The sequence below is a fragment of the Rhizobium sp. CF122 genome (assembly GCF_000282035.1).
GTDB lineage: Bacteria > Pseudomonadota > Alphaproteobacteria > Rhizobiales > Rhizobiaceae > Rhizobium.
Genome location: NZ_AKKA01000071.1, coordinates 168,624 through 269,070, shown reverse-complemented (window position 1 = coordinate 269,070; position 100,447 = coordinate 168,624). Strand labels below are relative to the sequence as shown.

At 60.1% G+C, this 100,447-nt stretch carries 96 protein-coding genes and 2 pseudogenes (1 of these 98 running past the window's edge); 33 read left to right on the top strand and 65 right to left on the bottom strand.

The features are described from left to right. Positions 1-562: DUF993 family protein (locus PMI09_RS15135; RefSeq protein WP_007795562.1), on the bottom strand; the 562-nt coding region annotated here is incomplete at its 3' end. A gap of 5 nt (positions 563-567) precedes the next feature. Continuing rightward, the gene (locus tag PMI09_RS15130; protein ID WP_007795560.1) at positions 568-1,743 is read right to left on the bottom strand and encodes a Gfo/Idh/MocA family protein; all 1,176 of its coding nucleotides are present in this window, start codon (positions 1,741-1,743) and stop codon (positions 568-570) included. Between the two features lie 257 nt (positions 1,744-2,000). Between PMI09_RS15130 and PMI09_RS15125 the strand changes: the two genes are divergently transcribed. Beyond that, positions 2,001-3,197, top strand: coding sequence for an ROK family transcriptional regulator (locus tag PMI09_RS15125; RefSeq protein ID WP_007795557.1), 1,197 nt, complete (start codon positions 2,001-2,003; stop codon positions 3,195-3,197). 5 nt (positions 3,198-3,202) lie between these two features. Here PMI09_RS15125 and PMI09_RS15120 read toward each other — a convergent pair whose 3' ends face one another. The 10 genes from PMI09_RS15120 to hmgA form a co-directional block, all read right to left on the bottom strand. Beyond that, complete coding sequence (locus PMI09_RS15120) at positions 3,203-5,224, bottom strand: beta-N-acetylhexosaminidase (RefSeq protein ID WP_193385400.1); 2,022 nt, start codon at positions 5,222-5,224, stop codon at positions 3,203-3,205. Between the two features lie 22 nt (positions 5,225-5,246). Continuing rightward, on the bottom strand, positions 5,247-5,717 hold the full coding sequence (locus PMI09_RS15115) for a GNAT family N-acetyltransferase (protein ID WP_007795549.1): 471 nt from the start codon (positions 5,715-5,717) through the stop codon (positions 5,247-5,249). Positions 5,718-5,728: 11 nt separating this feature from the next. Next, on the bottom strand, positions 5,729-6,661 hold the full coding sequence (locus tag PMI09_RS15110; protein ID WP_007795545.1) for an ABC transporter ATP-binding protein: 933 nt from the start codon (positions 6,659-6,661) through the stop codon (positions 5,729-5,731). Further along, the gene (locus PMI09_RS15105) at positions 6,658-7,470 is read right to left on the bottom strand and encodes an ABC transporter ATP-binding protein (protein WP_007795542.1); all 813 of its coding nucleotides are present in this window, start codon (positions 7,468-7,470) and stop codon (positions 6,658-6,660) included. The genes PMI09_RS15110 and PMI09_RS15105 overlap by 4 nt, the downstream gene beginning before the upstream one ends. Next, positions 7,467-8,369 carry an ABC transporter permease gene (locus PMI09_RS15100; protein ID WP_007795539.1) on the bottom strand — a complete coding sequence of 301 codons (903 nt, stop codon included), beginning with the start codon at positions 8,367-8,369 and terminating at the stop codon, positions 7,467-7,469. Before PMI09_RS15100 ends, PMI09_RS15105 begins: the two co-directional genes overlap by 4 nt. Then, positions 8,366-9,349: an ABC transporter permease gene (locus PMI09_RS15095; protein WP_007795535.1), complete on the bottom strand. Its 984-nt coding sequence runs from the start codon at positions 9,347-9,349 to the stop codon at positions 8,366-8,368. Before PMI09_RS15095 ends, PMI09_RS15100 begins: the two co-directional genes overlap by 4 nt. Positions 9,350-9,371: 22 nt before the next feature. Next, positions 9,372-11,069 (bottom strand): ABC transporter substrate-binding protein, encoded by a 1,698-nt coding sequence (locus tag PMI09_RS15090; protein WP_007795532.1) that lies wholly within the window; start codon positions 11,067-11,069, stop codon positions 9,372-9,374. Between the two features lie 210 nt (positions 11,070-11,279). Further along, positions 11,280-11,918, bottom strand: a complete 639-nt coding sequence (maiA, locus tag PMI09_RS15085) for a maleylacetoacetate isomerase (RefSeq protein ID WP_007795529.1) — start codon at positions 11,916-11,918, stop codon at positions 11,280-11,282. Beyond that, positions 11,915-12,940 carry a fumarylacetoacetate hydrolase family protein gene (locus PMI09_RS15080; RefSeq protein WP_007795526.1) on the bottom strand — a complete coding sequence of 342 codons (1,026 nt, stop codon included), beginning with the start codon at positions 12,938-12,940 and terminating at the stop codon, positions 11,915-11,917. Before PMI09_RS15080 ends, maiA begins: the two co-directional genes overlap by 4 nt. A 20-nt stretch (positions 12,941-12,960) precedes the next feature. Further along, positions 12,961-14,313: a homogentisate 1,2-dioxygenase gene (hmgA, locus tag PMI09_RS15075; RefSeq protein WP_007795523.1), complete on the bottom strand. Its 1,353-nt coding sequence runs from the start codon at positions 14,311-14,313 to the stop codon at positions 12,961-12,963. Between the two features lie 69 nt (positions 14,314-14,382). Between hmgA and PMI09_RS15070 the strand changes: the two genes are divergently transcribed. Further along, complete coding sequence (locus tag PMI09_RS15070; RefSeq protein ID WP_007795521.1) at positions 14,383-14,835, top strand: MarR family winged helix-turn-helix transcriptional regulator; 453 nt, start codon at positions 14,383-14,385, stop codon at positions 14,833-14,835. Position 14,836: 1 nt separating this feature from the next. Here the strand turns inward: PMI09_RS15070 and PMI09_RS15065 are convergent, their stop codons facing one another. After that, entirely contained in the window at positions 14,837-15,310 is a 474-nt protein-coding gene (locus PMI09_RS15065) for an Lrp/AsnC family transcriptional regulator (protein WP_007795518.1), read from the bottom strand. Between the two features lie 125 nt (positions 15,311-15,435). Between PMI09_RS15065 and hppD the strand changes: the two genes are divergently transcribed. Continuing rightward, the gene (gene hppD, locus PMI09_RS15060; protein ID WP_007795516.1) at positions 15,436-16,545 is read left to right on the top strand and encodes a 4-hydroxyphenylpyruvate dioxygenase; all 1,110 of its coding nucleotides are present in this window, start codon (positions 15,436-15,438) and stop codon (positions 16,543-16,545) included. A 20-nt stretch (positions 16,546-16,565) separates the two neighbouring features. Here hppD and PMI09_RS15055 read toward each other — a convergent pair whose 3' ends face one another. The 8 genes from PMI09_RS15055 to PMI09_RS15020 all read right to left on the bottom strand — a co-directional run bounded on the left by PMI09_RS15055 (position 16,566) and on the right by PMI09_RS15020 (position 24,656). After that, the gene (locus PMI09_RS15055; RefSeq protein ID WP_007795514.1) at positions 16,566-17,483 is read right to left on the bottom strand and encodes a DMT family transporter; all 918 of its coding nucleotides are present in this window, start codon (positions 17,481-17,483) and stop codon (positions 16,566-16,568) included. A gap of 86 nt (positions 17,484-17,569) precedes the next feature. After that, positions 17,570-18,454, bottom strand: a complete 885-nt coding sequence (gene mmsB / locus PMI09_RS15050) for a 3-hydroxyisobutyrate dehydrogenase (RefSeq protein WP_007795511.1) — start codon at positions 18,452-18,454, stop codon at positions 17,570-17,572. A gap of 9 nt (positions 18,455-18,463) precedes the next feature. Next, positions 18,464-20,059: a GMC family oxidoreductase gene (locus PMI09_RS15045; protein WP_007795507.1), complete on the bottom strand. Its 1,596-nt coding sequence runs from the start codon at positions 20,057-20,059 to the stop codon at positions 18,464-18,466. A gap of 19 nt (positions 20,060-20,078) precedes the next feature. Continuing rightward, positions 20,079-21,068: a branched-chain amino acid ABC transporter permease gene (locus PMI09_RS15040; protein ID WP_007795504.1), complete on the bottom strand. Its 990-nt coding sequence runs from the start codon at positions 21,066-21,068 to the stop codon at positions 20,079-20,081. A 2-nt stretch (positions 21,069-21,070) separates the two neighbouring features. Further along, positions 21,071-21,958 (bottom strand): branched-chain amino acid ABC transporter permease, encoded by an 888-nt coding sequence (locus PMI09_RS15035; RefSeq protein ID WP_007795501.1) that lies wholly within the window; start codon positions 21,956-21,958, stop codon positions 21,071-21,073. 4 nt (positions 21,959-21,962) lie between these two features. After that, complete coding sequence (locus tag PMI09_RS15030) at positions 21,963-22,664, bottom strand: ABC transporter ATP-binding protein (protein WP_007795498.1); 702 nt, start codon at positions 22,662-22,664, stop codon at positions 21,963-21,965. Further along, a complete protein-coding gene (locus PMI09_RS15025) occupies positions 22,664-23,446 on the bottom strand; it encodes an ABC transporter ATP-binding protein (protein WP_037083150.1) in 783 nt (260 codons plus the stop codon). The genes PMI09_RS15030 and PMI09_RS15025 overlap by 1 nt, the downstream gene beginning before the upstream one ends. Positions 23,447-23,450: 4 nt before the next feature. After that, positions 23,451-24,656: an ABC transporter substrate-binding protein gene (locus PMI09_RS15020; RefSeq protein WP_007795493.1), complete on the bottom strand. Its 1,206-nt coding sequence runs from the start codon at positions 24,654-24,656 to the stop codon at positions 23,451-23,453. Positions 24,657-24,978: 322 nt separating this feature from the next. On the opposite strand from PMI09_RS15020, the gene PMI09_RS15015 reads away from it, so the two are divergent. The 4 genes from PMI09_RS15015 to PMI09_RS15000 all read left to right on the top strand — a co-directional run bounded on the left by PMI09_RS15015 (position 24,979) and on the right by PMI09_RS15000 (position 29,102). Continuing rightward, positions 24,979-25,899, top strand: a complete 921-nt coding sequence (locus PMI09_RS15015) for a LysR family transcriptional regulator (protein WP_007795490.1) — start codon at positions 24,979-24,981, stop codon at positions 25,897-25,899. Positions 25,900-25,994: 95 nt separating this feature from the next. Further along, on the top strand, positions 25,995-27,182 hold the full coding sequence (locus tag PMI09_RS15010; RefSeq protein ID WP_007795487.1) for an acyl-CoA dehydrogenase: 1,188 nt from the start codon (positions 25,995-25,997) through the stop codon (positions 27,180-27,182). A 94-nt stretch (positions 27,183-27,276) separates the two neighbouring features. Beyond that, complete coding sequence (locus PMI09_RS15005; protein ID WP_007795484.1) at positions 27,277-27,735, top strand: hypothetical protein; 459 nt, start codon at positions 27,277-27,279, stop codon at positions 27,733-27,735. Next, positions 27,735-29,102, top strand: a complete 1,368-nt coding sequence (locus tag PMI09_RS15000) for an FAD-containing oxidoreductase (RefSeq protein WP_007795481.1) — start codon at positions 27,735-27,737, stop codon at positions 29,100-29,102. The genes PMI09_RS15005 and PMI09_RS15000 overlap by 1 nt, the downstream gene beginning before the upstream one ends. A 492-nt stretch (positions 29,103-29,594) precedes the next feature. On the opposite strand, the pseudogene ampC reads toward PMI09_RS15000, so the two are convergent. Further along, positions 29,595-30,778: pseudogene (gene ampC, locus PMI09_RS14995) on the bottom strand (class C beta-lactamase). A gap of 215 nt (positions 30,779-30,993) precedes the next feature. On the opposite strand from ampC, the gene PMI09_RS14990 reads away from it, so the two are divergent. Together PMI09_RS14990 and PMI09_RS14985 are read left to right on the top strand one after the other, a co-directional pair. Further along, complete coding sequence (locus PMI09_RS14990; RefSeq protein ID WP_007795467.1) at positions 30,994-31,878, top strand: LysR family transcriptional regulator; 885 nt, start codon at positions 30,994-30,996, stop codon at positions 31,876-31,878. 87 nt (positions 31,879-31,965) lie between these two features. After that, positions 31,966-32,802 carry a nickel-binding protein gene (locus tag PMI09_RS14985; RefSeq protein WP_007795465.1) on the top strand — a complete coding sequence of 279 codons (837 nt, stop codon included), beginning with the start codon at positions 31,966-31,968 and terminating at the stop codon, positions 32,800-32,802. 83 nt (positions 32,803-32,885) lie between these two features. On the opposite strand, the gene PMI09_RS14980 is transcribed toward PMI09_RS14985, so the two are convergent. The 3 genes from PMI09_RS14980 to PMI09_RS14970 all read right to left on the bottom strand — a co-directional run bounded on the left by PMI09_RS14980 (position 32,886) and on the right by PMI09_RS14970 (position 35,468). Then, on the bottom strand, positions 32,886-33,929 hold the full coding sequence (locus PMI09_RS14980; RefSeq protein WP_007795463.1) for an NAD(P)-dependent alcohol dehydrogenase: 1,044 nt from the start codon (positions 33,927-33,929) through the stop codon (positions 32,886-32,888). A gap of 161 nt (positions 33,930-34,090) precedes the next feature. Next, a complete protein-coding gene (locus tag PMI09_RS14975) occupies positions 34,091-34,738 on the bottom strand; it encodes an NADPH-dependent F420 reductase (protein WP_274533081.1) in 648 nt (215 codons plus the stop codon). Then, a complete protein-coding gene (locus PMI09_RS14970) occupies positions 34,719-35,468 on the bottom strand; it encodes an SDR family oxidoreductase (RefSeq protein WP_007795458.1) in 750 nt (249 codons plus the stop codon). The genes PMI09_RS14975 and PMI09_RS14970 overlap by 20 nt, the downstream gene beginning before the upstream one ends. A gap of 292 nt (positions 35,469-35,760) precedes the next feature. Between PMI09_RS14970 and PMI09_RS14965 the strand changes: the two genes are divergently transcribed. After that, entirely contained in the window at positions 35,761-36,216 is a 456-nt protein-coding gene (locus PMI09_RS14965; protein ID WP_007795455.1) for a PTS sugar transporter subunit IIA, read from the top strand. Between the two features lie 25 nt (positions 36,217-36,241). On the opposite strand, the gene PMI09_RS32810 is transcribed toward PMI09_RS14965, so the two are convergent. Beyond that, positions 36,242-36,541, bottom strand: coding sequence for a hypothetical protein (locus tag PMI09_RS32810; RefSeq protein WP_157213377.1), 300 nt, complete (start codon positions 36,539-36,541; stop codon positions 36,242-36,244). 125 nt (positions 36,542-36,666) lie between these two features. Between PMI09_RS32810 and PMI09_RS14955 the strand changes: the two genes are divergently transcribed. From PMI09_RS14955 to PMI09_RS14935, 5 genes are all read left to right on the top strand, one after another. Next, complete coding sequence (locus PMI09_RS14955; protein ID WP_007795447.1) at positions 36,667-37,692, top strand: sulfate ABC transporter substrate-binding protein; 1,026 nt, start codon at positions 36,667-36,669, stop codon at positions 37,690-37,692. An 8-nt stretch (positions 37,693-37,700) separates the two neighbouring features. After that, complete coding sequence (cysT, locus tag PMI09_RS14950; RefSeq protein WP_037083145.1) at positions 37,701-38,558, top strand: sulfate ABC transporter permease subunit CysT; 858 nt, start codon at positions 37,701-37,703, stop codon at positions 38,556-38,558. Further along, positions 38,548-39,420 carry a sulfate ABC transporter permease subunit CysW gene (gene cysW, locus PMI09_RS14945; protein ID WP_007795441.1) on the top strand — a complete coding sequence of 291 codons (873 nt, stop codon included), beginning with the start codon at positions 38,548-38,550 and terminating at the stop codon, positions 39,418-39,420. Before cysT ends, cysW begins: the two co-directional genes overlap by 11 nt. Before the next feature lie 11 nt (positions 39,421-39,431). After that, on the top strand, positions 39,432-40,484 hold the full coding sequence (locus PMI09_RS14940; protein WP_007795437.1) for a sulfate/molybdate ABC transporter ATP-binding protein: 1,053 nt from the start codon (positions 39,432-39,434) through the stop codon (positions 40,482-40,484). A gap of 260 nt (positions 40,485-40,744) precedes the next feature. Beyond that, positions 40,745-41,572: a cell wall hydrolase gene (locus PMI09_RS14935; RefSeq protein WP_007795433.1), complete on the top strand. Its 828-nt coding sequence runs from the start codon at positions 40,745-40,747 to the stop codon at positions 41,570-41,572. A gap of 10 nt (positions 41,573-41,582) precedes the next feature. On the opposite strand, the gene PMI09_RS14930 is transcribed toward PMI09_RS14935, so the two are convergent. The 7 genes from PMI09_RS14930 to PMI09_RS14900 form a co-directional block, all read right to left on the bottom strand. After that, complete coding sequence (locus PMI09_RS14930) at positions 41,583-42,638, bottom strand: ABC transporter ATP-binding protein (RefSeq protein ID WP_007795431.1); 1,056 nt, start codon at positions 42,636-42,638, stop codon at positions 41,583-41,585. Positions 42,639-42,643: 5 nt separating this feature from the next. Then, the gene (locus PMI09_RS14925; protein ID WP_007795427.1) at positions 42,644-43,474 is read right to left on the bottom strand and encodes a carbohydrate ABC transporter permease; all 831 of its coding nucleotides are present in this window, start codon (positions 43,472-43,474) and stop codon (positions 42,644-42,646) included. 4 nt (positions 43,475-43,478) lie between these two features. After that, complete coding sequence (locus tag PMI09_RS14920) at positions 43,479-44,414, bottom strand: carbohydrate ABC transporter permease (RefSeq protein WP_007795424.1); 936 nt, start codon at positions 44,412-44,414, stop codon at positions 43,479-43,481. Between the two features lie 81 nt (positions 44,415-44,495). Next, positions 44,496-45,755: an ABC transporter substrate-binding protein gene (locus PMI09_RS14915; protein ID WP_007795421.1), complete on the bottom strand. Its 1,260-nt coding sequence runs from the start codon at positions 45,753-45,755 to the stop codon at positions 44,496-44,498. 37 nt (positions 45,756-45,792) lie between these two features. Next, positions 45,793-46,959 carry a PLP-dependent transferase gene (locus PMI09_RS14910; RefSeq protein WP_007795419.1) on the bottom strand — a complete coding sequence of 389 codons (1,167 nt, stop codon included), beginning with the start codon at positions 46,957-46,959 and terminating at the stop codon, positions 45,793-45,795. Beyond that, positions 46,956-47,678 (bottom strand): FadR/GntR family transcriptional regulator, encoded by a 723-nt coding sequence (locus PMI09_RS14905; protein ID WP_007795415.1) that lies wholly within the window; start codon positions 47,676-47,678, stop codon positions 46,956-46,958. Before PMI09_RS14905 ends, PMI09_RS14910 begins: the two co-directional genes overlap by 4 nt. Positions 47,679-47,920: 242 nt before the next feature. Then, positions 47,921-48,841: a LysR family transcriptional regulator gene (locus PMI09_RS14900; RefSeq protein ID WP_007795411.1), complete on the bottom strand. Its 921-nt coding sequence runs from the start codon at positions 48,839-48,841 to the stop codon at positions 47,921-47,923. Positions 48,842-48,948: 107 nt separating this feature from the next. Here PMI09_RS14900 and PMI09_RS14895 point away from each other — a divergent pair, with 107 nt between their 5' ends. From PMI09_RS14895 to PMI09_RS14865, 7 genes are all read left to right on the top strand, one after another. Next, entirely contained in the window at positions 48,949-50,031 is a 1,083-nt protein-coding gene (locus tag PMI09_RS14895) for a 4-oxalomesaconate tautomerase (protein WP_007795408.1), read from the top strand. A 41-nt stretch (positions 50,032-50,072) separates the two neighbouring features. Next, positions 50,073-51,074, top strand: a complete 1,002-nt coding sequence (locus PMI09_RS14890; protein WP_007795404.1) for an ABC transporter substrate-binding protein — start codon at positions 50,073-50,075, stop codon at positions 51,072-51,074. Between the two features lie 64 nt (positions 51,075-51,138). Further along, the gene (locus tag PMI09_RS14885) at positions 51,139-51,906 is read left to right on the top strand and encodes an ABC transporter ATP-binding protein (protein ID WP_037083189.1); all 768 of its coding nucleotides are present in this window, start codon (positions 51,139-51,141) and stop codon (positions 51,904-51,906) included. Further along, complete coding sequence (locus PMI09_RS14880; RefSeq protein WP_007795397.1) at positions 51,893-52,669, top strand: ABC transporter permease; 777 nt, start codon at positions 51,893-51,895, stop codon at positions 52,667-52,669. The genes PMI09_RS14885 and PMI09_RS14880 overlap by 14 nt, the downstream gene beginning before the upstream one ends. Before the next feature lie 412 nt (positions 52,670-53,081). Beyond that, a complete protein-coding gene (nuoH, locus tag PMI09_RS14875) occupies positions 53,082-54,068 on the top strand; it encodes an NADH-quinone oxidoreductase subunit NuoH (protein WP_007795394.1) in 987 nt (328 codons plus the stop codon). Positions 54,069-54,098: 30 nt separating this feature from the next. Continuing rightward, entirely contained in the window at positions 54,099-54,665 is a 567-nt protein-coding gene (locus tag PMI09_RS14870; RefSeq protein WP_007795391.1) for an NADH-quinone oxidoreductase subunit I, read from the top strand. A 45-nt stretch (positions 54,666-54,710) separates the two neighbouring features. Continuing rightward, positions 54,711-55,154, top strand: coding sequence for a CBS domain-containing protein (locus PMI09_RS14865; protein WP_007795387.1), 444 nt, complete (start codon positions 54,711-54,713; stop codon positions 55,152-55,154). A 27-nt stretch (positions 55,155-55,181) separates the two neighbouring features. On the opposite strand, the gene nuoG is transcribed toward PMI09_RS14865, so the two are convergent. The 14 genes from nuoG to PMI09_RS14795 all read right to left on the bottom strand — a co-directional run bounded on the left by nuoG (position 55,182) and on the right by PMI09_RS14795 (position 69,587). Beyond that, the gene (gene nuoG / locus PMI09_RS14860) at positions 55,182-57,767 is read right to left on the bottom strand and encodes an NADH-quinone oxidoreductase subunit NuoG (protein ID WP_007795384.1); all 2,586 of its coding nucleotides are present in this window, start codon (positions 57,765-57,767) and stop codon (positions 55,182-55,184) included. A 30-nt stretch (positions 57,768-57,797) separates the two neighbouring features. Then, entirely contained in the window at positions 57,798-59,063 is a 1,266-nt protein-coding gene (nuoF, locus tag PMI09_RS14855; RefSeq protein ID WP_007795381.1) for an NADH-quinone oxidoreductase subunit NuoF, read from the bottom strand. 4 nt (positions 59,064-59,067) lie between these two features. Further along, positions 59,068-59,580: an NADH-quinone oxidoreductase subunit NuoE gene (nuoE, locus tag PMI09_RS14850; RefSeq protein WP_007795379.1), complete on the bottom strand. Its 513-nt coding sequence runs from the start codon at positions 59,578-59,580 to the stop codon at positions 59,068-59,070. Between the two features lie 17 nt (positions 59,581-59,597). After that, a complete protein-coding gene (gene nuoD / locus PMI09_RS14845; RefSeq protein ID WP_007795375.1) occupies positions 59,598-60,812 on the bottom strand; it encodes an NADH dehydrogenase (quinone) subunit D in 1,215 nt (404 codons plus the stop codon). A 1-nt stretch (position 60,813) separates the two neighbouring features. Then, positions 60,814-61,377: an NADH-quinone oxidoreductase subunit C gene (locus PMI09_RS14840; protein WP_007795371.1), complete on the bottom strand. Its 564-nt coding sequence runs from the start codon at positions 61,375-61,377 to the stop codon at positions 60,814-60,816. Continuing rightward, on the bottom strand, positions 61,374-61,877 hold the full coding sequence (locus PMI09_RS14835) for a NuoB/complex I 20 kDa subunit family protein (protein WP_007795368.1): 504 nt from the start codon (positions 61,875-61,877) through the stop codon (positions 61,374-61,376). Before PMI09_RS14835 ends, PMI09_RS14840 begins: the two co-directional genes overlap by 4 nt. Further along, positions 61,865-62,230 carry an NADH-quinone oxidoreductase subunit A gene (locus PMI09_RS14830; RefSeq protein WP_037083187.1) on the bottom strand — a complete coding sequence of 122 codons (366 nt, stop codon included), beginning with the start codon at positions 62,228-62,230 and terminating at the stop codon, positions 61,865-61,867. The genes PMI09_RS14835 and PMI09_RS14830 overlap by 13 nt, the downstream gene beginning before the upstream one ends. Before the next feature lie 161 nt (positions 62,231-62,391). Next, a complete protein-coding gene (locus PMI09_RS14825) occupies positions 62,392-63,831 on the bottom strand; it encodes an NADH-quinone oxidoreductase subunit N (RefSeq protein WP_007795364.1) in 1,440 nt (479 codons plus the stop codon). Then, positions 63,828-65,303 (bottom strand): NADH-quinone oxidoreductase subunit M, encoded by a 1,476-nt coding sequence (locus PMI09_RS14820; protein ID WP_007795361.1) that lies wholly within the window; start codon positions 65,301-65,303, stop codon positions 63,828-63,830. Before PMI09_RS14820 ends, PMI09_RS14825 begins: the two co-directional genes overlap by 4 nt. 9 nt (positions 65,304-65,312) lie before the next feature. Continuing rightward, a complete protein-coding gene (locus PMI09_RS14815; protein WP_007795357.1) occupies positions 65,313-67,073 on the bottom strand; it encodes a Na(+)/H(+) antiporter subunit D in 1,761 nt (586 codons plus the stop codon). Beyond that, the gene (locus PMI09_RS14810) at positions 67,066-67,320 is read right to left on the bottom strand and encodes a hypothetical protein (RefSeq protein ID WP_007795354.1); all 255 of its coding nucleotides are present in this window, start codon (positions 67,318-67,320) and stop codon (positions 67,066-67,068) included. The genes PMI09_RS14815 and PMI09_RS14810 overlap by 8 nt, the downstream gene beginning before the upstream one ends. After that, positions 67,317-68,780 carry a monovalent cation/H+ antiporter subunit D family protein gene (locus PMI09_RS14805; protein ID WP_007795352.1) on the bottom strand — a complete coding sequence of 488 codons (1,464 nt, stop codon included), beginning with the start codon at positions 68,778-68,780 and terminating at the stop codon, positions 67,317-67,319. The genes PMI09_RS14810 and PMI09_RS14805 overlap by 4 nt, the downstream gene beginning before the upstream one ends. Before the next feature lie 4 nt (positions 68,781-68,784). Continuing rightward, positions 68,785-69,087: an NADH-quinone oxidoreductase subunit NuoK gene (nuoK, locus tag PMI09_RS14800; protein ID WP_007795349.1), complete on the bottom strand. Its 303-nt coding sequence runs from the start codon at positions 69,085-69,087 to the stop codon at positions 68,785-68,787. Beyond that, positions 69,087-69,587, bottom strand: coding sequence for an NADH-quinone oxidoreductase subunit J (locus PMI09_RS14795; RefSeq protein WP_007795347.1), 501 nt, complete (start codon positions 69,585-69,587; stop codon positions 69,087-69,089). The genes nuoK and PMI09_RS14795 overlap by 1 nt, the downstream gene beginning before the upstream one ends. Positions 69,588-69,863: 276 nt before the next feature. On the opposite strand from PMI09_RS14795, the pseudogene PMI09_RS32225 reads away from it, so the two are divergent. Then, positions 69,864-70,143, top strand: a pseudogene (locus PMI09_RS32225) (integrase); the annotation flags it as partial. Between the two features lie 91 nt (positions 70,144-70,234). After that, the gene (locus PMI09_RS14790; protein ID WP_007795344.1) at positions 70,235-71,401 is read left to right on the top strand and encodes an ATP-binding protein; all 1,167 of its coding nucleotides are present in this window, start codon (positions 70,235-70,237) and stop codon (positions 71,399-71,401) included. 332 nt (positions 71,402-71,733) lie between these two features. On the opposite strand, the gene PMI09_RS14785 is transcribed toward PMI09_RS14790, so the two are convergent. The 4 genes from PMI09_RS14785 to PMI09_RS14770 form a co-directional block, all read right to left on the bottom strand. Further along, on the bottom strand, positions 71,734-73,665 hold the full coding sequence (locus PMI09_RS14785) for a methyl-accepting chemotaxis protein (RefSeq protein ID WP_007795341.1): 1,932 nt from the start codon (positions 73,663-73,665) through the stop codon (positions 71,734-71,736). A 758-nt stretch (positions 73,666-74,423) separates the two neighbouring features. After that, complete coding sequence (gene kdgD, locus PMI09_RS14780) at positions 74,424-75,353, bottom strand: 5-dehydro-4-deoxyglucarate dehydratase (RefSeq protein ID WP_007795339.1); 930 nt, start codon at positions 75,351-75,353, stop codon at positions 74,424-74,426. A gap of 47 nt (positions 75,354-75,400) precedes the next feature. After that, complete coding sequence (locus PMI09_RS14775; protein ID WP_007795334.1) at positions 75,401-76,381, bottom strand: mannonate dehydratase; 981 nt, start codon at positions 76,379-76,381, stop codon at positions 75,401-75,403. Positions 76,382-76,447: 66 nt separating this feature from the next. Then, positions 76,448-77,158, bottom strand: coding sequence for a FadR/GntR family transcriptional regulator (locus PMI09_RS14770; RefSeq protein WP_037083186.1), 711 nt, complete (start codon positions 77,156-77,158; stop codon positions 76,448-76,450). 132 nt (positions 77,159-77,290) lie between these two features. Here PMI09_RS14770 and PMI09_RS14765 point away from each other — a divergent pair, with 132 nt between their 5' ends. The 6 genes from PMI09_RS14765 (at position 77,291) to PMI09_RS14740 (ending at position 83,258) form a co-directional block, all read left to right on the top strand. Then, complete coding sequence (locus PMI09_RS14765) at positions 77,291-78,886, top strand: ABC transporter substrate-binding protein (protein ID WP_007795327.1); 1,596 nt, start codon at positions 77,291-77,293, stop codon at positions 78,884-78,886. Positions 78,887-78,901: 15 nt separating this feature from the next. Beyond that, positions 78,902-79,930, top strand: coding sequence for an ABC transporter permease (locus PMI09_RS14760; RefSeq protein ID WP_007795324.1), 1,029 nt, complete (start codon positions 78,902-78,904; stop codon positions 79,928-79,930). Next, complete coding sequence (locus PMI09_RS14755; RefSeq protein WP_007795321.1) at positions 79,927-80,829, top strand: ABC transporter permease; 903 nt, start codon at positions 79,927-79,929, stop codon at positions 80,827-80,829. The genes PMI09_RS14760 and PMI09_RS14755 overlap by 4 nt, the downstream gene beginning before the upstream one ends. Beyond that, entirely contained in the window at positions 80,816-81,658 is an 843-nt protein-coding gene (locus PMI09_RS14750; protein ID WP_007795319.1) for an ABC transporter ATP-binding protein, read from the top strand. Before PMI09_RS14755 ends, PMI09_RS14750 begins: the two co-directional genes overlap by 14 nt. Next, positions 81,658-82,395 carry an ABC transporter ATP-binding protein gene (locus PMI09_RS14745; RefSeq protein WP_037083184.1) on the top strand — a complete coding sequence of 246 codons (738 nt, stop codon included), beginning with the start codon at positions 81,658-81,660 and terminating at the stop codon, positions 82,393-82,395. Before PMI09_RS14750 ends, PMI09_RS14745 begins: the two co-directional genes overlap by 1 nt. Positions 82,396-82,874: 479 nt before the next feature. Then, positions 82,875-83,258, top strand: a complete 384-nt coding sequence (locus PMI09_RS14740; RefSeq protein WP_007795313.1) for a hypothetical protein — start codon at positions 82,875-82,877, stop codon at positions 83,256-83,258. 329 nt (positions 83,259-83,587) lie between these two features. Here the strand turns inward: PMI09_RS14740 and PMI09_RS14735 are convergent, their stop codons facing one another. The 3 genes from PMI09_RS14735 to hemA form a co-directional block, all read right to left on the bottom strand. Beyond that, complete coding sequence (locus PMI09_RS14735) at positions 83,588-84,322, bottom strand: helix-turn-helix transcriptional regulator (protein ID WP_007795310.1); 735 nt, start codon at positions 84,320-84,322, stop codon at positions 83,588-83,590. 183 nt (positions 84,323-84,505) lie between these two features. Then, a complete protein-coding gene (locus PMI09_RS14730) occupies positions 84,506-86,368 on the bottom strand; it encodes an ABC transporter transmembrane domain-containing protein (RefSeq protein ID WP_007795306.1) in 1,863 nt (620 codons plus the stop codon). 512 nt (positions 86,369-86,880) lie between these two features. After that, the gene (gene hemA / locus PMI09_RS14720) at positions 86,881-88,095 is read right to left on the bottom strand and encodes a 5-aminolevulinate synthase (RefSeq protein WP_007795300.1); all 1,215 of its coding nucleotides are present in this window, start codon (positions 88,093-88,095) and stop codon (positions 86,881-86,883) included. A 231-nt stretch (positions 88,096-88,326) separates the two neighbouring features. Between hemA and PMI09_RS14715 the strand changes: the two genes are divergently transcribed. Genes PMI09_RS14715 through PMI09_RS14705 form a run of 3 tightly spaced genes read left to right on the top strand, consistent with a single transcriptional unit; the run spans position 88,327 to position 89,810 of the window. Further along, a complete protein-coding gene (locus tag PMI09_RS14715; RefSeq protein WP_007795296.1) occupies positions 88,327-89,091 on the top strand; it encodes a heme ABC transporter permease in 765 nt (254 codons plus the stop codon). A 1-nt stretch (position 89,092) separates the two neighbouring features. After that, the gene (ccmD, locus tag PMI09_RS14710; protein WP_007795293.1) at positions 89,093-89,257 is read left to right on the top strand and encodes a heme exporter protein CcmD; all 165 of its coding nucleotides are present in this window, start codon (positions 89,093-89,095) and stop codon (positions 89,255-89,257) included. Continuing rightward, on the top strand, positions 89,250-89,810 hold the full coding sequence (locus PMI09_RS14705) for a DsbE family thiol:disulfide interchange protein (RefSeq protein ID WP_007795291.1): 561 nt from the start codon (positions 89,250-89,252) through the stop codon (positions 89,808-89,810). The genes ccmD and PMI09_RS14705 overlap by 8 nt, the downstream gene beginning before the upstream one ends. Positions 89,811-89,887: 77 nt before the next feature. Here PMI09_RS14705 and PMI09_RS14700 read toward each other — a convergent pair whose 3' ends face one another. The 11 genes from PMI09_RS14700 to ccoG all read right to left on the bottom strand — a co-directional run. Next, complete coding sequence (locus PMI09_RS14700) at positions 89,888-90,559, bottom strand: CBS domain-containing protein (protein WP_007795289.1); 672 nt, start codon at positions 90,557-90,559, stop codon at positions 89,888-89,890. Positions 90,560-90,604: 45 nt separating this feature from the next. Further along, positions 90,605-91,090, bottom strand: coding sequence for a cytochrome c-type biogenesis protein (locus tag PMI09_RS14695; protein ID WP_007795285.1), 486 nt, complete (start codon positions 91,088-91,090; stop codon positions 90,605-90,607). Beyond that, positions 91,087-93,084, bottom strand: a complete 1,998-nt coding sequence (locus PMI09_RS14690; RefSeq protein ID WP_007795281.1) for a heme lyase CcmF/NrfE family subunit — start codon at positions 93,082-93,084, stop codon at positions 91,087-91,089. Before PMI09_RS14690 ends, PMI09_RS14695 begins: the two co-directional genes overlap by 4 nt. Then, complete coding sequence (ccmE, locus tag PMI09_RS14685) at positions 93,081-93,533, bottom strand: cytochrome c maturation protein CcmE (RefSeq protein WP_007795278.1); 453 nt, start codon at positions 93,531-93,533, stop codon at positions 93,081-93,083. The genes PMI09_RS14690 and ccmE overlap by 4 nt, the downstream gene beginning before the upstream one ends. Next, entirely contained in the window at positions 93,530-94,645 is a 1,116-nt protein-coding gene (ccmI, locus tag PMI09_RS14680; protein WP_007795276.1) for a c-type cytochrome biogenesis protein CcmI, read from the bottom strand. The genes ccmE and ccmI overlap by 4 nt, the downstream gene beginning before the upstream one ends. A gap of 68 nt (positions 94,646-94,713) precedes the next feature. Next, positions 94,714-95,439, bottom strand: a complete 726-nt coding sequence (locus PMI09_RS14675; RefSeq protein WP_007795273.1) for a response regulator — start codon at positions 95,437-95,439, stop codon at positions 94,714-94,716. Positions 95,440-95,563: 124 nt separating this feature from the next. Beyond that, positions 95,564-96,229, bottom strand: a complete 666-nt coding sequence (locus PMI09_RS14670) for a Crp/Fnr family transcriptional regulator (RefSeq protein ID WP_007795270.1) — start codon at positions 96,227-96,229, stop codon at positions 95,564-95,566. Between the two features lie 29 nt (positions 96,230-96,258). Beyond that, complete coding sequence (gene ccoS, locus PMI09_RS14665; protein WP_007795267.1) at positions 96,259-96,414, bottom strand: cbb3-type cytochrome oxidase assembly protein CcoS; 156 nt, start codon at positions 96,412-96,414, stop codon at positions 96,259-96,261. Next, entirely contained in the window at positions 96,411-98,687 is a 2,277-nt protein-coding gene (locus PMI09_RS14660; RefSeq protein ID WP_007795263.1) for a cation-translocating P-type ATPase, read from the bottom strand. The genes ccoS and PMI09_RS14660 overlap by 4 nt, the downstream gene beginning before the upstream one ends. After that, positions 98,684-99,169 (bottom strand): FixH family protein, encoded by a 486-nt coding sequence (locus PMI09_RS14655; protein WP_007795261.1) that lies wholly within the window; start codon positions 99,167-99,169, stop codon positions 98,684-98,686. The genes PMI09_RS14660 and PMI09_RS14655 overlap by 4 nt, the downstream gene beginning before the upstream one ends. Beyond that, positions 99,166-100,447: the 3' portion of a cytochrome c oxidase accessory protein CcoG gene (gene ccoG, locus PMI09_RS14650; protein WP_007795258.1), read on the bottom strand. The gene runs 287 nt beyond the window's last position; only the last 1,282 of its 1,569 coding nucleotides appear in the window; its start codon lies off the right edge, out of view — the gene reads right to left on this strand; it ends in the stop codon at positions 99,166-99,168. The genes PMI09_RS14655 and ccoG overlap by 4 nt, the downstream gene beginning before the upstream one ends.

The window sequence follows — 100,447 nt, the reverse complement described above, 5'->3', positions numbered from 1 at the left end:
GCTGGCGAACCTGCCGCAGGATGCGGTCATAGACACGCACGTAATCCTCGGGGCTCTTGGCGGCCGCGGCAAGAGCGCGGCTTGCCATGAGGATGATCCTGCCGCCCTGCTCTTCGACGTAGGCGACCTGCTCTTCATAAGCGTGGGTCACATCGTCAATGCTCACATCCGGACCGGGGGGCAGATGGTCGGTGCCGGCCCCGTAGGCGATCAGCGCATCAGAGCGTTTGCGCGCTGCCGATTGGACATTGGCGATCAATTCCTTGGCGCCCGTCCAGTCAAGCCCCATGCCGCGTTGGGCCGTGTCCATCGCCTCGGCCACACCGAGGCCGAGATCCCACAGGTATTCGCGGAACGCAACGGTGCGCTCCCAGTCGATGTTGCGATCGAGCCAGGGATCGTTGTCGGCCAACGGATCGACCACCACGTGCGCGGCCGCAAAGGCGACGCGGTTGAAGGCGTGCCCGCCGGCCGGGCGTTCCGGTGCGGCAAGCGGTGTGTTGGCGACCGTGTAATCCTGCAGGGTACCGCCGGAAACGGGAAGACGAAGTGTCGCTGCCATGGTCGTCAGGCAACCTTGCGGACGGAGGAGTCGGCGAGCGAGGGAACATCAACCCAGCGGCGTTCCTTCCAGCTTTGGTTTGCCAGTTCGGCAAGTTGAACGCCCTTGGCGCCTTCGCGCAAGGTGAACTTCCACGGTGCATCCTCGACGACGTAGCGCAGGTAGTCTTCCCACTGCGCCTTGAAGCCGTTGTCGAACAGCTGGGTTTCCGGCACCTCGTCCCAAGTCTTGTAGAAGTCGATCGTCTGCGGCTGGTCAGGATTCCAGACCGGCTTCGGCGTATTGACGCGATGCTGGGTCCAGCACTTCGTCAGGCCGCACACGGCCGAGCCATGGGTGCCGTCGACCTGGAAGGTCACGAGGTCGTCACGACGCACGCGAACTGCCCAGGAGGAGTTAATATGGGCGACGATCCCCCCTTCGAGCTCGAAGGTCGAATAGGCCGCATCGTCGGCATCGGCCCGGTAAGTCTTTCCATTCTCGTCGACGCGACTTGGGATATGGGTGGATGCATAGCAGCTGACGGCCTTGACCTCGCCGAACAGGTTGTCGAGCACATAGCGCCAGTGCGGCAGCATATCGAGGATCATGCCGCCACCATCGGCCGCGCGATAGTTCCAGGAGGGGCGTTGCGCCTTCACGCCCCAATCACCCTCGAAGACCCAATAGCCAAATTCGCCGCGCACAGAGAGTATCTTGCCGAAGAAGCCGCTGTCCCTCAGCAATGCGATCTTGCGCAGACCCGGCAGGTAGAGCTTATCCTGCACGACGCCATTCTTGACGCCGCGCTGCTCGGCGAGCGTCGCAACGGAAAGCGCCTCCTCGAGCGTCTCGGAGATTGGCTTTTCGCAATAGACATGCTTGCCCGCCTCGATTGCCTTTTTCAGCAGCGCGACGCGCATTTGCGTCGAGCCCGCATCGAAGAAGATCTTGTTGTTCGGATCCGCAAGGGCGCGATCGAGATCAGTGGTCGTGCGCGTCAGGCCGTGCTTGCGGGCAATCGCTTCGATCTTGTCGGCGTTGCGTCCGACGAGGATCGGATCGGGCATCAGGTAGTCGCCGTTGGAAAGCTGGAGGCCCCCCTGCTCGCGGATTGCCAGAATGGACCGCACCAAATGCTGGTTATAGCCCATGCGGCCAGTGATCCCATGCATGACAATGCCAAGCGAAATCGTCGCCATCTGCGTCTTCCTCCCAAGTAAATAACTATTTAGTTACATAAGTGACATGCGCTCCCCATGCTGTCAACCCGGCCCAAGAAACACGGACTTGTCGTGGGACTGAATTCCCCGAAAGTCGCTTGCATGTCGTTGCAGCAATCCTGTAGCGCAATCCCTCGTTTCGCCCTGAACGTCGAACGCAAACCGCTGGATATCCGTGGCGGAACCCCTTATGCGGTAAGCTAGGTGATTGGTTTGAATTCCGGCAAGTCGAGTATATGAAGGCAATTTCTGGCACCAACCTAGAGCAGGCGAAATCGCACAACCGGCGTGTCGTGATCGAAGCGATCCGAACGAACGGGCCGTTGTCGCGGGCGGCACTGGCTCGGTTGACGGCACTCAGCACGCAGACGGTATCGAACATCGTCGAGGAGCTGGAAGGGTCTGAGTTACTGAAGGCGGAAGCGCCGCTAAAGGCAGCCCGTGGGCAGCCGATCACGCCCTACTCGATCAATCCGAACGGTGCCTATTCCATTGGTCTGGAGTTGGAGCGGGATCATGCAGTTGGCGTGCTGACCGATCTTTCGGGACGTGTCCGGGCCCGGATCGAGAAGGCCGTCGACAGACCAACGCCCGGCGAGGCGATGCCGATCCTTGCCGGTATCGCCGACGAGCTGCTACGGAGCTTCCGCTTCGATCGCGCCCGCTTGCTTGGTGCCGGCATTGCGATGCCGGGGCGTTACGCTGCCGAAGGCGTGACATCGCTCAGCCCCGTGACACTGCCTGGCTGGCAGGATTTTCCCGTGGCCCGGGAACTTGCCGGTCTTATCAGCGCGCCTGTCCTCATCGAAAACGACGCGACGGCCGCCGCGATTGGCGAGCGGCTCTATGGTGTTGCGCGCGGGCTAAGCAGCTTTGTCTACCTGTTTCTCGGCGGGGGCATTGGTGCTGGCATGTTTCTCGACGGCCATCTCTACAAGGGAAGCCGCAGCAATGCCGGCGAGATCGGCCATATGATCGTGGTCCCCAATGGTCTGGCCTGCGTGTGCGGCAAGCGTGGTTGTCTGGACCGCTACGTCTCGCTCGGCTCGGCCTACGAATATCTCGACATTCGTGATTTCGAACAGCACGATCCAGAAACTCTTGCCGCCCTTATCGAGAAAGGGAAGACTCGGATTGATGCCTGGGCAGAGGCTGCCGCCGAACCCATGCGTCAGACAATCGATTTTCTCGAACTGGCCTTCGACCCGCAGACGATCGTGCTTGGCGGTTCGATGCCTCCCTCGCTGCTGCAGCGCCTCGTTCGTCAACTCGAACCCTTGCATACGCCAGTGAATCCCGGGGCGGAGCGGAACCTGCCCCGCATTATGATCGGTGCGACTGGCAGAGACACGGCGATCTTGGGCGCTGCGGCACTGCCGATTTTTTCGGAAACGAACCCGCAGTTCGATGTCCTTCAAAAGCCTCTAGGCTGATAACCTCACGGATAGGCGTAGAGGACCGGCATCAGTCCCGAGACCGCCTTGAAGCGCTCCCAGGATTTGTCGACCGGTTTCGTCCAGGCGCTCTCGGCAAGAGCCGAGATCCGCGGAAACACCAGGCGGTCGAAGACGGCACGATCGGTCATCGGTTCCGACCAGATGCAGGCCTGGATGCCGCGCAGCTTCTTCTTCTGCTCGTCGCTCCAGCCTTCCACCGGATCGAAATTGTAAAGCTTCTCCGGCTCCGACCACCCGGCCCAGCTGGCGCCCGGCTCATCCCAATCGGGACTGTTGGCCATGTCGAGGTAGTAAACCTGCCCAGGGCAGACGACCATTTCGTAGCCTTGACCGGCGAGCGCTGCCGAGACTTCGACGCTTCGCCAGCCGCAGAGATAGCTTTTTGCCTTGTCGATGACGTTGCCATGCGCGGCCTCCTCCCATCCGCCGGTAATGCAGCCTTGCTCGGCAAGAAACGTCTGGATCCGCGCGAGGAACAAAGATTGCAAAACGGCGGCCCCAGAGCCGTCGATATCGTCGGCGCCGTGCGTATTGGTGATCACGTTGAGGCGCTTGGCATGCGCGTCGGCAATGGCGTCTCCGCCGATCTGGCGCAGTCGCGCCAAGGCTTCCGGCGAGCCCGACCAGGCGCCAAGGGGCACCTCGTCGGCGCCGATATGGATCGTCTTGAAGGGGAAGAGTTCGATCAGCTCGCGGAAGATGGTTTCCAGAACCTCATAGGTCTTCTCGCGGGCCGGGTTCACGCAGTTATCAGGGAAGCCCTGGACCGAATAGTAGCTTCCGGCTTCCTGCGGGTCGCGAAGTTCCGGGATCGCCTGCTGCATGGCATAGCAATGTCCAGGGACGTCGATCTCCGGCACGACCTCGATGCCGAGCGCCTTGGCGTGTGCTACGATCTCGCGAACCGCAGCCTTGGTGTAATAACCGCCGGTGCGGGCTGCGCCGGAACCGAGCAGCGGCGGAATGGCAAGGCCATGTCCGCGCCAGGCGCTGACCTCGGTCAGGGCTGGATAGGCGTCGATTTCGACGCGCCAGGCCTCGTCGTCCGAAAGGTGCCAATGAAAGCGGTTGACCTTGTTCCAGGCGAGGATACTGAGCAACTTCTTGATTTCGGCCGTGCCATAGAACTGTCGGGCGACGTCGAGATGCAAGCCCCGCCATCCCATGGATGGCTCGTCGCGGATCTCGCCTTCAGCTGGGAAGCGGAATGCCTGCGGATAAAGGTGCGCGCCGCGCCAAATCTGCCCCAGAGTGATCAGGCCGTAGAGCAAGCCCGTTTGCGTGCTGGCGGAAATGCGAACGATATCGCCGGCGAAGGAAACGCCATAGGCCTCCGTCGCGAAGCCGTCGATCACATCAAGCATGACAGGCATTCCGCCTTCGGAGGCAGGACGAACAATTCCCTCGACGGCAAAGAGCTGTTCGACAAGGTCGGTAAAGGCAGCCGCTGCGGCAATGGCCTGGGGATTGCTGGCGTTGAGCGCGAACCCCGAAGGGACCGAACGCTTGCCCGACACCGACACCTCGTGCGGCCACGGCACGATCGCAACAGGCACCGGTGGATTGGCCGGCACGGGATAGATTTCTGCGCCACGCTTCAATGGCGCATTGTTGGCGAGCGATCGGGTCGGCTCCACCGATAGCGCAAGCGTGCTGCCGTTGGCAAACGCCACATAGGCGCCGGTTGCCCCATCCGTCCAATGTTGAAATGGCCAGCTGAGGGAGGAGATGGTCAACGTCCATGTCTTGCCGGACTCAAGCTCGAAATTTTCGGGCGGCAGAAATTCAGTGAAGTTCGATAGCCGGCGACCGATCGTGCCACCCTCGATCTGAACCGCTGGATCGACCCGTCCCGGTCCGCTGATGCAGAGCGTGAAATCGGCAATCGACTTCGACGAAAGGTTCTTGAGTGTGAGCGTGTAGGCCTGGGCTCGTTCTTCCGAAGCGGGCAGCCATGAGCTTTCGAGCCGCAGGGCGGGTTGGCGCTGTATCGACATGATCATCTCTTGATAGCGTTGCGGGGGATTAGGTTCTGAGCATTCCGGCATAGACGCCGGGAGCGGAATTGGGGATCGGCATGGCGCCCACCGCCTTCTCGTAGAAGGCGGCAGGCCCGACATCGCCTATGATGGCGTATCCGTAGCCCATGGTTCTGAGATCGAAGAGGCTGGCAAGCAGCAAGGCATGTCCGATCCCCAGCCCGCGCGATCCTTGCTCGACGCCGGTCGGTCCAAAAAAGCTGCGCGCAATGGATTCATGGCAGGCAAAGCCGACCAGGTGCTGGTCACGGATTGCGATAAAGCAGGTTGGTGGCTGGCGGGTCAGTGCGACTGCCGTTTCGCTCGCCCAGCCGTCGCCAAATTCCTCAGCGACCCATTTGGTCACGAGTTTGGCTTCCGGTGCGAGGGGGCGCCGGATCGTCACGCCAAGATCCTTCATCCTGGCGGTGAGATCGGCATTCGGCTCGAGGACTGATAGATTGACGAGATAGTCCAAGGTTGCCTCCCTTAGTTCGATGCAGCAAGTGGGCGGATGAAATGGTTTGGTCCGACCTGTTCGACGGCCGTCGACGGCGGCCGGCTCAGGGCACGGACCTTTTCGGCCTGCTCGAGAAAGCGAGCACTTCCTCCGGTGACGAACGGCTTGCCGCCATCGGGTACGGCCGACAGCAGCAGTTGCGTGTATCGGTGCCGTGGATTGCTGATGACCGCGTTCGTATTCCCCCACTCGACCATTTGACCGGCAAACATGACGACAATTTCCTCAGCGACATGCGCGGCCGTCGCTATGTCGTGTGTGATGTAGAGAAGCGCGAGGTTCTTTTCACGCTTGATGCGCGCAAGAAGCTCGAGAATTCCCATGCGGATCGACACGTCGAGCATGGAGGTTGGTTCGTCCGCCACAAGCACGCCCGGCTGTACCGCGAGGGCACGCGCAATATTGACGCGTTGCCGCTGGCCGCCAGAGAGCTCGTGCGGAAATTTCCGTTTTGTGAGTGCAGGATCAAGTCCGACATCGGCAAGGAGCGTCGAGACAGCATCCGACAGGGCTGCCTTGCCCTCGGCGTGCTTGTGCAGGATGAGCGGTCGCGACAGGTGGTGCTCGATCGAAAAGACGGGATTGAGCGACGAGAATGGATCCTGAAACACCATCTGGACCTCCCGCCGGTAAGCGCGCTCATCCGCAACGGGGCCGACATCGGTGAAATCGCGTCCCCTGAACCAAAGCTTGCCTGTCGTCGGCTGATCCATGCGCGCGATGATGCGGGCGCACGTGGTCTTGCCGCAGCCAGACTCCCCGACAAGCGCAAGAGCCCTGCCGGGATTGAGCGATAGCGAGATCCCGCGCAAAGCGTGAACAGGGCCGAAGCGGCGTTCGATATCGGTCAGACGGATCACCGGCTCGGACAAAGCCGTAGACAGTTGAGGGCTCGTGCTCATGCGATCGCTCCCGCCAGGTGCCGGCCCGGGAGCTGCGGTATGGCGTTCCATAGTTTGCGGGTATAGTCGTGAACCGGCGCCTGGCTAACCTGCCTGACGTCACCGACCTCGACGAGTTCGCCTTTCAGCATGACCCCGATCCGGTGGCAAAGCTGTGCCATCAGGTGCAGGTCGTGGGTGATGAACAGTACCGAGAAGCCGTAGGTTCGCTGCAGGTCGATGACCTGCTCGAGGATTTCCCGCTGCACGACGACGTCGAGCGCGGTCGTCGGCTCGTCCATGATGATCAGTTCCGGCCTCAGCGCCAGGCAGATGGCAATGACGATTCGCTGCCGCATGCCGCCGCTGAACTGGTGCGGATAGTCGGAAAGGCGGCTGGTCGGAATACCAACCAGCCTGAACATCGCTTCGGCCTGTTGGCGCGACTGGTTTTTCGAGCAACCCGTGTGTCGATGCAGCACGTCATGAAACTGTGCATCGATGCGCATCAGCGGGTTCAGCGAGTTCATGGCGCTCTGGAAGACCATGCCGACGCGTTTCCAGCGGATCTTCTGCATCTCCACCTGGGGCAACTGCAAAAGGTTCTGCCCGTCCAGAAGGATTTCGCCGCTGGCGACCCAGGCCGGCGGTTTCGACAGGCGCGTGATGGCATAGGCGATTGTGCTTTTTCCGCAGCCGGACTCGCCGGCAAGGCCGAACAGCTCGCCTCGGCCGATGCTGAAGGACACATCCTTCACTGCTCGGAACTCGCCCTTGTCGAGCAGATAGTCGACGTTGAGGTTGCGGATCTCAAGGAGATCATTGCTCATCTGGCAGTCTCCAGATTGCGATTGCGTGCACGATTGAGCCTGAGCCAGCGGCTGAGTGCCGGGCCGGAGCGAAGCTGCGGATTGGCGATCTCGTCAAAGGTGAAGTTGACAAGCGCCAGGCCGAGGCCAATCAGCGCGATGCCGGCGGCCGGCGCTCCGATATCCCACCACGCGCCAAGGATGATCGCCGACGAGTTCTGCGCGTTGTAGAGCATGGTTCCCCAGCTCACCTGCAAGGGGTCGCCGAAGCCGAGATATTCCAGTGTCGTCTGTGCGACGATGGCGTAGATGATGCTGCCGACGAGGTTGATGCCGATAAGCGGCAGCAGGTTCGGCAGGAGCTCCACGAAGACGATACGCCAGCCCGGTTCGCCGATCATTCGCGCAGCCGTGACGAAATCACGGGTCCGCAGCGCAAGCGTTTGCGATCGGGTCATACGCGCTCCCCAGGGCCAGGAAGTCAGAGCGATGATTGCCATGATCGCGAGCGGCCCGACGGTGCCGGCAAACGATGCAAGCAGGATGAGAAGCGGTATGTTCGGTATGACAAGGACGGCATTCGTTGCGAGGTCGAGTGCGGCGTCCGTGCGGCCGCCGACATAGCCGGCAATCAGGCCGATCACCGTGCCAAGAAGCGTGATGGCGATGCCTGTCGCAAAACCGACTGCGATCGATGTGCGCGCGCCCCAGACGAACTGCGTGTAGACATCACGGCCCATCTTCGTCGTGCCCATGACATGCTCGATAGTGGGCGGCTGATGCGACCGGCCAACACGTGCGCTCGGGTTCGCCGGTGCAATGACCGGCGCCAGGATCGCCATCAGGCAAAGTGCCAAGATGATGACGAGACCGACGATCGCCTTGCGCTGCTGGCGGATCAGTTTCAGTGCAGCATTCATTCGGCGGCCTCCCGCAATCTGGGGTCAACGAGACCATAAATGATGTCGACGAGGAGGTTGGCTCCGAGCGTTGCCAGCGTCATTAACAGCAGCTGCCCCTGGATGACGGGATAGTCGCGGGCGACGCTTGCGGTAAACAAGGTCAGGCCTAGACCCGGATAGTTGAAGACGATCTCGGTAACGATCGATCCGCCGAAGACGGCGCCGAGCATCAGCGCGAGGTTCGTCAGCACCGGGAGCATGGCGTTTCTTGCACCGTAACCGAACATCACAGTCATCGAGGTCAATCCCTTGGCACGACCCATGGTGACGTAGTCTTCGCCAAGCACGGAGATCATCGACGATCGCATCGTCGTCTGGAATTCCCCGATGAGATAAGGCGACAGTGTCAGCACCGGCATGATCGCGTGAAAGAAGACGCTTCCGACGAACCCGAAATTCAATCCGGGGTCCAGGCCTGGATCGTAGGCATAGCCGACGGGAAACCAGCGGAGCGACACGCCGAACACGAAGAGCGTCGTCAGTGCGACGATCACCGGTGGAACGGCGATCATGACGACCGATAGGGGTGAAACGATCGTGTCGAAACGGCCGCCGCGCCGCCACGCGGCCACCGCGCCAAGCGTCACGCCGATTAGCAAGGAAAACAGGATCGCCGTGATGACGAGGAAGGCGGTCCACAGGGTCGAGCGAGCGAGCACCTCGACGACGGTCTGCGGATAATATTTCACCGAAACCCCGAGATCGAGTGTTGCCAACCCTTTCAGATAGTCAACGAATTGGGCGGTGATCGGCGCATTGATCGCCCCGAAGCGCGCCTTTATCGCTTCGATCGCGGCGGGTGTGGCGCGAGAGCCGAGCTGGGCGATCATCGCGTCGACGGGGGTCCCCGGCATCAGCCGGGGAACCGTGAAGTTCATGACAATCGCAAACACCAGCGCGATCGCGTAGACGCCAAGGCGTCGAGAGGAAATATGCATCCTGTCGCTTCCCTAGCCGAGCTTATTGCACGGGCTTCAGACGCAGCAGGTGCACGAGACGCATACGGTTGTTGTCATGGTTTTCCGGGTTCATGACGGGTTCCTTGTCCGTCACCCAGCCGGTGAAGCGCTTGGTCGAATACTGATACCATGTGGGGCCGTTGAACACCGGCACCATCGGCATGTCGTCCGCGACGATCACCTGGATCTCATCGAAGAGCTTCCGGCGTCCATCATCGCTCGTTGCCTTGCGGTAGGCGTTGAACGCCTCGTCCAGCTTCGGATTGGAGTAGCGCGTCGCCGCGCTCGTGATGCGACCGGCAAAGGCCGTCGACATCGACTGGTAGTAGCCGCGGAAGGGTGTCGAGCCGTCGGCGCGGGAATTCAAGGCGACATCGAAGCTGCCGTCGAGCAACTGCTTCTGCCACTGCTCGTACTCCGGCGTTGCCACCGATACGTTGAAGCCGGCCGCACGCAGCCCTTCCGCGGCAATCTGCGCATCGTCGATCCAATCGGTCCAGCCGTTGGGGATGATGATCGTGAAGGCGATCGGTTGCCCGCCCGGCGTCGTCCGGAAGTTGTCGGCGCCCTTCTTGTAGCCGGCGTCGTCGAGCACCTTGTTTGCCTTGTCGACATCATAGGCCATCCACTCGTCGGCGGCACCTTCAGCTGCCTTGTTGCGCCAGGCTTCGAAGCGCGGCGGCAGGCCGCTTGCATGCTGGCTGGCGACCGGATAGCCGAAGCCCGCGACATCGACCATCGAAGCGCGATCCATGGCGAGGCTGAAGGCGCGGCGGAAATTGAGATCATTGAAAGCCTGAGCGTTTGCGGCATTGCCGGTCTTCAGGTTCATCTGGAACGCAACGGTTTCGGCCGGCGGCTGCCAATAGCCGTTGTTCTTGGGATCCAGCGCCACGAATGTCTTGTCGATCTGTGGCAGGAACGAACCGATCCAGTCCATCGTGCCTTCCGGCAGTAGTGCCAGCATCTGATCATTGCCCGATATCTGCGGGAGTTTCAGGCAATCGACATGCAGCGAGGCTGCATCCCAATAGTTCGGATTGCGGCACTGTTCGTAGACTTGTGGCGTGAAACGGCGGATCTCGGTCATCGGGCCGGAGCCGACCGGGTTCTCGTTCTTGAAGGCGACCGGATCGGCGACGTCCTTCCAGACGTGTTCCGGCACGACAGGGAAATCGGCAAGCGATTCGGGGAACTCGGTATTGACGTCCTTGAGGTTGATCTTGACTTCGCGTGGCGACGGCGCCTCGACCGACGCGACTGTCTCACCGACGCCGACGGTATCGGTCGCCGGGTTCTTGAGCATCAGTTCCAGCGTGTACTTGACGTCCGCTGACGTTAACGGCTGGCCGTCCGACCATTTGACGCCATCGCGCAAGACATAGGTGATCGACTTGAGGTCGTCGGAAAACCTGTAGCTTCTAGCCAGCCGGAAAATGGGTTTGCCGCCGTCATCGGCATTGAAGATCACCAGCGGCTCGTAGATGAAATCCATCGTGCTCTGGCGTCGGCCTGCGAGGTCGAAGGGATTGAAATTCCTGACCCAGCTCGTCTGCTCCTCGATATGCATCGACAGCGTTGTCTCAGCGTTCGCCGGCGTTGCGAGGACGCCTCCGCTGGTCATGAAAGAGACTGCGAGGCCAGTCGCAGACAAAAGGATAGCGCGGCGCGAAAACGCGCAATAATGCCTTGTTTTCATGGTCTTAAGTTCCCTCGTTTGAGCTTGATTTGATTTAGTCAATCAATTTGATTTAATCAAACTACGATTTTTCGCATCGGTCAATCCGAGGCGCGGAAAATTATTCGCGGGAACCACGAGTGGCGGTGGAATGCGCTAAAGAATGGAGGAAGAAGGCGTGTGGAGGGTTGCCACAGGCAAGCGTGAACGATGCTTCACGACCGGTGGAGTTTACGCCGGCCTGACGGCGTCCGGATGGGCTGCCTTGAAGGCCGGCAGTGCATTGCACGCATCGGCAATGCGCGCGACGCGGGGAAACGCCGACATTTCGATCCCCCAGCGACGGGCGTTGTAGACCTGCGGCACGATGCAGAAATCGGCCATTGTCGGCGTGTTGCCAAAGCAGAAGCGGCCCGTCGTCGGATTGTCAAGCATCTGCTCGAGTGCGCGTAGTCCGCGGCCCATGAACTTGATCATCCATTCCGTTCGCGCGCCCTCATCGCCGGTAAGGCGGGCGACGTGGGAGACGACGTTGAGGTTGCAGATCGGATGGACGTCCATCGCAACGGCATAGGACAGCGCCCTCACCCGTTGCCGCCCCATGACGGTATCGGGCAGGAACCGGCCTTCTGGTCTTGTCTCGGCAAGGTATTCGATGATGGCCAGCGATTGGGTCAGCGTATGCCCATCGATGCGCAGGCTCGGAACCAAGCCTTGGGGATTGATGTTCAGATAATCAGGATCCCTGTGAGCCGAGGCGAGCAGGTCGATCGGTACGGTATCATAGGCAAGCCCCAGCGTTCGAAGGGCGATGCGGACCCGATAACTCGCCGAGGAACGCCAGTAGTCGTAGAGCACGATCTCTGTCATTGGCGCTCATCCCCACTGTAGCGCTGCACCATCTGCTCGATCGCGCCGAAAATCGATGCACCATGCTTGTCGTTCATCTCGATGCGTACGGTATCGCCGAAGTGCAGGTAGGGCGTCCTCGGCCCGCCGAGCTCGATCGTTTCGATCATCCGGATCTCGGCGATGCAGGAATATCCATTGCCGCCTTCGGCGATGGGCTTACCGGGGCCGCCATCACGCTTGTTGGAGACAGTCCCGGAACCGATGATCGAGCCTGCGGTCAAAGAGCGTGTCTTCGCCGCGTGCGAAACGAGCTGCCCGAAGTCGAATGTCATGTCGACGCCGGCATTGGCGCGGCCAAACGGAACGCCGTTCAGACTGACCAGCAGCGGAAGATGGAGCTTGCCGTCCTGCCAGGCGTCGCCGAGCTCGTTTGTCGTCACGGCCACGGGTGAAAAGGCCGATGAGGGTTTCGATTGGAAGAAGCCGAATCCCTTGGCGAGTTCATCGGGAATGAGGCCCCGCAACGAGACATCATTCACCAGCATCACTAGCCGGATTGCGTTGCGCGCATGTTCGGGCGTCGCGCCCATCGGCACGTCGTCGACAATAACGGCCACCTCGCCTTCCATGTCGATGCCAAAGCTCTCGTCGGCGGCAAGGATCGGATCGCGAGGTGAAAGGAAGCTATCGGAACCCCCCTGGTACATCAGCGGATCGGTCCAGAATGTGCGCGGCATTTCGGCGTTCCTGGCTCGACGCACCAGTTCGACATGGTTCACGTAGGCCGATCCATCGGCCCATTGGTAGGCGCGCGGCAGCGGCGAATGCACAAGCCGTGGGTCAAAGGGCCGGGATGGCTGCGAGCCGGCTTCCAGTCGCTCGGCAATGCGGGCAAGCCTGGGCGCGGTGGCCGGCCAGTCGTCCAGCGCTGCCTGCAGCGTGCGGGCGACCTCGCCGGCATCGGCAAAGCGTGTCAGGTCTCTGGAGACGACGATCAGCCGGCCGTCCCGTGAAGTGTCTTTGAGTGTGGCGAGTTTCATGGGATCTGTCCGAATTCGGCTCACTTAATGCCCGGTGTTCCATCGAAGCGCCTTTCCAGGCCATCCCAGCAATCGATGTAATCGTCCTGCAGCGTCTCCAGTTCAGCCGCATATTTCGTCAGCTGCTGCGGGAAACGGGTCTCGAACATGAACGCCATCGTGTGATCCAGCTTGACCGGTTTCAGTTCCGTGTTGGACGCCTTTTCGAAGCCTGATGCATCCGGCCCATGCGGCAGCATCATGTTGTGCAGGCTCATGCCGCCCGGAACAAAGCCTTTTTCCTTGGCGTCATATTGTCCATGGATCAGGCCCATGAACTCGCTCATGATGTTGCGATGGTACCAGGGCGGTCGGAAGGTGTGTTCGGCAACCAGCCAGCGCGGCGGAAAGATCACGAAGTCGACGTTCGCCGTGCCCTCTTCGCCGCTCGGTGCCGTCAGCACCGTGAAGATCGATGGATCCGGGTGATCGAAGAGAATGGCGCCGACCGGGGAGAAGGTGCGCAAGTCGTATTTGAATGGCGTATAGTTTCCATGCCACGCTACCACGTCGAGCGGCGAATGCCCGATCTCCGTCACATAGAACTTGCCGCACCACTTCACGTGCACCCGGCACGGTGTCTCCTTGTCCTCGAAGGCTGCAACCGGGGTCTTGAAGTCGCGCGCGTTTGCCAAACAGTTGGCGCCGATCGGCCCACGATCCGGCATGGTGAACTTCGCCCCGTAGTTTTCGCAGATGTAACCGCGCCATTCGGGTCCCTCGCCGAGACGCGCGACCTTGAACATCATGCCGCGGGGTACGAGGCAGATCTCCGCAGGCTCGACTTCCATCACGCCCATCTCGGTGAAGACGCTGATGGCGCCGAGTTGCGGAACAATGAGCAGTTCGCCATCGGCATTGAAGAAATAGTCATCGACCATGTCATCGTTGAAGGCATAGGCATGCGCAGCCATGCCGACCTGGGTCATGACATCGCCGGCCGCCGTCATCGTTCGGATTCCGGCAAGAAAGTCCGTGCGCACTGTCGGTGTCGGGACGGGATCCCACCGCAGCTGACCAAGTGGCAAGGAGTGATCGTCGAGACATGGCGCTGATTTCCAGAATGGATAGCGCGCATTGGCAAATCTGCGGGCGTGACGCACGCTTGGCCTGATGCGGTAGAGCCAAGAACGCTCGTTCGTCCCGCGCGGAGCGGTAAACGGTGAGCCCGAAAGCTGTTCGGCGTAGAGACCATAATTGCATTTCTGCGGACTATTCTGGCCCTGCGGCAGTGCCCCGGGAAGCGCCTCCGTCTCGAAGTCGTTACCGAACCCCGGCATGTAAGCGAGCGCGGCGGCTCCGGCCCATGCACGTGGTGCTTCGGTCGTGTCCATGCTTGCATCTCCTCCACTCATATAGTTACAAACGTAACCGTCGATTTTGTAACTATCAAGGAGCGGAACATGGCGGGCGGATTCGAGCTGGACGGCTTCATTCCCTACCGGCTCAACCGGGCATCGGAACTGATCAGCCTGTCATTCGCCCGGCGGTACAAGGAAGAGTTCGATCTGACCCGGCCGGAATGGCGGACATTGGCAGCGCTTGGCAGCGTCGGCGTGATGACGGCAAAGGACGTTGGTGCTCATTCGCACATGCACAAGACGAAGGTGAGCCGGGCCGTTCGCGCATTGGAACAGCGCCACTGGTTGAAGAGAGTTCCAAGCGACATCGACCGACGCTTCGAGCAGATCGAACTCACGGCGCTTGGCCGCCAATACTATCAGAAGATCACACTCCTAGCGGACAAATACCAAGAGACGGTGCGCCTCATGCTCGGCGAAGAGGCGATCCGGCATCTCGATCTTGCGCTCGCGGCGATCGAGGCCTCTGCAGGGCTGCGACGTAAATCGAAATGAACTATGAGCCAGTCAACGGATAGCCCTCGAAGTTCTTCAAGGTATTGAGGACAATCGAGGTCTTCACGTGCTGGACGGATTCGTGCGGTAGAAGCACGTCGTTGACGAAGCGTGAAAGGCCGGCGAGACCACGGGTTGCGACCTTGAGATGATAGTCCATTTCGCCCGTTAGCGCATAGGCCTCCAGGACCTCCGGAAGACCATTGACCAATTGCGCAAAGCGGCGGGCGTTGTCGCGATTGTGCGTCGCCAATGTAACCGAGATGACGACCAGCAGGTTGAGCCCCAACCTCTCCGGATCGAGATTTGCCTGATAGCCGCGAATGAAGCCCTCGGCTTCCAGCCGCGTTCGTCGTCGCGAACATTGCGAGGCTGAAAGGGCGATGCGTTCGGACAGTTCGATATTGGTCAAACGTCCATCGCTTTGAAGCTCGGCGAGGATCTTGAGATCAAATCCATCCAGTTGCTCAGGCATTGTATGAAATGTCCATTATGTGCGTGTTCCGTGCGTATAATTTGACTGACGCGCTCACAATGCAAGCACATTGCATCGAAGCAGGGCCATAATTGCATCAAATTGCTAAGCCGCAGGAGCAGCAAATGGGCCCGTATCCACACGACGCACCGCCGTCTCAGATTACCCCGGACAACCCCGCAGGAACGGATGGGTTCGAATTCGTCGAGTTTGCGCATCCTGAGCCGGAGAAGCTCGCGGAACTGTTCACGCGCATGGGATATCAGGCCGTCGCAAAGCACAAGGCCAAGAACATTACCGTATGGCGTCAAGGCGACATCAACTACATCGTCAATGCCGAACCGGGCAGCCATGCCATGCGCTTCGTCGACGATCATGGTCCTTGCGCTCCGTCGATGGCATGGCGTGTTGTCGATGCCAAGCATGCATTCGAGCACGCCGTTGCCAAGGGCGCGACCCCTTATGAAGGGGATGACAGGACCCTTGATGTGCCGGCGATCGTCGGTATTGGGGGATCGCTTCTCTACTTCGTGGAGCGCTACGGTGCGAAAGGCTCGGCTTACGACCTGGAGTTCGACTGGCTGGGCGAGCGTGATCCGCGGCCAAAGGGCGTTGGCTTCTTCTACCTCGACCACCTGACCCACAACGTCTATCGCGGCAACATGGACAAGTGGTGGGATTTTTATCGGGAACTCTTCAATTTCAAGCAGATACACTTCTTCAACATCGACGGCCGCATCACTGGCCTGATGAGCCGAGCAATCACCTCGCCCTGCGGCAAGATCCGTATTCCGCTCAATGAATCGAAGGACGAGACCAGCCAGATCGAGGAATATCTGAAGAAGTACAAGGGTGAAGGCATCCAGCACATTGCTGTCGGCACCGACGCCATCTACGAGGCGACGGACAGCCTCGCCGAGAATGGCCTTCGCTTCATGCCCGGCCCGCCCGGAACCTACTACGATATGTCCCGCGAACGCGTGCACGGACATGACGAACCGATCGACCGGATGCGCAGACATGGCATTCTCATCGACGGCGAAGGCGTGCTCGATGGCGGCACGACAAAGATATTGCTGCAGATCTTCTCGAAGACCGTGATCGGCCCGATTTTCTTCGAGTTCATCCAACGCAAGGGCGACGAAGGCTTTGGCGAAGGCAACTTCCGGGCGCTCTTTGAATCCATCGAAGCCGACCAGATACGCCGCGGCGTGATCAAACCGGCTGCCGCCTAGCGGTTGACGTAACTGCGAAATCAATGGCCGTCGGGGGCAACAGCCTCCGGCGGTACCGTTTCGAGCAGGTTCTTCCGATGAAAGATAAACAGGCCGGCGACGACGATGATCGTTGCGCCTGTGATCACGTAGAGATCCGGAACGTCGCCGAAGAACAGGTATCCCAGCGCAATTGCCCAGATCAGCAGGCTGTATTGCAGCGGTGCCAGCAGTGACGCTGGTGCGAGCTTGAGTGAACGTGTGATCAAAAGGTGGGCGCAGGAGGCAACGACGCCAAGCGCAAGCATCCCACCGAGTTCGACCGGCGTGGTTGGCTGCCAGGTGCCGATTGCTAGCACCGCACCGACGAGGAGGGCGGCGATCATTTGCCATGTCACGAGCGTCGTGTCGCTGGTGTTGCGCAGATATCGGTTCAGAACCAGGGCCACCGCAAAGGACAGGCTGCCGACAATGCCGAAAAGCGAGGGCAGCGACAACATCGCCGAGGATGGACGCAGCGCGATCACCACGCCGCAGAAGCCGACGAAGACTGCGAGCCAACGGCGCCAGCCGATCCGCTCGTTGAGGAAGAAATGCGAGAGCGCGGCGACATAGATCGGTCCGGCCATATAGAAGGTCATCACGTCAGCGAGCGGCAGGTAGGCGACGGCGGCGTAAAACAGGCCGACATCGAGTGTCGCCAAGAGCACGCGCAGGACCTGCAGCCCCTTCAGCTCCACCCTGACAAGTTGGGCAGGACCTTGCCGAGCGATAAGCGGCCCCAGAATGATGAAACTTCCGAGTGAGCGGATGAGCAGCACCTGCCCGACAGAGAAGTTTGTCACCAGCCACTTACCCATCGCGTCGTTGAGGGCGAAGAGAAAGTCCCCGAGCAGCATCAGAACAACGCCCATCAGTACGAAGTTCTTGAAGGCAGTCGCGGTAGGCTGCGGTTGCATGTCGGAATTCCTGTCGTCGGCCGCCGCCTCGTTGCGGCAGGCGGGGCGTCGCGCATATGGTCGGGGGTGTCAAGTCGTTGCGGAGGCTATTGCGACTTGCCGCGGAGCATTTCGATGATCGCCGAGAAATCGCGGCCGCCGTTCCCCTGTTTCTCGAAAAGGGCGTAAAGCTGCGAAGCTTCCGCCCCAAGCGGCGTCGATGCACCGGTGGAAAGTGCCGCCTCCTGCGACAGCCTCAGATCCTTCAGCATCAGTGCGGCCGCAAAGCCCGGCTTGTAGTCGTTGTTCGCGGGCGACGTCGGCACCGGCCCCGGTACTGGGCAATAGGTGCTGATAGACCAGCATTGTCCCGACGAGGTCGAGGCGACGTCGAACAGTGCTTGATGCGAAAGGCCGAGCTTCTCGCCGAGTGCGAAGGCCTCGCAGACACCGATCATCGATATGCCGAGGATCATGTTGTTGCAGATCTTGGCCGCCTGTCCGGCACCCGCCTCGCCACAGTGAACGATTTTCTTGCCCATGGCTTCCAGGATCGGCTTGGCCTTCGCAAAGGCGTCGTCGGAACCACCAGCCATGAAGGTCAGCGTACCAGCCGCCGCCCCGCCGGTGCCGCCGGAAACCGGGGCATCGAGGGAAAGGCAGCCGGCATTGCTTGCCATTTCGTGCGCCTTGCGGGCGCTATCGACGTCGATCGTGGAGCTGTCGATCACAAGCGTACCGGCGGGAATGGAGCGAAGGATATCAGTCCAGGCGCTGAGCACGTGCTTGCCCTGCGGCAACATCGTCACGACGATCTCCGCATCCGAGACAGCCTGGCTGATATGGCTCGCGGCCGTCACGCCATGTGCTTGCGCGGCCTGCAGGACAGGGGCTGCCAGATCGAAACCCGTGACCTGATGACCCGCCTTGACGAGGTTGGCGGCCATCGGCCCGCCCATGTTGCCAAGCCCGATGAAAGCGATCCTTGCCATGACATTCTCCTATCTGTTGTCTTCCAGGATCATGGCCGCCGCTTTTTCGGCGATCATGATCGTCGGCGAATTGGTGTTGCCCGACGTGATCGTCGGCATCACGGAGGCGTCAGCGATCCGAAGCTTCGCCAGAGCTCTGAACTTCAGACGAGGATCGACGACACTTTCGCGATCCGAGCCCATCCGACATGTTCCGACGGGATGGAAGATCGTGGTGCCAATGTCGCCGGCCGCCTGCGTCAGTTCAGCATCCGTGCGGTAGCTCGGGCCGGGCTTGAACTCCTCCGGATTAAACCGCGCGAATGACGGCTGTGCTACGATTTTCCGCGTCAGGCGTATCGAACGGATAGCTATGTCGCGATCGCGTTCGGTCGAGAGATAGTTCGGGCTGATCGTCGGTTGGGCGGCAAAATCCGGGCTCGCCAGATGCACCGAACCACGGCTCTCCGGCCTCAGATTGCAGACGCTCGCTGTGATGGCCGGGAACGGGTGGACTGGATCGCCGAACTTGTCGAGCGACACTGGCTGCACGTGATATTGAAGATCGGGCGTCTCCTTGTCGGGACCGGAGCGGGTAAAGACGCCGAGCTGGCTGGGTGCCATTGCCATCGGTCCTGAACGCCTGACGAGATATTCCAGGCCGATCGCCGCCTTACCGATGAGCCTTGTTGCCTTCTCGTTCAACGTCGGAACGCCGGTGACTTTGTAGGCCATCCGAAGCTGCAGGTGATCCTGCAGGTTCTCGCCGATGGCCTTCACCTCGATGGCGACCTCGAGGCCCGCATTCTTGAGCACCTCACCGCGGCCAAGGCCCGACAATTCCAGAATATGCGGTGAACCGATCGCGCCGGCTGCCAGGATCGTTTCCCGTGCCGCGTAAGCGCGCTTCGTGGTGCCGCCATGCTTGTAGTCGACACCGGTGACGGCGCCCTCCTCGATCACCAGCCGGGAGACCTGAGCCTTTGTCAAAACTGTCAGATTGCCTCGTCGCATGGCAGGACGCAGGAATGCCTTGGCGGTGTTCCAGCGAATGCCGGACCGTTGATTGACGTCGAAGTAGCCTGATCCCTCGTTGTTGCCGGTGTTGAAATCCGGGCTTTCGGGAATGCCCGCCTCCTTGGCGGCGGCCTGGAATGCATCGAGTACCGCCCAGCGCACGCGGGCTTTTTCCACGCGCCACTCGCCGCCTGTGCCATGCAGCTCGTTTTCGCCACGATAGAAGTCCTCCGATTTGCGGAAAAACGGAAGCACCTCGTCCCAGCTCCAGCCGGTGCATCCCATCTGTCGCCAGAGATCATAGTCGCGCGCCTGGCCGCGCATGTAGATCATGCCGTTGATCGAGGAGCAGCCGCCGAGCACCTTGCCGCGCGGATAGTTGAGCGCGCGTCCGTTCAATCCATCCTGTGGCGCGGTCGTGAAGCACCAGTCGGTGCGCGGGTTGTTGATGCAATAGAGATAGCCGACGGGGATATGGATCCAGTGGTAATTGTCGCTGCCGCCAGCCTCCAGCAAAAGCACACGCGTGTTCCGGTCTTCGGACAGCCGGTTGGCGAGGACGCAGCCGGCGCTGCCGGCGCCGATGATGATGTAGTCGAAGCGTTCCATGCGAATGCCACCCCGCGGGTTAGCGGCGGTAGACGAAGCCGAGTTTCCGACCGAGGCGCGATGCGTAGAACTCACCGATGATGCCGCGGCGGAATATCAGCACGCAAATCATGAATACGATGCCGGTGATGATCGTCACGGGAAATTCTGATGTCGCCAGATAGTTTTCGAGCGTTACGACGAGGCCAGCGCCAAACAGCGGGCCGATCAGCGTGCCGATGCCACCAAGCAGGGTCATCAGGATCACCTCGCCGGACATCTGCCAGGCAACATCGGTCAAGGTCGCGAACTGGAAGACCAGCGATTTCACCGCGCCGGCCAGGCCTGCAAGAGCGGCCGACATCACGAAGGCGCCAAGCTTATAGCGGGCGACGGAATAGCCGAGCGATATCGCCCGCTGCTCGTTCTCGCGGATCGATTTGAGGATCATTCCGAATGGCGAATTGATGAAGCGCCAGATGATTAGAATGCCGGCGACGAAGACGGCCAGCACGAAATAATACATGTTGGTCGAATTATTGAGATCGAGGAGGCCGAACAAATGGCCGCGCGGCACGGATTGGATTCCGTCCTCGCCATGCGTGAACTCCGATTGCAGGCAGAAGAAGAAGAACATCTGCGACAAGGCCAGCGTGATCATGGCAAAGTAGATGCCTTGGCGGCGGATCGCGAAAAAACCCATAATGAGACCGAGCACGGCGGCACCGGCTACACCGACCACGATGCCGAGCTCCGGCGAAAATCCCCATTCCTTGACGGCATGGGCCGTGAAATAAGCCGCTCCGCCGAAGAAGGTCGCATGGCCGAACGACAGAAGGCCAGTATAGCCGAGCAACAGATTGAAGGCGCAGGCAAACAGCGCAAAGCACAGAAGCTTCATCAGGAAGATCGGATAGAAGAAGAATGGCGCCAGCAGCAGGAGCAGCAGGCCGATGATGAGGAAGGCGGCCTGCACCGAAAGGGCGGTGCGGCTCTTTTCCGGTCTCATCGTTTCAGTGATCTCTGTCATCGTCATGCATCCCGGCCGAAGAGGCCCGCAGGCCTGATGAGAAGAACAATCGCCATGATGACGAAGATCACGATGTTGGAAGCTTCGGGATAGAAGACCTTGGTGAGACCTTCGGCAATACCGAGTACGTAGCCGGTGATGATCGCCCCCATGATCGAGCCCATGCCGCCGACCACGACGACGGCGAAGACGACGATGATCATGCTGGAGCCCATCAGCGGCGACACCTGATAGATCGGTGCGGCCAGCACGCCCGCAAAGGCCGCGAGACCGGCTCCAAGCGCATAGGTCAATGTCAAGAGGACCGGCACGTTGACGCCGAATGCCTGGACAAGGGTCGCATTCTCGGTGGCGGCCCTCAGATAGGCACCGAGCTTCGTCTTCTCGATCAGGAGCCAGGTGCCAAGGCAGACGACAAGCGACACGACCACGACCCAGCCGCGATAGATCGGCAGGAACATGAAGCCGAGATTGACCGCACCGGCAAGAGCGGCGGGTTGCGCATAGGGCTGCCCGGAAGAGCCATAAAGGTAGCGGAAGGTGCCCTCCACGGCGAGTGCGAGCCCGAAGGTGAAGAGCAGGCCGTACAGCGGATCGAGGTCGTAGAGCCGGCGAAGGAACAGTCGCTCGATCACCGCGCCGGCAAAGCCGACAATGACGGGCGCCAGGATCAGCGACGGCCAATAGCCGATGCCGGCGTAAGCAAGCAGAAGGTAGGCGGCGAAGGCACCGAGCATATACTGCGCGCCGTGCGCGAAATTGATGACCCGCAACAGACCGAAGATAATGGCGAGCCCGAGACTGAGGAGAGCGTAGAACGAACCGTTGATCAGGCCGATCAACAATTGGCCCATGAACGCCTGCAGGGGAATGCCGAAGATCATCGTCATCAGATCACACTCCCAGAACCTTGTGCAACGTATCCATCCGATCGGGTAATTCGCCCGCCGGGAACTCTGACACCATCTGTCCGTGGTCCATAAGATAGAAGCGATCGGCGATCCGGCTAGCGAAGCGGAAATTCTGCTCGACGAGCAGGATTGTCATGCCGCGTTCCTTCAGTTGCTTCAGGACTTCGCCGATGCGCTGGACGATGACGGGCGCAAGCCCCTCGGTGGGTTCGTCAAGCAGGAGCATGCGAACGCCGGTGCGCAAAATGCGGGCAATCGCCAGCATCTGCTGTTCACCGCCCGACAGCTTCGTGCCCGGACTGTTGCGGCGTTCGTAGAGATTTGGAAACAGCTCGTAGATTTCGTCGACGGTCATGCCGCCGGAGGCAACGACCGGCGGCAGCATCAGATTCTCGGACACCGTCAGCGTCGCGAATATGCCCCGCTCCTCCGGTACGAAGCCGATGCCCCGGTGTGCCGTCTTGTGCAACGGCACATGCATCATGTCCTCGCCGGCAAAAGTCAGCTTGCCCTTGCGGGCGCGCACGATGCCAGTGATGGTGCGCAGTGTCGTCGTCTTTCCGACGCCGTTGCGGCCAAGGATGGTAATCGTCTCGCCTTCGGCGATACGCATGTTGACGCCGTGCAGTATGTGGCTTTCGCCATACCAGGCGTTGAGCCCCTGGACTTCCAGAAGTGTCGTCATCAACCCTCCTCTGAGCCCATGTAGGCCTGGCGCACCCGCGCATCGGCGCTGACCGTCGCGTAATCGCCCTCGGCAAGGATTTCTCCACGCTGCAGCACGGTCACATGCTGGCAGATGTTTGCGACGACAGACAGATTGTGCTCGACCATCAGAACGGCGCGGTCGCGCGCCACTTCACGGATCAGCGCCGAGACAACGCCCACATCCTCGTGCCCCATGCCAGCCATCGGTTCGTCGAGCAGAAGCACCCGTGGATCAAGGGCAAGCGTCGTTGCGATCTCGAGCACACGCTTGCGGCCATAGGAAAGATCAGCCGCGATCGCGTCACGCTCCTTGGAAAGACCGACTTTCGCCAGCAGCTGTTCGGCGCGAGCGTTCAACTCGTCAAGGGCCGAAAGCGGGCGCCAGAACTGCGTCGACAGGTTGTTTGGCCGCTGCAGTGCCACGCGGACATTGTCGAGAACGCTCAGGTGCGGAAATACTGCCGAAATCTGGAACGACCGCACCAGCCCCATGCGCGCGACCTTGTCAGGCGCCGTTTTGGTGATGTCCGTGTCCATCAGCGTGATCGTACCGGCAGTGGGCTGCAGGAACTTCGTCAGCAGGTTGAAGACCGTGGTCTTGCCCGCGCCGTTGGGGCCGATCAAGGCGTGCACACTCGCATCGTGAACATCCAGATCGACATTCTTGACGGCGGTGAAGCCGCCGAAATCGCGGCGCAGGCCACGGGCGGAGAGCACCACCCGCGGCATCGCATTTGATTGTGTCGCGGAAACCGCCATCGGTTCAGTTCACCAGGGCGCAGCCGCTCTTGGCGGGATCGATATAGGCTTCCTTGCCGGGGATGGTCGCCAGCACGTTGAAGTAGTCCCACGGCTCCTTGCTGTCGGCCGGTTTCTTGACTTGAAGTAGGTACATGTCATGGATCATGCGGCCGTTCGGGCCGACCGTACCGCCGCGCCCGAAGACGTCATCGACCGGCATTTCATGCAGTTGCCTGGCAACGGCATCGGTGTCGTCGGTACCGGCCTTCTGGATCGCCTTCAGGTATTGAAGCACGGCCGAGTAGGTGCCCGTATGGACCATGTTCGGCATCCTGCCTGTTCGGGCGAAGAACTTCTTGCCGAACTCGCGGCTCTTGTCATCGAGGTTCCAGTAGTAGCCTTCGGTCAGCGTCAGCCCCTGTGCTGCATCGAGGCCGAGGCCATGGACTTCGGCCAGCGTGAAGAGCAGTGCCGCCAGATGCTGGCCGCCCTGGGTGATGCCGAATTCGGCTGCCTGCTTGATGGCGTTGGAGGTATCGAGGCCGGCATTGGCAAGGCCGATCACCTTGGCACCGGAGGACTGGGCCTGCAGCAGGAAGGATGAGAAATCCTGGTTCGACAGGGGATGGCGGACGGAACCAACGACCTTGCCGCCGGCGGACTTGACGAAATCGCTCGTCTGCTGTTCCAGCGAATAACCGAATGCGTAGTCGGCCGTAAGGAAGAACCAGCTGTCACCACCCTGCTTGACGAGTGCGCCGCCCGTGCCGACGGCGAGCGCATGCGTGTCATAGGCCCAGTGGAAGCCATAGGGCGAGCAAGCCTTGCCGGTCAGATCCGTGGTCGCCGCACCGGTGACGATGTCGATCTTCTTCTTTTCCTTCGCAATGGCCTGAACCGCGAGCGCTACGGATGAGGTGGTCAATTCCATGATCGCGTCGACCTGCTCGGTGTCGTACCATTGACGAGCGATGTTGGAGGCGATGTCGGCCTTGTTCTGGTGGTCGGCATCGACGATCTCCACCGGTACGCCGAGCACCTTTCCGCCGAAATCCTCGACAGCCATCTTGGCTGCTTCGACGGAGGATTTGCCGCCGAAATCGGCATAGACACCGGACTGATCGTTCAGGATGCCGATCTTCACCTTGCCGTCCGATGCACCATCGGCGAGTACGGCGGTACTGCTTGCAAGCAGAAATGCCAGCGACGCAATGAGATTCTTTCGCATATTCCTCTCCTCCCAGAGATTGGCCAGAATGCGGATCTGTTCAAATTTGGCCAGCCACCCTCCTCAAAGCCGCCAGCCCATCCCTTACGATCATGGAATTGCACTAATCAGGCAAGGCCGCTTTACAACTAATTCCAAACAGTATCTGTTCGTTTTTGAACAGAAGCGCTGTTCTGTCGCGGCTCCGGCCCAATGAATGCAAATCGTTAGGGTGCTTTCGTTGGAACCTAGGGCAGACCGCGGCGAGGTGCAGCCTGTGCCGTATTAGACGAAAGACCAATATGGCGCGGCCAAGCGATGCCAGGGCCGGCAGGGGGCTCGCATGAACAATCCGCCGCAATTCACGTGGGACGACCTGCAGTTCTTTCTGGCGGTTGCTCGCACCGGGCAGCTGTCGACCGCCGCGCGGCAATTGCGCACCAGCCATGCGACGGTCTCGCGTCGCATCGACCGGCTGGAGTTTGCTCTCAAGGTCAAGCTCTTCGAGCGCAACCCGCGCGGATACGTGATGACGGCGATGGGCGCGCGCTTCGTCGAGACTGCCGAGAAGATGGAGCAGGAAACAGAGCGGCTGCGTGCCGATCTGACCGACGGCGCAACGATGCAGCGTGGGGTGGTGCGGCTCAGCGCGCCGGAGGGCTTCTCCAATTTCTTTTTTGCGCGCGTGCTGCCGCAGTTCGTGGCAAGCCATCCCAATTTGTCGCTTGAGTTGGTGACGATCCAGCAGATCATGTCGCTGTCGCGCAAGGAGGCCGATATCACTGTCGTTCTCGATGAGCCGAAGGGCGGACCATACTTCTCAGACAAGCTCACCGACTATCATCTCCAGGTCTATGGCTCAAAGGAGTACCTGCGCCGGAGCGCGCCCATTGCCTGCCGCGACGACCTGTTGGATCATCCGTTCATCAGCTACATCGAAGAAATGATTTTCGCGCCCGGCCTCGACTATCTCGGCGACGTGCATCCGCGCATCAAGCCGCAGTTTCAAAGCTCGAGCATCTTTGCGCAGCTGACGGCAACCCGAAACGGCCTCGGGCTTTGTGTGCTTCCCTATTTCTTCGCCAGTCGCTACCCCGAACTCGAACGGGTCCTTCCCGACGACATCGATCTCAGGCGGCACTACTGGATCACCTGTCATCGTGACCTTCGCCAGTCGCCACGGGTGCGGGCGGTCATCGATTTCCTGCGCGAAGCGGTCGTCGGCGAGGATGTCAGGTTCATTCCGCCATGGGCGAAACGGTAGGTGACGTCGAAATCTCGTGGCGAGTTGACCCTTCCAACCTGCGGGTCTATGCCCGAAGGATGATGCACCCAGCAGGGGAATGAGGAGGAATGACCATGCAGCATACCCGCGAGATCTTCGACTGGGCCGATCCGTTCCGGCTGGTGGAGCAGCTTACGGACGAGGAGCGCATGGTGCAGGAGACGGCGCACGCTTATGCGCAGGACAAGCTGGTGCCGCGCGTGCTCGAAGCCTTCCGTCACGAGAAGACGGATCCGAACATCTTCCGCGAGATGGGTGAGCTTGGGCTGCTTGGACCGACGATCGCCCCGGAGTATGGCGGGGCGGGCCTTGGCTACGTTGCCTATGGCCTGATCGCCCGCGAGGTCGAGCGCGTCGACAGCGGCTACCGCTCGATGATGAGTGTGCAGTCGTCTCTCGTCATGGTGCCGATCGATGCCTTCGGTTCGGAGGCGCAGAAACAGAAATATCTGCCAAAGCTTGCGACCGGCGAATGGATCGGCTGCTTTGGCTTGACCGAACCCAACCACGGCTCGGATCCGGGCTCGATGGTGACGCGGGCAAGGAAGGTCGATGGCGGCTATAGCCTGTCGGGCGCCAAGACCTGGATCTCCAATGCCCCGATCGCTGACGTCTTCGTCGTCTGGGCCAAGACCGAGGACGGTGTCATCCGCGGCTTCATCCTGGAGAAGGGCTGGAGGGGCCTGTCGGCGCCGGCGATCCACGGCAAGGTCGGTCTGCGCGCCTCCATTACCGGCGAGGTGGTGATGGATGATGTCTTCGTGCCGGAAGAGAACCTGTTGCCGAACGTGTCCGGCCTCAAGGGTCCGTTCACCTGCCTGAACTCGGCCCGCTTCGGTATTGCATGGGGGGCGCTTGGCGCTGCCGAGGACTGCTATGCCAAGGCGCGCCAATATGTTCTGGACCGCAAGCAGTTCGGCCGGCCGCTCGCCGCCAACCAGCTGATCCAGAAGAAGCTTGCCGACATGATAACGGAAATCTCGCTCGGTCTGCAGGGCTGCATCAGGCTCGGCCGTATGAAGGAAGACGGGCACCCGCCGGTGGAGCTGACCTCGATCGTCAAGCGCAATTCGTGCGGCAAGGCGCTCGACATCGCGAGGCTTGCCCGCGACATGCTGGGCGGCAACGGCATATCCGACGAGTTCGGCATTGCCCGCCATCTCGTCAATCTCGAGGTCGTCAACACTTATGAGGGCACCCACGACGTCCACGCCCTTATCCTCGGCCGCGCCGTCACCGGCATTGCCGCCTTTGCGAATTGAGCCGTATCGACCATCGCGCAAATTGAAACCTGCGCGACAATGTGCCAGCCTCCCATGACCGCGATTAAATTGTGCGCGGCATGGGGGATTGCACATGTTTTTGTTTCTTGCATTTCTGATTGGAATGATTGCGGGGCTCAGAGCGATGACGGCGCCGGCTGCTGTTGCCTGGGCGGCTGCTCTCGGCGGGTTTGACGTTTCGCAGACACCCCTTGCCTTTATGGGATATCGCTGGACGCCGTGGGTGTTCACGCTGCTTGCTGTCGTCGAGTTGATTACCGACCAGCTGCCATCGACCCCGTCCCGCAAGGTTCCCATGCAGTTTGCGGCCCGCTTGATAATGGGCGCGCTGACGGGTGCCACGATCGGCGCTTCCGGCGGCTCGTTGGTCGGCGGGCTCATTGCGGGTGTCGTCGGCGCCGCGGTTGGCACGTTCGGCGGAGCGGCGGCTCGTGGTAAGCTTGCCGCCGCCTTCGGCAAAGATACACCGGCAGCGCTGATCGAGGATGCGGTTGCGATCATCGGCGCGCTCATCATCGTGGGAGCTGTGTGATGCCTGGTTTTGACGCCATCGTCATCGGGGCCGGCCAGTCCGGTCCCTTCCTCGCCGCCCGCATGGTCGCGACGGGCATGAAGGTGGCGTTGATCGAGCGCAAGTTCCTCGGCGGCACCTGTGTCAATGCCGGCTGCATGCCGACCAAGACGCTGGTGGCAAGTGCCCGCGCCGCCCATGTGGCGCGACGCGGTGCGGACTTTGGCGTGGTGATCCCGGGTGGCGTGGGCATCGACATGTCGGTGGTGCGCAAGCGTGCTGAAACCGTGACGATGGACGCCCGCAACGGCCTGATCAACTGGTTTGCCGGCATGGACGGCATGACCGTCATCTATGGGCATGCCCGTTTCGAGGACGCCCATACCGTGACCGTCAACGGCGAGACGCTGACGGCCCCGAAGATCTTCCTGAATGTCGGCGCGCGGCCGACCATTCCCGATATGCCCGGTATCGGCGATATCGATTATCTCACGAGCACCTCGATCATCCATCTCGATACGCTTCCCGCGCATCTGACGATTATCGGCGGCAGCTATATCGGGCTTGAGTTCGCGCAGATGTATCGCCGTTTCGGGGCCGAGGTGACGGTGATCGAGCGCGGCCCGAAACTTGCCTCGCGCGAGGATGCCGATGTCTCCGACGCGATCGCCGATATCCTGCGCTCGGAAGGCATTGGCGTGCACACGGATGCCGACGGGATCGGATTCTCAAAGACGGCCGATGGGATCGAGGTCAGCATCGGCAATGGTCAACCGGCAATCGAGGCGAGCCACGTGCTTGTTGCCACCGGACGCACGCCGAATACCGATGACCTTGGTCTCGACAAGGCTGGTGTCGTTACCGACAGCCGTGGCTACATCACCGTTGACGACAAGCTTGCCACCAATGTCGAGGGTATCTGGGCGCTCGGCGATTGCAACGGCCGCGGGGCCTTTACCCATACATCCTACAACGATTTCGAAATCGTCGCCGCCAACCTGCTCGACGGCGAGGACCGCAAGCTCAGTGACCGCATCCTCGCCTATGCGCTTTACATCGATCCGCCGCTCGGCCGTGTCGGCAAGACCGAGAAGGAAGCGCTCGCCTCCGGCCGCAAGATCATGATCTCGACCCGGCCGATGAGCCGGGTCGGCCGCGCCAATGAGCGTGCCGAGACCATGGGCTTCATGAAGGTGATCGCCGACGCTGAGACACAGCAGATCCTGGGCGCTGCGATCCTTGGGATCGAGGGCGACGAGGCGATCCACGGTTTCATTGATGCGATGAATGCCAAGGCCCCCTACCCGGTGCTGAAATGGGCGGTGCCGATCCATCCCACGGTGTCTGAGCTGATCCCGACACTGCTCGGAGATTTGAAGGCGGTTTAGCCTGCAATCGCCGCTGTCGCGCGGACACGTCTTCGCCTTCACGCGATCCTTTTGGCTCGTGACTTGATCCTGCATTTCGCTCGGACGGGGCGCTGGAAATTGCCTCGCTGGAGTAAAACAATATGGCGCTTCCCAACGCCCCGTTCGGCGGTTTGTGCCCGCAACTCCGACCTCTCTTTATCCGCCGGCCGACGCTTTCGCGTCTCCGGCAGCCTTGTGTGCCGCACAGGCACGTCCGGGGCGACACTCGACGCAACATTCGCGCCACGCCGCCGTCCCCGAGAGAGATCATTTTCTGCGAGCCCCGAATGCGGAAGCTTACGTCCTTCTTCCGCATTCGGCGCCGATCCCGTCTCGTCGCAACGCCTTGCGGTGTATCCGCGACGGGACGATCTCAGTATGGCAGCGATCTGCGCGGCGTGGACAAAAACAGTTCTAACCGGTTGATGACGTTGGAGGCGCCATGCGGGCTTATCCTCCACCTGCGGGCGTTCAGTCAGCGTTTGCGACTGCAAGATCGTCGTCGAACGCCGCCAATATGCTATAGGCTGCCTTTACTCGCTCGCTGTTTGGATAGTTCTTGTTTGCGAAGAGGGCGATCCCGATGCCCTTGGATGGGACGAAGGCGACATAGGCGCCGAAGCCGCTGGTCGACCCGGTCTTGTTGAAAAGCACATCCTTTACCGGCGGCCGTGGCGGCGACAGCTTCTCGATCTCGTTGGCTTTCAGGGCCATGTCGGCCGAGTTACCGGCCAAAAGCTGGTCGAGGGTTGTTGGATAGGCGTACATTCCCAGCCGAGGCCCTGGGTCATGCCGCCAACCTTGTAGTAGCCCGTATGGGTCGTGGCGATCGCCGATTGCAGGGTCTTGTCGAGATCGGAGCCATCCATGTTGGCTTCGATGAAGCGGAGCATGTCGCTTGCCGACATCTTCACGCCGTAGGCCTCCGAATCCAGGACTCCAGGCGAAACGCGAATGGCCTTGCCGGTTTTTGAATATCCATAGGCATAGTTCGCGTCGTCGGCTTTCGGAACCGCAATGAAGGTGTGGCTGAGGCCAAGTGCCGGAAACAGCTTCTGCTGCATCAGATCATCGAAGGGCCAACCCATGGCCTTTGCCGCGGCATAGCCGAACAAGCCGATGCTCGGATTGGAATAGACGCGATGGGTTCCCGGAGCATAGGCCGGCTTCCAGTTCTTGTAATAGCCGACCATCGCCTTGTGGTCGGTCACGTCGTTTGGAAACTGCAGCGGCAGGCCACCTGCCGTGTAGGTTCCAAGGTCGAGCAAGGTGGCTCCGGCAAGGTGGCTGCCGGCGAATTCCGGAAAATACTTGCTCGGGCTGTCGGTGAGCGAAAGGTCGCTGCTGGCCTGAGCGTAGCCTGCCAGGGTTGCGGTGAACGTCTTGCTGACCGAGCCGATTTCAAACAACGTCGCGTCGGTAACCTTCCGACCACTCGCCTTGGACGCGACGCCGTAATTGTAGACGTATCGCTTTCCCCCGACCGTGATGGCGATCGACATGCCAGGAATATTGTTCCTCGCCATCAGAGGGACGGCTACCGCATCGACAACGCGGGCAAGCTCATTCTGGCGTTCGGCCGCATGCGCACCGGCGCCGAGAAAGACTGAAGCGGCGGTGAGTATACCAAGTGTGGATTGCGGAATATTTCTCATAGCAGATACCGTGCCTCGGGTTCGTGGAATCGCCGTGGTCTCTTCGCCGCGGCTAGGACATTCAATGCAAAAAGCCTTGAGATATGAGGTAATCCGGCGTTTTCGGCAGTTCTCGCCGAAGCGGGTTGGGTCAGGCGGGATTTGTATACGAGGCCTGTACGGCCATCTCAAACGACGATATCTAGCGTGAGGCATTAGAATAATTTGGATATCCGATGGTTCGTCCGCATTTGCCGCTGAATGCGCTGCGTGCCTTTGAAGCGTCCGCTCGGCACCTCAGCTTCACCAAGGCTGCGATCGAGCTGTGCGTGACGCAGGCCGCCGTCAGCCATCAGGTCAAGGGTCTGGAAACGAGGCTGAACGTCACGCTGTTCGAGCGGCTGCCGCGCGGGCTGATGCTGACCACTGAGGGCGAGACGCTGTTGCCGGCGCTCCGCGACGCCTTCGACCGGATTGCCGGAACGCTCGAGCAGTTCGAGGGCGGACACTATCGCGAAGTGCTTCGGGTCGGTGCTGTCGGCACCTTTGCCGTTGGCTGGCTGCTTGCGAGGCTGCGAGCGTTTCAGGCTCAGCATCCCTTTATTGATCTGCGCCTCTCGACCAACAACAACCGTGTCGATATCGCCGCCGAGGGTCTGGATTATGCCGTCCGCTTCGGTTCGGGCGCTTGGCATGGGATCGAGGCGTTGCGCCTGCTGGAGGCGCCGCTGTCGGCGCTCTGCGTTCCCGAGATCGCGACGCAGCTTAACTCGCCGGCCGACCTTTTGAAGCAGACCTTGCTGCGGTCGTATCGCGCCGATGAGTGGTCGCGATGGTTTGCTGCTGCCGGGATGGAGGCGAACCTGCCGCCGCTGAAAAACATCGTCTTCGATTCATCGCTTGCGATGATGGAGGCCGCGCTGCAGGGCGCCGGCGTTGCCCTGGCGCCACCACTGATGTTTTCCCGGCTTCTGCTTGCCGAGGCCATCCGCCAGCCCTTCGACATCACGGTTACCATGGGCAGCTATTGGCTGACCCGTCTGCAGTCTCGCCCGGAGACGCCGGCGATGGCGGCCTTCCGCCTTTGGCTCTGCGAGGCATCGGGGGCGTCTGCGGTCTGAGGCCTGCTATGCCGTCCTGTGGACCTAGCGGTGGCAACGGCGTAAGATGCCGTCGACGTTGAGGGGCTCTCCGAAGGACGCACGCACGTGGCTATCTTCATGGACCGGCATGATCTTGCGGGGACATCCGCTGAAGACATTGCCGAGGCGCACCGCAGGGATCTGGCGGTTGAGGATCGGTATGGGGTGAAGTTCCTCACCTACTGGTACGATCAGCGGCGCGGGACGGCGTTCTGTCTGATCGATGCACCGAATGCCGAAACCGCGCAATGCGTTCATCGCGAGGCACATGGTTTTATCGCGGCCGAAGTGGTCGAGGTGGCGCTGTCGGCGGTCGAGGCGTTCCTCGGGCGCATTCACGAACCTGAACACAAAGCGGGCCAGACCGGCGTCGAAAGGGATGCAGGGCATAGGGCGATCCTGTTTACCGACATTGTCGGTTCGACGGAGATGACTTCGCGGCTCGGTGACCGCATGGCTGCCGAGCTGGTACGGGCGCATGACGCAATCGTACGACGCTGTCTGGCGCAGTGCGAAGGCAGAGAGGTCAAGCACACTGGTGACGGCATCATGGCCTCCTTCGTCTCCACGCACGCCGCGGTCGGCTGTGCGATGAGCATCCAGCGCGAATTCAGGACCTACAACGGCGGCACGCCGGAACCCATCCATGTCAGGATCGGGCTTGATTGTGGCGAGCCGATCGAGGACAGCCACGATCTCTTCGGCTCAACCGTGCAACTGGCTGCGCGGCTCTGTGCGGCAGCCGGCGGGGATCAGATCCTCGTATCGGAGAGCATCTTTAGAGAGCACGGTGCGGCCGATCTCTTCGCCAATGCGACGCGCAAGCGCCTCAAGGGGTTTTCGAAGCCGGTACTGGCGTTCGAGTGCGATTGGGCCGATGCGGAAGCGGCTCGACCGACGTAAGTCCCGATCCCACCATTCCAGATGATAGCAAGGCTGGCCGCCGTCCTCAAAACGGTGCCGGCCCTGCGCGTGTCGGCATCGCGCTATTCCATCACGATCTGCAGCTTCACGTCGCTCGGACGTGCCTCGACGGCGCGATCAAAGGCCGTGATGGAGTCCTCGAAGGTGAACGTCTCTGAAATCAGCGGCTTCAGATCGACACGGCCGGAGCCGAGCAGCGCAATCGAGCGCTCGTACTGATGGGCGTAGCGGAACACGGTCTCGATTCGGATTTCCTTTGTCGAGGCCGTCGAAACGTCGAAGCCGATCGGATTGACCGGCAGGCCGACGGCAACGATGACGCCGCCCGGTCTCGGCAGTTCCATGATGGTTTCCCAGGCCTTGGGCGAACCAGAGCATTCGAAGATCACATCGGCACCCCAGCCATCGGTCAGCCGCGCCACCTCTTCGGCGAGGTTCTTCTCGCGGATGTTGATCGGGATGACGCCCTGGTATTGGGCGGCAATGTCAAGTTTTGGCTGGGCAAGGTCGGCGACGATCGCGCGGGCACAGCCGCCGGCAAGAGCAGCGACGGCCACCATCGTGCCGATCGGGCCGGCACCAAGCACGATGGCCGTGTCGCCGGGGACGATCTTCGCCTTCGTCGCGGCTTGCATGCCGACCGCGAACGGTTCGACCATGGCGCCTTCGGCAAAGCTGACATTGTCGGGAAGCTTGTAGGTGTAGTTGGCAGGATGGACGACCTCGGGCGTCAGGACACCATGGATCGGCGGCGTCGCCCAGAAGATCACGGCCGGATCGACATTGTACATGCCGAGCCGGCTCGCCCTGGAATTGGGATCGGGAATGCCTGGCTCCATGCAGACGCGGTCGCCGACCTTCAGATGCGTGACGCCGGCACCGACCTCGACGACCGTGCCGGCGGCTTCATGGCCGAGCACCATCGGCTCGTTGACCACGAAGGGGCCGATCTTGCCGTGAGTGTAATAATGGACATCGGAACCGCACACGCCGACCGTATGGATCTTGATCTTCACTTGTCCCGGACCGGTGTCCATCGGCAGATCGATGTCGCGAAGCGCGAGTTCATGCTGGCGCTCGAGCACCAGCGCGCGGACTTTGGCCATTGTCTTTTCCTTCCCGGTTGCCTCCCCGCGCCGTCTCTCAGTCGGCGCGGCTTTGGAATGACTATAAGACCCGAAGCCGCAGCAATTCAATCGCATTGAAAAGGCTTTTGCTCATGAAATGATGAATTGCTCATCTCGCAAGAGGATATTCCCGCGAGGAATCAGCCGAACTTGACGAGGTTCAATGCGGGCAACGGCCCGCCCGGAAACTGCACCAGGCTGCCGCCGAGGGCGAGCGGGCCAAGATCGATGCCGAAGAAGCCTAGCCTTTCGATCAGGGCGCCGATCCGGGCCTTGGCGCTTGCGTCGTCGCCGGAATAGAACAGGACGCGCTTGCCGCCTTCGGCTGCAGGGTTGCCAGAGAGAAGATGCGGCTGCAGATGATTGAATGCCTTGACCACACGAGCGCCGGGTACGAATTCGGAAAATATCGCGCTGGACAGGCGGCCGCCCAAGGCAGCGGGCTTGAAGAGCGGCGCCTCGATCGGATTGTTGGCGTCGATTACAATACGGCTGTGCCAGTCCGGCAAGCCGGAAAGCGCCTGCGGCAGTTTCGACCAGGGAACGGCAACGAGCACGATGTCGGCCTTTGCTGCCGCTTCCACCGTAGTTGCGGTCACAAAAGGCTGAAGCTCTGCGGCTAGCGCTGCGAGCGTTTCGGGCCCGCGGCTGTTCGATATGGCGGCATGAATGCCAGCCCGGGCGAGCGCGCGGGCAAAGGCGGCGCCGATATTGCCGGCGCCGATGATACCGATGGACATTGGTTTTCTCCTTCGATGAAACTTATGATCAGGCGGTGAAGCCGCCATCGGCGACGATGTCGGCGCCCGTGACGAAGGCGGCATCGGGGCTTGCGAGATAGGCGACGACGCTGGCGATCTCATAGTCCTTGCCGTAGCGCCCGATCGCCAGGCCGGGGCCGACGATCTTCGAGACCGGACCGCCGTCCGGATTCATGTCGGTGTCGGTCGGGCCGGGATGGACGGTGTTGACGGTGATGCCCTTCGGACCGAGGTCGCGCACGAGACTGCGGTTGAAGCCGGCGACGGCGCCCTTGGTCAGTGTATAGAGCGAGGCGGTCGGGAAGGCCGCATAGCGGAACATCGACGAGCCGATGTGGATGATACGGCCGCCCGGCTTCATTCGGCGCGCGGCCTCCTGCGTGGCGACGAAGACGCCGGTGACGTTGACGGCGATCATCCGCTCGTAGTCTTCGAATTTGATGTCCTCGATCGGCCCGCCAAGCGCGATGCCGGCGTTGTTGACGAGGATATCAAGCGAGCCGAAGGTTTCTTCCGTCTTCAAGACGGCGGCACGTACGGCCGCTGGATCGCCGGCATCCGCCCGGATCGCGATAGCGCGTCCGCCGGCGTCCTCGATCTCCCGCACGACAGCCGCAGCCTTATCGGGCGATGCGCTGTAGGTGATAGCGACGGCAGCACCTGCTGCCGCCAGATGCCTTGCGATAGCAGCGCCGATGGAGCGCGAGCCGCCGGTGACGAGAGCGGTTTTGCCGCTAAGGTTTTCGATTCTGGTCATTTCGGTCACTCCCGGGTTTCGTTGTTCGACGGAGTGAATATCGGTCGCCGATTCATTCTCAATAAGCGGGTAATCACTTGAATGATCTTCAAGCATTCATTGAAAATTTGGATGATCTTTATGTGGTGTTTATATTTGTGGTCGCCTATCACGCTCGAACCTTTATCTCGTCCGGGCATATGAACGTGGGAGCAATGCGGCCCGGGAAATCAGTTTGCGGCAATGGCAACGATACTCGGGTGCGAGCTCGGCGCTCGCCGGCCGTCCTCGCACAAATGACAAGAGAGACTTCATGGACCTTTCGATGATCATCCGTCCCGAGCACAGCTTCATCGGCGTGTCGGTGGCGACGAAGTGGAGAGGGCTGCAGTCTATCGCGGAGAAGGCCGCCGCCGCCTTCGGCATCGAAGAAAAGAAGATATTGCAGGCCCTGGAAAGCCGGGAGGGCCTTGGCTCGACCGGCATCGGCAATGGCGTAGCCGTTCCGCATGCCGTCGTCGAAGGGATGACGCATCCGCGTGGCTTGCTCGTGCGCTTCGCGCGGCCGCTCGATTTCGAGGCTGTTGACGACGTGCCAACCGATATTGCCTTCGCGCTCTTGTTTGGCGAGGCGAACCGCGGCGAGTATCTGAACGTGCTGGCGGCGATCGCGCGTCAGTTGCAGACACCGGGGGTTCTGGCCGCCATGCGCCAGGCAAGAACCGCGGAAGAGCTCTATTCTGATTTCCTGGCCGACTCGCGCGTTTGACGATCAGATGGATGCGGTGGATCGGTCAGACGTCGCGCTGGAACCGGAGGAAGCCTTCCACAGGCGGTCCGGCAACGCCCAGCGTATTCGGCCCCTCGCCGGGCTTTGGGTCGTAGGGGTCCTCCAGTTCGTCCAGAGCGATACCAGCGGTGATGACGTCGCCTTCGTACCGATAGCGGATCGAAACATGGTTCGTCTCGTTGCTGGCGACCACATCGGACTCGCTCTTGGAATTGAAGGCCTCGCCAATATGAAGGGTAAGTACTGGCAGACGGAGACCTTCGCGTGCCTGTCTTTCGGATTTTGCCGTGGCCAAGGAGAGCACGTCCATTTCCAAAGCGCGCCTCAAATGGGATGCCATTCCAGACTCAGGCTTGGAACAGAAACATTCTTCGTTTCATTATACGACCAACTTGGTAGAGTTTCGGCCACAAACGAAGGAGGTTTTCCATGCAGTCGATAAGGATTACACGGTTTCTCGCGGCTGTGGCGCTGGCAGGCAGCGTCGCAATCGGGGCTGTCGCTCCCGCATTCGCGGACCAGACGCTTCTCAACGTATCTTACGATCCGACGAGAGAGCTGTACAAGGATTTCAACGCCGCCTTCGCTGCGAAGTGGCAGAAGGACACCGGTGAGGCGGTGACGATCAAGGCGTCGCACGGCGGGTCCGGCGCGCAGGCGCGCTCGGTCATCGACGGGCTTGATGCCGACGTGGTAACCCTTGCCCTCGAGGGTGATATCGACGCGATTGCCACCAAGACCGGCAAGATTCCAGCTGATTGGAAAACGAAATTCCCGAACAATTCGACGCCCTACACGTCCACGATCGTCTTCCTTGTTCGCAAGGGCAATCCTAAGGGCATCAAGGATTGGGCCGATCTGGTGAAGGACGACGTCCAGGTCATCACGCCTAACCCGAAGACCTCAGGCGGCGCCCGCTGGAACTTCCTCGCGGCCTGGGCTTGGGCCAAGCAGGCAAATGGCGGCGATGACGCCAAGGCGCAGGAATACGTGACGAAGCTCCTGCAGCATGTTCCGGTTCTCGATACCGGCGCGCGTGGCGCAACGACCACCTTCGTCCAGCGCGGCCTTGGCGACGTTCTTCTTGCCTGGGAAAACGAAGCCTATCTTTCCCTGGAAGAACTCGGTCCCGATCAGTTCGAGATCGTGACGCCGACTTTCTCGATCCGCGCTGACCCGCCGGTCGCCGTTGTTGACGGCAACGTCGACAAGAAGGGTACCCGCAAGGTCGCGGAGGCCTACCTGAACTATCTCTATTCGGACGAGGGCCAGAAGATTGCAGCCAAGCACTTCTACCGACCGACCAAGCCCGAAGCGGCCGATAAGGCAGACATTGCGCGCTTCGCGAACCTGAAGCTGGCGACGATCGATGATTTCGGCGGCTGGAAGGAAGCGCAGCCGAAATTCTTCGGCGATGGCGGCGTATTTGACCAAATCTACAAGCCGGCACAATAATACGTCGCATGAAAGTACATAGCCCCACGCGGTGGCGGTTCAGACGGCCGAGCGTCATTCCAGGCTTTGGAATGGCGCTCGGCCTTACCTTGACCTGGCTCACCCTTCTGATCCTGATACCGCTTTCAGGCCTTGCCTGGCGGTCAAGCGAGCTTGGCTTGGCAAAGTTCCTGGCCATTGCCTTCGATCCTCGCACCCTGAGCGCCTTGCGCATCAGCTTCGGCGCCGCTTTTGCGGCGGCCTGCATCAATGCTGCCTTCGGCGTCGTGCTGGCCTGGGTGCTGGTGCGCTACCGCTTTCCCGGCAAGCGCGTCATCGATGCCATGGTGGACCTGCCTTTTGCGCTGCCGACCGCCGTGGCCGGCATCGCGCTTGCGACCCTTTACGCACCGAACGGCTGGATCGGACAGTTCCTGACGCCGCTCGGCATCAAGATCGCCTTCACGCCACTCGGTATCGTCATTGCTCTCGTCTTCGTTGGCTTGCCTTTCGTGGTGCGCACGGTGCAGCCTGTCATGGAGGAGATCGACAAGGAGGTCGAGGAGGCCGCCGCTACGCTCGGCGCCACTCGTCTTCAGACCATCTTTCGTGTGCTTCTACCTGGATTGGCGCCACCTGTTTTGACAGGCTTCGCGCTCGCTTTTGCCCGTGGGGTCGGCGAATATGGCTCGGTGATCTTCATTGCCGGCAACCTTCCGTTCCGGTCGGAAATCGCGCCGTTGCTGATTGTCATCAAGCTTGAGGAATACAATTATGCGGCCGCGACAGCCATCGCCGCCGTGATGCTGGTGATCTCGTTTGTCATGTTGTTGATTATCAACCTTATCCAGAGTTGGCGCAGACGGAGGTATGGCTATGGCGCTTGATACAAGCCTTCAGCCAACAAAGGTGCGTTCCGCCGTTACCGAGCACCGGTTTGCACGTTGGACGCTGATCCTTGCCTCGCTCATCTTCCTGACGCTCATCCTGCTTCTACCCTTGGCGGCAGTCTTCGTCGAAGCGTTCCGTAAGGGTGCCGGGGCGTTCCTCGAGGCATTGCAGGACGAGGAGACCTTTTCGGCCATCCGTCTGACCCTCATCGTCGCCGGCGTCAGCGTGCCTCTCAACCTGGTCTTTGGCCTGGCGGCTGCCTGGGCGATTGCCAAGTTCGAGTTCAAGGGTAAGGCCTTCCTGACGACGTTGATCGACTTGCCCTTTTCAGTCTCGCCTGTCATTTCGGGTCTGGTGTTCGTCCTTTTGCTTGGTGCCAACACTCATCTTGGCCACTGGTTGAGCGCCCACGACATCAAGATCCTGTTTGCCGTTCCCGGGCTGATCCTCGCCACCATGTTCGTCACCTTCCCCTTCGTGGCACGCGAACTGATCCCGCTGATGCAGGAACAGGGAACGGGCGACGAAGAGGCGGCGCTTTCGCTCGGTGCCAGCGGCTGGCAGACTTTCTGGCATGTGACTTTGCCCAACATCAAATGGGGTCTGCTCTACGGCGTGCTGCTCTGCAATGCTCGCGCGATGGGTGAGTTTGGCGCCGTATCGGTGGTCTCCGGCCATATTCGGGGACAGACGAACACTATGCCGCTGCAGGTGGAAATTCTCTATAACGAGTACAATTTCACCGGCGCGTTCGCTGTTGCCACCCTGCTTGCGTTGCTTGCGCTCGTGACCCTTATTTTGAAGACGCTGCTCGAGATGCGATACAGCGAAGAAATAGCCGCCAGCCGGCGGCACTGAAGGAATAAGTAATGGAAGTTCGCGTACAAAACCTGCGCAAGGAATTCGACCGGTTTCCGGCGCTGCACGACGTCTCGCTCGACATCCGCTCCGGCGAACTGATCGCACTGCTGGGGCCGTCCGGCTCCGGCAAGACGACCTTGCTGCGCCTCATCGCCGGTCTCGAGAGCCCGACGGAAGGGCTGATCTACTTTGGCGACGAGGACGCGTCGAAGAAGACCGTGCAGCAGCGCAATATTGGCTTTGTGTTCCAGCACTATGCCCTGTTCCGGCATATGACCGTGCTCGACAATGTCTCCTTCGGCCTGAACGTGCGTGATGGCGCGCGACGGCCACCCAAGGCGGAAATCCGCAGGCGGGCGCTGGAGCTCCTCGACCTTGTCCAACTGTCCGGTCTTGAGAAGCGCTATCCGGCCCAGCTTTCCGGCGGCCAGCGCCAGCGCGTCGCGCTCGCGCGCGCCATGGCGGTCGAACCAAACGTGCTCCTGCTCGACGAGCCCTTCGGCGCGCTCGACGCCCAGGTGCGCAAGGACCTGCGCAAATGGCTGCGCGAGATCCATGATCGCACGGGTCACACGACCGTTTTCGTCACGCATGACCAGGACGAGGCGATGGAGCTCGCCGACCGCGTTGTCGTCATGAGCCAGGGCGCGATCGAGCAGATCGGAACACCCGACGAGGTATATGACAACCCGAACTCTCCCTTTGTCTTCGGCTTTGTCGGACAGTCCAACTGTCTCGACGTGCGGGTCAATGGTGGAGAAATCTGGTTCGAGGACCGGCCGCTAGGGCTCAAGGTCGAAAACGAAGCGGATGGGGATGCCCAGCTCTACTTTCGGCCACATGACATCGAACTGCGAGATGGTTGCGGTGGCTGCATCGCCGGCTTGCTGACGACCAGCCGGCGCGTCGCCGGCACGCGCCACATCGAGGTTGACATCGGCAAGGGGCATCCACCGATCGAACTGGAATTGTCGCCATCGCAGGCCGGAAGCCTCGATCGCAGCCGGATCGCCTTCCGACCGAAGCGGTGGAAATTGTTCCGCGCAGGGCGACAGGGATAGGAACGGGCTCATGCGGTTTGGTGCGCGCCGAATCAGCGTGTGACGACAGGCTGATTTCGACCATCGCGGACGTCACCTGCGGTGGCGACTGTCATCGCTTTCAGTGCGTTATGCGATCGCGAATCAGCCGACTCAGCAGGCAAAAGGCGGCCAAATCAAATTGTGATACTAATTGGGTTTGAAATTTACCCGAAACGCAGGTAGAAAAGCGACCACTTAATCGAGAAGGGCTTACTACTCCAAATAGGGGGCACCTGCCATTGAGGGCGCATCTAGCGTTGGGAAAATCTCTCGCCGGGATTTTGTTTGCGGGCATGGCGGCTGCGAGCTGCACGACCGCTCAGCAACCGGCTCCAAAGGTGGCTAGCCAGGCCGCCAAGCCAAGGAACGCGGCGCAGACGGCGCAGCTGACAAAAGTCACCTTCAATTATACTGCCAAGGATCGCGATTGCCTAAAGCGGGCGATGTACTTTGAATCCGAGCATTCGGATCGCGACGGCTATATGGCGGTCGGAACCGTGGTCATGAACCGGCTGACGTCGGGTGCCTATCCCGATTCGATCTGCGGCGTCGTTGCCCAGGAGAGGCAGTTCGCCCCTGGTGTAATGACGCGCGAAGTCGAGCCCATGGCCGAGATCGAACTGACAGACGCTGCCGACGCAATCTTGCGTGGCGAACGGCATCCGGGTGTCAAGGACGCGATGTTCTTTCACACAGACGGTCTGAAGTTCCCGTACCTGAACATGCATTACGTGGCGATTGCCGGCGGCAATGCGTTTTACGAGAAGCGCGGCCGGGACGGCGAGCTGCAAACGCCAGCGCCCCTGCCCTCATATGAAGTTGCCATGAACTATCTGCCCGGCCAGAGCCTGATGCCAGCACAGTTTGCGGCGCTCGTTCCAACCACCGTCCCGGTGCCGATCCCAATGCCGGGGTCAGGGGCCACATTGGGAACAGAACCGGCCGTGCCGACCCCGACGGAAACGGCCGTGCCCATCACCACTGAGGCGGTGATGCCGGTCGCCATTCCGACGCCAAGACCAGCCTTCAATGATGCCGTGCTGCGCGGCAGCCTTGCCCACGGCTGAGGTTCTTTTCCTATTTTGCTCTGTTTCCATCCGTGTCGAAGACGTGCAGATGCTGCGCGGGGAACGACACGTTGATCGTTGGACCGGCTGTCAGCGCAGCGCGGTCGAGCGTGAAGATCTTGAACGGCAGACCGTGCAGCGACAGATGCAGGATGATGCCGAATCCGGTCGGTTCGACCAATTCGACGTTTGCATTCAGACCGCCCTGATCGGCAATGACGACATGCTCCGGCCGGATCCCCAACGTGACCTTGGCGCCGTTTGCAAGTGACAGCGGCGCAGCCAAAGGAACGATCGTTCCATCCTTCAGACGGACACCACCGTCAGCATAGGTCGCGTCGAGGAAATTCATGCCCGGCGAGCCGATGAAGCCGGCGACGAAGAGGTTGGCAGGGCGATCGTAGAGTTCCAGCGGGCTGCCGACCTGCTGCACGACGCCGGCATGCATGGCAACGATCCTGTCCGCCAGCGTCATCGCCTCGATCTGGTCATGGGTGACATAGATCGAGGTCGCCTTCAGGTCGCCGTGCAGTTTTTTGATCTCCGCGCGCATCTGTTCGCGCAGTCGGGCATCGAGGTTCGACAGTGGCTCGTCGAAGAGGAAGGCCTTCGGCTGGCGCACGATGGCGCGACCCATGGCGACGCGCTGGCGCTGGCCACCCGAAAGCGCCTTCGGCCGGCGTTCCAGCAGTGGGTCGAGGCCAAGCTTGGAGGCGGCTGCACCGACTGCGCTGGCGATCTTTTCCTTGGCCGTTTTCCGAAGCTTCAGGCTGTAGCTCATGTTGCCGGCGACATTCATGTGCGGATAGAGCGCGTAGGACTGGAACACCATGGCGATATCGCGGTCCTTCGGATGCAGTTCGTTGACGCGATTGCCAGCGATGCGGATCTCGCCGCCGGTAACGTCCTCCAGACCTGCGATCATGCGCAGCAGGGTGGACTTGCCGCAGCCCGACGGGCCGACGAGCACGACGAACTCTCCGTCCCTGATCCTGAGGTCGACGTCGTGCAGCACCTTGACGGGACCGTAGGCCTTCTTGACGTTCTGGATATCGATCGATGCCATTTTGATTAACCCTTGACCGCGCCGGCCGTCAGGCCCTGGACGAGATAACGCTGGATGAGCAGGAAGAAGAGACCGGCCGGGATGAGCGCGAGCACGCCCGCCGCCATCATCTGCCCGAAATCCACGGAGAATTTGGAAACGAAGGTCAGAAGCCCGACCGGGAAAGTTGCCGCGTCGTTGCCGTTGATCAGCATGAGGGCAAAGAGCAGTTCGCTCCACGCAGCGGTGAAGACGAAGCCGAGCGTTGCCGCGATGCCAGGCAGCGTCAGCGGCAGGATGATCTGCCGGAAGGCAGTGAACTGCGTTGCGCCGTCGATCATCGCCGCCTCCTCGAGATCCTTCGGGATACCGTCGAAGAACGACTGCATCAGGAAGGTGGCGAAGGGCACGTTGAAGGCGGTGTAGACAACGACGAGACCGGTGAGGCTGTTCGTCAGATGCAACGGCGTCAGGATCTTGAAGATCGGCGCAACCAGCATGACAAGCGGGAACATCTGGGTCAGCAGCATCAGCGCGACGATCCAGTACTTGGCCCGAAAATTGAAGCGCGACAGGGCGTAGCCGGAAAGCGAGGCGCAGATCGTGACGACGACGGCGGTCGAGGCCGACACGATCAGGCTGTTCTTGAAGAAGGTCGGAAAAGCGCTGTGCTGAATGACGAAGGAATAGTGTTCCCATGTCGTCCTCGATGGCCACATCCTGACCCCCTCTGTGTAGAGCAGGTCATTCGGCGTCACCGACACCTTGAGCAGCCAGAACAGCGGAAACAGCGCAAACACGATGTAGCAGAGAATGGCCAGGCGATGCGCGAGGGTGGGGAGGATGGACCGCTTCATAACATCAATCCTTGTTCAGCAGGGTCTGCCGCAGCAGGATGATCAGCATCGAATAGGCAAGCAGCAGCACCAAGAGCACCAGCGCGATCGCCGAGGCGTAGCCGAAGTCGAGGCGCCTGAAGGCCTGCGTGAAGATGTAGCTGGCGACGATTTGCGTCCGGTCGGCCGGTCCGCCGCCCGTCATGACGACGATCAGGTCGGCAAAATTGGAGACCCAGACGGTGCGCAGCAGCACGGTGATGGCAATGGTCGGCGCGAGGAAGGGCAAGGTAATCGAGCGAAAACGCTGGAACCAGCTGGCGCCATCGATGGAGGCCGCTTCATAGAGGTCACGCGGGATTGCCTGCAGAGCCGCGAGCAGCGTGATCGCGAAGAAGGGTATGCCCCACCAGACGTTGGCGATGATCGGTCCCCACATGGCATGTTGCGGATCGGAGAGGATGTTTCCTGGCTCGCTCATCAGACCGAGCGCAAACAGCCAGTGCGGGATTGGCCCGATCACGGGATTGAACAGCCACGCCCAGTTCAGACCGGCGAGGAAGGAAGGAACCGCCCAGGGCAGGAAGACGAGCGCCTGCACGACGCCCCTGCCCCAGAACGGCTTGTCGAGCAGCAGCGCGAGAATGAGGCCGAAGACGAATTGCAGGAAGACGGAGGCGCCTGTCCACAAGAGCGTATTCTTCAGCGCACCGTAGAAGGCCGCGTCTTTCGAGAGTGCACGGAAGTGATCAAGCCCGATGAAGCCGCCCGAAAACGGATTCAGCAGCTGGATGTCGCGAAATGCGTAGGAAACCCCGATCGCCAGTGGCACCAGCATCACCGCAATGATCAGGATGAGCGACGGCGCACTATAAAGATAGGGTTCGGAGGCATCGGCGACGCGCTTCAGCCAGGGGCGTCTATCCTGGTGCCTGTCTAGCGTATCGGCAGTGATGGTCATCAGGCAAAGTCCGTTTCGCGGCGCTTTGCGCCGTCGCAAGAAACTGAAGGGGCGGCGGACAGGTCCGCCGCCGGTGGTCTGTTACTTCTTGGCGAGGAACTTCTGCTGTGCCTTGGTCAGATAGTCTGCCCACTGGTCAGCCAGTTCCTTCGGCGTGATGTCGCCGAGAAGCGCCTGCTGCGTCGTCTTGATGGCGAGCGAGTCCTTGAAGAAGGCGAATTCCTCGAGATAGGTCGGCATCACCGTCGGAACGACGTTCGGATCAGCCAGTTCCTCGAACCAGCCCTTGAACTGCTCGCCGGCATAGAAGGGATCCTTCTCTGCCGAGGTGTGGACCGGCAGGGCGCCGGTGCGCTTGTTCCACTCGATGTTGCCTTCCGGGCCCTCAAGCGCTTCGATGAGCTTCCAGGAAAGATCCTTGTTCTGGCTCGTCGTGAACATCGACCAGCCAGCGAAACCGATCGTCGTGAACGCCTTGCCGCCTGGACCAGCCGGCATCTTGGTGACGCCGAATTCATCCGGCTTCATGCGCTGGGCGATGGCGATCAGAGCGTCTGGGTCCTGGTCGAGCATGGCGCAGGTGCCGGAGTAGAAGCCGGCGACGGTTTCATTGAAGCCCCAGTTGACACTGTCCTTCGGCGTCAGGCCCTTCTTGTAGAGATCGACGACCCATTCGAGACCCTTTGCCCAGCCTTCGCTGTTCATGGTCGAGGTGCCGTCCTCGTTAAAGAACTTGTTGGAGCCCGCCATCGTCGCGCCGAACATCACCCAGCCATTGAGGCCGCCCGGACCACCGCGCAGGCAGTAGCCGGACTTGCCGGGGAGCTTGGAGACCTTCTCGGAGGCGGCGACGAAATCGTCGAGCGTCTTCGGTGGTTCGGCAACACCAGCTTCCTGGAAGAGCTTCTTGTTGTAGAACAGCGCACGCAGGTAGAAGCCATAGGGCAACATGTAGGCTGTGTTCTTGACGTCGCGGCCGAGTTCGAGCGCGCGCGGCGTCAGGCCCTTGGTGTGCTCCCACTTGGCAAGATAAGGCTCGAGGCTTTCGAGCATGCCGTTGTTGGCATAGAGCGAAAGCCAGGTGTCGGGCATTTCGATGACGTCAGGCGTGTCGCCGGCCGAAACCATTGTCGCGAACTTCTGGAAGGCTTCGTTCCAGGGCAGCGAGATGATGTCGACCTTGGTGCCGGGGTTTGCAGCCTCGAATTTGCCGACGATCGACTTCAGCGTCTCGGTGCGTTCGGGGCTGGTGATGACCTCGACCAGCTTGAGCGTGGTATCGGCGAGCGCCGTACCGGCCATCATCGTGGCGAGTAGAGTGGCGGTGATCAGTCTTTTCATGCTTGCTCCCCCTTTTCAGGTTTTTGAGGTTGTGAACTTAAGAGGCGACCGCCAATGCCGCCTCAATGTCCTTCCACAAGGCCTCGGTTCCTTCGAGGCCAATGTGAAGACGTACGGACCGCGCATGGATCCCGAAGGTATGCGCGGAATTCGGTTGCGCCTTCTGCTGAAGGACGACCTCGCCTGGTACGATCAGGCTTTCATGCCCACCCCAGCTCACTCCGAGTTTGAAGAGCTTGAGGTGATCGGCGAAGGCGCGGATATCGACGCCCTCACGGAATATGAAGGAGAACAGGCCCGACGTGCCGTTGAGGCCCGCAGGCAGGCGGTTGGCAAGGCCCGGATGGCAGACAGTCTCCACCACGTCGAGCTCCTGCAGGCGTTTGGCGATCGTCATTGCGGCCGCCTCATGCGCCCGCATACGGATCGGCAGGGTGCGCAGGCCGCGGATCAGAAGCCAGGCATCAAACGGCGAGAGCTTGCCACCGAGATAGGGATAGGCCTCCGCCTTGATGCGGGCGATCATCTCCTTCGAGCCGGCGACGACACCGGCGACGACGTCGCTGTGGCCGCCGAGATATTTCGAGGCCGAATGGATGACGATATCGACGCCGAGTGAGATCGGCTGCTGGAAGTAGGGGCTTGCCCAACTGTTGTCGATCATGGTGACGATGCCATGCTTCTTGGCGAGCGCCGCGAGCGCGCCGACATCGTGGGCTTCCATCACCCAGCTCGTCGGGCTTTCCATGTAGAAGACCTTGGCGCCGGGTAGCGCTTTCGCCACGGCTTCCTCGTCGCGACCATCGACATACGTCACCTCGACCTTCATGCGCTTCAGGATCGTACCGAACAGGCGGAAGGCATCGGGATAGACATGCTTGACGGCAACAATCCGGTCGCCCGGCTCGACGAAGGACAGCACCGCCGACGAGATCGCTGCCATGCCGCTTGCAAAGCCGAGCGCATCTTCGGCACCTTCGAGCTTTGCCAGCATTTCCTCGAACATGCGAACAGTCGGATTGAGGCCGCGCGTATAGATCGGCCGGACCTTCTCGCCCCGATAGGAGGAGATCATGTCGTCATAGTCGGAAAAGGTGAAAAGCGATGTCTGGAAAATCGGCGGCACGACGGCTTCGGCGAAGTTTCCTTCGTCGTGTGCGGTGATGAGCGAGGCAAGATCGAACGCGTCTGCGCCGTTATTCATTTGGACATTTCCTTGACATCTTCCTCGACAACTTCGAGGATTTTCAGTGTCTCTTCCCGCGCGGCCTCGGCGTCCCGGGCGGCGATCGCGTTGAAGAGCGTACGGTGAAAGGGGAAGGAGCGACGGGCAAAATCCTCGCGCTCGAAGGGATGCTCCCAGAACTGCCAGAAAGTCTCGCGCATCTGCTCGAGAAGCTGGCGGAAAAGCGGATTGTGGGTGGCATCGTAGATTGCCAGATGGAAGGCGAGGTCTTCCGGCCCCGATGTGCCCTTCTCGATGTGGACGCGTTCCATCTCGTTGAGGTTCTGCTCGATCAGGATCAGATCCTTGTCGGTCCGCTTTCGCGCGGCGACCATGCAGGCCTCGCATTCGATCCCGCGGCGTACCTCGAGCGTTTGCAGCAACGCATCGCGCAGATGACCCGTATCAAGCGACAGCGGCATGTGGATCGTCGCCTTCGAAACCGGTTTCAGCAGGTAAGTGCCGCTGCCCTTGCGGGTTTCGATGACGCCCAGCGCCTGAAAGTGACGGATCGCTTCGCGGATCGTCGAACGGCCCACCATCAGCGCTGACATCAGTTCACGCTCCGCCGGTAGCCGATCGCCGGCCTTCAGCTGCGCGCTCTGAACATAATCGGCCAAGGCGTCTGTCACCTGACGTGCCCGATCGATTGCCGGGAGCGGCCGGATAACCGGCCTGTTGCTGCTTGATGCCTTCATGGTTCCCCAAATTTTTATAGGCAGCCGACCTTCAAATTGGTCTGACATCTTAGCATTTCGCAAAGATTGGCTAGCGTCAAGTGCGAGCTTTGCAGGTTAGCGAGATCCTCGTGTTCGCTCTAGTCGTACGATCTTTGCCATCCGATAGGCTCCTTATCTCCAGTATCGGCTGACGTTAGGCGCGCCGAATGCGCGCCGCAATGAAGGCCTCTGCATGACATCCTGCAGGTGCACCAATGAGGTTAGGCAACATCAGGCGTGAGAGTGCCGCCCTTCCACGTCTTCAAAAGCACCTCAATGAACTTTCCGGCAGCGGGCGACAGTTGCGCACCGCGTCGGCGGACGATACCGATGGTTCGGGTCACCACCGGGTCGATGATTGGGCGCGAGACCAAGTACGGGTGCTCTTCTTGAGGCGTCGCTAGCCGAGGAAGAACTGAGATACCGAGCCCGGCTTCGACAAGTCCTAGCGACGTGTTGAGATGAGTGACCTCATAGAACCAGTTCAAGCGAAGATTATGCTTCGCAAGAGCGCCGTCTAAAAGGACCCGGTTACCGCTCGAGCGATCAACGACTACGAGAGGGTAGCCGTCGAGTTGCCCCCAATTCACCTGGTCATGAGCTGCGAGAGGGTGATCCTTGCGCATGGCAAGCACGAAGGGGTCATCGATCAAAGGTTCGAACGAAAGGTCTGGGTCCGAATTTCCCATCAGATTGATGCCAAACTCGACCTCCCCCCGAGCCACCGCCTGCAGCCCCTCGTTGGCTGTTAGATCGCGGATACGCAGCCTGATATGGGGATAGTCGGTGCCGAACTTCTTGATGACCGTTGGCAGAAAATAGAAGGCTGCGGTCGGAACGCACGCCATCGTGATCAGTCCGCGACGCTGCGAACCGCCATCCTTGAGGGCAAAAAGAGAACCATCGAACTCCTCGAGCATCCGCCTCACTAGCGGAAGTAGCTCCTGCCCGGTAGCCGTGGCAGCTACATGTCTGGTCGTCCGATCCAGCAATGGCGCGCCGATCGACTGTTCGAGCTTCTGGATGCGCCTGGTGAGAGCCGGCTGTGAAATATTGAGAGCCTCGGCAGCTCGGTGAAAGCTCTCAAGGTCTACCACCGCCTGAAAGGCACGGAGATCCAATACTTCGCAATTGATGCTCATATCGCAATAATCCCTTCAAAGATTGCATTTCACAATTACGTTGACGTTCCACATATTGCAATAAGCAACACCATTAATCCGACTTGCGCAATATTCGAGGACCTGTAATGAACGACCTAATACGCATACCATGCGTCCTTATGCGCGGCGGCACTTCGCGGGGCCCGTTTTTTCTGGCCTCCGATTTGCCTGGCGATCAAGCTGGTCGCGACGCAGCGCTGCTTTCCATCATGGGATCGGGGCACCCGCTGCAGATTGATGGGATCGGAGGAGGAAACCCGGTGACGTCGAAAGTTGCCATCATCGGTCCAGCTAGCGTTCCTGGAGCGGACGTCGACTACCTGTTTGCACAGGTGCGCACCGACCGACAGATCGTGGATTACTCGCCGAATTGCGGCAACATGCTCGCCGCTGTCGGTCCGTTCGCAATCGAGGCCGGTCTAGTAGCAGCCGCGAATTTTGACACTGTCGTACGCATTCACAACGTCAACACGGGAAAAATCATCGAGGCGAAGGTTCCGACCCGGAAAGGCGAGGTCATCTATCTGGGCGATGCTTCGATCGATGGAGTACCGGGCCTCGCCGCTCCAATCGCCCTCACCTTCCTGGACGCGGCCGGCGCTAAAACGGGAAAGCTCTTCCCCACTGGCAACCCTTCGGACGTCATCGCAGGTATCGAAGTTACCGCAATCGATTGCGCCATCCCGATGGTCCTTGTTCGCGCTGCAGACATGGGCGTGACCGGTTACGAAGACGCCGCCTCGCTATCGGCGAACCTTCAGCTTATCGACCGCCTCGCCTCCATCCGCACCGAGGCAGGTCGTTTGATGGGCATGGGAGACGTGTCCGACATGATCATTCCTAAGCCTGTCCTGATCTCGCCGGCGCGAAACGGCGGGACTTTGTCAGTGAGATACTTCATGCCCAACGACTGCCATCCGGCCCTCGCTACCACCGGTGCAGTCGGAATCGCTACCGCCGCCACTACCTCAGGAACGGTAGCGTCACAGATCGTCGGCGAGAACGTACTGCCGACGCTGGTTCGTATCGAACACCCCAGCGGACGTATCGACGTGCAGCTGGAGACGCGAAACGGATCGACAGTCGCGGGCCTGGTCAGGACCGCGAGGAGACTGTTCGAAGGCTATGCCTTCGCCAAGCCGAACGAGCGTGTCGAACACGCTGCATAACCTGCTCCGGCGAGGACCGGGGCAAATAGGGAGGAAATCTCATGCGTAAATACTTCTTGGCAGCAGCTACGGCGCTGTCTCTCGCTACCGCAGCTAATGCCGACTCCGTTCGCATGAGCGTGGGCTCCTATAATCTAAACAACCTACCTTTCCCTGTCGCCGAACGCCTGGGATTCTATAAGGAAGAGGGCCTGGACGTCACGACTGAGAACTTCGCGCAAGGCGGCTCGAAAGTACTCCAGGCCCTGGTGGCGGGATCGACGGATGTCGCTGTCGGTTTCTACGACCACACGATCCAGATGCAGTCCCAAGGCAAGCATGTTGTCGGCTTCGTCCAGCTCGCAAGGAATTCAGGCCTTGTTCTCGCGGGCAAGAACGATACCGATTTCGATCCGGCGAAACCGGAAACAATCAAGGGAAAGAACGTCGGCATCACCTCGCCCGGTTCCTCGTCCGACTTCTTCATCCGTTATTACCTCAAGCAGCATGGCCTGAGTGACAATGACATCTCGATCATCGGTGTCGGCTCGGGAGCCGCGGCTGTCGCCGCCTTGCAGCAGGGCAAAATCGACCTCCTGGTCAACTACGACCCCGCCGCCACGATCGTCTTAGAGCGTGGGCTTGGCAAAATACTTATCGATGCGAGGAGCGACGATGGTGCCAAAGCTGTTTACGGAGGCATCTATCCGACGTCAGTGCTCTATGCCAACCAAGATTACATCAACGAGCACCCTGAGGTCATTCAGAAGGTTACCAATGCGACGGTGAAGGCGCTTCATTGGATGAGGGAACACTCTGCCGAGGAGATCGTCGCCCAACTCCCCGACGACTTCGTCTCGGGCGATAAGCAGACCTACATCAAGGCAGTGGAGAACGCGAAGGCGATCTTCTCCCAAGACGGCCGGTTCACTCCCGCCGACCTCGAGGTTCCCCTCGCAGTTCTCAAGAGCTTTAACGAAAGCGTCGGCAAGGCCACGATCGACCTCAATACGACGTACACCAACAAGTTCGTCGAAGCCGCTGGCCACAGTGCTGAAAACTAAGGGGTTAAATATGTCAAACGCAGCAAGGAAGATCGAGGCGGCGTCTCAACCCAGCCTTCCCCCGATGGTCACCATTGACAAAGTCACCATGGCGTTCGGAGCCTTTGTCGCAGTCGAAAACGTGAATCTCACGGTTGGTAACGGTGAGTTCCTTTCCATTGTCGGTCCTACGGGGTGCGGCAAGTCGACCATTCTCAACGCAATCGCGGGCCTGTTGAAACCCGCAAAAGGCGAAGTTTGTATCGATGGGACGCCCGTAAAGGACGTCCAAAACAACATCGGATATCTATTCCAGCAGGACGCGTTGCTGCCGTGGAAGACGGCTTACCAGAATGTAGAGTTGGGACTGATGTTTCGCGGTGTGGCGGCAGAAGAACGTCACCCTAAGGTAATGGCCTGGCTGGAAAAGGTTGGGCTGAAGGGTTTCGAGAGCCGCTTCCCTCACCAACTGTCAGGAGGCCAGCGCAAGCGCGTACAGATGGCGCAGGCGCTGATCACCGAGCCCAAGGTAATCCTGATGGATGAGCCTTTCTCCGCGTTGGACATACACACGCGGCATTTGATGCAGAACGAACTGCTGAAACTTTGGCAGGAAGATAGACGTGCCGTGGTCATGATCACGCACGATCTCGAAGAGGCAATCGCGCTCGGTGATCGCGTGGTGGTTCTGGCTGCCGGCCCGCGCAGCCGCGTCATCGAGAGCTTCGGTGTCGATCTAGAGCGCCCGAGAGACGTGGCCGAAATCAAACTCGACCCCAAGTTCATGACCCTTTATCGCGATATCTGGGCGTCCCTGAGGGGCGAAGTGGAGAAGAGCTATGCAGGCCATTAACGTCCGTCTAATCCAAGTTACACTTTTGGCCGTGATCCTCGGCGCTTGGCAAGTTGGTGTGACATCCGGCGTCATCGATCGGTTCTTTTTCCCGGCACCATATGACATCGTCAACCAAGTAGTCAGCTGGGTTGTCGATCCGGGCTTTTACAAGCACGTCGGCATCACTCTCAGTGAGACTGTTCTGGGCTATCTGATCGGCACGGGTCTCGGCGTTGCGGCGGGCGTCTGGTTGGGACTAAGCCCGTATGTCGCTCGCATCCTTGACCCGTTCATCAAAGCGGTGAACGCTATTCCCCGCGTTGTGCTCGCCCCAATCTTCGTTCTCTGGCTTGGCCTTGGCCTGTGGTCAAAGGTTGCGCTCGCGGTCACGCTCGTGTTCTTCGTGACGTTCTTCAACGCCCTGCAGGGCGTTCGCGAAGTCAACCCGGTCGTCCTATCGAACTCGCGCATCCTCGGCGCGCGGCGGTCCGACCTTTTGCGCCACGTCTACTTTCCTGCAGCCGCCACCTGGATACTTTCCTCGCTTCGCACTTCTGTCGGCTTCGCGGTCGTCGGCGCGATCATTGGAGAGTACCTTGGCGCATCCGCCGGCCTCGGCTACCTGATCGCCCGTTCGGAAGGCAACTTCGACGCGGTAGGCGTCTTCGGTGGCATTATCATCCTTGCAGTGTTCGTTCTGATCATCGACCTGTTCCTCGATGTCGCCGAAAAGCGTCTAATCACATGGAAGCCGCGGGCTGGAGAAGAACGGCCGGCCTAACCGATCATTGCGATTGTCATGCAGAAGGGCGGCTCATCATCAGCCGCCCTTTTCTTTGCAACGCGATGTGGCGGAAGCAGCGTCACGCTCAAGCCTGCCAGTTTTCACCTTCACGAAGATAAACTTGACGTGTCCGAGTCTAGTCGATCGCTCATATTTACGACTGCACGGGATTTGCCGAAACACTCCGCCCCGGTGGTTCTTGCAGCTGATGACCGGGCTCTTCATCTTCAGCTGCAAGCGGTTAGTCGCGTACAATGCGACATCGCCCTGCGACGACATAAGTATGGTCGCATTGTATGGGGCGCGCCGCAGTTGTATCCTGTGGCCTGACAGGTGCAAACGACGCAGTGCATAGCCGGAGCAAAAGTCCGGTCGCGTGTTTCAACCCGTAAACAAGCAGCCGCGGATCATGGAACTCATATTCGCCATCGGATTGATCATCTTCAAGGTCGCGTTGCTGATCGCGATGCTGCTGCTGCTGCCCTTGCCCCTAACCTGGCTGGAACGCAAGATCGCCGGACACATGCAGCAACGGATGGGACCGATGCGCGTTGGGTGGCATGGGCTGCTGCAACCGATGGCGGACGGAATCAAGCTTCTAACCAAAGAGGACCACATCCCGGCCGAGGCCGACCGCTTCCTGTTCAAGGTGGCTCCTATCCTGGCGCTCGCTCCGCCCTTTGTCGTCTTTGTCGCGATCCCCTTCGGCGAAACCGTCTCGGTTCTCGGCGCCGAGGTCACGCTCTACGTTTCCAATATGAATGTCGCGCTCCTTTTCGTCTTCGCGGTGATCGGGATCGAGGTGTATGGCGTTATCTTCGGCGGCTGGGCCGCCAACAGCAAATACGCGGTCCTGGGCAGCCTCAGGACCTGCGCGCAGATGATAAGCTACGAGATCCCAATGGGGTTCGCCGTGATCGGCGTCGTCATGTTGGCGCAATCCATGAGCCTGCTCGAGATCGTGCGAGCGCAAGCCGATGTCTGGAACATCGTCTACCAACCGATCGGATTCTTCGTGTTCTTCGTCGCCGGACTGGCCGAAGCACAGCGCATTCCCTTCGACCTGGCAGAAGCCGAAGGCGATCTCGGCGCCGGGTTCCATACCGAATACAGCGGCATCCGTTTTGCGTTCTTCATGGTCAGCGAATATGCCATCGTACTGCTGGTGTCGGTCCTGGCAGTGATCCTGTTCTTCGGCGGTTGGAACGGCGTACTGATCCCCTTGCCACCGCTCCTCTGGTTTGCGCTCAAGGTCGCGTTCTTCGTCTATTTGTTCATGTGGTTCCGCTTCACGTTCCCTCGCTACCGCTACGACCAGCTGATGGCGATCGGATGGAAAGTCTTGCTTCCTTTGTCGATGGCGAACATAATCATAACTGGTCTTGTTTTCTTTTAGGGGCCGCAGCGGCTCCGTAGTGGGGCGCCGATGTCGCGCGCGCGGGACAGCATTGGAACATGGATCGGCTGGGCGTTCTTCGCCGATCTGGCGAGCGGCTTGGCTCTGACCTTTAGCTACATGTTCTCCAGATCCGTAACCATGCAATATCCTGACAAGGAAAAATGGTTGCCCTACTCGCGTTACCGAGGGCATCACTTCCTGAAGCGCGATGAAGAGGGCGAGATCAAATGCGTGGCTTGCGAACTCTGCGCGCGAATTTGTCCCTGCGATTGCATCGAAGTCGTCCCCTACGAGGACGAGAAGGGCAACCGTCACCCGGCAAAATTCGAGATCGATACGGCACGGTGTCTCTTCTGTGGCCTGTGCGAGGATGCCTGCCCGGCCGACGCGATCGCGCTTGGCCAGCAGTACGAATTTTCGAGTTTTTCCTCGCGTGACTTGGTGATTGGACGGGACGATCTGCTCGCCAAGCCGGGCAAGGCTGTGACCGGCGGCGGCGTGGTCTCGGCGCGCCTGAACACCGAACAGGACGTTCTGGTCGAGACGAGCGAGCCACAAGGGTACAACTGGTGGCAGAATATCCGACGAACGTGAGCGCGCGCCAGCCATCGAGCCGAAGCGCGCAGACAGGAGGTTAAAATGCTTGTCTGCCAAATCTTGAAGACCAAATCCCCCGGGATCGTCTCGGTCACACCGGACCACACAATGGTGGAGGTCCTGAGGTTGTTTCGCGAAAACAACATCGGCTTCGTTATTGTCGGCCGTTCCCCCGGGGAATGCCTGGGAACGGTGTCGGAGCGGGACTGCTGCAACGCAGTCGCTGAATACGGAATCGAAGCGCCCGTCATGCGCGTCGGCGATATCATGAACCGCCGTGTGGCGACCTGCTCGACAGACGATTTACTGCCTCTTGTCATGGCGATCATGACCGAGCGGCGCACGCGCCATGTGCTGGTCATGGATGACGACAAGATAGCCGGCGTTGTCAGCATCGGCGACGTGGTCAAGTACAGGCTCGAGGAAGCGATGCGCACGGAGGAGGATCTGTACAATTACATTTGCGGGACTGCTCATTACCACTGACGCTGCCGGCAAGCGCAAGGCTATGGCTCAGCTCGGCCTCTCGGGCTCTGCCCCGAACCCGGCGACGGTGGTGATCTCGAATGGTACGTGCACCTTTTTTACGTCCACCGGACAGGGATATTCGCCCCGCCGCATCAGGCTGTTGAGGCGAAGGGTTCTGTAATTTTCGGGAATGAACACAAGTCCCCGCGGGAAATGCCTGTCGATCTTGAGCTTTGCCGTCAGTTCGTGCTGGGCGGATCGTACAGCCACCTGATCGCCATCCGAAAGGCCAAGTTGCGCCGCGTCCCACGCACCCATTGCGACATAGGGGTCGTCGGCGACCGTGTTCAGGATTTCCGAGCGCTCGGAAAGATACCCATTGTGGAACAGGCAGTTGCCAGTGACCAGCATGAGCCTGTCGGTTGCAATGGGCACCGCCGGTGGGGCGAAGAACCTGCCAGCCGGGAGCACGAGAGCCGCCTTGGTGAATGCTCCGTCGGCGTCTAGCCCATCCTGCGTCAGGCCTTCATAGGCGGGAACCAGCCCGGCGATCTCGTCGAAAATCTCGGTTTGAACCGATGGCCGCAGTGCATGGCTTTGAAGTGCTGCGACAAAGTCGAAGATCGCCAGATTGCCTCGGGCCTCGCCGACCGGCTCACGGAACTTGCGGACCTTCTGGAGCCGGCCTTCGTTGTTGGTGAAAGTGCCGGATTCCTCGCCGTAGCTCGCGGCGGGCAGCACGACATCAGCGAGGCCCGCCGTATCCGTGAGAAATGCGTCCTGCACGATCAGCAGACCCGCGGCACGAAGCGCCCGCTGCACAAACTCCCGGTCGGGATAGGACATCAGGGGGTCGCTTCCAACGATATAGAGCGCGCCCATTCGCCCCCTGTCGCAGAGTTGCAGCATCCCGTCGAAATCCACGCCTGGTTCCGACGGAATCTCGGCGCCCCAGGCCCGTTCGAGAGTTGCGCGCGCGGCATTATCGGCGACCGCACGCAGTCCCGGCAGAGCGGCCGGGAGAACGCCCATATCCCAGGCGCCTAGCTGGTTGGCGCGATCGAAGAGAAACTGCATCGTCGGGTTCTTGCCGAGCAGGCGGAGAACCTGCAGCAGGTTGTTGAGCTGCTGCAGCGTCGCGCGCGCCGTTGGCGACCTCAGGAGGTCGGCGCTGACAAGCGCTGTGACGCTCCCGCCTTCCAGCAGCGCCGTGGCCAGACGGTTCGTTGCGTCGCTGCCGGTGGCCGCCGGCCCGCCAATTGTCGCTTCGATGTCAGCAAGAACGTCCTCCGGCAGGTCCTTTCCGGCCGCTACGACAGAGGCCACGACTGCGGCAAGGCTCGCTGCCTCGCAGCCCGGCGAAACGCGAACGACCGCCCGTGCGTCGGCGTCCAAGCGGGACGGCCGCACCGAGAGCATGAGCAATCTCGTCTGGCGGCGGCGTGCAGCGTCGCGCAGGAGATACTCGGTGACCGGATTCTCCTCGGTCACGTTGCCACCGACGACGAGCACGCAGACGTTTCCAATGACGTCCTGGAGCGGCGCGCGGCTGAAAAAGCTAGTAACCAACGGACCGAGCACATCGAAAGGCGTGGACCAGCGCGACGAGCAGTCAATATTGTTTGTTCGGAACATCGTCCGCATCATTTTCTGGAATTGATAAAGCGTCTCGTTGGGAAGGCGTGGTGAGGCAAGCCCGCCTGCAGCCCTTTCCTCAACCGCCGAAAGGCGCTGTCGTAGGTAGTTCTCCGCTTCTTCCCAGGAAACCGGAACGAGGGCGCCATCACGGCGGACCATCGGCCGCTTGATCCTGTCCAGGCTCGCGACGAAATCGAGGCCAAAACGTCCCCGCACGCAGAGGGTTTCGCGATTGAGACCCTCGTCCCACTTCGAGCGGACCCGCATGAACTCGCCCTTGCGTGTGCCGACCGTCAACTGGCAGCCGGTGCCGCAATGTGGGCATACCGTGTCGGTCTCGGCCAGATCCCAGGGGCGGGCCTTGTAGCGATAGGGGAAGCTCATCAGCGCGCCGACTGGACAGACCTCGACGCAGTTGCCGCATTGGTCGCAACTTGCAAGACTACCCTCGAAGCCGGTCACGGCGGTGTCCATACCTTTTTCGACCGTGCCCAGGGCGACCGCGCCGACCACCTCCTCGCACATCCGCACGCAGCGTTGGCACTGGATACAGCGGTTGACGTTCATGATGATGACCGGGCTGAGGCGGATGTCCTCGGAGTGGAACACCCGTTTGGCATCACGAAACCGGCTTTCGCGCGGCCCGTATGCCATCACCTGGTTCTGAAGCTCGCACTCGCCGCCTTTATCACATATCGGGCAGTCGAGCGGATGGTTGGCAAGCAGCATGTCGAGCATGGACGAGCGGGTTTCCTCGATCAGCGGCGTGTTGGTTCGCACCACCATGCCGTCGGTGACTGCGGTGGCGCAGGACGGCTGCAGCCTGCGCTGCCCCTCGATTTCGACCAGGCACATGCGGCACGAGGCGAGCGGCGGCAGCCGCTTCATGTAACAGAAGGTCGGGATGTCGATGCGCAAACGCTCGGCGGCCTGCAGCACCGTGGAGCCAGCTTCCACTTCCAGCATCTGTTCATTGATCGTAATGCGAACCATGGCTTCCTCGCGGTCTTCTTCCAGCGCACCTCAGTGAAACGGGCACCTCCGCTCCTCGATATGGGCGACGAACTCATCGCGGAAATGCTTGAGCGCGGCCCGCAGCCCCATAGCCGCGCCGTCGCCCAAAGCGCAGAACGTATTCCCGAAAATGCCCTTACAGAGCGCGTCCAGCTGTTCCAGATCGCCCGCCTCCCCCTGCCCCGCCTCGACCCGGCGCAACACTTTCACGACCCAGTTCAGCCCCTCGCGGCAAGGCGTGCACTTGCCGCAGGACTCGTGGTGGAAGAATTCGATGATCCGGGTGGCGACCTTGACCATACAGGTCGAGTCGTCGATCACGATCACGCCGGCCGAGCCGAGCATCGAACCGGCGGCAGCGAGCGAGTCGAAATCCATCCCCACCTCAAGCCCGCTTTCCGGGATGACCGGCGCCGAGACACCGCCCGGGATCACCGCCTTGATCCTGCGTCCGGGCAAGGGACCGCCGGCGTGGTTCTCGATCAGCTCCCGCAGCGGTATGCCCATCGGCAATTCATAGAGACCGGGTTTGCGCACTTGTCCGCTGAGGCAATAGAGCTTCGGGCCGGGGCTCTTGTCCGGGCCGATCTCCCGAAACCACCTCGAGCCCCGCATCACGATATGCGGCACGCAAGCGAGCGTCTCGACATTGTTGATGACCGTCGGGCTGGCGTAGAGCCCCTCGACCGCCGGAAACGGCGGTTTCAGGCGGGGCTGCGCCCGCTTGCCCTCGAGCGAGTCGAGCATCGCGGTCTCCTCGCCGCAGATATAGGCGCCAGCGCCGCAATGGATATGCACGGCGAAATCGAAAACGGAGCCCAGGATATTCCGCCCGAGGTAACCTCTTTCGTGAGCCTCGGCGATCGCCTGCTCCAGGCGACGGATCGCCGTCACATACTCTCCGCGGATGTAGACATAGGCGGTCTTGGCGCCGATCGCGTAGGCGCTTACCGCCAGCCCCTCGATGAGCTGGTGCGGGTCGCGCTCCATGATGATCCGGTCCTTGAAGGTGCCGGGCTCGCCTTCGTCGGCATTGCAGCACAGATATTTCGGCTTGTCGCCCCGCTTCGGCACGAAGCTCCATTTCATGCCCGTCGGAAAACCGGCGCCGCCGCGACCGCGCAGGTTTGATTCCTTGACGAGGTCGACGATCTCATCGGGCGTGTGCTCGCGCAGCACCTTCTGCAGCGCCTGATAGCCGCCGCCCGCCTCATAGGTCGGCAGCAAATGACCATCCGGCACGTTCATGTTCTTGAGGAGAACCGGCTCGAACATGGCGCTACTCTCCCGGCGGCTGCGCGCAAACATGCTCAATGCTCGCCGCCCGCGCTGCTGTAGCCCGAAGATTGTCCAACAACGCGTTTACCCGCGCGACATCCAGATTGCCGTGGTAATCGTCGCCGACTTGCATTACCGGAGCCATCTCGCAGGCGCCGAGGCATTCCACAGTCGAAAGCGTGAACATCCCATCCGGGGTGGTCTCACCCTTCTTGATCGCCAGGACCGCTTCCAGGTGCTTTAGCAGGTCCTCCGATCCGCACAGCATGCAGGAAACGTTATCACAGAGCTGCAGGTGGAACAGACCCACCGGTTCGGTATGGAAGAGCGTGTAGAAGGTCGCCAGTTCGTAAACCCACATCCGCTCGACGCCGAGGATGTCGGCGACCTCCTCCAACACCGGACCGGGCAGATAACCATGTTCCTTCTGCGCGATCAGAAGCGCGGGCATGATCGCCGAGCGCTGGTTCGGATACCGCGCCGCCGCCGCTTTTATCTTCTCGCGCATGCTCATCGCATCCAAATCTCCTGTTACTTATCCACCTCCGCCATCACCGGATCGAGGCTGCCCAGCACGGCAATCATGTCGGCCAGGTAGCGTGCGTTGGTGACCCCGAAGAGGCCCTGAAGGTTCACGAAAGACGGTGCTCGCACCTTCATGCGGAACGGTTTCGGCGATCCGTCGCTGATGATGTAGAACCCCAACTCACCCTTTGGCGCCTCGATCGCCGAATAGACCTCGCCTTTAGGTACCTTGAAGCCATAGGCCGACAGGTCGAAATGCTGGATCAAAGCCTCCATCGAGCAATGCACGCGTTCCTTGTCTACCGGGAACGCGATGGTCGGCATGTCGATCTGGAACGGTCCTTCGGGCATCTGGTCGATACATTGTTCGATGATCGCGATGCTTTCGCGCATCTCATCGACGCGGCACCGCCAGCGCGCGTAGCAATCGCCCTCGTTGCGGGTGATGACGTTGAACGCGAGCCGGTCATAAATCTCGTAGGGCTCGTCACGGCGGATATCCCAGTCGACGCCGGAGGCACGCAGGTTCGGGCCACTGAGACCCAGATCGATTGCGTCTTCGCCGGAGATCACGCCGATCCCCTTCGTGCGCTTGAGGAACACCCTGTTGTCTTCGAGCAATCGCTCATAGTCGCGGATCCGGTTCGGGAAGATGTCGCAGAACTCCCTGATCTTGGGAAGGAATCCGTCAGGCAGATCCTCGCGCACTCCGCCAACCCTGCAGAAGGATGTGTGCATGCGCGCACCGGTAATCATCTCCAGCAGGTCCATGATCATCTCGCGCTCGCGCATGACGTAGAGCAGCGCGGTCATTGCACCCAGATCCATTGGCAGCGCACCAGTGATCAGAAGATGACCGGAAATCCGCGCCAGCTCGGCCATCATCACGCGGATGTACTGCGCCCGGATCGGTGCTTCTATGCCAAGGAGCTTCTCCACCGCCAGCGCGAAGGCCAGATTATTGGACGGTGGGCAGAGATAGTCGAGCCGGTCCGTCAGCGGGAAAATCTGCGTATAGGTGAAGCTCTCGGCGAGTTTTTCCGTGCCGCGGTGGAGGTAGCCGATATGCGGATCCACACGCTCGACGTACTCGCCGTCCAGTTTGAGGACGAGCCGGAGTACCCCATGGGTGCTGGGGTGCTGCGGGCCGAGATTGAGGAGCACTTCCTTGGTATTAAGCGCTTCGCCTTCCGGTCTACTGAGCTCGGTGACTTCGGTCATCTCAACTCTCCGGCGTGGAACGGCCTCCTTCTGGAATGTCCCTGGTGGCAATGTCTGGCTGCGTTGGCGGCGGGCCCTCGGCACCGAAGGGATTCAGTTTGTCCTTGTAGCCCCTTAAGGGAAAATCCTTGCGCTGGGGAAAGCCCTCGAAGCCTTCCCACATATAGATCCGGCGCAGATCGGGATGGCCTTCGAACTTGATGCCATACATGTCCCAGGCCTCGCGCTCGTGCCAATTGGCAGTGCGCCAGACCCCCGTCACCGACGGGACGCGAGGCGGATCACCAAGCCGGCACTTGATGCGAACCCGCCATTTGTTCGGCAGCGAATAGAGGTGGTACACCGCCTCATAGCGTGGCAACTCCGGGTAATGATCGACCCCACAGATGTCAGACAGGAAATTGAACCGGAGCGCCGGATGGTCTTTCAGAAATCGGCAGAACTCAACGATCTTTTCGGGTGGGACGGCAAAGGCGTAGATGCCGTGCACGGCGCCGAGGTCCTCGATTGCTGCTTCGAAATGCTCCATGATCAGAGCGCGATTGAGAGACGGCTCCACGCTCATGAGGCTGCAATCCGATCCAGAGGCGTCCCGGCTAGCGCGCGGGATCTCTTGATCTTCTCCTGAAGCAGCAGGAAGCCGTGCATCAGCGCCTCGGGCCGCGGCGGACAGCCTGGCACATGCACGTCGACGGGCACGAAGGTTTCCGACCCCTGCACCACGGCATAGGTGTTGTAGACCCCGCCTGAGATGGCGCAGGTGCCCATTGCGATCACCCAGCGCGGCTCCGGCATCTGGTCATAGAGCCGGCGCACGACGGGGGCGAACTTCCGGGTCACGGTGCCGGCGATGATCATCACATCGGACTGGCGCGGCGAAGGCCGGAACACCACGCCGAACCGGTCGAGATCATAGCGCGCGCATCCTGCCGAGATCATCTCGATGGCGCAGCAGGCAATACCGAAGGTCTCGGGCCACAGCGCGGATTTTCGGCTCCAGTTGATGATGCTCTCGGCCGTGGTGAACAGCACGCTGTCGCGGATCGCATTGTTTACGCCTCCCATTCCAGCGCTCCCTTCAGCCAGGCGTAGGCGAAACCCACGATAAGCAGCAACATGAAGACGAACATCTCGACATAACCGACCAGACCTATGTCTTTCAGGACGACAGCCCAGGGAAAGAGGAACATCGTCTCGACGTCGAAGACCACCAGCAGGATCGCCAGCACAAAGAACTGCACCCTGAAACGGCCCCCGGCGGCTTCGCCCGCTGGGTCCACGCCGCACTCATAGGGCATGTTCTTCTCGGGATAGGGATTGGACGGCCGCAGCAACGAGGAGAAAAATAGCGTCGCCGCCGTCACCAGAACAATTCCGGCAACCATGAAAAGAACCGGCAGGAACTCCATTGCAGCCATAGTCATATCGCATTGCCCCGGTCACCCACCGAGAGCTTTCTTCAGGCCGCCGCCGGCCCCATCCGGAACCGGTAGTGCGGTCGCCCCGGGAAGCGACTTTGGCAATCCTTTCTTGGATTATCAGTGTATTCCGTCGGGTGGATCATTGCAAATTCAATAGATCAGCCGCCGAACACGGAATGCTGAGCAAGCCTCAGAAACCACGCTGGAAACAGGCCAATGCCGATGGTGCCGACGGCGGTGAAGGCCAGCGTGGCGCGCACCATAGGCGTCAGCGCCGGGTCGAACATCTTCTCCGGCTCGCGCATGTAGATCACCATGACGATCCGGATATAAAAGTAGGCGGCGACGACGCTCAGCAGCACCGCGATCACCGCCAGCATGACGAAACCTCGCTCGACCAGCGCGACCAGCACGTAGAACTTGGCGAAGAACCCGGCCGTCGGCGGAATGCCGGCCAGCGAGAACAGATAGAGCAGCATCACAAGCGCCAGCCCGGGATGCGATTTGGCGAGACCCGCATAGTCTTCGACAACCTCGCCCGAGAAATCGCCGTTCCGCATCATGATGATGGTACCGAAAATGCCGAGATTCATGAAAGCGTAGATCAGCAGGTAAAGCATCACGCTGGCGATCCCGTCCGCACCGCCGGCCGCCACGCCGAAAAGGGCGAACCCAGCATGGGCAATGCTGGAATAAGCCAGGAGGCGCTTGAAATTATCCTGCACCAGCGCCACGAAACTGCCGAGCGCCATTGTCACCACCGCAATGACCGCGACGATGATCCAGACATCCGAGGCTGCGACCAGAGGGTTGAGGAACACCCGCAGGATCACCGCGAACCCCGCCGCCTTGGGGCCCACCGACATGAAGGCGGTGATCGTGGTTGGCGCGCCTTCATAGACGTCCGGCACCCACATATGGAACGGCACCGCGCCGACTTTGAAGACCAGCCCCGCGACAATGAAGACCACCGCCAGCAGCAATCCGGGATCGAGCGGATCGCCGGTCACCGCCGCAGCCATCCCGTCGAGTTGTGTCGTGCCGGTGAGCCCGTAAACCAGCGAAACGCCGTAAAGGAAGATCCCGGTCGAGACCGCGCCGAGGATCACATATTTCAGCGCCGCTTCGTTCGATCGCCGCTCCTGCCGCAGGAAGCCGGTCAGCACATAGGTGCAGAGCACCATCAACTCGAGGCCCACATAGATCGACATGAGATCGGTCGCCGAGGCCATGATCATCATTCCCGAAAGCGCCAAAAGCAGCAGGACATAGTATTCGCTGCTGCCGATCCCTTCGATATCGGTATATTTTCGGGAAAGGAGGAATGTCAGGACGGTAGCGATGTAGAACACGAACTTGAAGAAGACCGCGAAGCGGTCGGCGATGAACATGCCGGTGTAGGCCGGCCGTACCTCGCTCGCCAGCATGAGTGTCGCCGAGGCGGCCATCAGCACGATGGCGACGGAGGCCCAGACAAGGAAGTGTTCCTGCCTCTTTTGCACGAATTGCCCCAGGATCAGCAGGATGCAAGCTCCGATGATCACGACGATTTCGGGCAGGCTCGCCACGATCGACTGGAAAAGCGCGGTGGCGGTCATTGGCCGCTCCCCTCGCCGTGCACGTGCGCCAGCAGATGGTGAACCGATGCGTCAATGATGTTGAGAAAAGGTTTTGGATAGAGCCCGACCCAGAGCACGAAGACGGCCAGCGGCAGCATCGCAGCTACCTCGCGGGCATTTACGTCACGTATCTTGAACCGCACGCCGACGCTGGGCGGACCAAGCGCGACTTTGCCATACATGCCAAGCAGATAGGCCGCGCCCAGTAAGGCACCCAAGATGGCTGCCGCGCCGACAGCCAGGTTGGCGGCAAACCCGCCCGCCAGGACGAGCAACTCGCCGACGAACGAATTCGTTCCCGGCAGCGCCATCGATGACAGAATGAACAAGGCAAGAAACGCGCTATAGACCGGCGCCACCTTCATCAACCCGCCATAATCGGCGATGCTGCGGGTGTGGGTCCGCTCGTAGATCAGGCCGACGAACAAAAAAAGGGCGCCCGTCGTTACGCCGTGATTGAACATTTGCAGGATGGCGCCCTCGAGCCCTCGCAGGTTCAGCGCGAAAATCCCCATCGTCACGAAGCCCATGTGGCTGATGCTGGAATAGGCCACCAGCTTCTTGAGGTCGTCCTGCGCCAGTGCAAGCAACCCGCCATAGACGATTGCAAGCGCTGAAAGCGCCAGCATCAGTGTCGAATAATATAGCGATGCCTCCGGTAGCATCGGCAGCGAGAACCGCAAGAATCCGTAGGCGCCCATTTTCAGGAGCACTCCGGCGAGAATAATGCTGCCTGCCGTTGGCGCCTGCACATGGGCGTCCGGCAGCCAGGTATGGACCGGGACCATCGGCACCTTGACCGCGAAGGCGACAAGGAAGGCGAAGAACAGCCACGACTGGACCCCGAACGGCAAGTCCTTGGCTGTCAGGGCGAGGATATCGAAGGTCTTGCCGCCGTTGATGTAGAGCACGATGACGCCGATCAGGAACAGGACGCTGCCCGCCAGCGTATAGAGGAAGAACTTGAAAGCCGCGTAGATCCGGCCGTCTCCGCCCCAGACGCCGATGATCAGGTACATCGGGATCAGCATCGCCTCCCAGAAGACATAGAACAAGAACAGGTCGAGCGCTGAGAACACCCCAAGCATCAGCGCCTGCATGACCAGCAGACTGACCATGAACTCCTTCACCTTGCGGTCGATCGCGACCCACGAGGCGAGCACGCAAACCGCCCCCAGCAGCGCCGTCAAGAACACGAAAAGCGCGCTGATCCCATCGACACCGAGCGCAAAGGTTATGCCGAGTGCCGGCACCCACGGCCGCACCTCGGTGAACTGCATTTCGTGGGTCGAGGTGTCGAAACCGGCCAGCATGGCGATGCAGAAAGCGAGGTCGAGGACGGTGACAGCCAGCGCCGTCCACCGCACCGCACCGTCGCTGCGTAGAAACATCAGGACCGCTGCCCCGACAGCGGGCGTGAATACGATGAGGCTCAGTAGCGGTAACCCCATGGATCCCCCCTACCGCCACGCTACGGCGAAGACGATGGTGGCTACGATTACACCGACAATCATCGCCAGCGCGTAATGGGTAACGACACCCGTCTGTAGCCGCCGCAGCGTCCCGCCGCCGCGCAGGATCGTTTGGGCGACGCCATTCACGATGGCGTCTACGCCGATGAGATCGATCCGCAGTCCCGCCCGCGCTGCGCCATATAGGAAGGGCAATGCCGCGGTCTCGGACACGTCGCTCACCGCCTTCTCGTAGCGTGCCAGCGGCTTTTCGGCGAACCACATGAAGAGCCGCGCCCCCTTGCGATAGAACCAGTCGGTGTCGAGGCTGATCGTCTTCTCGGGGTCGAGGGCCTTGAGGAACAGCACGAACCCGAAGGCGGTGAACATCAGCAGGCCGAGGCTCTCCGTGACATGACTGCCCGTATAGGGTTCGAAGTCCACCTGATAGGGAAGAAGCGCATAAAGCGGCTGCGGGAATACGCCGATCGCAACGCAGAGGACCGCCGCCATGCCCATCGCAACCAGCATGTTGCGCGGCGGCTCCCGCGCCTGAAGCTTCCGGTCTGTGCCAAAAAACATGTAATACGGGAGCTTGAGCCCGGTGTGCAGAAACGTCCCCGACGAGGCCATCGTCAACGCCAGTACCACCAGCGCGCGATGATCCTGTCCGGCAGCGGCTATCACCATCGACTTGGTGACGAAGCCCGAGAAAAATGGAAAGGCCGAGATCGCGAAGGCGCCGACCATGTAGAGCGCCACCGTCAGCGGCATGTTCTTGTAGAGCCCGCCAAGCTCGGTGAGCTTGCGCTGCCCGGTGACGTAGATGACCGCCCCGGCCCCCATGAAGAGGAGAGCCTTGTAGAGGATATGCGCGAAGGCATGGCTCGTGGCACCGTTCACCGCCATCTCGGTCCCGATTCCGATGCCGGCCACCATGTAGCCGACTTGGCTGACGATGTGATAGGCCAGGAGCCGCCGGCAGTCGTTCTCCAGCACCGCGTAGATGACACCGTAGAGCGCCATCGCGGTACCGAGCCAGACCAGAAGCTCGGTCCCGGGAAACGCGCGCGCCAACACATAGACGGCGGTCTTGGTCGTAAAGGCGCTCATGAATACCGCCCCGGTGACGGTCGCCTCTGGGTAAGCGTCGGTCAGCCAGGCGTTGAGGGGTGGTACCGCGGCGTTAAGAAGGAACCCGGCAAGGATCAGGTAGGCGCCGGCGCCCATCCCCGCCTCGATCGGTCCGAAGAGCAGCGATCCTGTCGAGGTTCCATGGAGAATGATGCCCCCAAGCAACACGACGCCGCCAGTGACATGGACCATGATATACCGGAACCCGGCATTGATCGCCTGTCGACCGCCCTTGGCGAAGACCAGATAGGCAGAAGCAAAGGCCATGGTTTCCCAGAACAGGTAGAGCGTCAGGTAGTCGCCGGCGAACACCACGCCGAGCGCGCCGCCGACGTAGGCGAAGGCAGCGACATGCTGGCCGGGACGAGGCAAGTGCAGCGCATAGACCGTTCCGATTAGAGCCATGATGGTGAAAACGGTGGCGAAGACGATGCTCAGCTTGTCGACCTTGGCGATCAGGATTTCCTGCCCGAGGAAGTGCGCCGCTCCATAACTGCCTGGCTGGACCGTTACCACTGCAAGGATCGCCAGCGCCGGGATCAGCAGCAGATAGACCTTCCGGATCGATCCGGTGAGGAAAGGGATCGGCAGGGTGCCAAGAATGAACAGCAGGGCCGGATGAGCGAAGTCAATCATAATAGTCCTCGCGCCGCATGAGTCCGCCCTGATGGCCAAGGAACTTGGAAACGAAGATCAGCAGAACGCAGGATAAGAAGCCATAGACGGCCGACCAGCCCGGCAGGCGGTCCCACAGATAAACCGCGTGTTCGCGGGGGACCAGAAAGTCGGCGATGACGATCAGAACGAGCACCAGATAGAACAGCCGGCGCCGCTGGTTGGCGTATTCTTCGTCACCAAAGAAATCGACCACGCGCTTGATCATCTGACAACTCCTTCCGCCAGGGCGAGGAAATAGTTGGGGAAGATGCCCATCGACACCGACAGGATGGCAGTTGCCACCAGCGGGATCGTCATCATTGGGATTTCACGGACCGTTGCGGGGCTTTTCTCGGCCTCCGTCTTGAAAAAGGCGAGATAGGTCACAGGCAGGAAATAGGCGGCGTTGAGAACCGAACTCACCAGGAGCACAATCAGGAACGCGACGTCCCCCGCCTGCATCGAGCCCAGCGTCAGATACCACTTGCTGACGAAGCCCGCGGTCGGCGGCACCCCGATCATGCTTAGCGAGCCGACGAAGAACGCGCCCATCGTCCAGGGTAGCCTGCGGCCGATACCGGCCATGTCGCTGATGTTGCGCTTGCCGGACGCACAATAGATCGACCCGGCGCAAAAGAAGAGGGTGATTTTGGAGAAGGCGTGAGCCGCAATGTGGATGATTCCGCCGACCATAGCGACCGGCGAGAGCAAAACCGCGCCCAGCACGATATAAGAGAGCTGGCTGACCGTCGAATAGGCGAGCCTCGCCTTCAGGTCGTCGCGCGTCAGGGCGTAGACGGACGCCATCAGGATCGTGAACGAGACCAGATAGGCCGTGGCGATGCCCAGGTGCTGACTGTCCATCAGCCCTGTGCCGAAGACATGGAACACCACGCGCAGCACGCAGAACACGCCCATCTTGACCACGGCCACCGCATGCAGGAGCGCGCTGACCGGTGTCGGCGCCACCATCGCCGCCGGCAGCCAGGCGTGCATGGGCATTATCGCGGCCTTGGCGAAGCCGAAGAGATAGCAGAAATAGACGACCGTCAGCAGCGGCGCCGAGGCATTGACGCCCGCCAACAATCCGCCTGCCCTGAAATCGAGCGACCCCACAATGGAGTAGGTCAGCGCCAGCGCGGCGAGAAGCGCGCTTTTCGAGGCGCCCATCAAATAGACAAGGTACTTGCGGCTGCCCGTCCATGCCTGTTCGTCCTCGTGGTGGTAAACGAGCGGATAGGTCACGAGGCTGAGCATCTCGTAAAAGATCACCAGCGTGAACAGGTTGGCGGCGAAGGCGCCGCCCACGGCCGCCGCGAGACTGGTGGCAAAGCAGGCGAAGAAGCGGGTCTGCGCGTGTTCGTTCAAGTGCCGCATATAGCCGATGGAATAGATCGCCGCCGCGATCCACAGCAGCGAAGAAACGGTGGCAAACACCATGCCAAGCGCATCGACCCGGAAAGCCAAGTCAATCCCCGGCAGGATCTCGAACAGGCGCAAGTCGATCGTCCCGCCCGAAAGCACCGTCGGCGCCATCGAGGCGACAATTGCGAACATGGCGATAGCAGCCAATGGCGAGACGAGATCGCGGAGTCGTTCGCGGTTGTTCAGGAGGAGAATCGCGAGGGCCGCCAGACCTGCGACGGCAACGGCAAGCAGCGGCCGGATCGATATCACCGGGTCCAAACCGCTATCCTTTCATGATGGTCACGTCGTCGACCTTGAGGGTGGACTTGTTCCTCACGAGGGCGACCAGGATACCGAGGGCGACGGCAACCTCCGCCGCTGTGATTGCGATGACGAAGATCGCGAAGATCTGCCCGCGGAAATCGTCGTCGTAACGCCCGAACGCGATGAAATTGATGTTGACCGAGTTGAGCAGAAGCTCCAGCGACATCAGCACGACCAGGATATTGCGCCTGATGAGCACGCCTGCCGCCCCGATCACGAACAGGACCACTCCGAGCAAGATATACCAGGAGAGCGGAACCATCACTCCTGCTCCTTCCGCGCCAGCACGATGGCACCGACCAGGGCGGCGAGCAGGATGACGGAGGCGGCTTCAAACGGCAGCAGGTAGTCGGCAAAAAGCGTCGTGCTGAGCTGCCTGATCTCATCGCCACCGCGCACAGCGGCGGGCTCGGTGACCGAAAAGCGCTTGCTCCACAGCACCAGCACGAGCATCTCGACACCAAGCAGGACGAGCAGCACCAGCGCCGGCAGGTTGCCGCCCGGCAAGAACCGCTGCAACATCGCTTCGCGCACATCGATCATCATGATCACGAACAGGAACAGGACCATGATCGCGCCGACATAGACGAAGATCTGGATGACCGCGAGCAACGGCGCGTCGAGCAAGATGAAGATAGCAGAGATTTGCAGGAAACAAGCCATCAACGCCAATGCGCTGTGAACCGGACTGCGCGCCATAACCACAGTCAGGGCCGCAATCACGGACACCGTCGCGAACAGAAGAAAGAACCCCTGACCCATCGACGCGACCCTCCCACGACAACTGTGACCCAGCGCGAGACGGCCGGATTTGAGATAGTTGCGCACTTCAGGTGCATTTATAAATTGTGCCCTAGTCTCGGATTTTTCACAAGATTATTGTCATTGGTGGAGCAAGACCGGGCCGATCCGATTGTGGCGAGCCCCGCTCGCGAGAGGCTGGCGGAGCGAGCCTGCGCCTGATGGTCAATATGCTCCCGAATATGCGCAGCCGCGCCGACCTTCGCTGCGGGCGGGGTGCCGCCCGCCGCGGCCGCCAAGACAACGCAGGCAGATGACGATATCCAATGGCTGATGATCGGCCGGCCCGTCACCGCTTTGAAGGCCTGGCTCTCTCAAGCGAAAATCGAAGCTGGACCAGTCTTTCGACGCATCGATCAATGGGGCAGTATCGATCGGCGGCCACTGACGCCCCAGTCGATCACGCCGCCGAAAGGCCAACCTGGAGCCGGACAAGTTCCCGGCGCATGGGTTGCGGTCCGGCTATCTGACCGAGGCAGCCACACGGCAGGTGCCGCCGCAGGAGGCGATGCAGCGATGCAGTGCAAGTCAATCAATCAGGCCGCATTGCACCAACATTTTTGCATTCCTTTCTTGCAAATATGGAGTAAAGCTCCATAAATACAAGGATGATTGAGCGTAGAATTGAACGTGAACTGAACGACCTGATCGGCTCTCAGCCTGCCGTCGCACTCATTGGCCCGCGGCAAGTGGGCAAGACAACGCTGGCGCTCGACATCAGTCAAACACGACCGTCGATCTACTTGGACCTGGAGTCCGATGCTGACCGCGCCAAGCTCAGCGAGCCAGAACTCTATTTAAGCCAGCACAGCGATAAGTTGGTCATCCTTGACGAAGTACAGCGTTTGCCGAACCTGTTCCAGAACCTGCGAGGTCTTATCGACCGCGGCCGGCGATCCGGCCGCAGAGCCGGTCAGTTCCTGCTCCTTGGATCAGCGTCCATCGAACTGTTGAAACAGTCGGGCGAAACACTGGCGGGCCGAATAGCCTATCTTGAAATGCAGCCAATCGATGGCCTCGAGATCGCAGAAGCAGATCTCAATGCACTATGGCTTCGCGGCGGGTTCCCCGATAGCTTCCTGGCCCCTAGCGATATGGCAAGCCAACGCTGGCGGCAGGATTTCATTCGCACGTATTTGGAACGAGATATCCCGCAGCTCGGTCCAAGAATTCCAGCCGAAACGCTCAGGCGTTTTTGGACTATGCTCGCGCACCGCCAATCCAGTGTTCTGAATGCAGCCGATTTTGCCCGCGCACTCGGCGTTGACGGCAAAACCGTCGCATCCTACCTCGACTTACTGGTCGATCTCTTGCTCGTGCGTCGGCTTGAACCTTGGCATGCTAACCTCGGCAAACGTTTGGTGAAGTCGCCCCGCATCTATGTTCGCGACAGCGGCATCACCCACACCCTGCTCGGACTCGCTACCGAGGAACAGTTGCTTGGTCATCCGGTGGTAGGCGCAAGTTGGGAAGGATTTGTCATTGAAACGCTGATTGCAGCCGCTCCAAGCGATACGCAGGCGCATTTCTATAGAACCGCGGCAGGCGCAGAAATCGATCTGCTGCTGACGCGACCAGGTGGCCGTCCCTGGGCCATTGAAGTCAAGCGGAGCCTGACACCCAAAGTCGAAAAAGGATTTTACCTTGCGTGCGAAGACCTTCAGCCCGAAAGGCGGATTGTTGTCTATCCGGGTCGGGAAACCTATCCGCTCAAGGGTGACGTCGTTGCAATGTCTCTTCCGACAGCAGGAACGCTTTTGCACGACACCGACTGAACCAGGGTCTACGAGCCGGGCTACCGTCCCGAGGATGCCGTTGCGACCCGCATTCGGAAACCATCCAAGGTATCGGCCAGCTGTGCTTGATTGACGTAGAGCGATCATTTTCGACGCATCCACGATGCCACGCCCGGTGCGGAAGCGAATAAGGCGGCGGTGAAGACCAAGGATCGAAGCAATGGTGTGCCATTATCAGCCAAGTAGGTCTCCCTGCGTGGAAAAGACGGCCGCGTTCGCAGCCGAGCCTAAGATAATGCCAATGACCAAAATCTGAACGAAAAAGCGCCGCGACATCGACGGTCGCGGCGCTTTGTATCGTGTCGTTTATTTCAGAATTCGCGCCAATCTTCAGCCGCCGCACCGCCAGCAAAAGCTGTCGAGACCTTGCGTACCATTGCCGCTGGAGCGTTTCTCTGTGGCAGTCGCAGTGCATGGGCAGATTGCGTCGTCCCGGCAGAGCCCTGAAAGCGGAATTTTGACAGCTGGCTTGTCAGCGAACCCGCTTCGTCAGCCAGCTTGTGGCTGGCTGCGGATGTCTCTTCGACCATCGCCGCATTCTTCTGCGTGGATTGATCGAGTGAATTGACCGCGGCGTTGATTTCTTTGAGCGCCGTAGACTGTTCCTTCGCAGCCTCGACGATTGAGCTCACGTGGCGGTTGATTTCCTGCACTTCGCTGACGATCTCCGTCAGCGCCGTACCAGTCTCGCCGACCAGGGTCACGCCGGAACGCACTTGATCACCGGAATTGCTGATCAGTTGCTTGATTTCCTTCGCTGCATGGGCGGAGCGTTGAGCAAGTTCGCGAACTTCCTGAGCGACGACTGCAAAGCCTTTGCCCGCCTCGCCGGCCCGTGCAGCCTCGACGCCGGCGTTTAGTGCCAGCAGGTTGGTCTGGAATGCAATGTCATCAATGACGCTGATGATATTGTTGATCTCGTTCGAGGAACCTTCGATCTGGCTCATCGCGGCAACCGCACGCTTCACGACTTCGCCCGAGCGCTCGGCATTTGTGCGTGTTCGTGCAACAAGGTTGCCGGCCTCTTCGGCGCGACGGGTCGAGTCATTGACCGTCGTCGAAATTTCATCGAGCGCTGCGGCAGTCTGTTCAATTGATGCGGCCTGCTGTTCGGTGCGCTTTGCCAGATCATTCGAAGCTTCGCTGATCTCGCGGGCACCGGCATCGATCGACAAAGCGTTATCGCCGATCGTCTTCAACGCCGATTGAAGCTTCTCGACCGAGTTGTTGAAGTTAAGGCGCAGCGTATCGAGAGATGCAGCGAACGGCTTGTCGAGACGGATATCGAGATTGCCGGCGGCCATTTCTTCAAGTGCTTGGCCGAGCTGTTGAACAGCATCGTTCGTCTGCGCCGATAGCGCCTCGCGTTCCGCCGCGGTTGCTTCGAGCCGCGCGTTCTCATCAGCGGTGCGCCGGGCGTCGGCTGCGGCGCGCGCCTCAGCCTGCGAGGTCACGGCCTCGCGCACGGCGCCAACGGCCTTCGCCAAATCGCCGACCTCGTCACTGCGGGCCTCGATATCGCTGGTGCTTTCGTTGTTGCCCTGTGCCATCCGCTGCAGGGCGATCTGCAGCTTGGCCATCGGCAAAGTGATCGAGCGGGTCGCGAGGAACGCAGCGGCAATAGCCATAAGCACAGCGCCTCCCAACGACCCCAGTGCCAGCGTCTGGAAGCCCGCAACGACGACGCTGACGCCACTGCCGACTGACTTGTTCAAGTTTTCCTGATAGTCGATGAACTTGTTGATGGCCTTGAGCCAGTTGACGAAGAGAGGCGTTGCCTGCTCGATTAGCATCTTCTTGGCTTGCACCGGGTCATTCGCCATCTGGCGCGCGATGATATCTGCGACAACCGGATTGGTTTTCGACTGAACGTCGGCAATCTCCGCAACGATCGCCTTCTCGGGCTCAGTGGCAGCGCCCGGCATCGAGATCATCGCATTCATCTTCTGCTCGTTTTCCGCATAAGTCGCGGCAAGCTTTGCAATGAGATCGATCGCGGTCTGACGGCCGGCAGGCTCATCGCGCAAAACGACATCGCGAATGGCAATTGCCCGGTCATGAACGCTGCCCCGGAAATTGATGGCAAAGCGCTGCTTGACGCTGTTGACCTCGTTGATCTGCACGAGATCGTGGTCGACATAGTTCATCTTTGAAATGGAAAAGAGCGTCAAGCCAATCATGAGCAGCAGCAGGAAACCGAAAGCTGCATAAAGGCGGGGGCCGATGCCAAATCGGAAAGTCATTTGCAATCCTCCAAGCGCAAATAGCCGCGCAAGCAATGAATTGCGCGATGCCGCAACGATGAGCGTTATCCGGGGGCACCCGGCCGAGCGCCGTTGAACTCATTTCTCGCTTTGTCTGAAGAAAGCACTCGTGAATAAACAGATAATGAAAGATGGTTAATAATTATAATATGAGCAAAATAATTATACTATGTCCAAACAATGTGTCGCACAAGTATTGCAGGTTGCAATTCAAAAGCTGCTTGGTTTTCTTGATCCGGCTTTGAATCACTCTGTTTGCAGCTGATACCAGTGCTTCCAGCGATGCCGCGACAGTACGTGTATCTTCCGGGAGCGATCGCTTCGTCAGATACTGGTATGGTTGGTGAGTTCCTCGAGCCGGAAGGGGGCGCTAGCACGAGGAGAGGCATTAGTGTCGCAAAGAACTGCACAACCTGGCGGCGCTTCAATTGCCGTCGACAACGACCATGCCCGTCGCGATAGTTGTGTGCACCTGGAGCACCAACTTGGCAATCTCGATTCCGATTGTGATAATCTTTTCCACTGACAGGGCCTTCTCATGCGTCATGCGGTCAGAACGTTACGTGGCTACGCCGCGAAAAGGCTGACTGCTCGATTTGACGACATGATCGTCAATCGCCCTGCTCGAACTAGAAACAGCTGAGGCGCGCCTTCGACTGCGCCTGCTCGGGCGTTGCACCGATACGTCCAAGGCGCAGTCTACTCATTACGACATTGCAGGGTGAAGCAAGGCGTCTCTACGCGGTCTCAAGCGTAAGACTTGCGGTATCGGCAGCTGCTACGATGTTCTCCAGCACGGAAATTTCCTCTTCTGTCAGATCTGTGAGTGGAGCCCGGACAGAGCCGGGATCGCGGCCTATCACCTTTAGCCCGGCCTTGATGATCGAGACTGCATAGCCTTTTCTTCGGTTGCGCAGGGCAACGAATGGGAAGAAGAAATCCTTGAGAATCCGGTCGACGGTCCTTTGGTCGCCGTTTCGCAGCGCCTGATAAAAACGTTGTGCCAGTTCCGGGACAAAATTGAAGACGGCTGACGAATAGGTCGTTACACCAGCGGCGAAATAGGCCTGAGCATAGACTTCGTGCGTCGGCATGCCGCCAACATAGACGAGGCGGTCGCCAATCTTGGTGGTGATCTCAATGACGCGGTCGACGTCCCCGACCCCATCCTTGAAACCGATCAGGTTGGGGCATTCGTCGCAGAGTTGCGCAAGACTGTCTGCCGACAGGATGGCGTTATCACGGTTATAGACGATCACCCCGATCCCGACTGCGTTACAGACTGCCTTTACATGCGCAACCAGGCCGGCCTGTTCCGAAAACATCAGATATGGCGGCAGGAGCAGCAGCCCATCGGCGCCGGCCCTTTCGGCTGATCGTGCAATCTCGACTGCAAGCGAGGTCCCATAGCCTGTTCCCGAAATGATTGGCGTCTTGCCGGCTGCCTTCTTGGCGGCACGTATGACCAGCGGCACTTCCGCAGGATTGAGTGAGAAGAACTCGCCGGTACCGCCGGCTGCAAAAAGTGCGCTTGCCTCAAAGCCAGCCAGCCAGTCGACGTGTGTGCGGTATGCCGCCTCGTCAAACGTGTTGTCGCTGTCGAAATGCGTCACGGGAAAGGAAAGCAAGCCGTCGCCGACCGCTTTCTTGATGGCATCGGGTTCCATGTCAATGTCCTTGAGTTATTGCTCTATCGAAGGATTTGGAGGCGCGATCACAGATGCCCGGCTTCCATGGCCTCAAGCAGGGCGGCGATGTAACCATAGCAAAAGCTGAAGGCTACACCGCTGGCATCGCGGCCGCTGATGCTCGGTACATGATCCGGCATGACCATGTATTTGTAGCCGACCTCCTTATACACTTTCAGCGACCGGACCATGTCCATGTCACCCTCGTCGGGGAAGGTTTCCATGAAGGAAAGCGCGCCGCCGCGAATGTTGCGGAAGTGCAGGTTGAAGATCTTGTCGCGTGTGCCGAACCAGCGAATGATGTCGTCGATCTCCTCACGCGGATTTTCGAGCATCTCGCCGATCGACCCTTGGCAGAAGTTCAAACCGTGATAGGGGCTTTCCCGCATCTGGACGAACTTCTTGAGCCCGTCGACCGTCCCAAGCACACGTGTGACGCCGCGATAGCCGGGAGGCGTGTAGGGATCGTGGGGATGGCAGGCAAGGCGAATGCGGTTGCTTTCGGCAACGGGAACGACCCGTTCGAGAAAGTAATCGATACGCTCCCAGTTTTCATCCTCCCGGAGCACTCCCGCAAGGCCAGGCGCCGCCTGGTGGTCCGCCTTGTCCCAACGAAATGCCTCGTTGAGCGATCCGCCGCGGCCTTTTTCGAGTTCGGTGCGCGGAATGCCGATCAAATTGAGATTGTATTTGGTCGCAGGTATGCCTGCCTTGGCGCAGTTCTCGATCATCTGGCAGACAGCGTCGATCTGCCGGTCGCGCTCGGGCCCGGCCAAGAGGATATCGGGATAGGATGCGTTCTCGATCGGTTTCGACGGCAGGGGAAGCTGGATCATGTCGAGCACAAGCCCAAAGCTTTCCACATGATCGCAATGACGCTCTAGATCTTCCAGCGTCCAGCTTGACGGGGCGCCTGGCGGATCGGCCGATATATGCTTCACCCCAAGCTGGGCAAAAACACGAAAATCGTCATCGTCGCGCACTGCGACCTGCGTTCCCAAATACACCTTCATCCTCCCGAATGATCAGATCATGTCATATGACATAATATGAATTTCGGAGGCTGTCGAGTATTATTGCTGCTCTGCGAGCATTCGATAGCGTCGCTGGCTTGCCATCATGTGGGCGCGCATGGCCTGGCGGGCCCGATCCGGATCCTGATCTGCGATGGCCGAGAGGATCTCCCCATGCTCGGCGTGGACCTTTTCGAGATAGGTGCGGTCATTGGCTTCTGGCAAGGTCGGAAACTGTCCGCGCGGTATGGCACGAGGACCGAAGTGGCGCAGAACATCGACGTAAAACCGGTTGTTCGTAGCGGCAGCGATGGCCATGTGAAACTCGTAGTCGGCCTCGACGGTCGGCTGCCCAGCTTCAATCAAATTCGCCATCTTCCTGTTGGCCGCGCGGATGGCGGCTTCTTGCTCGGCTGTCCTGCGATAGGCTGCGATGGCCGCGGCCTCGCCTTCGGCAGCCATTCGAAATTCCAGCAATTCAAGGGTCTCTGGGATGCTTTTTACTTCGATTGGCGTGAGCGAGAGACCCGTCTTTGTTTTGGGGTCGGCGACAAAGACACCCTTGCCTTGAACCGGTTGGACAAAGCCTGCCGCGCGCAGGTCGGCAATTGCCTCCCTGACGACCGTCCGGCTGACGCCAAAGGTAGCCTCAAGCTGCGGCTCGGTTGGCAGTTGATCCCCCTGTCGCAGCTTTCCCGTCTCGATCTGCAGGCGCAGTTGATCGATGACCTGCTGTGCCAGCCGCTGCCTGCCGCGATTGATCGTTACCATCATGCCCGTCCCAATCTATCCATCCGGTCTCGTCCGCACGACGCTTGCAAAGCGCTCTGATCTTCGATAAATCATAATACGACATACGGACGACATATTATGTCTCGTATAGTAACTCAGGGAGGAGTTGCAATGAAGTATTTTCCCAGAAGTCTGTTTGTAAGCGTCGCCTTAAGTGCGCTCACCATGGCGGCCCAGGAGCTCAAGGCGGCCACGCCCGCTGACCAGCTTGTTATCGGGACATCGCTGGCCCAGGTTCTGTCGCTCGACCCGCAGCAAGCGACGGAAGGTAAGGCCGTCGAGATCATGTCAAACCTCTACGATCGGCTGGTGGCAACGACGCCGGACGGAAAGATCGTACCGCAGCTTGCAGAAAGCTGGCAGGTCGATGACAAGGGGATCACTTTCAAGCTGCGTGAAGCAGCGTTTGCCTCAGGCAATCCGGTCACGTCGAAGGACGTTGTCTATTCTCTAGGGCGACTTCTAAAGCTCGACCAGGCTGCGGCAGCAAACCTGAAGCGAGTCGGCTACACGAAAGACAATGTCGACCAGTTGGTCAAAGCGATTGACGTCAAGACCGTGCGTATCGATCTTTCCGACACGGTGACGTCGGAACTTTTGCTTTACCGGCTCGCCATGGCGATTGCGAGCGTGGTCGACAGCGTCGAGGTCGAAAAGCACGTCGTCAACGACGACTATGGAAACGCCTGGCTTAGAACCCATTCTGCCGGCTCCGGTCCGTTCACACTCAATCGCTGGTCGCCGAACGAGCTCGTCATTCTTGACGCTAACAAGGACTATGTCGCGGGTGCGCCGAAGATGCGCCGTGTCATCGTCCGGCATGTGCCTGAAAGCCAGGTCGAACGCCTGATGCTGGAGCGCGGCGACATCGATCTTGCCAGCGCCCTGACGGCGTCTGATCTGGCGATTTTCAACGGCAAGAAGGGCTTTGAGGTTCAGCGCGTGCCCACCGGCGGTTTTTATGTTCTAGCGATGAACGCGGGCAACAAGTATCTCGCCAATCCAAAGGTGCGCGAAGCGATCGCCTACAGCATCGACTATCAGGGTATCGAAAAGACGATCATGGGGCCGTACGGTCGCGTCAGGACGGTCCCGGTACCAGAGAATTACGAGTATGCGGTACCAAGTCCGGACTGGCACCTCGATGTGGCCAAAGCAAAGCAGCTGTTGGCCGACGCGGGTTTCAAGGATGGCATTTCCCTGACGCTGAAGACCATAGCTCAGACACCTCGTGTCGATCTGGCAACGGCCATTCAGGCCTCACTCGGCCAGATCGGCATCAAGGTCGATGTCCAGCAGGGAAATGGCTCCGACATCATTTCGGCCCACCGGGCGAGAAACTTTGATCTCCTGATCCCACAGACTGGCGCCTACATGCCGAACGTCCTCGGTGCGATGGAGCAGTTTGCATCCAATCCGGACAATTCGCTCGAAGCCAACAATGCCGGCAACTTCGTGTGGCGCTCGGCCTGGGACATTCCGGAATTGACCGCAGTGACGGCAAAGGCGTCGATGGAGCCTGACCCCAAAAAACGCGGCGAGCTTTATGTTGAGATGCAGAAGATGTTCATCGACCAAAAGCCCGCCGTGCTGCCGATGTTCGAGCGTTTCGAACCCATCGTCTTGAACAGCAAGGTTCAGGGCTATGTCGGCCATCCCAATTTGATAACGCGCCTTGAAGGCGTGACCAAGGCCGAGACCGAATAAACAAGGTCGCCGATCATGAAAGAACTGTCCGTAACCGAACTGGGATGGCGGCTTTGGCATCTCGTTCTCAGCCTGTTCATCCTTCTGTGCGTCACTTTCGTGATCGGCCGCGTCTTGCCCGCCGATCCTGTCGGGGCCATCGTCGGCGAGCTTGCAGATCCGGCTGCCTACGCCGCCATGCGCCAGAAGCTCGGCCTTGACCTGTCGATCTACCAGCAATTTCTGATCTATCTGAAGGGGCTCGCTCAGGGCGATTTCGGGACGGCGGTTCTGACCGGCAATCCGGTATCGGCGGATCTCGCCCAAGCATTCCCGGCGACATTCGAACTTGCCACCCTGGCAATTCTCATCTCGACGTTTGTTGGTGTACCCCTTGGCCTGACTGCCGCGCTTTTTCGCGACAGTTTCATCGACAAGGTTGCTCGCGTGATTGCACTTGTCGGTCATTCGATCCCGGTCTTCTGGTTCGGAATTGTCGGCCTGGTTATCTTCTATGCCGGCTTGAACTGGGTTGGTGGCCCTGGACGCATGGATGTCTTTTACGAGGGCCTCGTCACGCCGCAGACGGGCCTCTTGCTGGTCGACAGCCTTTTGCAGGGCGAAACCGAGATTTTCTGGAACGCACTCGGCCACATCATTCTCCCAGCTGTCATCCTTGCCTATGCGGCCATGGCCTACATTACCCGGATGACACGCAGCTTCACGCTGGAACAGCTAAGCCAGGACTATGTGATTGCCGCGCGCGCAAAAGGCGTCGGCCCGGCAAGGACCGTCATCAGCCACGTTCTTCCCAACATTGCTGTACAGCTCATCACCATTCTTGCGATCTCCTACGGTGGGCTTCTTGAAGGCGCGGTCGTGACCGAGATCGTCTTTTCATGGCCAGGCATCGGTCAATACATGACGAACGCGCTGATGATCGGCGACATGAATGCCGTCGTTGCAGGTACGATCATCATCGGTTTCATCTTCATGTTTCTGAATTTCCTCGCGGATATCGCCTATGCGATCTTCGATCCGCGCACGAGAGAGGCGGCGCGATGAGCGAGGCAATTGACACCAATCTTCCTATTCGTCCACCGAGCCTTCCAGCACGCATCATAGCGTCTTCAGCCCGTATCGTCTCGAAGCTTGTGCAGGAGCCGCTCGGTCTTGCAGGCTTTGTCATTCTTGGGCTGCTCTGCATCGTCGCGATTATTGCCCCTTGGCTTGCGCCCTACGATCCGAATATCCAGGTTCTTTCCGACGCCTTGCAGCCGCCGAGTGCCGCGCATTGGGCCGGCACCGACGAGTTCGGGCGCGACATTCTGAGCCGGCTGATTTACGGAACGCGGATCACCGTTCAGACGGTACTCTCGATTTCTCTGATTGTAGGTCCCATCGGTCTCCTGATCGGCGTGGTTGCTGGCTTCTTCGGTGGCCGCACCGATGCGCTGCTGATGAGAGCGACAGACATCGTTCTTTCCTTTCCTTCGCTGATCCTGGCGCTTGCATTTGCCGCGGCCCTTGGCGCCGGACTGACCACTGCGATCATCGCCATTTCCCTGACTGCCTGGCCGCCGATAGCCCGGCTGGCACGTGCCGAGGCTCTGGTTGTCAGGAACGCCGACTACGTCGCTGCTGCGCGGCTTTATGGAGCCTCGCCGCTGCGCATCCTGCTCGTCTACATCGCGCCCATGTGCATCCCCTCGGTGATCGTTCGCCTGACGTTGAACATGGCCGGGATCATCTTGACGGCCGCCTCCCTCGGCTTTCTCGGACTGGGTGCGCAACCTCCGGCGCCGGAGTGGGGCGCAATGATATCGAACGGACGCAAGTTCATGCTGGACTACTGGTGGGTTGCCGTCATGCCGGGCTTGGCTATCCTGATTTCCAGCCTTGCCTTCAATATCGCGGGCGATGCGCTTCGCGACATTCTGGATCCTCGCCATGCAAGATCATGAGATGAGACCCCTGCTTTCCATCAGGAAATTGAACGTGAGTTTCGGCAGGAGCGCGGTTCCCGCCGTGTCCGACGTAAGCTTCGACGTCGGGCGTGAGCGCGTCGGGATCGTCGGCGAGTCCGGCTCGGGCAAATCGACGACGGGACGCGCGATCATGCGCCTTCTACCGCCGAGTGCTAATGTCACGGCGTCGCGTCTCGAGCTTGACGGGCGGCCCCTTCTGTCGCTGCCGGAGCGGCAGATGGGCAAGATACGGGGCAAGGACATCGCGTTGATCATGCAGGATCCTCGCTACTCGCTCAATCCGGTGCTGACGGTCGGCAAGCAGATCGCCGAGGCGGCTCGCCTGCATCTTGATCTGCGCGGCCGCGCTGCGCTTGCCGCCGCAACCAGAGCGCTCGAGCGCGTGCGGATCAAGGACCCGGAACGCGTGATGACGCTTTATCCGCACCAGATTTCCGGCGGCATGGGGCAACGCGTGATGATTGCCATGATGCTCCTTGCGAAGCCGAAACTGGTCATTGCCGACGAGCCGACATCGGCCCTCGATGTCAGCGTCAGGAAGGATGTGCTGACGCTGCTCGATGAGCTCGTCCGGGAGAATAATTCCGGACTGCTGTTGATCAGCCACGACATTCGCATGGTCGCAGCTTTTTGCGAGCGGATTATCGTCATGTGTTCCGGGCGCGTGATCGAAACGCTGACCCGGCTCGAAGACGCGCGCCATCCCTATACACGAGGACTTATGGCAGCGATGCCGGATCCGAAAAATCCGGTACGGCGCCTTGCTGTTCTCGACCGGACAAAGCTCGATCTGGAGAATGCATGATGATTGAAGTAGGCGATCTCGATGTCGTGTTTGCTTCGGGCAAGCAGGAAAATCACGTGGTCAAGGAAGTGAACTTCAAGGTGGCGCGTGGTGAGACCCTGGGCATCGTCGGCGAGTCTGGCTGCGGCAAGTCCACCTTGCTGCGCTGCCTTGCTGGTATGGAACGGGGCTGGTCAGGAGAGATTGCGCTGGCCGGCAGGGTCGTCGGCAAGACGCGCAGCCGCGAGGACCTCAAATGTGCGCAGATGGTTTTCCAGGATCCCTACGGTTCGCTTCACCCCCGTCATCGGATCGGAACGGCGCTCGCCGAGCCTTTGAGGGCTATGAACCACGTCGATATCTGGCAGAAGGTGGATAAGGCCCTGCGCCAGGTCGGTCTGCCGGCAGGCTTTGCCAACCGCTTCCCCCATGAGCTCTCCGGTGGGCAGCGCCAGCGCGTTGCGATCGCCAGGGCCCTGATACTTTCGCCACCCATTCTCCTGCTCGATGAACCAACCTCGGCGCTGGATGTTTCCATACAAGCGGAAATTCTGAACCTCCTGGCAGATCAGCGTGATGAGCGAGGCCTGACCTATGTGCTTGTCAGTCACGATCTCGCCGTCATCGCGCACATGTGCGATCGCGTTTTGATTATGAAGGACGGCCGCTTCGTCGACGAGCTCACCAAGGCGGATCTGCAGGCGGGGGTAACCCACCACGCCTATGGCCGCGAATTGTTCGGCGCAAGCTTCATCTGACCTAAGATCGCGTGAGCGATCGAACCGCACGGATTGGTGAGGCGCTCTTCGACGGCGCCGATTGAATGTGATGTCCTTCGTGGCATGCAACATGCGCGACGCGATCGCCAGCGCGCCGGATAGCATGACCCTTGCAGTTCGTCGTTCCGCGACTTGAACTTGAAGAAAATCCGACGATGCGGGCAAGCCGCGTTCAAGCCCTCACCGCTTCAGATCCCCCCGACGCATCCTCCACTGGAAGCCGCTGACGTTGTGTGATTGGAGACAATCGGTCTCGATAGCGGCCAGATGTTTTACCCACATCGGTCCGGCAAGTATCGGACAGGTTCAAAAAAATATGGTCATAATCTCAGTCCGTTGACAGGTTGCGCGATGCATAATGGAACAAAGGGCTTCCTCATTCGTAAGTTACTCTATAAAAATAGTCGTGTAATGATGGCGCTGACAGCCTTGGACAAAAGGCCTGAGAGGAGACAGACATGACAAATGCTTTGCCCCCGCTTCATGCAGGACATGCTCCAATTACGCTTCAAGAGCTTTTCCGCGAGGCAGTGTACGTCTTCGAGGAATGGGACGACGAATTGGTCGAGCCGATCGTCACCTTCGAAGGACGGGTGATCCCAATCAGCCATGTGTTTGAGGCTATGCGGCACTGCAACGACATCGTTCCAATGCACATGGCCGGCGCAATCGCCGACCGCCTGACAAAGCCATGGGAGGGCGATGGACCACTGGACCAGATGAGCTTTTCGACTGCCGCAAGGGTCATGGCCGTATTGGTTCGCAAGCGCCTGCTTTTCGGCGAAATGCATGGATTCGCATCGTTTGCGATAATCGGAAGCCAGCGAAATTCGCGCCGCTGATGGAGCCGGGCAAGCGTCGGACAGCCTTTCCTGCCCGGCGCGACCTATCTCATCAAATGCAGGCAATGGCCGCGCGAGCGTTGCAAGAGAATGGCCCGAAAGGACACGGCCGCCCGATGATCGCGCTGACCGCGACAAAGATTTCCGCACCAGTCCGATTTGCGGTTTGCAGCGCCCACCGCGAAGGAAGCCCGTCGTCATCGATCAGGCATCGTGCGCGACAGCCTTCGTCAAGGTGCGTTCGGCGGCTGATGAGAAGCGGAGTATTCCCTATGGAGGGACGGGCGTTCTTTGGGCGCCATCGGAGCCAGACTGCCGGGAACCGCTGATCAGACGATCAATCGACGTCGGATCGCCTCGGCTATGGCCTGGGTCCGATTGGATGCGCCGAGCTTCTTGGCCGCCGACTTGATGTAACTGTTCACAGTCTCGACTTGGTATCCGGTCGCCTTTGCAACACCCTGGCTGGTTAGTCCGAGGCTCGCCTTCGACAAGCACGCTATTTCGCCTTTCGACAACCGCAAATGGTTTGCAGCGAAGCGGTCGACAAGCGGTTTTGTGACCGCGGTGTGGATCGCCTCGGCGATCAGGGCAAGGAACGTGATCTCGTCGTCGTTGAACGGAGTGGACCGCGTGAAGCCGACTGCTCCATAGACGGTACTGTCTCGAAGGATTGGAACGATGGTCCTGTTGTGGACTGCGAACGTCCGTTGAAGATACAGGAGCCTTTGGGGAACTTCCTGTTTCTGATACACGTCGCTCTCGATTACCACCGCCGTTGATGACTTGCTGGCCTGAACGAGCGGGTCCACGAACAGGAGTTGATCGGCCATATACGCTTCGATGAACGCGGGTGGCAGATCGGTGTCGATGGAGAAGCCCCCTCCGAAACGGTAGTGGTCGACATCGAGTCCTGAAATGAAAATGTAATCGAAGGGCACGGCCAACCGGAGCCTATCGATGAGTTCGTTTTTTCCGAAGTAGCGGTGCTTCGGAACCGAGCGAAGGTCTATGTAGTCGTCCAACGCGTCTGGAGATAGGATCGAAAGGGCGTTGACGGGCATCGGGGCAGCTTCGGTTATTGCAGAATCTACCCCAGTTATGGCGCTCGGCAGTTAGCCGAAGCTTAACGACTTGATGAAGGTCGTGTGCCGGGTAATAGATTGCTATTGGCCTGGCATCTGGTCGAACGCCGTCGCCCACCGCGCAAGGCGTCACGCTTCCTCCCGACCGCTTTCGCCACGGTCCTATGCGGCGTTCTTATCATGCTCTGGACCGTCCGGTGTCTTGAACTGCAGTTCAGCCAGACGCTTGTAGAGTCCCCCGCCGCGCAAAAGGGCAGAATGCGTGCCTTGCTCCACGATCCGGCCTCCGTCCATCACCAGAATTCGGTCCGCTTTGAGAACCGTTGCGAGCCTATGTGCGATGACGATCGTGGAACGATTGTCCATGAGTTGCTCCAGCCCCTGCTGAACCAGCTGCTCGTTCTCCGCGTCGAGCGACGCCGTGGCTTCGTCGAGAAGCAGGATCGGAGCGTCTTTCAGAATGGCCCGAGCAATCGCGATCCTCTGCCTTTGTCCGCCGGAAAGAGTAAGGCCCCGCTCGCCGACCACCGTATCGTATCCGTTCGGCAATCCGCTGATGAAACCGTGAGCCTGAGCCCTGGTGGCGGCGGCAACGACTTCCTCTCGTGTGGCGTCCGGACGCCCGAATGCGATGTTCTCGAAGATCGAACTCGCGAAGATGGTCACATCCTGTGGAACGATGGATATTTCCTTTCGAAGATCCTGGCGAGAGATGGACCGCAGATCCCTTCCATCGATCGAAAGGTTGCCCCCATCGGCGTGGTAGAATCCGAGCAACAGCGAAAAGACCGTGCTCTTGCCGGAGCCTGAAGGTCCCACCAACGCGATGGTTTCTCCGGGAGCGACATTCATCGTCAGTCCCGCGAGAACCTCTTTTTCCGGGGCGGTTGGATAAGAGAAATGCAGGTCGGAGATTTCGATGCCGCCTGTTACCGGACGCCTCAATGGGACGCATGAGCCCGGCTCGGGCACTTGTGTCTCTTCATTCAATAGGTCGAACAACCTTCCGGCAGCGCCCGCGGCCTGCGCCAGTTCTCCGCACACCTCCGAGAGCGAGCCCAATGATCCCGCTGCGATAACCGAGTAGATCAGAAATTGGCTCAGGTTTCCCGCAGACAGCGTGCCAACGAGGACGCTTTGGGCGCCTAACCAGAGCACGCCGACAACGCTGCTGAAGATCAGCGCGATTGCAACGCCCGTCAGGCACGCACGGGCACGTGCCGCAGTGACGGCCCTGTCAAAGGACAGCTCGACGTCGCTGGCGTATCTTTGCCGAGCGGCGTCCTCCGTATTGAAAGCCTGGACGGTTCGATTTGCCGCGATGATTTCGCTGGCATAGGCGGACGCACTGGCAAGCGCATCCTGTGCGGCGCGCGATTTCTTGCGCACAGACCGTCCGAAGTAGATCAGCGGCGCAATTATGAGCGGAATTACGCCGACGGCGATCGTCGATAGGCGCGGGCTGGTGACGAACATCATGCCGAGCGCGCCCGCACAGAGGATCGAGTTTCTCAGAGCCACGGACGCCGACAGGCTGACCGCCGCTTTGATCTGGGTGGCGTCTGCTGTAAGGCGCGACGCTATCTCTCCCGAGTGGCTGCAGTCAAAGAACCGAGCTGGAAGACGAACGATATGATTGAAGACCTTGGCGCGAAGGTCCGTCACGATCCGCTCACCGAGAGTGGTGACAAAGTAGTAGCGTAGCGCGCTGGCTACGGCCAACGCGACAGCCAGAGCCATCACCATGAGAAAGTATCTGTCGATGAACGTCCCGTCGGCCTGCCCGAAACCATTGTCGATCATGCGACGAACGGCCATCGGCAGAGAGAGCGAAATCAACGCGGCGCAGGTGAGCGCCAGAACCGCGCATATTGTCAGCCCGCGATGATGTCGCAGGAAAGGAGCGAGGCGTACGAGGCTGGCCGCGGCTCGTTTTTGCGAGGACGCTAGATGCCGGCTTCCGTCGTCGCGTTCGAGCGACTGGTCTTTGAGACTGGCAGTCTGTCGGTCGTGCTGGGCTATCATCAACGCCTTGATCTCCGAATAAATGTGACGGTGCCCTTGTCCACCTGACGGACTGCAGCGTCTTTGATCATGATCAATTATCGGAGAAGCGTTTTCGAAACCGGACGCCCTTAGGCTTACTAGATCGATCCCGCGACGGCGTCTCGTCGGCGGCCCTGCCCTTAACTTTTCATAAGTAAATCAACCCTATTTATGGGGTGCGTTTCGTATCCTCTGGAGGCGTACGCAAGAACCTCGCATCAAGGACCGGGCATTGGCAGAATCGTCGGCGTCTTCTTCAGCGCGCGTGGCTTCCTTGGTTGAGGCGCTGCTCGGGGCTGGATGCGATATGTGGTCTGTTGGAACGGGCTATTTTGTGGGAGAGCCGCGGGAGGAACCCGCGGCAACGCGTGCTCAGGAAATTCTGCGTGAGTTTGGTCCGAGGGACCACTTGAGGACCGAAATCTCAAACCACCTGCGGGCGATCGGTCGCGACATCGCCCGCGATTTTGTCGTGGACTAGGCTAAGGCGGCTACGCCACGTGCCGCGCCAGGGCGCAGCGCGACCAGAGCGAATGCAGGGCATCGACGAGATGCTCGATGTCGGCGTCGCTGTGCAGCGGCGTCGGGGTGATGCGCAGGCGCTCGGTCTTCTTCGGCACCGTCGGGTAGTTGATCGGCTGCACATAGACGCCGCAATTGTCGAGCAGCAGGTCGGAGATCCACTTGCACTTGGCGGCATCGCCGACCATGACCGGGACGATATGGCTCGGATTGGGCATATGCGGGATGCCACGCTGATCGAGCAGCGCCCTCAGCTTGCGGACCCGATCCTGATGCCGCGCCCGCTCGAAAGGGCTGACCTTCAGATGCTGGATCGAGGCCACCGCACCGGCGGCGAGCGCCGGCGGCAGCGCCGTCGTGAAGATGAAGCCGGAGGCGAAGGAGCGGATGAAGTCGCAAAGTGCGGTCGATGCGGCGATGTAGCCGCCCATGACGCCGAACGCCTTGCCGAGCGTGCCTTCGATGACCGTCAGGCGATCCATCAGCCCTTCGCGCTCGGCAATGCCGCCGCCGCGCGGTCCGTACATGCCGACGGCATGCACTTCGTCGAGATAGGTCATCGCACCGTACTTGTCGGCGAGATCGCAGATCTCCTTGATCGGCGCGATATCGCCGTCCATCGAATAGACGGATTCGAACGCGATCAGCTTCGGCGCCTTCGGATCGGCGGCCGCCAGCTTGGCTTCGAGATCGTGGATGTCGTTGTGCTTCCAGATCACCTTCTCGCACTTGGCATAGCGGATGCCTTCGATCATCGAGGCGTGGTTCAGCGCATCGGAAAAGATGATGAGGCCGGGGATCTTGGCGCCGAGGGTGCCGAGCGCGGCCCAGTTGGACACATAGCCCGAGGTGAAGATCAGCGCCGCTTGCTTGCCGTGCAGGTCGGCCAGCTCGCGCTCGAGCAGAACGTGGTAGTGGGTGGTGCCAGAGATATTCCGGGTGCCTCCCGCACCCGCGCCACAGTGATCGATGGCGTTCTTCATCGCCTCGATCACCTTCGGGTTCTGACCCATGCCGAGATAGTCGTTGGAGCACCAGACCGTGACTTCTTTCGGGCCGTCCGCCGTGTGCCGCGTGGCGCGCGGAAAGCTGCCGCGGTGACGCTCGAGATCGGCAAAAACGCGATAACGGCCTTCGCTGTGAAGCCCGTCCAACTCGTCTTTAAAGAACGCTTCGAAATCCATCATCTGCTCCTTCTGCGGAGCGATCGGTACAGGAGGCCGACGCAGTCGTATTTGATCTCTGTCAAGCAACTGGCGTTTCGCATCTGAAAAACGATCGGAAGTCCGGGTGTCGGGTCGGCGGACAGGCCTACCCTTTCTGCGAAGAGCAAAGTGCCAGCAGTTGATCGCTTTCGTCTCTTCATTGATCGGGATCAATTAACGGGCGCGAGTTTGGCATTAAGCTCTGCACGCATGAGCCCATACGCCCGATTGAAAAGCGCCGTTGCTGGTTTGGCCCAGCCCACCAGGTTCTTAGAGCTCGCCGAGCGCGTGCTTCCCCTCCTGCTGGCTCTTACCGCGCTCTGTCTTGTGGGAGGCCTGTATCTGAGCTTTAGCTCCGACGTCGACTACCAGCAGGGCTCGACGGTACGGATCATGTACGTCCATGTCCCAACGGCGTGGATCGCCATGCTCTGCTACACGGTGATGACCGCCAATGCGATCGGGTCCATAGTATGGCGACATCCGCTGGCGGATGTTGCTGCCAGGGCCGCAGCGCCGCTGGGCGCCACATTCACGTTTGTATCGCTGGTGACGGGGGCGATCTGGGGCAAGCCGATGTGGGGCACATGGTGGGTCTGGGACGCACGCCTGACCTCTATGTTTGTCCTGTTCATCATGTATCTCGGTATCGTCGCCATCAACCGGGCGATCGATGAGCCGACACGGGCCGCGCGCGTCACCGCGGTTCTCATCATCGTCGGGTTCGTGAACATCCCGATCATCAAGTTTTCCGTCGATTGGTGGAACACGCTCCACCAGCCTGCAAGCGTCCTTCGGTTCGATGGACCGGCGCTCGATATCGAATTCCTGCGACCATTGATGGTCATGGGCCTCGCGTTCGCCACCCTCTTCTTTACGCTCTACCTGGCGTCGATCAGAAACGAGATCTGGAGAAGAAAGATCATCGCGCAGCACAGGCTCGCAGCAAGATTCGTAGTTCACAAGGAGAATTGAAATGGATCACCAGCACTATGTGGTCGCGGCATATGCCTTGACGTTTGCCGTGATGTTGGCAACAGCTGTGAAGGTCTGGCTTGCCGGCCGAAGCTACCGTCGACAAGTCAGAGTACTTGCAACTATGCGCCGCCATCAGCCGCGCGACGAGCGCCAGCATGCGTAACTATGTTCTGGCCGGTCTCCCGCTGATGGTGTTTTTGGGAATTGCTGGCGCTGTCGCGAATACTCTCTATCGCGAATCCGTTGGGGGGTATTTGCCGACGACGATTCCCTCGGCACTTATCGGACAGAAGCATCCGGCAGTGAACCTTCCGCCGCTCGCGGGCCTGCCAATGCCGGCGCTCGACGAAAGCGTCTTCGAAAACAAGGTCGTCGTCTTGAACATCTTCGCATCGTGGTGCGTCCCTTGTCGGCAGGAACATCCGGCACTTATGCAGCTCGCCAAGGACCCGCGTGTCCAGCTGGTGGCCGTCAACTACAAGGACGCACCGGAGAAGGCGTTGGCCTTCCTTGAGGAAAATGGAAATCCTTTCGCTGCCATTGGCGTTGATGACGCAGGACGAAGCGCGATGGACTGGGGTGTGTACGGGGTACCAGAGACTTTTGTGATCGATCGCTCGGGGCGGATAACGCATAAGCATGTCGGACCGCTGGAAAACGACAGCCTCTCACACGAGATCAACCCTGCCATCGACGACGCCCTCTCCGCTGGCTAGCGGCCAGACGACCAATCTTTGGCGTCGCACAAAGAAGCGGTGTAACCCAGGCTGGTTTGTCCCCCATTCAGTCCATGTCATTCGCTGGCGGAGGGCGTGACGCGGAGCCGGTCGCGGTATCCACCGATTCCGAGGCTCTCGACCAGAACCTTTATGGCCTTGCGCTTAAGATCCGATTCAACCTGGCCATCCACGGTCACCTGTCCGTTGGCGACCGACACCTGAATCTTTTGAGGCGTCAGGCCAAGGTCGGCGCGCAGCCGGGTTCGAATGGCGAGACGAATGGATTCGTCCTCTCTTGGCAGCGTTATGGACGGCGCTTCGACGATTATGCGCAGGATGTCCCGGCGGCTTACTATTCCTACCAGTCTGCCGTCCTCGACGATTGGCAGCCGCTTGATCCGATGTGCCTGCAGGCTTTCGGCGATATCCGACACTTCGCTATCGGGCCGCGCAACGATGACGTCCTGAGACATGACGTCTGCGACGCACCATCCATGGCTGCAGATATAGCGTTCCAAGTCGATTTCCGAGATGAATTCTGCCGACCGAACGGAGCGCGGAGCAAGTCGTATTTCTCTGCGCAGAAGCAGGTCGCCTTCGGTAAGCATGCCGCAAACCAGGCTCTCGTCATCGACGACCGGAAGCCCGCTGATATTGTTTTGGATCATGACCGCGACGGCGTGGCGCACACCTACTGCTGGGCTGATTGAGACCACGTTCGTGGTCATTATTTCCTTCGCCTGCATGGTCCTGCCCTCACTGTCGTGGTTATGCATCGACCAAGGTAATGGCTAGGCATCGGCCTTGCTTTGATTTCCGTCAAACTTCGATGCGAGCAAGTGCTGAAGCTCGGCGTTCTCCTGATCGCTGAGCGCGGCTACGGTCCGACGCCTCGTCCCCCTTGCAACGGCTACAAGGACTCCGGAAGCGACCCCGGCAAGCAACAGGGGCGCTGCCCATAGGAGGATCGTTCGCGCGTTGACGCGCGGCTTTAGCAGGACGAATTCACCGTATCGCGACACCAAGTAGTCGACCACGTCCCGATCGGAATCCCCAGCAGCGATGCGTTCGCGAACGAGAAGCCGCAGGTCTTTGGCGAGCTCCGCGTTGGATTCATCGATCGACTGGTTCTGGCAGACCATGCAGCGCAACTCGCAAGAGATCGCCCGAGCCCGCGCCTCCAAGACGGGATCCGCGAGCATCTCGTCCGGGTTCACCGCGAAGGCGGGCAGGCTTGAGAGAAGGAACAGCAGCGCGAGGACGACACGTCGCATCATTCCGCAAGCTCCGCAATTGACGTGAGGCTCCTCGAGGGCTTTGCTTTCCGACTTGGCGCTCCGATGCGGAGCCGGCGGTCACTAAGAGAAACGAAGCCTCCGGCGGCCATGACCAGGGCGCCACCCCAGATGAGCGTGATGAGCGGTTTCCACCAGACCCGCACGACAATGCCACCGTCGTTGGTCGGATCGCCAAGAGAGAGGTAGAGCTGGCTGGACCCGAATGTCAGGATGCCCGCTTCGGTCGTGGGCATCTGTCGCGCATCGTAGACGCGTTTCGCCGACCACGTCTCGCCAACGCTGACGCCACCACGGCTTATGATGAAGTGCCCGCGATCTTCTTTGTAGTTCTGCCCCCTTTCGGGCCTCATCCCATCGAACCTAATCGAGTATCCCCCAGCATCGATCGTTTCGCCGGGTTTCATCTGTGCCACGCGCTCGGTTTCGAACGTCGTGACGGCAACGATGCCGAGGACGGTCAGCCCAAGCCCGGCGTGGGCGAGAGCAGTGCCGAATGCTGAACGAGGCAGCCCGGAGAGCCGGCGCCATGCCACCCGGTTGGGGACGTTGCCTACGCCCGCGCGGTACCAAAGCTCGGTGAGCGCCCCCAGCACCAGATAGAGGCCCGCCGCGAGTCCGAAGATCGAAAGTACCGGCCCGCCGTGGTACGCATAGAAGACGGCCAAGGCGGCGGCGAACGAAATGGCGGCGACAAGGTACAAGCGTTGCATTGCCCCCAGGAGATCCCCGCGCTTCCACGCCAGAAGGGGTCCAAACGGGACGATAATTAACAGCGGGATCATCAGCGATCCGAACGTCAGGTTGAAGAACGGTGCGCCGACGGAAATCTTGTCGCCTGTGATCGTCTCCAGCAGCAGGGGATAAAGGGTTCCCGTCAGCACCGTTCCGCAGGCGACGGTGAGGATAAGATTGTTCAGTACCAGAGAACCCTCACGTGATATCGGCGCAAACAATCCCCCGGCGCTAAGCGTGGGTGCACGGTAGGCGAACAGCGACAGCGAGCCACCGATAAAAACCATCAGGATACAAAGGATGAAGATGCCACGGGAAGGATCGCTTGCAAACGCGTGAACCGAGGTCAGCACTCCGGACCGCACAAGGAAGGTTCCCATTAGCGACAGGGAGAAGGTGAGGATGGCAAGAAGCACCGTCCATATCTTCAGCGCCTCGCGTTTCTCCATCACCAGTGCGGAATGAAGGAGCGCGGTGCCGGCAAGCCACGGCATGAGGGACGAATTCTCGACCGGATCCCAGAACCACCAGCCGCCCCACCCGAGCTCGTAGTACGCCCAGTAAGAACCCATGGCGATGCCGAGCGTCAGGAAGGTCCAGGCGGCAAGCGTCCACGGCCGGACCCAGCGCGCCCAGGCGGCGTCGATGCGACCCTCGATAAGCGCGGCGATGGCAAAGGAGAAGCAGACGGAGAAACCGACGTAGCCGAGATAGAGCAACGGCGGGTGGATCGCGAGTCCGACGTCCTGCAGGACGGGATTGAGATCCTTGCCCTCGGCTGGCGCAGGATCAAGACGCGCGAATGGATTCGACGTCAGCAGAATGAAAAGAATGAATGTGACCGAGATCCATGCCTGTACGGACAGTACATTCGCCTTCAACGTCTGCGGAAGATTGCGGCCAAAGACGGCAACGAACGCGGTGAACAGCGACAGGATCATGAGCCAGAGCATCATCGATCCCTCGTGATTGCCCCAGACACCGGAGTATTTGTAGATCAACGGCACGAGGGAGTGCGAGTTCTCCCACACGTTCTCGACCGAGAAGTCCGAAACAACGTGGGCATAGGTCAGGACGCCAAAAGAGAAAGCCACCAACAAGAAGAATATCACGGACCCGAGCGGAGCCACCTCCATCATCTGATGGTCAAGGCGGCGCGCACCGATCGCAGGGACGACGGAGACAACGATGGCCGTCGCCAGTGCAAGCACGAGTGCGTAGTGACCGATCTCGATGATCATTGCGCGGCTCCCGCATGCTGCCAAAGTCCCTGCTCTTTCAGCCCATCGGCCACATCCTTCGGCATGTACTTCTCGTCGTGCTTGGCAAGGACCGTATCCGCGCTGAAGACATCGCTTCCGGTTGCAAAACGGCCCTCCGTCACGACGCCCTGACCTTCCCGAAAGAGGTCGGGCAGGATTCCCGCATATCGAACCTTGATGACGCCGCCGGCCGGGTCGGTGACGGCAAACTGCACCGTCGAACCGGCGCCACGCACGATGCTGCCTTCGCTAACGAGGCCGCCAAGGCGGATGCGCGTTGCGGGCTGAAGATCATTTTTCGCGAGGTCGGACGGCATGTAGAAGTAGGCGACCGACTGGCTGAAGGCGAACATGACAAGCAGCACCGCGGCAACTATGAAACTCATGCCGCCACCAATGACCGCAAGGCGTTTTTGCTTGCGTGTCATCTCGTCGTTCCTTCCATAGAAATGCCAAGTTCTCGCCCAAGCGATACGAGCTGGCCGCCCTTGTCGCTGTCGGCAGGAAACGTCGTCAGTCCTCGCCTGAGCGCCGCCAGCGCCTGTCCGTCGTCTTTGAGCACCGCGTAGGATCTGATCAGCTTCAACCAACCGTCGAGATTGTTTGGGTCGGCGGTCAGCTTCGCGTCCAAACTGTCGACCATTCTCCGGATCATCTCGGGTTCTTGGTCAGGCTGCATCGACCCGGCCGCTGCCGTGTCGGTCTTCCCAGGTCCTTCGATATGCGGGCCGCCGTTTGCGGCGATGTGTTCCCTTACAAGCGGCATCCAAGGAGCTGTCACTGGCGAGGTGGCAGCAAGCGCTTCGAACGCCTGTCGCGCGCCGACTTTGTCTCCCGCCTGCTCCAGCGACAGCGCAAGGTAGAACCGCGCCCGCGGATTTCCAGGCTCAAGTTCGAGTATCTGGTCCAGTACAGCTTGCGCTTGTCCGGTCACCGCGCCTCCCGACTGCGCCATTAAAGTCTCTGCGAGACCGTCCAGACGTGGAATGCCTGGACCCAGAATCCGAACGGCGTTGCGGTAGGCGTTCTCTGCATCGCCCGCTCGGCCCATCTTCAGTAGAACCGGGGCGATGACATCCCAGCCGCGACCGTCGGCGGGGTCCTGAGCGAGGTGTTGCTCAGTCTTTTGAACGAGGATCGCAATATCCTGGCCGGGGTTCCTCAGGCGAGCCTGCAGCGGCTGGGAGGGTAGCTCCGGCGAACCAACGGCGACGTACATGCCGATGCTCAAAAGCGGAAGCAACGATACGACGCAGAACCTGAGCCATAGATGGCTTCGCGGATGCAATGACTGCTCTGGTGCCTTGTCCTTGGCTCTGAGAAGACGGCGAGCGGTTTCGGCGCGGGCGAGTTCATATTCGCCTGGCGCAATCTGCCCGGCTTCCATTTCCTCTTCGAGTTCGAGAAGCTGGTTGCGATAAACAGTGGATGCCATTTGCGATTGGCTTGGACGCCGGGAGCGACCGTTGGACGCCAGCGGATGAAGAAGTGCTGCTGTTGTGGCGGTCGTGATGACCGCGAAGAGAATCCAAATAGCCATTGTCTTTAGACGCCTGTGTGCGCCCGAAGACTAGCGGAGTTCATCACCCGCACATTGATGCGGATCAATTAGGGACGACTTAGTTGACCCGTGAACACATATCCAACCCCACGGACCGACTGGATGAGTGCAGGCGCCTTCGGGTCGACCTCGATCTTCTTCCGCAATCGTACGATCTGGGCATCGATCGCCCTGTCGAAGGCTTCCAGGTTTCGGTTTCTTGTCTGGTCCATGAGCGTCTCTCGTGACAATACGCGGCCGGCATTGCGGACGAACACCAGAAGCATGTCGAACTCCCCCGTGGTGAGAGGCACGTCGCCGCCGCTTGGGGCAGTGAGCCGTCTGCGAGCGAGGTCCAATCGCCACCCGTCGAAGACGAGGCTTTCCTCTTCATGGGCGAAAGCGCGCGACGGCAGCGTCGTCGATGCGCGTCTACGCAAGACGGTCCGTAAGCGTGCAAGAAGTTCGCGCAGATGAAACGGCTTGGCTATGTAGTCGTCGGCGCCCACCTCCAGTCCGACAACCTTGTCCGTGACGTCGTCTTGGCCCGTCAGCATAAGCACTGGCACGTCGGACGTATTGCGAAGCTCCCTCAAGAGCTCCAGGCCGTTCTCTCCATTCGGAAGCACGAGATCGAGGAAGACGGCGGCGTATGTTGCCTTCGCCAGTTCCGCGCGCATGGCAGAGCCGTTGCTCACGGCATGCACTCGGTAGCCGTTGTCCTCGAAGTAACGGATCAGCATCTGCCTGATCCGGGCGTCATCATCGACTACTAGAATGCGATCGGATTCCATTTCGCTCAATTGTCCCGCTGCGAACTTGCAACGGAGAAATAACGCAGGATTTTAGCCAACGCCACAGGCAGGATTGTAAATCCGATGTCGCGGATAAAACTCAGTGGCGGCTGGCATTCGGTCTCTAGCAGGCCTCTTTCAAAAGGCTCACGCTCTCGATGGAGATGTTTTTGCCTTTGACGGCGACGCCCAACGGTGCCAGGGCGGCAAACGCACGCGAGAGGGCTTCGGGGGCCAGACCCAGCTTTCCCGCAAGTATTCGTTTTTGATAGGGTAGACGCAATGTGACACGAGAAACGGAAGGTGGGCATCGGGCGATGAGGTAGTTGGCTACCCTCCGGGCTGCCGTATGAAGCCGATCTCCCGCAATGCAGTCGAGTGCGCCCAGAAAATGTCTCGCCATTATGTGCATAATGTTTCGTTGAATACCGTGATGCTGCTCCGCGAGTGACCGCAACTGCTTGAGATCGAACATCACAATTTCCGTAAACTCCGCCGCCCAGGCACCATGTGCATAGGTGGCCCCGCCGGCAACGAGGTATTCCGCGAAGATGTCACCGGGTTCGCAGATGCAGACGTCAGCTTCGCGGCCAGCCGATTCCTTCTTTGTAAGGCGCACGAGCCCGCTGGCGATACAGAAAATGAACCGAGCTTTCTGCCCCTCTTCGACGATTCGTTCGTGAGGAGAGAATGTTCGCGCTTCGGCCAGGGCCGATAGCGTCTCCACAGTTTCTCGATCCAACCCTGCGAGCAGCTCGGATCGCAGAAGCACGGGATTTCTTGCAAGCATCGTCCTTCCTTTCGTGCCTGAGGCAACCGTTACGGTGTCGGTTCGTTTTCATCGTCCGCGAGCACACGCCAGGCGGCGCCCTGAAGGTCCTCGTACTGGCCGCTTTTAAGCGACCAAAGGAAGGCAAGGAGCCCCATACCGCCCATAAACAGCGCGATCGGGATCAGGTAGATCAACATGTTCATGCTGCGTTGACCTCTCTAGTCGCGGTCATTGTTCGTTCTCGACGCTGGCGCATGCCGCGTGTGTTCAGCCGTAGAGCGTTCGTGACGACGATGATCGAGGAGGTGGACATTGCCACTGCTGCGATCAGCGGAGTTGCATATCCTGCGATCGCGATCGGAACCGCCAACACGTTGTAGCCAATCGCGAGCGCGAAGTTCTGACGGATGAGCCTCGCAGCTTGTTTCGCGACCGCGATAGCCTGCGGCACGACCTCCAGCCGCTCGTTGAAGAATACCAGATCGGCGGCCTGGCGACCGATGTCGGACGCCGTGGCGGGAGCCATCGAAACGTGGGCTGCAGCAAGCGCCGGGGCGTCGTTGATGCCGTCGCCAACCATCAAAACTTGGTGGCCATCGGCGCTGAACCGTTGGCATTCCTCAACCTTGTGCTGTGGCGCAAGAGCGCCCAGGGCCTTGTCAAGACCCAGCACGAGAGCCGTATTGTCGACCACGCTCTGGCGGTCGCCCGAGATGATCACCGTTTCATATCCGCGCGCCTTGAGCTCATCCACGGCTTCTCTGGCGCCCGGTCGAAGCGTGTCCTCGAAGAAGAAGCGGGCCCGAACTTCGCCATTTCTCGACAGCACGACCTCGGAGAAGGGGCTGTCATCGCTTGAGGATGCGGAGATGGCGTCTGCGAACGCCGCGTTGCCCAGTCTATAGGTCTCGTCTCCGCGAGAAGCCTGAAGCCCGCCTCCAGGAATCTCGCTCACGCGATCGAACGGTATGGGAGCCGGCCCCCCGCTTCGCGCTAAGGCCTGCGACAGTGGATGGCGCGAATGCACTGCCAAGCCCTTGGCTTTCGCTATCAACGTTTCGTCCGAGGCTGTGGTCGTTACAAGCCGTGGCACGCCAATGGTCAGCGTGCCCGTCTTGTCGAAGGCAACCGTGTCGACCTCTGCCAGTCGTTCCAGCGCAGAGCCATCCTTCACCATGACCCCTCTTCGGAAGAGTTCGCCCGCAGCAACGACCTGTACAACGGGGACTGCGAGGCCGAGCGCGCATGGGCAGGTGATGATGAGAACGGCCACCGCCACCAACATCGCATGCGTCCAGTCGCCTCCAAAAAAGCCCCACGCGAGAAACGAGACAAGCGCTAGAAGGTGGACTGCCGGCGAGTAAAGGGATGCGGCCCGGTCGGCGATCCGACGGTAGCGAGCGCGGCCGCCTTCGGCCGCTTCCATCAGATTGATGATTTCTGCGAGAAGGGAGTTCTTCGCAAGTTTTGTCGCCCGCACGACAAGCGAGCCGGTCAGGTTCATAGCTCCTGAGCTAACCTGGCTCCCGCCGGCGACGGCCACGGGACTGCTTTCGCCGGTAACGATCGAAAGATCAATGTCGCTTTCTCCGCTGACGATCATTCCGTCAACCGGAATGCGCTCCCCGGCCGCGATCGCGATTTCATCACCAACGGCTATATCCTCAATTGCAACGTAACGCCGTGATCCGTCGCTAATCAGCAGCAGCGCTCCGCGCGGAGCCAGTCTTGCCAGGCCGTTGATTGCCGCGCGAGCCTTCTCGCGCATCACGTGATCGAGGGTTCTTCCTATAAGAAGAAAGAACAGCAGCGAAACCGATGCGTCGAACCACGCGTGCTCGCCGTGGTGCATGGTCTCCCATAGGGAAACCGCGTACGAGAGCGTGACCGCCAAGGAAATAGGCACGTCCATGTTGGTCCGGCCGTGCTTGAGCGCGTTCCATGCCGACCGGAAGAAAAAGCGCCCGGCATAGACCAAGGCGGGGGCCGCGATCAACGCGGAGATCCAATGGAACATGTCACGCGTCGCGGCGTCGGCTCCCGACCACACCGAAACCGATAACAGCATGATGTTCGTGGCTGCAAAGCCGGATACTCCGACGGCAAGCAGGAGTTGATTCCTTGTTGTGTCGTTTTCCGAGGCGATCGGAGTGAAAAGGTGCGCCCGATATCCGGCTGCGTTGATTGCAGAGATAATTCCAGTCGGATCTGTGGTGCGCTTTTCAAACTCTTGGCGGTATATGCACGTCACTCGCCGCGACGTGAGATTTACCCTTGCCTTTGCAACATAGGGAAGTGCGCACAGCGCCCTCTCGATGGTCGAAATACACCCACCGCAATGGACGTCGGGGACGCTTAGGTCGAGCTGGCGAAGGCCGTCCCCCAGCGGGTGGCTTGCAAGCGCGATCTCCTCGGCGCTGAACGCTGTCGCGCTCATTGCAAGTACGCTCTCGGTATTCATGTCGCAGCATGTCATTGGCCGAACCCCGCGGTGTCGATGCGAGCGGCTTCATGCATGACGATGGCGTCGCCTTTGCGGGAGATCACTTCAACTATCCAGTCGCCCGACGCGAGACGATGGCGGGCTTCGAACCGTCCTTCGCCCACCTTGCTGAACGGCACCTGGAAGTTCTCGTGGTCGCCGACGGGGCGCTTGAAATTCGCGGTGACCTCGTCGACCGCTGCAGGAGAGCGATCCTTGTTACGGATGTCGTAGTGGATCACGTCGTCCTTCAGGGAGAGTTTACCGACGATGCCCGATGCCGCCATCGCCTTCATGGCCTCGGCCTTGCGATTGAATTCCTGACTGGCGACGTAAGTGTTCTCCACCACCAGACCGCTCCAGCTCGACGATGCGAACCAGGCCATCGTAACGTTGACCCCAATGACGACCGCGAAGAAGGCGGACGTGACGAAAAGCATGTGTCGGCCAGTGAATCCTTGAGCGCGAGTGGTCATTTGACGTCTCCTGGGGCGTTGAACGCGGCGCGGTAGGTCGCCCGATCGGAATGGTCGGCGTCCTCGATGATGAAAAGGAACTCGTTGACTGCGGCGCCGGTCTGCTTCCGGGTAACGAATACTTTCAGCGAAGTGGCAACGTCGGGTTGAGCGTCCACAGTGAAGCTGCGGGCATCCTCTCTTCCGAATTCGGGGATGCGCATCGTCGCCCCTTCGAGACCGGAAAGGCTGACCTGTATTCGCCTGGGCTGCGGCACCATGTTCAGGATACGGAGCGTGTAGCCATTTCGGATCGAGCCGTCGCTCTCCAGAACATATTGTGGGTTGCGGTCGTGGACGACGTTGAGTTCGAGCCGGTCCCGCAATGCCAGATGCACGAGCATGGCAATGCCGATCAACGACCAGACGGCCGCGTAGAACACCACTCTTGGACGAAAGATGATGCGCCAGTTGAAGTGCCGGATCGCCTCCACGAACGTGCCGTCGGCATTCCGCACCTTGGCGGGCTGGACCTGTGTGCGTCCGTTGTCGGTCGCAAGTGCCATGTTGCTCGCATACTCGCTAAGGGTGGCATATGCGATCAGTCCGCGAGGCTTGCCAAGTTTGTCCATGACTCCGTCGCACGCGTCGATGCAAAGGGCGCAGGTGATGCACTCCATCTGCTGGCCATCTCGAATGTCGATCCCCATGGGACAGACGGCCACGCAGGCGTTGCAATCCACGCAGTCTCCGACGGCTATTCCTTTCGCCTGGGCCTTCTTGGCGTGACGCGTGCGGGTTTCACCGCGCCAGTCGTTGTAGGTTACGACCAACGAGTTCTCGTCGAGCATGGCGCCCTGGATGCGGGGCCAGGGGCACATGTAGGTGCAGACCTGCTCGCGCATCAGGCCGCCAAGCACGTAGGTCGTCGCCGTGAGGATAGCGACGGTCGCGTAAGCCACGGCGGGGGCCTGTCCGGTGAACAGTGAAGAAGCGAGACTGGGCGCATCTGCGAAATAGAAGATCCAGGCTCCGCCCGTGGCAACGCCAATGACGATCCAGATCGTGTGCTTCACGACACGCTTTCGTATCTTGTCGAAGCTCCAAGGCCCGGCGTCGAGCTTCATTCTAGCGTTGCGGTCGCCTTCGATCGCGCGCTCAACGACCAAAAACAAATCAACCCAAACCGTCTGGGGACAAGCGTACCCGCACCAGGCGCGTCCGACTGCGGAAGTCACCAAGAAGAGGCCAAAACCGGCCATCACAAGCAGGCCGGCTACGTAGTAGAATTCCTGTGGC

Bases quoted from the DNA above. Each gene is read 5' to 3' on its own strand.
- PMI09_RS14825 (WP_007795364.1), bottom strand. From the start codon at position 63,831: ATGACCGCCACCGCGCTTTTCCAGTCGATCGTGGCGAGCCTGCCCGAA.
- PMI09_RS15125 (WP_007795557.1), top strand. From the start codon at position 2,001: ATGAAGGCAATTTCTGGCACCAACCTAGAGCAGGCGAAATCGCACAAC.
- PMI09_RS14815 (WP_007795357.1), bottom strand. From the start codon at position 67,073: ATGATTGACTTCGCTCATCCGGCCCTGCTGTTCATTCTTGGCACCCTG.
- PMI09_RS15030 (WP_007795498.1), bottom strand. From the start codon at position 22,664: ATGACGACACTTCTGGAAGTCCAGGGGCTCAACGCCTGGTATGGCGAA.
- PMI09_RS14915 (WP_007795421.1), bottom strand. From the start codon at position 45,755: ATGAAAAGACTGATCACCGCCACTCTACTCGCCACGATGATGGCCGGT.
- PMI09_RS14795 (WP_007795347.1), bottom strand. From the start codon at position 69,587: ATGGGTCAGGGGTTCTTTCTTCTGTTCGCGACGGTGTCCGTGATTGCG.
- PMI09_RS14750 (WP_007795319.1), top strand. From the start codon at position 80,816: ATGCAAGATCATGAGATGAGACCCCTGCTTTCCATCAGGAAATTGAAC.
- nuoH (WP_007795394.1), top strand. From the start codon at position 53,082: ATGGAACTCATATTCGCCATCGGATTGATCATCTTCAAGGTCGCGTTG.
- PMI09_RS14880 (WP_007795397.1), top strand. From the start codon at position 51,893: ATGCAGGCCATTAACGTCCGTCTAATCCAAGTTACACTTTTGGCCGTG.
- PMI09_RS14830 (WP_037083187.1), bottom strand. From the start codon at position 62,230: ATGGCTGCAATGGAGTTCCTGCCGGTTCTTTTCATGGTTGCCGGAATT.
- PMI09_RS14885 (WP_037083189.1), top strand. From the start codon at position 51,139: ATGGTCACCATTGACAAAGTCACCATGGCGTTCGGAGCCTTTGTCGCA.
- PMI09_RS14820 (WP_007795361.1), bottom strand. From the start codon at position 65,303: ATGGGGTTACCGCTACTGAGCCTCATCGTATTCACGCCCGCTGTCGGG.
- PMI09_RS15070 (WP_007795521.1), top strand. From the start codon at position 14,383: ATGGCGGGCGGATTCGAGCTGGACGGCTTCATTCCCTACCGGCTCAAC.
- PMI09_RS14965 (WP_007795455.1), top strand. From the start codon at position 35,761: ATGGACCTTTCGATGATCATCCGTCCCGAGCACAGCTTCATCGGCGTG.
- PMI09_RS14745 (WP_037083184.1), top strand. From the start codon at position 81,658: ATGATTGAAGTAGGCGATCTCGATGTCGTGTTTGCTTCGGGCAAGCAG.
- PMI09_RS14770 (WP_037083186.1), bottom strand. From the start codon at position 77,158: ATGGTAACGATCAATCGCGGCAGGCAGCGGCTGGCACAGCAGGTCATC.
- PMI09_RS15035 (WP_007795501.1), bottom strand. From the start codon at position 21,958: ATGACGATGATCTTCGGCATTCCCCTGCAGGCGTTCATGGGCCAATTG.
- PMI09_RS14900 (WP_007795411.1), bottom strand. From the start codon at position 48,841: ATGAGCATCAATTGCGAAGTATTGGATCTCCGTGCCTTTCAGGCGGTG.
- cysT (WP_037083145.1), top strand. From the start codon at position 37,701: ATGAAAGTACATAGCCCCACGCGGTGGCGGTTCAGACGGCCGAGCGTC.
- nuoD (WP_007795375.1), bottom strand. From the start codon at position 60,812: ATGACCGAAGTCACCGAGCTCAGTAGACCGGAAGGCGAAGCGCTTAAT.
- nuoF (WP_007795381.1), bottom strand. From the start codon at position 59,063: ATGTTCGAGCCGGTTCTCCTCAAGAACATGAACGTGCCGGATGGTCAT.
- hppD (WP_007795516.1), top strand. From the start codon at position 15,436: ATGGGCCCGTATCCACACGACGCACCGCCGTCTCAGATTACCCCGGAC.
- PMI09_RS14895 (WP_007795408.1), top strand. From the start codon at position 48,949: ATGAACGACCTAATACGCATACCATGCGTCCTTATGCGCGGCGGCACT.
- PMI09_RS14670 (WP_007795270.1), bottom strand. From the start codon at position 96,229: ATGCTTGCAAGAAATCCCGTGCTTCTGCGATCCGAGCTGCTCGCAGGG.
- PMI09_RS15120 (WP_193385400.1), bottom strand. From the start codon at position 5,224: ATGATCATGTCGATACAGCGCCAACCCGCCCTGCGGCTCGAAAGCTCA.
- maiA (WP_007795529.1), bottom strand. From the start codon at position 11,918: ATGACAGAGATCGTGCTCTACGACTACTGGCGTTCCTCGGCGAGTTAT.
- PMI09_RS14705 (WP_007795291.1), top strand. From the start codon at position 89,250: ATGCGTAACTATGTTCTGGCCGGTCTCCCGCTGATGGTGTTTTTGGGA.
- PMI09_RS14940 (WP_007795437.1), top strand. From the start codon at position 39,432: ATGGAAGTTCGCGTACAAAACCTGCGCAAGGAATTCGACCGGTTTCCG.
- PMI09_RS15130 (WP_007795560.1), bottom strand. From the start codon at position 1,743: ATGGCGACGATTTCGCTTGGCATTGTCATGCATGGGATCACTGGCCGC.
- PMI09_RS15010 (WP_007795487.1), top strand. From the start codon at position 25,995: ATGCAGCATACCCGCGAGATCTTCGACTGGGCCGATCCGTTCCGGCTG.
- PMI09_RS15020 (WP_007795493.1), bottom strand. From the start codon at position 24,656: ATGCGAAAGAATCTCATTGCGTCGCTGGCATTTCTGCTTGCAAGCAGT.
- PMI09_RS15110 (WP_007795545.1), bottom strand. From the start codon at position 6,661: ATGAGCACGAGCCCTCAACTGTCTACGGCTTTGTCCGAGCCGGTGATC.
- nuoE (WP_007795379.1), bottom strand. From the start codon at position 59,580: ATGAGCATGCGCGAGAAGATAAAAGCGGCGGCGGCGCGGTATCCGAAC.
- PMI09_RS14990 (WP_007795467.1), top strand. From the start codon at position 30,994: ATGGTTCGTCCGCATTTGCCGCTGAATGCGCTGCGTGCCTTTGAAGCG.
- PMI09_RS15105 (WP_007795542.1), bottom strand. From the start codon at position 7,470: ATGAGCAATGATCTCCTTGAGATCCGCAACCTCAACGTCGACTATCTG.
- PMI09_RS15100 (WP_007795539.1), bottom strand. From the start codon at position 8,369: ATGAATGCTGCACTGAAACTGATCCGCCAGCAGCGCAAGGCGATCGTC.
- PMI09_RS14690 (WP_007795281.1), bottom strand. From the start codon at position 93,084: ATGATCATCGAGATCGGTCACTACGCACTCGTGCTTGCACTGGCGACG.
- PMI09_RS14660 (WP_007795263.1), bottom strand. From the start codon at position 98,687: ATGACATGCTGCGACATGAATACCGAGAGCGTACTTGCAATGAGCGCG.
- PMI09_RS14810 (WP_007795354.1), bottom strand. From the start codon at position 67,320: ATGATCAAGCGCGTGGTCGATTTCTTTGGTGACGAAGAATACGCCAAC.
- nuoG (WP_007795384.1), bottom strand. From the start codon at position 57,767: ATGGTTCGCATTACGATCAATGAACAGATGCTGGAAGTGGAAGCTGGC.
- PMI09_RS14765 (WP_007795327.1), top strand. From the start codon at position 77,291: ATGAAGTATTTTCCCAGAAGTCTGTTTGTAAGCGTCGCCTTAAGTGCG.
- PMI09_RS14840 (WP_007795371.1), bottom strand. From the start codon at position 61,377: ATGAGCGTGGAGCCGTCTCTCAATCGCGCTCTGATCATGGAGCATTTC.
- PMI09_RS14920 (WP_007795424.1), bottom strand. From the start codon at position 44,414: ATGACCATCACTGCCGATACGCTAGACAGGCACCAGGATAGACGCCCC.
- PMI09_RS15005 (WP_007795484.1), top strand. From the start codon at position 27,277: ATGTTTTTGTTTCTTGCATTTCTGATTGGAATGATTGCGGGGCTCAGA.
- mmsB (WP_007795511.1), bottom strand. From the start codon at position 18,454: ATGGCAAGGATCGCTTTCATCGGGCTTGGCAACATGGGCGGGCCGATG.
- PMI09_RS15040 (WP_007795504.1), bottom strand. From the start codon at position 21,068: ATGACAGAGATCACTGAAACGATGAGACCGGAAAAGAGCCGCACCGCC.
- PMI09_RS15045 (WP_007795507.1), bottom strand. From the start codon at position 20,059: ATGGAACGCTTCGACTACATCATCATCGGCGCCGGCAGCGCCGGCTGC.
- PMI09_RS14890 (WP_007795404.1), top strand. From the start codon at position 50,073: ATGCGTAAATACTTCTTGGCAGCAGCTACGGCGCTGTCTCTCGCTACC.
- PMI09_RS14790 (WP_007795344.1), top strand. From the start codon at position 70,235: ATGATTGAGCGTAGAATTGAACGTGAACTGAACGACCTGATCGGCTCT.
- PMI09_RS15090 (WP_007795532.1), bottom strand. From the start codon at position 11,069: ATGAAAACAAGGCATTATTGCGCGTTTTCGCGCCGCGCTATCCTTTTG.
- ccmI (WP_007795276.1), bottom strand. From the start codon at position 94,645: ATGGCTATTTGGATTCTCTTCGCGGTCATCACGACCGCCACAACAGCA.
- PMI09_RS14700 (WP_007795289.1), bottom strand. From the start codon at position 90,559: ATGCAGGCGAAGGAAATAATGACCACGAACGTGGTCTCAATCAGCCCA.
- PMI09_RS14980 (WP_007795463.1), bottom strand. From the start codon at position 33,929: ATGGCCAAAGTCCGCGCGCTGGTGCTCGAGCGCCAGCATGAACTCGCG.
- PMI09_RS15080 (WP_007795526.1), bottom strand. From the start codon at position 12,940: ATGAAACTCGCCACACTCAAAGACACTTCACGGGACGGCCGGCTGATC.
- PMI09_RS15025 (WP_037083150.1), bottom strand. From the start codon at position 23,446: ATGGCGGTTTCCGCGACACAATCAAATGCGATGCCGCGGGTGGTGCTC.
- PMI09_RS14655 (WP_007795261.1), bottom strand. From the start codon at position 99,169: ATGACCACTCGCGCTCAAGGATTCACTGGCCGACACATGCTTTTCGTC.
- ccoS (WP_007795267.1), bottom strand. From the start codon at position 96,414: ATGAACATGTTGATCTACCTGATCCCGATCGCGCTGTTTATGGGCGGT.
- hemA (WP_007795300.1), bottom strand. From the start codon at position 88,095: ATGGATTTCGAAGCGTTCTTTAAAGACGAGTTGGACGGGCTTCACAGC.
- PMI09_RS14835 (WP_007795368.1), bottom strand. From the start codon at position 61,877: ATGGGAGGCGTAAACAATGCGATCCGCGACAGCGTGCTGTTCACCACG.
- PMI09_RS15000 (WP_007795481.1), top strand. From the start codon at position 27,735: ATGCCTGGTTTTGACGCCATCGTCATCGGGGCCGGCCAGTCCGGTCCC.
- cysW (WP_007795441.1), top strand. From the start codon at position 38,548: ATGGCGCTTGATACAAGCCTTCAGCCAACAAAGGTGCGTTCCGCCGTT.
- PMI09_RS14715 (WP_007795296.1), top strand. From the start codon at position 88,327: ATGAGCCCATACGCCCGATTGAAAAGCGCCGTTGCTGGTTTGGCCCAG.
- PMI09_RS14675 (WP_007795273.1), bottom strand. From the start codon at position 95,439: ATGGAATCCGATCGCATTCTAGTAGTCGATGATGACGCCCGGATCAGG.
- ccmD (WP_007795293.1), top strand. From the start codon at position 89,093: ATGGATCACCAGCACTATGTGGTCGCGGCATATGCCTTGACGTTTGCC.
- PMI09_RS15065 (WP_007795518.1), bottom strand. From the start codon at position 15,310: ATGCCTGAGCAACTGGATGGATTTGATCTCAAGATCCTCGCCGAGCTT.
- PMI09_RS14755 (WP_007795321.1), top strand. From the start codon at position 79,927: ATGAGCGAGGCAATTGACACCAATCTTCCTATTCGTCCACCGAGCCTT.
- PMI09_RS14695 (WP_007795285.1), bottom strand. From the start codon at position 91,090: ATGATGCGACGTGTCGTCCTCGCGCTGCTGTTCCTTCTCTCAAGCCTG.
- PMI09_RS15015 (WP_007795490.1), top strand. From the start codon at position 24,979: ATGAACAATCCGCCGCAATTCACGTGGGACGACCTGCAGTTCTTTCTG.
- PMI09_RS15055 (WP_007795514.1), bottom strand. From the start codon at position 17,483: ATGCAACCGCAGCCTACCGCGACTGCCTTCAAGAACTTCGTACTGATG.
- PMI09_RS14870 (WP_007795391.1), top strand. From the start codon at position 54,099: ATGTCGCGCGCGCGGGACAGCATTGGAACATGGATCGGCTGGGCGTTC.
- PMI09_RS14930 (WP_007795431.1), bottom strand. From the start codon at position 42,638: ATGGCATCGATCGATATCCAGAACGTCAAGAAGGCCTACGGTCCCGTC.
- PMI09_RS14970 (WP_007795458.1), bottom strand. From the start codon at position 35,468: ATGACCAGAATCGAAAACCTTAGCGGCAAAACCGCTCTCGTCACCGGC.
- PMI09_RS14735 (WP_007795310.1), bottom strand. From the start codon at position 84,322: ATGCCCGTCAACGCCCTTTCGATCCTATCTCCAGACGCGTTGGACGAC.
- PMI09_RS14760 (WP_007795324.1), top strand. From the start codon at position 78,902: ATGAAAGAACTGTCCGTAACCGAACTGGGATGGCGGCTTTGGCATCTC.
- PMI09_RS14910 (WP_007795419.1), bottom strand. From the start codon at position 46,959: ATGAATAACGGCGCAGACGCGTTCGATCTTGCCTCGCTCATCACCGCA.
- PMI09_RS14865 (WP_007795387.1), top strand. From the start codon at position 54,711: ATGCTTGTCTGCCAAATCTTGAAGACCAAATCCCCCGGGATCGTCTCG.
- ccmE (WP_007795278.1), bottom strand. From the start codon at position 93,533: ATGACACGCAAGCAAAAACGCCTTGCGGTCATTGGTGGCGGCATGAGT.
- nuoK (WP_007795349.1), bottom strand. From the start codon at position 69,087: ATGGTTCCGCTCTCCTGGTATATCTTGCTCGGAGTGGTCCTGTTCGTG.
- PMI09_RS14740 (WP_007795313.1), top strand. From the start codon at position 82,875: ATGACAAATGCTTTGCCCCCGCTTCATGCAGGACATGCTCCAATTACG.
- PMI09_RS14955 (WP_007795447.1), top strand. From the start codon at position 36,667: ATGCAGTCGATAAGGATTACACGGTTTCTCGCGGCTGTGGCGCTGGCA.
- PMI09_RS14975 (WP_274533081.1), bottom strand. From the start codon at position 34,738: ATGGCGGCTTCACCGCCTGATCATAAGTTTCATCGAAGGAGAAAACCA.
- PMI09_RS14905 (WP_007795415.1), bottom strand. From the start codon at position 47,678: ATGAAGGCATCAAGCAGCAACAGGCCGGTTATCCGGCCGCTCCCGGCA.
- PMI09_RS15095 (WP_007795535.1), bottom strand. From the start codon at position 9,349: ATGCATATTTCCTCTCGACGCCTTGGCGTCTACGCGATCGCGCTGGTG.
- kdgD (WP_007795339.1), bottom strand. From the start codon at position 75,353: ATGGAACCCGATGCCATCAAGAAAGCGGTCGGCGACGGCTTGCTTTCC.
- PMI09_RS14925 (WP_007795427.1), bottom strand. From the start codon at position 43,474: ATGAAGCGGTCCATCCTCCCCACCCTCGCGCATCGCCTGGCCATTCTC.
- PMI09_RS14785 (WP_007795341.1), bottom strand. From the start codon at position 73,665: ATGACTTTCCGATTTGGCATCGGCCCCCGCCTTTATGCAGCTTTCGGT.
- PMI09_RS14730 (WP_007795306.1), bottom strand. From the start codon at position 86,368: ATGATAGCCCAGCACGACCGACAGACTGCCAGTCTCAAAGACCAGTCG.
- hmgA (WP_007795523.1), bottom strand. From the start codon at position 14,313: ATGGACACGACCGAAGCACCACGTGCATGGGCCGGAGCCGCCGCGCTC.